The 115,343-nt window shown below is 40.2% G+C and carries 117 protein-coding genes, 5 tRNA genes, 3 pseudogenes and 1 riboswitch (1 of these 126 only partly in view); of the genes and pseudogenes, 20 read left to right on the top strand and 105 right to left on the bottom strand.

Features of this window, described 5'->3' with window-relative positions:
- Window positions 1-49 precede the first annotated feature (49 nt).
- The 15 genes from ACXAEO_RS03800 to ACXAEO_RS03730 all read right to left on the bottom strand — a co-directional run bounded on the left by ACXAEO_RS03800 (window position 50) and on the right by ACXAEO_RS03730 (window position 19,223).
- Window positions 50-1,000 carry an aromatic acid exporter family protein gene (locus ACXAEO_RS03800; RefSeq protein ID WP_474878160.1) on the bottom strand — a complete coding sequence of 317 codons (951 nt, stop codon included), beginning with the start codon at window positions 998-1,000 and terminating at the stop codon, window positions 50-52.
- Window positions 1,001-1,149: 149 nt separating this feature from the next.
- Window positions 1,150-1,872: an amino acid ABC transporter ATP-binding protein gene (locus ACXAEO_RS03795; protein WP_474878157.1), complete on the bottom strand. Its 723-nt coding sequence runs from the start codon at window positions 1,870-1,872 to the stop codon at window positions 1,150-1,152.
- A complete protein-coding gene (locus tag ACXAEO_RS03790) occupies window positions 1,865-2,524 on the bottom strand; it encodes an amino acid ABC transporter permease (protein WP_474883950.1) in 660 nt (219 codons plus the stop codon). The genes ACXAEO_RS03795 and ACXAEO_RS03790 overlap by 8 nt, the downstream gene beginning before the upstream one ends.
- Before the next feature lie 39 nt (window positions 2,525-2,563).
- Window positions 2,564-3,361: a transporter substrate-binding domain-containing protein gene (locus ACXAEO_RS03785; RefSeq protein ID WP_474878152.1), complete on the bottom strand. Its 798-nt coding sequence runs from the start codon at window positions 3,359-3,361 to the stop codon at window positions 2,564-2,566.
- A 294-nt stretch (window positions 3,362-3,655) separates the two neighbouring features.
- Window positions 3,656-4,093, bottom strand: coding sequence for a BrxA/BrxB family bacilliredoxin (locus ACXAEO_RS03780; protein WP_474878150.1), 438 nt, complete (start codon window positions 4,091-4,093; stop codon window positions 3,656-3,658).
- 369 nt (window positions 4,094-4,462) lie between these two features.
- Window positions 4,463-5,449 (bottom strand): methylmalonyl Co-A mutase-associated GTPase MeaB, encoded by a 987-nt coding sequence (gene meaB, locus ACXAEO_RS03775; protein ID WP_474878147.1) that lies wholly within the window; start codon window positions 5,447-5,449, stop codon window positions 4,463-4,465.
- Complete coding sequence (scpA, locus tag ACXAEO_RS03770; protein ID WP_474878143.1) at window positions 5,427-7,628, bottom strand: methylmalonyl-CoA mutase; 2,202 nt, start codon at window positions 7,626-7,628, stop codon at window positions 5,427-5,429. The genes meaB and scpA overlap by 23 nt, the downstream gene beginning before the upstream one ends.
- Window positions 7,629-9,707 (bottom strand): methylmalonyl-CoA mutase family protein, encoded by a 2,079-nt coding sequence (locus ACXAEO_RS03765; RefSeq protein ID WP_474878141.1) that lies wholly within the window; start codon window positions 9,705-9,707, stop codon window positions 7,629-7,631.
- A 194-nt stretch (window positions 9,708-9,901) separates the two neighbouring features.
- On the bottom strand, window positions 9,902-11,170 hold the full coding sequence (locus tag ACXAEO_RS03760; RefSeq protein WP_474878139.1) for a dihydrolipoamide acetyltransferase family protein: 1,269 nt from the start codon (window positions 11,168-11,170) through the stop codon (window positions 9,902-9,904).
- A 17-nt stretch (window positions 11,171-11,187) separates the two neighbouring features.
- Entirely contained in the window at window positions 11,188-12,171 is a 984-nt protein-coding gene (locus tag ACXAEO_RS03755) for an alpha-ketoacid dehydrogenase subunit beta (RefSeq protein ID WP_474878137.1), read from the bottom strand.
- Window positions 12,172-12,183: 12 nt separating this feature from the next.
- Window positions 12,184-13,176 carry a thiamine pyrophosphate-dependent dehydrogenase E1 component subunit alpha gene (locus ACXAEO_RS03750; protein WP_474878136.1) on the bottom strand — a complete coding sequence of 331 codons (993 nt, stop codon included), beginning with the start codon at window positions 13,174-13,176 and terminating at the stop codon, window positions 12,184-12,186.
- A gap of 17 nt (window positions 13,177-13,193) precedes the next feature.
- Window positions 13,194-14,615, bottom strand: a complete 1,422-nt coding sequence (gene lpdA, locus ACXAEO_RS03745) for a dihydrolipoyl dehydrogenase (protein WP_474878133.1) — start codon at window positions 14,613-14,615, stop codon at window positions 13,194-13,196.
- Window positions 14,616-14,633: 18 nt separating this feature from the next.
- The gene (buk, locus tag ACXAEO_RS03740; protein ID WP_474878131.1) at window positions 14,634-15,734 is read right to left on the bottom strand and encodes a butyrate kinase; all 1,101 of its coding nucleotides are present in this window, start codon (window positions 15,732-15,734) and stop codon (window positions 14,634-14,636) included.
- Window positions 15,735-15,775: 41 nt separating this feature from the next.
- On the bottom strand, window positions 15,776-16,876 hold the full coding sequence (gene bcd, locus ACXAEO_RS03735; RefSeq protein ID WP_474878129.1) for a branched-chain amino acid dehydrogenase: 1,101 nt from the start codon (window positions 16,874-16,876) through the stop codon (window positions 15,776-15,778).
- Between the two features lie 274 nt (window positions 16,877-17,150).
- Entirely contained in the window at window positions 17,151-19,223 is a 2,073-nt protein-coding gene (locus ACXAEO_RS03730) for a sigma-54 interaction domain-containing protein (protein ID WP_474878126.1), read from the bottom strand.
- Window positions 19,224-19,397: 174 nt separating this feature from the next.
- Between ACXAEO_RS03730 and ACXAEO_RS03725 the strand changes: the two genes are divergently transcribed.
- Window positions 19,398-19,652 (top strand): DUF2627 domain-containing protein, encoded by a 255-nt coding sequence (locus ACXAEO_RS03725; protein ID WP_474878124.1) that lies wholly within the window; start codon window positions 19,398-19,400, stop codon window positions 19,650-19,652.
- A 123-nt stretch (window positions 19,653-19,775) separates the two neighbouring features.
- On the opposite strand, the gene ACXAEO_RS03720 is transcribed toward ACXAEO_RS03725, so the two are convergent.
- Complete coding sequence (locus ACXAEO_RS03720; protein ID WP_474878122.1) at window positions 19,776-20,501, bottom strand: glycerophosphodiester phosphodiesterase; 726 nt, start codon at window positions 20,499-20,501, stop codon at window positions 19,776-19,778.
- A 119-nt stretch (window positions 20,502-20,620) separates the two neighbouring features.
- Between ACXAEO_RS03720 and ACXAEO_RS03715 the strand changes: the two genes are divergently transcribed.
- Window positions 20,621-20,773, top strand: a complete 153-nt coding sequence (locus ACXAEO_RS03715; RefSeq protein WP_474878120.1) for a YycC family protein — start codon at window positions 20,621-20,623, stop codon at window positions 20,771-20,773.
- A gap of 183 nt (window positions 20,774-20,956) precedes the next feature.
- Here the strand turns inward: ACXAEO_RS03715 and spo0A are convergent, their stop codons facing one another.
- The 26 genes from spo0A to ACXAEO_RS03585 form a co-directional block, all read right to left on the bottom strand.
- The gene (spo0A, locus tag ACXAEO_RS03710) at window positions 20,957-21,754 is read right to left on the bottom strand and encodes a sporulation transcription factor Spo0A (RefSeq protein ID WP_474878118.1); all 798 of its coding nucleotides are present in this window, start codon (window positions 21,752-21,754) and stop codon (window positions 20,957-20,959) included.
- Window positions 21,755-21,985: 231 nt separating this feature from the next.
- The gene (gene spoIVB, locus ACXAEO_RS03705) at window positions 21,986-23,281 is read right to left on the bottom strand and encodes a SpoIVB peptidase (protein ID WP_474878116.1); all 1,296 of its coding nucleotides are present in this window, start codon (window positions 23,279-23,281) and stop codon (window positions 21,986-21,988) included.
- A gap of 222 nt (window positions 23,282-23,503) precedes the next feature.
- A complete protein-coding gene (gene recN / locus ACXAEO_RS03700) occupies window positions 23,504-25,231 on the bottom strand; it encodes a DNA repair protein RecN (RefSeq protein WP_474878112.1) in 1,728 nt (575 codons plus the stop codon).
- Window positions 25,232-25,246: 15 nt separating this feature from the next.
- On the bottom strand, window positions 25,247-25,696 hold the full coding sequence (gene ahrC / locus ACXAEO_RS03695; protein WP_474878108.1) for a transcriptional regulator AhrC/ArgR: 450 nt from the start codon (window positions 25,694-25,696) through the stop codon (window positions 25,247-25,249).
- Between the two features lie 205 nt (window positions 25,697-25,901).
- Entirely contained in the window at window positions 25,902-26,729 is an 828-nt protein-coding gene (locus ACXAEO_RS03690; protein ID WP_474878106.1) for a TlyA family RNA methyltransferase, read from the bottom strand.
- Window positions 26,726-28,627, bottom strand: coding sequence for a 1-deoxy-D-xylulose-5-phosphate synthase (gene dxs / locus ACXAEO_RS03685; protein WP_474878103.1), 1,902 nt, complete (start codon window positions 28,625-28,627; stop codon window positions 26,726-26,728). The genes ACXAEO_RS03690 and dxs overlap by 4 nt, the downstream gene beginning before the upstream one ends.
- A 241-nt stretch (window positions 28,628-28,868) precedes the next feature.
- A complete protein-coding gene (locus ACXAEO_RS03680) occupies window positions 28,869-29,720 on the bottom strand; it encodes a polyprenyl synthetase family protein (RefSeq protein ID WP_474883949.1) in 852 nt (283 codons plus the stop codon).
- A 44-nt stretch (window positions 29,721-29,764) separates the two neighbouring features.
- The gene (locus tag ACXAEO_RS03675; RefSeq protein WP_028394830.1) at window positions 29,765-29,998 is read right to left on the bottom strand and encodes an exodeoxyribonuclease VII small subunit; all 234 of its coding nucleotides are present in this window, start codon (window positions 29,996-29,998) and stop codon (window positions 29,765-29,767) included.
- A complete protein-coding gene (xseA, locus tag ACXAEO_RS03670) occupies window positions 29,991-31,346 on the bottom strand; it encodes an exodeoxyribonuclease VII large subunit (protein WP_474878100.1) in 1,356 nt (451 codons plus the stop codon). Before xseA ends, ACXAEO_RS03675 begins: the two co-directional genes overlap by 8 nt.
- Window positions 31,347-31,423: 77 nt before the next feature.
- The gene (gene nusB, locus ACXAEO_RS03665; RefSeq protein ID WP_474878097.1) at window positions 31,424-31,813 is read right to left on the bottom strand and encodes a transcription antitermination factor NusB; all 390 of its coding nucleotides are present in this window, start codon (window positions 31,811-31,813) and stop codon (window positions 31,424-31,426) included.
- A gap of 331 nt (window positions 31,814-32,144) precedes the next feature.
- Window positions 32,145-32,552 carry an Asp23/Gls24 family envelope stress response protein gene (locus ACXAEO_RS03660; RefSeq protein WP_474878095.1) on the bottom strand — a complete coding sequence of 136 codons (408 nt, stop codon included), beginning with the start codon at window positions 32,550-32,552 and terminating at the stop codon, window positions 32,145-32,147.
- Between the two features lie 113 nt (window positions 32,553-32,665).
- Entirely contained in the window at window positions 32,666-34,018 is a 1,353-nt protein-coding gene (gene accC, locus ACXAEO_RS03655) for an acetyl-CoA carboxylase biotin carboxylase subunit (RefSeq protein WP_474878093.1), read from the bottom strand.
- A gap of 14 nt (window positions 34,019-34,032) precedes the next feature.
- On the bottom strand, window positions 34,033-34,521 hold the full coding sequence (accB, locus tag ACXAEO_RS03650; RefSeq protein WP_474878091.1) for an acetyl-CoA carboxylase biotin carboxyl carrier protein: 489 nt from the start codon (window positions 34,519-34,521) through the stop codon (window positions 34,033-34,035).
- A gap of 341 nt (window positions 34,522-34,862) precedes the next feature.
- The gene (locus ACXAEO_RS03645; protein WP_474878088.1) at window positions 34,863-35,489 is read right to left on the bottom strand and encodes a SpoIIIAH-like family protein; all 627 of its coding nucleotides are present in this window, start codon (window positions 35,487-35,489) and stop codon (window positions 34,863-34,865) included.
- Window positions 35,490-35,491: 2 nt separating this feature from the next.
- Window positions 35,492-36,157: a stage III sporulation protein AG gene (spoIIIAG, locus tag ACXAEO_RS03640; RefSeq protein WP_474878084.1), complete on the bottom strand. Its 666-nt coding sequence runs from the start codon at window positions 36,155-36,157 to the stop codon at window positions 35,492-35,494.
- Window positions 36,144-36,770, bottom strand: a complete 627-nt coding sequence (spoIIIAF, locus tag ACXAEO_RS03635; protein ID WP_474878081.1) for a stage III sporulation protein AF — start codon at window positions 36,768-36,770, stop codon at window positions 36,144-36,146. Before spoIIIAF ends, spoIIIAG begins: the two co-directional genes overlap by 14 nt.
- 13 nt (window positions 36,771-36,783) lie before the next feature.
- The gene (gene spoIIIAE, locus ACXAEO_RS03630) at window positions 36,784-37,959 is read right to left on the bottom strand and encodes a stage III sporulation protein AE (RefSeq protein WP_474878078.1); all 1,176 of its coding nucleotides are present in this window, start codon (window positions 37,957-37,959) and stop codon (window positions 36,784-36,786) included.
- A gap of 30 nt (window positions 37,960-37,989) precedes the next feature.
- Window positions 37,990-38,379, bottom strand: coding sequence for a stage III sporulation protein AD (gene spoIIIAD, locus ACXAEO_RS03625; RefSeq protein ID WP_474883948.1), 390 nt, complete (start codon window positions 38,377-38,379; stop codon window positions 37,990-37,992).
- 12 nt (window positions 38,380-38,391) lie between these two features.
- The gene (gene spoIIIAC / locus ACXAEO_RS03620; RefSeq protein ID WP_028394841.1) at window positions 38,392-38,598 is read right to left on the bottom strand and encodes a stage III sporulation protein AC; all 207 of its coding nucleotides are present in this window, start codon (window positions 38,596-38,598) and stop codon (window positions 38,392-38,394) included.
- A 19-nt stretch (window positions 38,599-38,617) separates the two neighbouring features.
- Complete coding sequence (gene spoIIIAB, locus ACXAEO_RS03615) at window positions 38,618-39,130, bottom strand: stage III sporulation protein SpoIIIAB (protein WP_474878075.1); 513 nt, start codon at window positions 39,128-39,130, stop codon at window positions 38,618-38,620.
- A complete protein-coding gene (gene spoIIIAA, locus ACXAEO_RS03610) occupies window positions 39,127-40,062 on the bottom strand; it encodes a stage III sporulation protein AA (RefSeq protein WP_474878072.1) in 936 nt (311 codons plus the stop codon). The genes spoIIIAB and spoIIIAA overlap by 4 nt, the downstream gene beginning before the upstream one ends.
- Before the next feature lie 83 nt (window positions 40,063-40,145).
- Window positions 40,146-40,427, bottom strand: a complete 282-nt coding sequence (locus tag ACXAEO_RS03605) for a DUF2619 domain-containing protein (RefSeq protein WP_474878070.1) — start codon at window positions 40,425-40,427, stop codon at window positions 40,146-40,148.
- Window positions 40,428-40,559: 132 nt separating this feature from the next.
- Window positions 40,560-41,117: an elongation factor P gene (efp, locus tag ACXAEO_RS03600; RefSeq protein WP_474878067.1), complete on the bottom strand. Its 558-nt coding sequence runs from the start codon at window positions 41,115-41,117 to the stop codon at window positions 40,560-40,562.
- 20 nt (window positions 41,118-41,137) lie between these two features.
- The gene (locus ACXAEO_RS03595) at window positions 41,138-42,199 is read right to left on the bottom strand and encodes a M24 family metallopeptidase (RefSeq protein ID WP_474878064.1); all 1,062 of its coding nucleotides are present in this window, start codon (window positions 42,197-42,199) and stop codon (window positions 41,138-41,140) included.
- A 1-nt stretch (window position 42,200) separates the two neighbouring features.
- Window positions 42,201-42,644 (bottom strand): type II 3-dehydroquinate dehydratase, encoded by a 444-nt coding sequence (aroQ, locus tag ACXAEO_RS03590; protein WP_474878062.1) that lies wholly within the window; start codon window positions 42,642-42,644, stop codon window positions 42,201-42,203.
- Window positions 42,645-42,773: 129 nt separating this feature from the next.
- Window positions 42,774-43,277, bottom strand: coding sequence for a YqhR family membrane protein (locus ACXAEO_RS03585; protein ID WP_474878060.1), 504 nt, complete (start codon window positions 43,275-43,277; stop codon window positions 42,774-42,776).
- Window positions 43,278-43,481: 204 nt separating this feature from the next.
- Here ACXAEO_RS03585 and ACXAEO_RS03580 point away from each other — a divergent pair, with 204 nt between their 5' ends.
- Complete coding sequence (locus ACXAEO_RS03580) at window positions 43,482-44,426, top strand: DUF1385 domain-containing protein (protein ID WP_474878058.1); 945 nt, start codon at window positions 43,482-43,484, stop codon at window positions 44,424-44,426.
- Window positions 44,427-44,541: 115 nt separating this feature from the next.
- The gene (locus ACXAEO_RS03575) at window positions 44,542-44,925 is read left to right on the top strand and encodes an SA1362 family protein (RefSeq protein ID WP_474878056.1); all 384 of its coding nucleotides are present in this window, start codon (window positions 44,542-44,544) and stop codon (window positions 44,923-44,925) included.
- A 125-nt stretch (window positions 44,926-45,050) separates the two neighbouring features.
- Here ACXAEO_RS03575 and ACXAEO_RS03570 read toward each other — a convergent pair whose 3' ends face one another.
- The 8 genes and pseudogenes from ACXAEO_RS03570 to ACXAEO_RS03535 form a co-directional block, all read right to left on the bottom strand.
- Window positions 45,051-45,935 (bottom strand): patatin-like phospholipase family protein, encoded by an 885-nt coding sequence (locus tag ACXAEO_RS03570; RefSeq protein ID WP_474878054.1) that lies wholly within the window; start codon window positions 45,933-45,935, stop codon window positions 45,051-45,053.
- A 196-nt stretch (window positions 45,936-46,131) separates the two neighbouring features.
- A complete protein-coding gene (gene mntR, locus ACXAEO_RS03565; protein WP_474878052.1) occupies window positions 46,132-46,569 on the bottom strand; it encodes a transcriptional regulator MntR in 438 nt (145 codons plus the stop codon).
- A gap of 123 nt (window positions 46,570-46,692) precedes the next feature.
- Complete coding sequence (splB, locus tag ACXAEO_RS03560) at window positions 46,693-47,718, bottom strand: spore photoproduct lyase (protein WP_474878050.1); 1,026 nt, start codon at window positions 47,716-47,718, stop codon at window positions 46,693-46,695.
- 157 nt (window positions 47,719-47,875) lie between these two features.
- Window positions 47,876-48,484 (bottom strand): annotated as a pseudogene (locus ACXAEO_RS03555) (hypothetical protein); the annotation flags it as partial.
- A 93-nt stretch (window positions 48,485-48,577) separates the two neighbouring features.
- Window positions 48,578-49,393: an HNH endonuclease gene (locus ACXAEO_RS03550; protein ID WP_474878048.1), complete on the bottom strand. Its 816-nt coding sequence runs from the start codon at window positions 49,391-49,393 to the stop codon at window positions 48,578-48,580.
- Window positions 49,394-49,628: 235 nt separating this feature from the next.
- Window positions 49,629-50,780: pseudogene (locus ACXAEO_RS03545) on the bottom strand (vitamin B12-dependent ribonucleotide reductase); the annotation flags it as partial.
- A gap of 341 nt (window positions 50,781-51,121) precedes the next feature.
- A pseudogene (locus ACXAEO_RS03540) lies at window positions 51,122-51,916 on the bottom strand (ribonucleotide reductase N-terminal alpha domain-containing protein); the annotation flags it as partial.
- A 375-nt stretch (window positions 51,917-52,291) separates the two neighbouring features.
- Window positions 52,292-53,125: a lipoate--protein ligase family protein gene (locus ACXAEO_RS03535; protein ID WP_474878046.1), complete on the bottom strand. Its 834-nt coding sequence runs from the start codon at window positions 53,123-53,125 to the stop codon at window positions 52,292-52,294.
- A gap of 154 nt (window positions 53,126-53,279) precedes the next feature.
- Between ACXAEO_RS03535 and ACXAEO_RS03530 the strand changes: the two genes are divergently transcribed.
- Window positions 53,280-53,654, top strand: a complete 375-nt coding sequence (locus ACXAEO_RS03530; RefSeq protein WP_474878044.1) for a rhodanese-like domain-containing protein — start codon at window positions 53,280-53,282, stop codon at window positions 53,652-53,654.
- 104 nt (window positions 53,655-53,758) lie between these two features.
- Here the strand turns inward: ACXAEO_RS03530 and gcvPB are convergent, their stop codons facing one another.
- From gcvPB to gcvT, 3 genes are read right to left on the bottom strand one after another with little or no spacing between them, the layout of a single operon-like run.
- Window positions 53,759-55,216 (bottom strand): aminomethyl-transferring glycine dehydrogenase subunit GcvPB, encoded by a 1,458-nt coding sequence (gene gcvPB, locus ACXAEO_RS03525; RefSeq protein WP_474878041.1) that lies wholly within the window; start codon window positions 55,214-55,216, stop codon window positions 53,759-53,761.
- Window positions 55,209-56,555, bottom strand: a complete 1,347-nt coding sequence (gcvPA, locus tag ACXAEO_RS03520) for an aminomethyl-transferring glycine dehydrogenase subunit GcvPA (RefSeq protein WP_474878038.1) — start codon at window positions 56,553-56,555, stop codon at window positions 55,209-55,211. Before gcvPA ends, gcvPB begins: the two co-directional genes overlap by 8 nt.
- A 29-nt stretch (window positions 56,556-56,584) precedes the next feature.
- A complete protein-coding gene (gene gcvT, locus ACXAEO_RS03515) occupies window positions 56,585-57,682 on the bottom strand; it encodes a glycine cleavage system aminomethyltransferase GcvT (RefSeq protein ID WP_474883946.1) in 1,098 nt (365 codons plus the stop codon).
- A 220-nt stretch (window positions 57,683-57,902) separates the two neighbouring features.
- A riboswitch (glycine riboswitch) is annotated at window positions 57,903-57,991 on the bottom strand.
- A 199-nt stretch (window positions 57,992-58,190) separates the two neighbouring features.
- Between gcvT and ACXAEO_RS03510 the strand changes: the two genes are divergently transcribed.
- From ACXAEO_RS03510 to ACXAEO_RS03500, 3 genes are read left to right on the top strand one after another with little or no spacing between them, the layout of a single operon-like run.
- Window positions 58,191-59,867, top strand: a complete 1,677-nt coding sequence (locus ACXAEO_RS03510; protein WP_474878035.1) for a DEAD/DEAH box helicase — start codon at window positions 58,191-58,193, stop codon at window positions 59,865-59,867.
- The gene (locus tag ACXAEO_RS03505) at window positions 59,854-60,669 is read left to right on the top strand and encodes a YqhG family protein (RefSeq protein WP_474878033.1); all 816 of its coding nucleotides are present in this window, start codon (window positions 59,854-59,856) and stop codon (window positions 60,667-60,669) included. The genes ACXAEO_RS03510 and ACXAEO_RS03505 overlap by 14 nt, the downstream gene beginning before the upstream one ends.
- Before the next feature lie 17 nt (window positions 60,670-60,686).
- Window positions 60,687-61,031, top strand: a complete 345-nt coding sequence (locus ACXAEO_RS03500; protein ID WP_474878031.1) for a YqzG/YhdC family protein — start codon at window positions 60,687-60,689, stop codon at window positions 61,029-61,031.
- Between the two features lie 51 nt (window positions 61,032-61,082).
- Here ACXAEO_RS03500 and ACXAEO_RS03495 read toward each other — a convergent pair whose 3' ends face one another.
- The 10 genes from ACXAEO_RS03495 to ACXAEO_RS03450 form a co-directional block, all read right to left on the bottom strand.
- On the bottom strand, window positions 61,083-61,262 hold the full coding sequence (locus ACXAEO_RS03495; RefSeq protein WP_474878029.1) for a YqzE family protein: 180 nt from the start codon (window positions 61,260-61,262) through the stop codon (window positions 61,083-61,085).
- 24 nt (window positions 61,263-61,286) lie between these two features.
- A complete protein-coding gene (locus ACXAEO_RS03490) occupies window positions 61,287-61,799 on the bottom strand; it encodes a shikimate kinase (RefSeq protein WP_474878026.1) in 513 nt (170 codons plus the stop codon).
- 15 nt (window positions 61,800-61,814) lie between these two features.
- Window positions 61,815-62,210, bottom strand: a complete 396-nt coding sequence (gene comGG / locus ACXAEO_RS03485; protein WP_474878024.1) for a competence type IV pilus minor pilin ComGG — start codon at window positions 62,208-62,210, stop codon at window positions 61,815-61,817.
- Window positions 62,185-62,628 (bottom strand): competence type IV pilus minor pilin ComGF, encoded by a 444-nt coding sequence (gene comGF, locus ACXAEO_RS03480; protein WP_474878022.1) that lies wholly within the window; start codon window positions 62,626-62,628, stop codon window positions 62,185-62,187. The genes comGG and comGF overlap by 26 nt, the downstream gene beginning before the upstream one ends.
- Window positions 62,625-62,960 carry a prepilin-type N-terminal cleavage/methylation domain-containing protein gene (locus ACXAEO_RS03475; protein ID WP_474878020.1) on the bottom strand — a complete coding sequence of 112 codons (336 nt, stop codon included), beginning with the start codon at window positions 62,958-62,960 and terminating at the stop codon, window positions 62,625-62,627. Before ACXAEO_RS03475 ends, comGF begins: the two co-directional genes overlap by 4 nt.
- Window positions 62,944-63,402 (bottom strand): competence type IV pilus minor pilin ComGD, encoded by a 459-nt coding sequence (gene comGD, locus ACXAEO_RS03470; RefSeq protein WP_474878018.1) that lies wholly within the window; start codon window positions 63,400-63,402, stop codon window positions 62,944-62,946. Before comGD ends, ACXAEO_RS03475 begins: the two co-directional genes overlap by 17 nt.
- Complete coding sequence (gene comGC, locus ACXAEO_RS03465; protein ID WP_474878017.1) at window positions 63,368-63,703, bottom strand: competence type IV pilus major pilin ComGC; 336 nt, start codon at window positions 63,701-63,703, stop codon at window positions 63,368-63,370. The genes comGD and comGC overlap by 35 nt, the downstream gene beginning before the upstream one ends.
- A gap of 85 nt (window positions 63,704-63,788) precedes the next feature.
- A complete protein-coding gene (gene comGB / locus ACXAEO_RS03460; RefSeq protein ID WP_474878013.1) occupies window positions 63,789-64,826 on the bottom strand; it encodes a competence type IV pilus assembly protein ComGB in 1,038 nt (345 codons plus the stop codon).
- Window positions 64,823-65,890, bottom strand: coding sequence for a competence type IV pilus ATPase ComGA (comGA, locus tag ACXAEO_RS03455; RefSeq protein WP_474878011.1), 1,068 nt, complete (start codon window positions 65,888-65,890; stop codon window positions 64,823-64,825). The genes comGB and comGA overlap by 4 nt, the downstream gene beginning before the upstream one ends.
- Before the next feature lie 199 nt (window positions 65,891-66,089).
- Window positions 66,090-66,485 carry a Spx/MgsR family RNA polymerase-binding regulatory protein gene (locus ACXAEO_RS03450; RefSeq protein ID WP_474878008.1) on the bottom strand — a complete coding sequence of 132 codons (396 nt, stop codon included), beginning with the start codon at window positions 66,483-66,485 and terminating at the stop codon, window positions 66,090-66,092.
- A 186-nt stretch (window positions 66,486-66,671) separates the two neighbouring features.
- On the opposite strand from ACXAEO_RS03450, the gene ACXAEO_RS03445 reads away from it, so the two are divergent.
- Both ACXAEO_RS03445 and ACXAEO_RS03440 read left to right on the top strand, forming a co-directional pair.
- Entirely contained in the window at window positions 66,672-67,373 is a 702-nt protein-coding gene (locus tag ACXAEO_RS03445) for a helix-turn-helix transcriptional regulator (RefSeq protein WP_474878006.1), read from the top strand.
- Between the two features lie 76 nt (window positions 67,374-67,449).
- Entirely contained in the window at window positions 67,450-67,695 is a 246-nt protein-coding gene (locus ACXAEO_RS03440) for a DUF2626 domain-containing protein (RefSeq protein WP_474878004.1), read from the top strand.
- Window positions 67,696-67,774: 79 nt separating this feature from the next.
- On the opposite strand, the gene ACXAEO_RS03435 is transcribed toward ACXAEO_RS03440, so the two are convergent.
- Window positions 67,775-68,896, bottom strand: a complete 1,122-nt coding sequence (locus tag ACXAEO_RS03435; protein WP_474878002.1) for a class I SAM-dependent methyltransferase — start codon at window positions 68,894-68,896, stop codon at window positions 67,775-67,777.
- Window positions 68,897-68,909: 13 nt separating this feature from the next.
- Window positions 68,910-69,542, bottom strand: a complete 633-nt coding sequence (locus ACXAEO_RS03430) for an MBL fold metallo-hydrolase (RefSeq protein ID WP_474878000.1) — start codon at window positions 69,540-69,542, stop codon at window positions 68,910-68,912.
- 277 nt (window positions 69,543-69,819) lie between these two features.
- Here ACXAEO_RS03430 and ACXAEO_RS03425 point away from each other — a divergent pair, with 277 nt between their 5' ends.
- The gene (locus ACXAEO_RS03425; protein ID WP_474877998.1) at window positions 69,820-69,993 is read left to right on the top strand and encodes a DUF2759 domain-containing protein; all 174 of its coding nucleotides are present in this window, start codon (window positions 69,820-69,822) and stop codon (window positions 69,991-69,993) included.
- Window positions 69,994-70,159: 166 nt separating this feature from the next.
- Here the strand turns inward: ACXAEO_RS03425 and ACXAEO_RS03420 are convergent, their stop codons facing one another.
- The 13 genes from ACXAEO_RS03420 to ACXAEO_RS03360 form a co-directional block, all read right to left on the bottom strand.
- Window positions 70,160-71,257, bottom strand: a complete 1,098-nt coding sequence (locus ACXAEO_RS03420; RefSeq protein ID WP_474877994.1) for a YqgU-like beta propeller domain-containing protein — start codon at window positions 71,255-71,257, stop codon at window positions 70,160-70,162.
- Between the two features lie 105 nt (window positions 71,258-71,362).
- Window positions 71,363-73,213: an LTA synthase family protein gene (locus ACXAEO_RS03415; protein ID WP_474883944.1), complete on the bottom strand. Its 1,851-nt coding sequence runs from the start codon at window positions 73,211-73,213 to the stop codon at window positions 71,363-71,365.
- A gap of 363 nt (window positions 73,214-73,576) precedes the next feature.
- Entirely contained in the window at window positions 73,577-74,551 is a 975-nt protein-coding gene (locus tag ACXAEO_RS03410) for an ROK family glucokinase (protein WP_474877992.1), read from the bottom strand.
- A 1-nt stretch (window position 74,552) separates the two neighbouring features.
- A complete protein-coding gene (locus ACXAEO_RS03405) occupies window positions 74,553-74,759 on the bottom strand; it encodes a YqgQ family protein (protein ID WP_474877990.1) in 207 nt (68 codons plus the stop codon).
- A gap of 71 nt (window positions 74,760-74,830) precedes the next feature.
- Complete coding sequence (locus tag ACXAEO_RS03400) at window positions 74,831-76,366, bottom strand: rhomboid family intramembrane serine protease (RefSeq protein WP_474877987.1); 1,536 nt, start codon at window positions 76,364-76,366, stop codon at window positions 74,831-74,833.
- Window positions 76,367-76,555: 189 nt separating this feature from the next.
- Entirely contained in the window at window positions 76,556-76,735 is a 180-nt protein-coding gene (locus ACXAEO_RS03395) for a hypothetical protein (protein WP_474877985.1), read from the bottom strand.
- A 111-nt stretch (window positions 76,736-76,846) separates the two neighbouring features.
- Window positions 76,847-77,635: a DUF92 domain-containing protein gene (locus tag ACXAEO_RS03390; RefSeq protein ID WP_474877983.1), complete on the bottom strand. Its 789-nt coding sequence runs from the start codon at window positions 77,633-77,635 to the stop codon at window positions 76,847-76,849.
- Window positions 77,628-78,197, bottom strand: a complete 570-nt coding sequence (locus ACXAEO_RS03385) for a 5-formyltetrahydrofolate cyclo-ligase (protein WP_474877981.1) — start codon at window positions 78,195-78,197, stop codon at window positions 77,628-77,630. Before ACXAEO_RS03385 ends, ACXAEO_RS03390 begins: the two co-directional genes overlap by 8 nt.
- 225 nt (window positions 78,198-78,422) lie before the next feature.
- Complete coding sequence (rpmG, locus tag ACXAEO_RS03380) at window positions 78,423-78,572, bottom strand: 50S ribosomal protein L33 (RefSeq protein ID WP_028394888.1); 150 nt, start codon at window positions 78,570-78,572, stop codon at window positions 78,423-78,425.
- A 57-nt stretch (window positions 78,573-78,629) separates the two neighbouring features.
- Window positions 78,630-79,277: a hypothetical protein gene (locus ACXAEO_RS03375; RefSeq protein WP_474877979.1), complete on the bottom strand. Its 648-nt coding sequence runs from the start codon at window positions 79,275-79,277 to the stop codon at window positions 78,630-78,632.
- Between the two features lie 4 nt (window positions 79,278-79,281).
- Window positions 79,282-81,594 carry a sugar phosphate nucleotidyltransferase gene (locus ACXAEO_RS03370; RefSeq protein WP_474877977.1) on the bottom strand — a complete coding sequence of 771 codons (2,313 nt, stop codon included), beginning with the start codon at window positions 81,592-81,594 and terminating at the stop codon, window positions 79,282-79,284.
- Between the two features lie 16 nt (window positions 81,595-81,610).
- The gene (locus ACXAEO_RS03365; RefSeq protein WP_474877974.1) at window positions 81,611-84,004 is read right to left on the bottom strand and encodes a glycosyltransferase; all 2,394 of its coding nucleotides are present in this window, start codon (window positions 84,002-84,004) and stop codon (window positions 81,611-81,613) included.
- 5 nt (window positions 84,005-84,009) lie between these two features.
- Window positions 84,010-84,474, bottom strand: coding sequence for a DUF4912 domain-containing protein (locus ACXAEO_RS03360; protein WP_474877972.1), 465 nt, complete (start codon window positions 84,472-84,474; stop codon window positions 84,010-84,012).
- 338 nt (window positions 84,475-84,812) lie between these two features.
- Between ACXAEO_RS03360 and ACXAEO_RS03355 the strand changes: the two genes are divergently transcribed.
- Both ACXAEO_RS03355 and ACXAEO_RS03350 read left to right on the top strand, forming a co-directional pair.
- Window positions 84,813-85,193, top strand: a complete 381-nt coding sequence (locus ACXAEO_RS03355; RefSeq protein ID WP_474877970.1) for a hypothetical protein — start codon at window positions 84,813-84,815, stop codon at window positions 85,191-85,193.
- Window positions 85,193-85,672: an endolytic transglycosylase MltG gene (locus tag ACXAEO_RS03350; RefSeq protein WP_474877968.1), complete on the top strand. Its 480-nt coding sequence runs from the start codon at window positions 85,193-85,195 to the stop codon at window positions 85,670-85,672. Before ACXAEO_RS03355 ends, ACXAEO_RS03350 begins: the two co-directional genes overlap by 1 nt.
- Before the next feature lie 65 nt (window positions 85,673-85,737).
- Here the strand turns inward: ACXAEO_RS03350 and phoU are convergent, their stop codons facing one another.
- The 17 genes from phoU to ACXAEO_RS03265 form a co-directional block, all read right to left on the bottom strand.
- Window positions 85,738-86,397, bottom strand: coding sequence for a phosphate signaling complex protein PhoU (gene phoU / locus ACXAEO_RS03345; RefSeq protein ID WP_474877966.1), 660 nt, complete (start codon window positions 86,395-86,397; stop codon window positions 85,738-85,740).
- A gap of 45 nt (window positions 86,398-86,442) precedes the next feature.
- Complete coding sequence (gene pstB / locus ACXAEO_RS03340; protein ID WP_474877964.1) at window positions 86,443-87,252, bottom strand: phosphate ABC transporter ATP-binding protein PstB; 810 nt, start codon at window positions 87,250-87,252, stop codon at window positions 86,443-86,445.
- Window positions 87,253-87,303: 51 nt separating this feature from the next.
- Window positions 87,304-88,173, bottom strand: coding sequence for a phosphate ABC transporter permease PstA (pstA, locus tag ACXAEO_RS03335; RefSeq protein ID WP_474883943.1), 870 nt, complete (start codon window positions 88,171-88,173; stop codon window positions 87,304-87,306).
- 7 nt (window positions 88,174-88,180) lie between these two features.
- The gene (pstC, locus tag ACXAEO_RS03330; protein WP_474883941.1) at window positions 88,181-89,125 is read right to left on the bottom strand and encodes a phosphate ABC transporter permease subunit PstC; all 945 of its coding nucleotides are present in this window, start codon (window positions 89,123-89,125) and stop codon (window positions 88,181-88,183) included.
- Between the two features lie 85 nt (window positions 89,126-89,210).
- Window positions 89,211-90,185: a PstS family phosphate ABC transporter substrate-binding protein gene (locus tag ACXAEO_RS03325; protein ID WP_474877959.1), complete on the bottom strand. Its 975-nt coding sequence runs from the start codon at window positions 90,183-90,185 to the stop codon at window positions 89,211-89,213.
- 345 nt (window positions 90,186-90,530) lie between these two features.
- Entirely contained in the window at window positions 90,531-92,669 is a 2,139-nt protein-coding gene (locus tag ACXAEO_RS03320; RefSeq protein WP_474877957.1) for a peptidoglycan D,D-transpeptidase FtsI family protein, read from the bottom strand.
- A gap of 286 nt (window positions 92,670-92,955) precedes the next feature.
- Window positions 92,956-94,245, bottom strand: coding sequence for an MFS transporter (locus ACXAEO_RS03315; RefSeq protein ID WP_474877955.1), 1,290 nt, complete (start codon window positions 94,243-94,245; stop codon window positions 92,956-92,958).
- A 125-nt stretch (window positions 94,246-94,370) separates the two neighbouring features.
- Entirely contained in the window at window positions 94,371-94,979 is a 609-nt protein-coding gene (sodA, locus tag ACXAEO_RS03310; RefSeq protein ID WP_474877953.1) for a superoxide dismutase SodA, read from the bottom strand.
- A gap of 188 nt (window positions 94,980-95,167) precedes the next feature.
- Window positions 95,168-96,166 (bottom strand): inorganic phosphate transporter, encoded by a 999-nt coding sequence (locus tag ACXAEO_RS03305; protein ID WP_474877951.1) that lies wholly within the window; start codon window positions 96,164-96,166, stop codon window positions 95,168-95,170.
- A 12-nt stretch (window positions 96,167-96,178) separates the two neighbouring features.
- Entirely contained in the window at window positions 96,179-96,799 is a 621-nt protein-coding gene (locus tag ACXAEO_RS03300; protein WP_474877948.1) for a DUF47 domain-containing protein, read from the bottom strand.
- 228 nt (window positions 96,800-97,027) lie between these two features.
- Window positions 97,028-97,120, bottom strand: a tRNA-Ser gene (locus ACXAEO_RS03295).
- 30 nt (window positions 97,121-97,150) lie between these two features.
- Window positions 97,151-97,227: transfer RNA gene (locus ACXAEO_RS03290), tRNA-Ile, on the bottom strand.
- Window positions 97,228-97,230: 3 nt separating this feature from the next.
- Window positions 97,231-97,305: transfer RNA gene (locus ACXAEO_RS03285), tRNA-Asn, on the bottom strand.
- Between the two features lie 9 nt (window positions 97,306-97,314).
- Window positions 97,315-97,388 (bottom strand) — tRNA-Met (locus ACXAEO_RS03280).
- Between the two features lie 3 nt (window positions 97,389-97,391).
- A tRNA-Asn gene (locus tag ACXAEO_RS03275) sits at window positions 97,392-97,466 on the bottom strand.
- A gap of 62 nt (window positions 97,467-97,528) precedes the next feature.
- Window positions 97,529-98,014 carry a DUF456 domain-containing protein gene (locus tag ACXAEO_RS03270; RefSeq protein ID WP_474877946.1) on the bottom strand — a complete coding sequence of 162 codons (486 nt, stop codon included), beginning with the start codon at window positions 98,012-98,014 and terminating at the stop codon, window positions 97,529-97,531.
- Window positions 98,015-98,213: 199 nt separating this feature from the next.
- Window positions 98,214-99,854 carry a Na/Pi cotransporter family protein gene (locus tag ACXAEO_RS03265; RefSeq protein ID WP_474877942.1) on the bottom strand — a complete coding sequence of 547 codons (1,641 nt, stop codon included), beginning with the start codon at window positions 99,852-99,854 and terminating at the stop codon, window positions 98,214-98,216.
- A 237-nt stretch (window positions 99,855-100,091) separates the two neighbouring features.
- Between ACXAEO_RS03265 and ACXAEO_RS03260 the strand changes: the two genes are divergently transcribed.
- Window positions 100,092-100,871 carry a DUF1189 domain-containing protein gene (locus ACXAEO_RS03260; RefSeq protein ID WP_474877939.1) on the top strand — a complete coding sequence of 260 codons (780 nt, stop codon included), beginning with the start codon at window positions 100,092-100,094 and terminating at the stop codon, window positions 100,869-100,871.
- On the opposite strand, the gene ACXAEO_RS03255 is transcribed toward ACXAEO_RS03260, so the two are convergent.
- Together ACXAEO_RS03255 and ACXAEO_RS03250 are read right to left on the bottom strand one after the other, a co-directional pair.
- Entirely contained in the window at window positions 100,868-102,028 is a 1,161-nt protein-coding gene (locus ACXAEO_RS03255; RefSeq protein WP_474883938.1) for a methyl-accepting chemotaxis protein, read from the bottom strand. The genes ACXAEO_RS03260 and ACXAEO_RS03255 overlap by 4 nt on opposite strands.
- Window positions 102,029-102,862: 834 nt before the next feature.
- Window positions 102,863-104,068 (bottom strand): MFS transporter, encoded by a 1,206-nt coding sequence (locus ACXAEO_RS03250; RefSeq protein WP_474877937.1) that lies wholly within the window; start codon window positions 104,066-104,068, stop codon window positions 102,863-102,865.
- A gap of 145 nt (window positions 104,069-104,213) precedes the next feature.
- Between ACXAEO_RS03250 and ACXAEO_RS03245 the strand changes: the two genes are divergently transcribed.
- Both ACXAEO_RS03245 and ispG read left to right on the top strand, forming a co-directional pair.
- A complete protein-coding gene (locus ACXAEO_RS03245) occupies window positions 104,214-104,555 on the top strand; it encodes a hypothetical protein (protein WP_474877935.1) in 342 nt (113 codons plus the stop codon).
- Between the two features lie 170 nt (window positions 104,556-104,725).
- Entirely contained in the window at window positions 104,726-105,820 is a 1,095-nt protein-coding gene (gene ispG / locus ACXAEO_RS03240) for a flavodoxin-dependent (E)-4-hydroxy-3-methylbut-2-enyl-diphosphate synthase (protein WP_474883936.1), read from the top strand.
- 68 nt (window positions 105,821-105,888) lie between these two features.
- Here ispG and ACXAEO_RS03235 read toward each other — a convergent pair whose 3' ends face one another.
- Complete coding sequence (locus tag ACXAEO_RS03235; protein ID WP_474877933.1) at window positions 105,889-106,236, bottom strand: DUF4190 domain-containing protein; 348 nt, start codon at window positions 106,234-106,236, stop codon at window positions 105,889-105,891.
- A 306-nt stretch (window positions 106,237-106,542) separates the two neighbouring features.
- Here ACXAEO_RS03235 and ACXAEO_RS03230 point away from each other — a divergent pair, with 306 nt between their 5' ends.
- Entirely contained in the window at window positions 106,543-107,118 is a 576-nt protein-coding gene (locus ACXAEO_RS03230; protein ID WP_474877931.1) for a hypothetical protein, read from the top strand.
- 27 nt (window positions 107,119-107,145) lie between these two features.
- Here the strand turns inward: ACXAEO_RS03230 and ACXAEO_RS03225 are convergent, their stop codons facing one another.
- From ACXAEO_RS03225 to ACXAEO_RS03210, 4 genes are all read right to left on the bottom strand, one after another.
- Window positions 107,146-107,556 carry a Fur family transcriptional regulator gene (locus ACXAEO_RS03225; RefSeq protein ID WP_474877927.1) on the bottom strand — a complete coding sequence of 137 codons (411 nt, stop codon included), beginning with the start codon at window positions 107,554-107,556 and terminating at the stop codon, window positions 107,146-107,148.
- On the bottom strand, window positions 107,553-108,395 hold the full coding sequence (locus ACXAEO_RS03220) for a metal ABC transporter permease (protein WP_474877924.1): 843 nt from the start codon (window positions 108,393-108,395) through the stop codon (window positions 107,553-107,555). The genes ACXAEO_RS03225 and ACXAEO_RS03220 overlap by 4 nt, the downstream gene beginning before the upstream one ends.
- Window positions 108,392-109,174 (bottom strand): metal ABC transporter ATP-binding protein, encoded by a 783-nt coding sequence (locus ACXAEO_RS03215; RefSeq protein WP_474877920.1) that lies wholly within the window; start codon window positions 109,172-109,174, stop codon window positions 108,392-108,394. Before ACXAEO_RS03215 ends, ACXAEO_RS03220 begins: the two co-directional genes overlap by 4 nt.
- Window positions 109,175-109,399: 225 nt before the next feature.
- A complete protein-coding gene (locus ACXAEO_RS03210; RefSeq protein ID WP_474877916.1) occupies window positions 109,400-110,296 on the bottom strand; it encodes a YitT family protein in 897 nt (298 codons plus the stop codon).
- 141 nt (window positions 110,297-110,437) lie between these two features.
- Between ACXAEO_RS03210 and ACXAEO_RS03205 the strand changes: the two genes are divergently transcribed.
- Entirely contained in the window at window positions 110,438-110,692 is a 255-nt protein-coding gene (locus ACXAEO_RS03205) for a DUF2624 domain-containing protein (RefSeq protein WP_474877912.1), read from the top strand.
- Between the two features lie 119 nt (window positions 110,693-110,811).
- On the opposite strand, the gene ACXAEO_RS03200 is transcribed toward ACXAEO_RS03205, so the two are convergent.
- Entirely contained in the window at window positions 110,812-111,705 is an 894-nt protein-coding gene (locus tag ACXAEO_RS03200; RefSeq protein ID WP_474877907.1) for a deoxyribonuclease IV, read from the bottom strand.
- Between the two features lie 111 nt (window positions 111,706-111,816).
- Window positions 111,817-113,127, bottom strand: a complete 1,311-nt coding sequence (locus tag ACXAEO_RS03195; protein WP_474877905.1) for a DEAD/DEAH box helicase — start codon at window positions 113,125-113,127, stop codon at window positions 111,817-111,819.
- A 326-nt stretch (window positions 113,128-113,453) separates the two neighbouring features.
- Here ACXAEO_RS03195 and vrrA point away from each other — a divergent pair, with 326 nt between their 5' ends.
- Together vrrA and ACXAEO_RS03185 are read left to right on the top strand one after the other, a co-directional pair.
- Complete coding sequence (gene vrrA, locus ACXAEO_RS03190; RefSeq protein WP_474877902.1) at window positions 113,454-113,939, top strand: VrrA/YqfQ family protein; 486 nt, start codon at window positions 113,454-113,456, stop codon at window positions 113,937-113,939.
- A 250-nt stretch (window positions 113,940-114,189) separates the two neighbouring features.
- The gene (locus ACXAEO_RS03185) at window positions 114,190-115,137 is read left to right on the top strand and encodes a 4-hydroxy-3-methylbut-2-enyl diphosphate reductase (protein WP_474877898.1); all 948 of its coding nucleotides are present in this window, start codon (window positions 114,190-114,192) and stop codon (window positions 115,135-115,137) included.
- Between the two features lie 91 nt (window positions 115,138-115,228).
- On the opposite strand, the gene ACXAEO_RS03180 is transcribed toward ACXAEO_RS03185, so the two are convergent.
- Window positions 115,229-115,343, bottom strand: the final stretch of a protein-coding gene (locus ACXAEO_RS03180; RefSeq protein WP_474877895.1) for a Nif3-like dinuclear metal center hexameric protein. Its footprint extends 1,007 nt past the window's final position; the window shows 115 of its 1,122 coding nt (coding positions 1,008-1,122); its start codon lies beyond the right edge, outside the window — the gene reads right to left on this strand; the stop codon is at window positions 115,229-115,231.

Genomic DNA, 115,343 nt, shown 5'->3' with positions numbered 1-115,343 from the left:
CCACCTTTTCCTTATTTTTTGTAAGGCAGCGTGGAAGCATGCATACTAATCAGTCGACTTTCAATGATTTTTTGATGAGTAAGTATTGTTCAATTTCTCTCACAAATTGATGAAGCTGGGCCCTTGCTTCAAATTCTTCTCGCGTTTTCGGTAATGCTTTTTCTTTAAATTCTTCTTGTAATTGCCGCAACTTAATGAGAAAAAGTTGGGCTGTATTTCCTGGGTGAATACATAAACTCAATTCTTCTAAAAAATCTGCAATCATGTATCGTTGCTCCACAAATGGCTCAATCGATGTCACAATTGGCAGCACACGCTCAATAATTTCAAACTGCTTTTCTCTTGTTTTAAAATAGTGATAATAATAATTTTCTGTCCGTAAAAAATGGTTTTCCACGTCTCGGAACGCCAAGCTTTTTGCTTCCTCAATAAGATGAGCCGTTTCCGTAATTTCTTTTCCCATCCAATGACTTTCATTTGTCCGCAAATATGTAATCATCTCTTCAAATATTTTGCGGAAATTATGTTCAATTTGAGTTTGATATTCCTTAAGCTTCGAATCCAGACTTGGCATGTATAAATTAACGAGAAGAGCTGCGCCAATTCCAACGACAATAATGCCAATCTCATTTAAGACAATTCCTGCTGTCATCTTTTGCTCTGAGTAAATATGCAAAACAATTACTGAGCTCGTCACCACACCTTCGTTAATTTTAAAGAACACGGTAACTGGAATGAAGAACAGCAGCATTAACCCGATGACAATCGGATGATAGGCAATGCCTTCGAAGAAGATAAAAGAAAAGAGAATCGCTAGCAAACAGGCAAAAAACCTGGCCGATGCACTTTGAAGCGATTTTTTCTTGGAATTTTGGACACATAAAATGGTCAAAATACCGGCAGAAGAAAAATAATTCAAATTAAAAAACTGGGCAATAATGATTGCTGCGGCTGTGCCGACAGCTGTCTTGATGGTACGGTAACCGATTTTAAACCTCATTGTGTAGTAAGCTCCTATATCGATTATTTATTGTTTATCGCACATTCCATTTATGTAGGACAGATGATGAATTTTTTAATATTTGTCTCTGCTGAACATTTTGTCTGTAATATGAAAAAAAAGATGACCATAACCGGTCATCTTTTTTATTATAACATCTTTTCCAAGAAATCCTTTGCCCTTTTACTTTTTGGAGATGAGAAAAATTCAGCTGGTGGTGCATCTTCCACCAACAACCCTCCATCTAGAAACAGTACTCGATCAGCTACTTCTCTTGCAAAGCCCATTTCATGCGTTACAATCGCCATTGTCATCCCAGTGTGAGCCAATGACTTCATAACTTCCAGCACTTCTTTAACCATTTCAGGGTCTAAAGCAGACGTTGGTTCATCAAACAAAATCACTTCTGGATTCATCGCAAGGGCCCTCGCGATGGCAACACGCTGCTTTTGCCCTCCAGAAAGACGGTTTGGATATTCATTCGCTTTTTCCGCTAAACCAACTTTCGCCAACAGCTCTTTCCCTTTTTCTTCTGCTTCTTTTTTCGTCATTCCTTTTACGGTAATAGGTGCATATGTTAAATTTTCGAGAACTGTTTTATGAGGAAAAAGGTGAAAATGTTGAAACACCATTCCGACATTTTGCCTGACCTTCATAATATCTGTTTTCGAATCAGAAATATCTTGGTCGCCAATCCAAACATGCCCACTCGTTGGTTCTTCCAACAGATTCATGCAACGTAAGAAGGTCGATTTCCCTGAACCAGAAGGACCAACAATCGCTACGACTTCCCCTTCTTTAATGGTTGTCGAGATTCCTTTTAGTACTTCTAATTTCCCGTATGATTTATGAAGATTGTCAATTTTAATCACTTTTTCTCATTCTCCTCTCGACCGCCTTGCCAAGGAGTGTCAAGCCGATAACCATAATATAGTAGATTAGACCAGCCAAAAGAAGCGGTTCGAAATAGCGATACGTTTGACCGCCAACAATATAAGCCCGGCGCATAATATCCATTGCCCCAATAACTGTTACTACAGCCGATTCTTTTGTCAGTGTAATAAACTCATTCATTAACGCAGGTAAAATGTTTTTCATTGCTTGAGGTAAGATGATGTCTTTCATCATTTGGCGATATGGGATACCAAGCGCTAAAGATGCTTCCCTCTGTCCTTTATCTACCGCTAAAATCCCCCCGCGGATGACTTCTGAAATATACGCACCCGAGTTTAATCCAAAAGCTAACACGGCAGCTGGATAAGCATCAATTTCAAAGCCCAGGAGCTGTGGCAACCCAAAGTAAATAATTAATAACTGTAGTACAAGCGGTGTTCCCCTGAATATCGATGTATATGCATCTGCAAACAACGAAAGCGCTTTTATTCTTCCAATCTTAAATAATGCTAAAATGATTCCTAACGTAAACCCAAGCAGCCCTGCTGCTAGGACAATTTTAATCGTTACCCATATCCCCTCTAAAATATAAGGGATTGAGGGCAGGATTTGCGTAAAGTCCAAATTCATGCCCAACCCATTCCTCTCTCTCCGTTCATGTTCAGCTTATTACTCGCCGCCAAACCATTTTACGATTAATTTATCTACTTCACCGTTTTCTTTCATTTCGTTCAACACACGGTTGAATTCCGCTGTCAGCTCACTTTCCTTTGGAAACGCAATGGCCGAGCCCGCTTCTTCTTCATTTTCGTCTTCAAGAACAAAGCCGGTCATATCTTGATCTTGTTCAAAGAAGCCTTCCGCTACTGTATCTTCAATAATCGCTGCATCAAAACGTCCAGCTTTCATCTCTTGTACCAATTCTGGAATCCGGTTGCGGTTTTCAATGGTAATGTCAACACTCTCTTTAATCTCTTCTGCTTTTCCTTCTTGAATCGAACCTACTTGCACGCCCACTGTTTTCCCTTTTAAGTCCTCCAGCGTTTCAATTCCGCTATCTTTCGGTGTGACAATCATATGCTTTGCCTCATAGTAAACATCTGAGAAGTCAACACTCTTCTTACGATCTTCCGTTGGCGTCATGCCAGCTAAAACAAAGTCTACTTTATTCGCTTGAATGGCTGGAATTAAACCGTTGAAATCAATATCTTGTACTTCTACCTCATATCCGAGCTCTTTCGCAATTGCTTTCGCTAAATCGACGTCAAATCCGATAATTTCATCGCCTTTTGCTGTATCAATGTATTCAAATGGTGGATAATCAGCCGATGTCCCCATTTTTAGTACTTTTGTCTCTTCTGTCTTTTCTCCTTCAGCTCCATTTGCTGATTCATCGCTTGTCCCACATGCCGCTAACATTCCAACAGCTAACATGCTCATCACGATGAACGAAAACCATTTTTTCACAGTTTTACCCCCTTATATATTTTTGAATTTTTTTAATTTTTAATAATATTATGAAATAAGTTTGTCACTATTGCAAGTAGACTAATAAAAATTTTATATTCATTCGATACAATGTATTTTATCACAATCTAATAATTATGCAATATGGTTTTTAAATATAAGTTTATCATATTGTAGTATTAATAATATTATTCTCAAAAAACAAAATACTTCTTATTCATATTGTTATCTACGCATAAAAAAAGACCCTCTAGAACGGGTCTAAAAAGGTCTTTTTTACTTACTGCGATCGTTTCACACTTCTTCACAATATTGGTCAAACGCCTGCTGAAGTTTTGTAACAACAGACATTGGATCATGTCCTTCAATTTCATGACGTTCCACCATTGACATTAATTTTCCATCTTTTAATAGGGCGAAAGATGGAGAAGATGGCGGATAACCGACAAAATGCTCGCGAGCATGGGCAGTCGCTTCTTTATCTTGACCAGCAAATACTGTTACGAAATGGTCTGGTCTTTTATCGTAATGAACCGCATGGGCCACCGCTGGTCTTGCGATACCTCCTGCGCAACCACAAACAGAATTAACCATTACAAGGGTTGTCCCCTCTTTTTTAAATGCTTCCTCCACCTCTTCCGGTGTTGTAAGCTCTGTATAACCAGCAGCCTTAATTTCTTGGCGTGCTTGTCTAACCACGTCATTCATAAATAAATTGAAGTCGATATTCATTTTGGTGCCTCCTCTATTTTGCTTGATGTTATAAACGTAATATAACAGAATTACGAACTAGACTGACTATGAAAAACTAAACACAATGATTCATGGAAGTTGCTTCTATCATATCAAGGATACGTAAGCATTTTCAAATAAATAATCTTTTGCATAAAAGACAGTCACTTCAACCAAAATTATTTATCATAATATGGTTTAATCTTCTTCGTGAACGGAAATAATAACACTACTACATCTACTTCCTTACCTTAACCCTGAAACGGAACTGCACGCAGCAGTTCTCAAACTGAGTTCCACAGTGGAAACCTTCCTGCATGAGGATATTTCCGCTGTGGATTTTTTTATTTGCACAACTCCCGAGTTTCTTTACGTTTGTTCATACATTTGTATGAGCTGCTCTGCTGCTTCCGAAACAGTAACTTCTTTTTGAAGCATTTGCGCTTCCAATAGTGGGAGCAGTTCTTTAATACTTTCTTTTTCATAAAACGATACATGTAAATAATCGGCAATCATCGCTTTAAGCCAATGCTTGAGTTGCTTATCACGTTTTTCCGTCAATAAATCATACTGACGACAATGAGTGATATACTGTTGCAGCGTTCTCCAAACTTCTTCGATTCTTTCCCCGTAAAGAGCTGAGCACGTTAACACCTTTGTGTTCCAGCCTTTTGTCGTTGATTGGAGCAAATGAACAATCGTCTCATACTCCTGTTTCGTCACTAACGCTTTTTCGGCATTGTCACCATCTGCTTTATTAATGCAAATGACATCGGCCAGCTCCATAATTCCTTTTTTAATTCCTTGAAGGTCATCGCCCGCTCCCGTTAATACTAAAAGCAAAAAGACATCGACCAGCTCTTTTACAATAGTTTCACCTTGCCCGACCCCCAACGTTTCGATGATGATAACATCAAACCCTGCTGCTTCACAAAGAAGAATCGACTCTCTCGTTTTTCGATGCACGCCACCTAATGTTCCTTGAGATGGAGAAGGTCTAATAAAAGCAGAAGGATGACGAGACAGTCCTTCCATTCTCGTTTTATCTCCTAAAATACTTCCTCCCGTAATCGTACTGCTTGGGTCGACAGCTAACACGGCTGCTTTATGTCCTAATTCGCATATATGCAGACCTAACGCTTCAATAAACGTGCTTTTCCCTGCTCCCGGTACTCCGGTTATGCCAATACGGACAGATTTCCCGGTATAAGGAGCGAGCGATTTGAGAACGTGCTGCCCCTTTTGGAAATGGCGGGGCGCATTGCTTTCAATAAGCGTAATTGCTTGAGCAAGCGTTGCCCGGTCCTGCCTCAAAATCCCCTCTACATACTCTTCAATTGTTTTCTCTCGTCTCATCGTGCCACTCCGTTTCCTCATAGCCGATTCGTTTTCTAATTTCAAACAGCACTTGTTTCGCAGCATCAGGGATAACGGTACCTGGACCAAAAATAGCAGACGCCCCGTTTTCCAGCAGAAAATCATAATCTTGCTGTGGAATGACTCCTCCTACGATGACGACAATGTCCTCACGTCCATGTTTTTTTAATTCCTCTACTAACTGAGGCAATAATGTTTTATGTCCCGCTGCAAGCGAACTCATCCCGATTGCATGAACATCATTTTCTACTGCCTGCATCGCTGTTTCTTCCGGTGTTTGAAAAAGAGGGCCAATGTCGACATCAAACCCTAAATCCGCAAAAGCGGTGGAAATCACTTTCGCGCCTCGATCGTGTCCATCCTGCCCCATCTTAGCGATTAAAATCCGCGGGCGTCGTCCCTCTTCTTCTGAAAAACGGACTGTCATTGCCTGCACATCTTTAATTTGTTCCTCATATGCAAATTCTGAGCTATATACACCGCTGATGGAACGGATGGTAGCCGTGTGGCGTTTCGCGACTTTTTCAATTGCAGCAGAAATCTCTCCAAGCGATGCTCTTGCACGGGCCGCTTCCACCGAGAGTGCTAATAAATTGCCTTCACCCGTTTCAGCGGCCTCCGTAATAGCATTTAATGCTCTGTTAACGTCTGCATCATTCCGTGATGTTCGCAATTTTTCTAAACGTTGCATTTGCTTCAACCGAACCGCCGTATTGTCAATATCTAAAATATCGAGCGGTTGTTCATTATGAACGCGATGTTGATTCACACCAATAATCGTTTCTACACCTGAATCAATTTTCGCTTGGCGTCTTGCGGCCGCTTCCTCAATTCTCATTTTCGGGATTCCCGTTTCAATCGCCTTAGCCATTCCTCCAAGCTCCTCAATCTCTTGCATATGCCCCCACGCACGATTCATCAATTCATTTGTTAACGTCTCAACATAATAAGAGCCGCCCCACGGGTCAATTACATGACAAATTCCCGTTTCGTCCTGTAAATAGAGCTGGGTATTCCGAGCAATTCGGGCTGAAAAATCAGTCGGAAGCGCAATTGCTTCATCAAGAGCATTCGTATGAAGCGATTGTGTATGCCCTAACGCCGCTGCCAAGGCTTCTACACACGTACGAGCAACATTGTTGTAAGGGTCCTGTGCCGTTAAGCTCCAGCCTGATGTTTGTGAATGTGTTCGTAAGACGAGCGATTTTTTATTTTGAGGATCAAATGACTTCATCAATTTTGCCCATAAAAGACGAGCAGCTCTCATTTTGGCGACTTCCATGAAATAATTCATCCCAATAGCCCAAAAAAAGGACAACCGAGGGGCAAACGAATCAATTGAAATACCAGCTTTTAAACCTGTTCGGACATATTCCAGTCCGTCTGCCAGTGTATAAGCAAGTTCCAAATCAGCAGGAGCACCCGCCTCTTGCATATGATAGCCTGAAATGCTGATACTGTTGAACTTCGGCATATATTGGGACGTATATTGAAAAATATCCGCAATGATACGCATAGACATCTCAGGCGGGTAAATATACGTATTCCGTACCATGTATTCTTTTAAAATGTCATTTTGAATGGTCCCTGAAAGTTGCGCCTGTTTCACTCCTTGTTCTTCTGCGGTCACGATGTAAAAAGCCATAACCGGAAGGACTGCACCATTCATCGTCATAGAAACAGACATTTGATCTAACGGAATGCCCTCAAATAACACCTTCATATCTAAAATCGAATCAATCGCCACTCCTGCTTTCCCCACATCCCCCACTACCCGCGGATGATCAGAATCATAACCGCGATGGGTGGCAAGGTCAAACGCAACAGATAATCCTTTTTGACCCGCTGCCAAGTTGCGCCGATAAAAAGCATTGCTTTCCTCTGCTGTCGAATAACCTGCATATTGCCGAATTGTCCATGGACGATTTACATACATCGTTGGATACGGTCCCCGCAAAAACGGAGGCAACCCCGGCAAAAATTGAGTAAAACGGAACGCTTGCGTATCTTTTTTTCTATAAAGCGGCTTAATGGCAATTTGCTCATTCGTTTGGAAAACAGATACATCCTCATTATGCGATTCTTTTTTTGAGATGTGTGCTGTTGTATCTAGCTGTTGATGAAATGGAATTTGCGTAAAATCGGGTTTTTCGTACATTCAGTTCCCCTCCATAACATTCAGCAATTCATTTAAAAGCAAGATAACGTTCGTATCAGAGTTAATAATGCCTTTGGCACCTTCTCCTCTAAACAAAAAAGCTTGTTCATCTGATACGTTCCCTGCGAGATACACATGCTTGCCACTCGCCGTAAGCTTGCGAACCATTTCTGCACCTGTTTTTTCATAATGTTCATCTGTTCCACAAAGGACGATTATGTCTCCTTGCTGCTCGTTACACAAGGCAACTGCTTCAGCAGGCGAAAGCAGCGGCGGACCTTGTTCAATAAGAAAACCTCCTGTCTGAAAAACAGATTGAGCAAGCGTAATGCGAGCTTTGCATTCCTTTTCCTCACCTAATAAACAGAAGAAAATCGTTTCGGGCAGACGCCCCTCTTCTTGCATGTTCTCTACTTTCTCCCGCCATTCCTCCAGCTCCTCGCTTTTGCGCCAGCTCGAAATGGGCTCCACCTTTTCAGAGTAAGAGAATCCAGCCATATGCTCCATTAAAGAGCCAATACTTGCGCCTTTTTCTGCCGCTTTAATAAAGGCTTGCATCGTAGTACTGTCGATGGTTCCCGATTCATCGGACATTGATTTCCATTGGCGAAGGCGTTGCTCATGAAAAGCAGTTCGATTAAACGTTCTTTTCGCTGATAAACGTTCCGTTGTTTGAACGTAATGGGTAACTCCTACAATACGATGACGGCGTGTCTGAATATCCTTGTTCCGCTTTTGCACGACCTTGTTTAGCTCTTGTTGAATAAACCCTTTCTTTAACGCCGCGGACATGCCACCTCTTTCCTCAATCTCCTGAAATAAATGCCACGCTTTCTCCGCAAGATCACTTGTTAGCGCCTCAACATACCATGACCCTCCTGAAGGATCAATCACTTTTGTTAAATACGCTTCTTCCTTTAAAATAAGCTGAACATTGCGAGCCATCCGCTGAGAGAATTCGTTAGAAGGTTCTAGCAAAGCATCAAATGGCGTGACATGAAGACTATCAACTCCTCCAACCACCGCCGCAAACGCTTCAACAGTAGAGCGGAGCATATTCGTATGAGCATCATATTTTGTTTTGGTTGTTCTGGATGTTTTCGCATGAATATACGGTTTATGTTGTTCGCTATGGCCACCAAAGGCAGTAATCATTTTAGTCCATAACATTTTGAAGGCACGCAGCTTGGCACTTTCCATAAATAAATGAGAACCTGCGCCAAACGTAAATGAAAGCTGAGGTAAAATTTCGTGGAGAGACAACCCTTTCTTTAAAAGGACATCAATGTACTCAGTAGCAGATGCAATTGAATAGGCTAGTTCTTGAACTGCATGCGCACCTGCATCGTGGTATGTATGAACATCAATCACGACCGTTTTAAGATTTGGAGCATGATAGACAGCCCATTTTACCGCTTCAGCCATATGAGCATACATATCTGAAAGGGATAGAGGCGAAGAACCGCTTTGAACGAACGACGCAAGCGGATCAGTTCCGACGACGCCCTTTACTTCCTGTAAGGAATACCCCCTTTTTTTCACATAAGCCGCCAGCAAAGATAAAAACGGTAATACAGTGAAATTCGTCACTGTATGAAGAGGAATCGTTTCGAGATCAACATTTTGAAATAACACTTCTATATCCTGCAAACAACTGATGGAAACACCATCGCCAATTTGAGATAAAGAAGCTTTACCAACATCAATCCCTTGTCTCGTTGCTTGATCTAGCTGAATCCCAAGCATAGTTTGTCCGCTTTTCAAACCTGATACAGCTAAACGATTTGCTTCTTTCACAACTGGATGATTAATTTCTTGAGCAACTTCCCATGATTTTTCTGTATAGCCTGCCGGATGACTTCCCCTCACAAGGGACCTTTCACCAGGCAAATCGTCAAGATGGATAGAGGATACGATGTCTTCTGCTAAATAAAGCGGTTTCAAAACAATCCCTTCATAAGTAGTAGTAGAAAGTGAATCAACACCTTTTCCTTTTAATGTTCGTTCCACTTCTTTCACCCACTCTTCTGCACTCAAAACCGAAAAGTCATCAAACGATACTTCGCTTGCTCGTTTCATTCCATCTCTCCTCCGCCTTTAATAGTCAGAAAAATTTAAATCTTATCTATTTCCATCTTAATACAATTGACCTCAACATATCAATGGACAAATCCAGACAGAAAAAGACCCTTTATATGTTTACACACATAAAGGGTTCCGAGCGTAACATTTTTCATGGACATCTTATAGACAAGCGAGTGTCTTTCCGATTTCTAATAGATGGAGGTACGATCAGGTGAAATCGCTTCAATAATCTCTTTTACTCTTGCTAAAAATCGACCGCAAATCAAGCCATCAAGCACTCGGTGATCAAGCGATAAGCATAAGTTGACCATATCTCTCACAGCAATCATCCCGTTATTCATGACGACAGGTCGCTTAACAATTGATTCAATTTGTAAAATGGCTGCTTGCGGATAATTAATAATACCCATTGACTGGACAGAGCCAAACGAACCGGTATTATTAACCGTAAAGGTACCGCCCTGCATATCTTCAGGACGTAAGGTTCCCCCACGCACTTTGCCCGCCAGTTCCGATATTTCCCGCGCCAATCCTTTAATCGTCTTTTCGTCTGCATGCTTAATGACAGGCACAAATAAAGCATCGTCTGTAGCAACAGCTATGGAAAGATGAATATCTCGCTTTTGAATAATGGTGTCTCCAGCCCATGTAGCATTCATTTGCGGAAATTCTTTTAACGCTTGCGCGACTGCTTTGATAAAGAAAGCAAAATACGTAAGGTTGAATCCTTCTTTTTGCTTGAACTCGTCTTTCACAGCATTTCGATAGTTTACTAAATCAGTCGCATCTACTTCTACCATCATCCAGGCATGTGGAACTTCCTGTTTACTTCGAACCATATTAGAAGCAATAGCCTTACGAACAGGAGACACTGGAATCTCTTTATCCCCTTCTTGTACAAAAGCAGCTGGAGCACTCGACTGAAACTCAGCACGCTTCGGAGGAACCGCTTTTGGCATGACCGTTTGTTCTTCCTGTTGTGCGGAAACGGGCCTCACTGCAGAACGATGACCTGTTTCAATTGCCTTTAGCACATCTTTTCTCGTAATTCTTCCACCGGCACCCGTCCCTTCAATCTGTTCCAAATCAAGCGCATGTTCTTGTGCCATTTTTAAAACAGCTGGAGAATATCGTCTTTTTTGTGAGGTGTCCTTTTCGCTATCGGATTTTTTCACTTCTTCACGCTTTTCTTCAAGAGGGACACTTGAGTCGCTGCCTTCGGTCTCCATCACACAAATGACTTCTCCTACTGCTAACGTATCCCCTTCCTGAACGACTAGCTCTTTTACAACGCCAGTAAAAGATGAAGGAATTTCAGCATTGACCTTATCTGTCATGACTTCCGCAATCGGATCATATTTATTCACATGATCACCCGCTGATACGAGCCATTTACTAATAGTACCTTCTGTTACACTTTCTCCGAGCTGAGGCATTGTCAGTTTTTCAATCCCCATCTACAAAACCTCCCTTGTTAAAACTCTGCCAATTCTCGCATCGCTTTTTCTACTTTATCTGGATTGACCATAAAAAACTTTTCCATCGTCGGTGCATATGGCATGGCAGGAATATCCGGTCCAGCCAATCGTTTAATCGGTGCATCCAGGTCAAATAAACAATGCTCAGCAATAATAGCAGCTACTTCACTTATAATGCTGCCTTCTTTATTATCCTCTGTAATGAGCAATACTTTCCCTGTTTTAGAGGCAGCTTCAATGATGGCCTGCTGGTCTAATGGATACACTGTACGCAAATCAAGAATATGAGCGGAAATGCCGTCAGCAGCTAGCTTTTCTGCTGCTTGCAACGCAAAGTGAACACATAATCCGTATGTGATCACTGTAATGTCATCTCCTTCTCGCTTCACATCTGCTTTGCCAATTGGCAGAACATAATCCTCTTGAGGAACTTCTCCTTTAATGAGCCGGTATGCACGCTTATGCTCGAAAAACAAAACAGGGTCTTCATCGCGAATCGCTGCTTTTAACAAACCTTTTACATCATACGGTGTTGACGGCATGACGATTTTCAATCCAGGCTGGTTAGCAAACATCGCTTCAACAGACTGTGAATGATAGAGCGCTCCATGTACCCCACCTCCGTATGGTGCTCGAATGGTAATCGGACAATTCCAGTCATTGTTGGAACGGTATCGGATTCTTGCTGCTTCTGATACGATTTGGTTAACAGCTGGCATAATGAAATCAGCAAATTGAATTTCTGCAATCGGGCGCATCCCGTACATGGCGGCTCCAACTCCTACCCCGACAATGGCTGATTCAGCTAACGGGGTATCCATTACCCGCTGTTCACCAAATTGTTCATACAATCCGTTCGTCGCTTTAAATACGCCCCCTTTTCGCCCAACGTCCTCTCCAAGCACAAACACTTTTGAATCTCTCTCCATCTCTTCTCTAATCGCCATCGTAACAGCATCTATATAAGAAATAACTGGCATTTTCTCTCCTCCTCACTCTCCATATACGTATTTCAATGCCTCTTCTGCTTTCGCATAAGAGGCATTTTCCGCATATTCCGTCGCTTCATCCACAATGGATGCCACTTCCGCCATAAGCTCTTCTTCCAATTCAGCTGTTAAAAGCCCAGCCTCTTTTAAATACGCTGCAAACTTACCAAGCGGATCATTTTTCTTCGCTTCCGAACGCTCTTCTTCTGCGCGGTAAGCACGGTCGTCATCATCGCTCGAATGAGCTGTCAACCGATAAGAAACCGCTTCAATTAACGTTGGTCCTTCCCCATTTCGCGCCCGGTCAGCTGCCTCTTTGACCGCTTCATATACATCAAGCGGATTGGTCCCGTCAACGGTGACACCAGGCATGCCATAGCCAATCGCACGATCTGATACTTTTTCGCAAGCAAGCTGCTTTTCAATCGGAACAGAAATGGCGTACTTATTGTTTTCACACATAAAAATAACTGGGAGCTTATGAACACCTGCAAAGTTGGCTCCTTCATGGAAATCTCCTTGATTCGAGGAGCCTTCACCGAACGTTACAAAGCTGACGAAATCCTTTCCTTCCATTTTGGAGGCAAGCGCAATTCCTACCGCATGTGGTACTTGTGTCGTAACAGGAGACGAGCCTGTCACAATTCGATTTTGTTTACTTCCAAAATGTCCAGGCATTTGACGTCCACCAGAATTCGGATCTTCCATTTTAGCGAATCCAGACAGCATTAACTCTTTTGCGGTCTGTCCAAACGCCAATACGACTCCCATATCCCGATAGTAAGGGAGAACATAATCTTTTTTTCTGTCTAGCGCAAAAGCAGCCCCCACTTGAGCAGCCTCCTGACCTTGGCAAGAAATTACAAATGGAATTTTCCCCGCTCGATTCAACAGCCACATCCGTTCATCAATCTTTCGGGCCAACAGCATTGTTTTGTACATCTCGATTACTTGTTGATCTTGTAATCCAAGCTGCTCATGACGTTTCATTGTCATCTCCTCCTTTAATCTCCTTAAAAATGAATAGCGTTTCCATCAACCGCGAGCGCTGCCTCTCCTACAGCCTCCGATAAACTCGGATGCGGATGAATCGTATGGCCAATCTCCCATGGCACCGCATCGAGCACTTTAGCGAGCGCCGCTTCTGAAATTAAATCGGTGACATTCGGACCAATCATATGGACACCCAATAAATCTTCTGTCTTCTCATCCGCCACAATTTTAACAAATCCAGACGCATCTCCGTGAATTAAAGCTTTTCCGACCGCTTGAAACGGAAATTTTCCTATCTTGATTTGATACCCTTTCTCTAGCGCTTCTTGTTCCGTTAATCCTATACTCGCCACTTCCGGACTGCTATAAACGCATTTTGCAATCATTTCATATTTCAAAGGGGCGGGCTCTTTTCCTGCCATATGCTCCACTGCCACAATTCCTTCATGAGCAGCCACATGGGCAAGTTGCATTCCGCCAATAACATCGCCAATGGCATAAATATGAGATTCTTTCGTTTGATAGGATGTATTCGTTTGAATGACTCCGTTCTCAATGACAATCTCTGTGTTGTCTAAGCCAATGTTCTCAATATTTGCTTGCCTTCCAACAGACACAAGCAATTTATCCGCTTTGAATTCCTTTGTTTCTCCGGCAATGTCTGCTTGAATGACAATTCCATCTTGAACAACACATGTTTCCGGAAGAACTTTCGCACCTGTTACGACCTTAACGCCTTTCTTTGTCAACAGTCGCTCCATCTCTTTTGATATTTCCATATCTTCAGTCGGTAAAATGCGATTGCTGTACTCTAAGATGGTAACTTTCACGTCAAAGTCTTGTAGCATGGAAGCCCATTCTACGCCAATGACGCCTCCGCCTATAATAACTATTGAATCGGGAAGTTCAGACATTTGAAGAGCTTCATCAGAAGTCATCACATATGTGCCATCCACATTCAGTCCAGGCAATGTTTTCGGCCTTGAACCTGTCGCAATCAGTACTTGTTTTGGTAAAATCATTTGATTTTCTTCCCCGTTATTCATCTCAATCGAAATCGTCCCAGGCATTGGCGAAAAAATGGAAGGACCTAAAATTCTCCCAAACCCTTCATACACATCAATTTTCCCTTTGTTCATCAAATGACGAATCCCTTTGTGTAGTTGATCAATAATGGCTTGTTTTCTCTCTTGCACTTTCAAGAAATTTAAGCGTACATCCCCTGTCAACACCCCGTACTGCCCTGCTTTTTTCGCAGTCGCATACACTTCTGCGCTTCTCAAAAAGGCCTTACTTGGAATACATCCGGCATGCAGACAAGTCCCTCCTAGATGCCGTTTCTCGATAACCGCTACCGTTAACCCAAGCTGGGCAGCTCGAATTGCCGCTACATATCCTCCTGTTCCCCCTCCGAGGACAGCAAGATCATACTCGACTGTCATAACATCATCCCTCCTAAATCAATGAAACAAAATGGTACTCTCTTTGTTTTCTGCATACACTTTCACACGCTCTTCTCCTCGGAGCACACGCAAAGTGCCCTCAGCAAGTGACTGGAGTTCGTTTTCAACTGGATAAACAGCCACATCGGCAATCCAATCGACCCTGCTGCGAATTAGCTGAACAAAACTTTTAGCATGCACGAAAGTTCCTGTCAGCACAATGGCATCCACTCTTCCGAAAACGACCGTACTTGCCGCCCCAATTTCTTTGGCTATTTGGTAAGCCATTATTTCAAATGCGACCCGCGCTGTATGACTTCCTTTCGCTATGAGGGTCTCTACTTCCTGCACATTGATGGTCCCCATATATCTAGCGAGCCCCCCCTTACTCGACAGCATGTCTTCACAGTCATATTGACCCGAGTAACAGAGCGTCACCGACTCACCTACTGGAACGTCTCTAGTACAACTCAAGCTAAACGGTCCTTCTCCGTCCAAACCGTTGCTTACATTAACCACTTTGCCTCGTTTATGTACACCAACGGTCACTTCTTCTCCCATATGAACAACTATTAAATTTAACTCTTTATACGGTTTATCGATTGCTTCCGCAGCTTTCTTCGCCGCAGCCTTTTGATGGAAGGCGTGAAAAGTACTTTTTCGTTTAACAGCCGGCAAGCCCGATAAACGGGCGAGAGGCTCCAGTTCATCCAACGTAGCAGGAATAACCATAAAAGAAGGAATGTTCAATCCGGAGGCAATCTCATGCGCGAGTACTCCCCCTAAATTAGAAATATGCTGACCAGCATCCCCCTCTTGTAAATCCTTTAGCATAACATCATTTATTTTATACGCTCCTTCTTCTACTGGTCTCACCAATCCTCCACATGCGGACACAGCATCAAGTTTTGATAAGTTAATCCCTTCACGGTCAAGCGCATGAAGAATGGCTTCTTTTCGAAGCCCGCACTGTTCCATCACATTTTTATATTTTCTTAAACTCTCGCCGTCGTGAGAAAGGGTTTGTTCAAAGAGTAAATGTTCATTTTGAAATACTCCTACTTTTGTAGACGTTCGACTCGGGTTAAGTGCCAAAATCCGATAACCTTTCGCATCCAACTTGAATCCTCCTAAGTCTTGAAATACCTCTTACACGAATATTAACTATGTCGGCGGCTTAAAACATGGTGGTCATTTTGCAAAAATTGACTTCTCGATTTTCTCATTCGCTCGATGCGTTCTTCCGCTAACCGATCTGCCGCTGCATACGTTGGGATATTATCTCGTTTTGCAATTTCAATGACACGCTCAATATTAGAGTAAATTCCCTCCACTTTCTTTAGCGCTCGTTCATAATTGTAGCCATACAGTTCATCAGCTACATTGATGACACCTCCTGCATTAATAACATAGTCTGGCGCATACACAATTCCCAAATTATGAATGAGATCTCCATGTTTCGCTTCTCGCAACTGGTTGTTAGCTGCTCCTGCAATCACTTTCGCTTTTAGCTGTGGAATGGTGACATCATTAATTGTCGCCCCTAATGCGCACGGAGCATAAATATCACAATCGACGGCATATATGTCTTGTGGGTCGACCGCAACCGCTCCAAACGTTTCAACAGCACGTTGAACAGCTTCTTTTTGAATATCTGTCACGATAAGCTTGGCACCTTCTTCGTGCAAATGTTTGCAAAGATGAAAGGCCACATTGCCTACACCTTGTACTGCAATCTTTTTGCCTTCAAGAGAATCCGTGCCAAACGCTTCTTTTACGGCTGCCTTCATTCCTCTGTATACTCCGTAAGCCGTAACAGGCGAAGGATTGCCAGAAGACCCAAACGCAGGAGACACCCCTGTAACATAGTCTGTTTCCTGATAAATAATATCCATATCTTCAACCGTTGTGCCGACATCCTCAGCTGTAATATAACGACCGTTTAGTCCTTGAATGTAACGGCCAAACGCTCGAAACATCTCTTCATTTTTGTCGGTACGAGGGTCCCCAATAATAACCGTCTTTCCGCCGCCTAAATTCAACCCTGCAGCAGCATTTTTATACGTCATGCCCCTTGCCAGTCGAAGCGCGTCTTCAATGGCCGCTTCTTCTGATTCATATGTCCACATTCTTGTTCCTCCAAGCGCTGGACCTAATGTTGTATCATGAATGGCAATAATCGCCTTTAATCCTGATTGCTCATCTTGGCAAAGTACCAATTGTTCATAATCGTAGTCTTTCATATATTCAAAAATTTTCATTTTTATTCCTCCCGGTTGTCGTTATCATCTGCTGTTTTAAATAGGTCATGCGCAAAAGTCCGTGAAAGAACATTCCTCTCAGATTAATGAATGATTGGGGATATATCAATTTCCACCGGCAACGGATAAGCCTGCTTGCTGATGGAAGTTTTCTTTATAGTCTCCCCTGTCTTTCTCTATTCATAATCATGCAAGAACAATGCCAAACCTTTTATCCGTCTATTATCATGTTTCTTCAGCAGAAAAGCATGCAATAAATTGCAGACTGTGCAATTTATTGCATGCTTTTTTCTTCAATTCTATATTTCTCAATCTTGTAATATAAAGATCGAATGGAAATACCTAAATGCTGAGCGGTTTTCGTCTTATTGCCTTTATATTTATGAAGAACATCCGCAATAATACTAGCTTCATATTTTTCCACAAGACAACTTAACGTCTCGCGTTCTCTCACCTCTTTATATTCCTGTACATTCTCCCGCTGGTTAGTTACAGAGGATTGCAAAGGGGGAATATGATGGACATCAATCCATACTTCATTATAATTCATATAAATCATCGCCCTGCCTAGCATATTTTCTAACTCACGTACATTTCCCGGCCAATCGTATTGCTGAAGTAGTTCCACAGCACCCTTTGTTACACCTTCTACATTGCGGCCGTAATCTTGATTAATTTTTGTAATTAACCGGCCAGCGATTTGCTCAATGTCTTCTTTATGCTGACGGAGTGGAGGAATGTGAATCGGGATTTTATTTAATCGATAATATAAATCTTCCCTTATCCTCCCTGAAGCCATCTCCCGTTCTAAGTTAACATTGGTGGCCGCGATGACCCGGACATTAATCGAAATAGGTGTCGTCCCCCCGACACGAACAATTTCACCTTCTTGAAGTACCCTCAATAATTTCGCTTGCATATGTGCGGATAATTCCCCAATCTCATCTAAGAAAATACTGCCATTGTTAGCTTCTTCAAATAACCCTCGCTTTCCGCCCCGACGAGCTCCAGAGAAAGCGCCATCCTCATACCCAAACAATTCGCTTTCTAATAAAGTTTCAGAAAGAGCTGCACAATTCACCCGGACAAATTTGTTATATTTCCGATCACTCGCATTATGAATAGCGTGAGCAAATAATTCTTTTCCTGTCCCTGACTCGCCTCGCAACAAGACAGTAGCAGGTGTATTGGCCCCTAATTTCGCTTGCTCAACTGCCAGTCTGAATTCGTCTGATGTACCGAGAATATCTTCAAAAGAATATTTTGCTTCTAATGTGCGAATAATTTGCCTCGCCCGATTTAACTCCGTTGTAAGCAGTTGGATTTCGGACATATCATGAATAACGCCAACGCTACCTTTCAATTTGCCGTCAACAATAATAGGGGCAACATTGACAATGACATCTTTTCGTTTCTGCCCCACCTTCATCCTGACACCCCGCATAGGTCTTCGGGTTTTCAGCACCTTCATATGCACGCTTTCTCCTTCAGAAATATCGGTAGCTGCAGGTTTTCCAATCACATCTTTTTCATGCAGTCCTGTTAATTTTGTATAAGCTGGATTAATTAAAATTCCCCGCCCCTGTTCATCGACAACCGAAATCGCTTCTTCGGACGATTGGATAATTGCCTCAAGCATTGTCTGAATCTCTTTTAGATTTGTTACTTCTTCCGCTAAATTCACAATTTCCGTAATATCTTTAAAAAGAGAAAATGCTCCAAATAACTCACCATCTTCATCAATCATCGGCATGCGTGAAGTAATAATTTTCCGGCCATTTTGCAAAAGAAACTCCTGGTTTCTATCCATTTTTCTCGTTTGTAAAATATCAGGCAATTGACTACTCGGAATCCATTCATGAATATGTTTCCCTACCGCCTCTTCACTCTTATAGCCTGTCATACTTTCTGCTGCTCGATTAAAAAGTGTAATGGTTCCTGTTTGGTCGATGACAATCATGCCGTCACGAATAGAATTAAAAATAAGATCATGCTTAAACGACTGGTCTTTCAAAGTACGAATAAGCGCTTCTTTTTCATCCATCAGTACTGCTATACTGAATGCCACCTCTCTTGGAACGATAATCATCTTTGGATGGCGCACCAATTGAAGCTCCTCAACTATTACCGGACTGCCTGTCGCTTCTACGACAATATCAATGTCATCGTTCAAAAACATGCGCCAGTCCGTTCCAGTGGCAATGTTATATTGCTGCGCCAACTTCATTGCTGGAGCACTCTCTTCTTTATCCACGACTGCACAGACTTCCAGCGTGTCAGTTTCAAGCATAATTTTTAAAATAGCTAAGCCGCATTTTCCAGCCCCAATCACTACTACTTTTTGCATACTCAACCACCTATCATCTTATTGCGATTTGTTTTTACCTCTGTGTTACGATTCGGCATTGTTTACACGGTACACTCCTTATCTTTTTACACTGAAAAATCTCCCTTGACAAATTCTATCGTTCTTATATGATTCAGTTGAAGGACATTTTTTGAAGAAAGGATTTATGAGCCCATGATTCGAATCATTGCCTTAATTGTACTGCTCATTCCAGGAGCGTTAGCTGCATATGGGATTAAATTAATGAGAGATATGGTATTTGGTCTTCTTCAGCCCCCGTTTCCCTCTCTATTCCTCCAGTTTACCGCTGGTCTTCTTTTCTTTCTGCTCGGTCTCGGCTTTGTCGCTGGCTTTATTCTTCATCGAGACCGCAAAAAAAATAAAGTTCAAGAAAAATTTCAAAAAAAAGAGCAGGCCGGCAAATATTAAGTTCCTTTCATACACCATTCGTTATGAAAAAGCCTCGTCAGCAAATCATCCGATTTCCGTAACGAGGCTTTTCTGGGAGCAGTTGAAAAGAGTTATTTTTTACTCTTTTCAGCTCTCCCTTTTTCATTTAGATGGTTTAAACAGCTTACAAGCCTTTTCCGGATAATCCGTAATTAAAGCATCACAGCCAATAAGATAAAGCTGTTTCATCACCTCTTCGTCATTGACCGTATAAGGACGCACTGCTAATTGCTCGCTATGCGCACCATAAACAACAATATCATTAACTGTTCGATAATTAGGATGAAGCCCCTTTACACACATGTTTTTAGCATAGTTCCACGGCTCAAATAACTGCATAGAATAGAGAATCGCCGTTTCCACATCCTCACCCAAACTAACAACCCGTGCCATACTGTTATGATTAAACGAAGACAACACCACAAGCTCTTTCATATTCAACTCATATAACAAATCCATAACCTTCGTTTCCAAAGATGAATATTCAAACACATTATTCTTTAGTTCAATGTTTACTTTTAAAGAAATCGCGGCCGCCCATTCCAATACTTCTCGCAACGTCGGTACAGGACATTTGCCATACTTCCCTTTAAACTTGTAGCTAGCATCTAGTTTTCGAATTTGTGCATACGTTAAATCTTTTACATATCCCGTCCCATTCGTTGTTCGATCTACCTTTTCATCGTGAATGACAATAAGCTCACCATCTTTTGACATATGTACATCTAATTCAATTCCATCCGCTCCCGCTTTCGCAGCCGCCTGAAATGAAACCATTGTATTTTCAGGGAAAGTTCCGGCTGCCCCTCGATGGCCGTATATTTCCATTGGTCAACCTCCCTTTACTTTCGTATGAATCATTCTATTTTTACCGGATAACCCCTTTTCTTTTACAAAATATTTGCTATACTTACATGTACATTTCCCATTCGAAAGGAGGGTCACACGTGAGACCTTTACAGCTTTCTCCTGAAACAGCGGTTAAATTAGCAGAAGCTTTAAATATTCCATTGGAACAATTAATGCACATGCCCCAGCATATTTTGCTGCAAAAAATGGCTACCTTAAATCAGGATGACGAACAAAAAAGTGAGTCCTAAAAGCGGAAATATTCACATCTATTTCGCCCCTAGACTCACCATCTAATCATCCATTACAAAAACTCCTAAAACATCAGGAGTTCACATAACATCGATCTTATATTGTAAACGCTCTTTCAAAAGGACCTGAGTAAAATCAGGTCTTTGTCTGTACCCGTTAACTTCTCTTTATTCCTTACCCTCTCAAGAAGCTTTATGCTCCAAACGTAATTTATCCGCTACCATGGCGATGAATTCGGAATTCGTCGGCTTTGCTTTTGTCATGCTGACGGTATAACCGAAAAGGGATGAGATAGAATCAATGTTTCCACGGCTCCATGCTACTTCAATCGCATGACGAATTGCACGTTCTACACGGCTTGCTGTCGTGTTATATTTTTTAGCGATATCTGGATATAACACTTTCGTGATAGACCCAAGTAGCTCAATATCTTTGTACACCATCGAAATAGCTTCGCGTAAATATAAATAGCCTTTAATGTGGGCCGGAACACCAATTTCATGGATAATACTTGTAATATTCGCATCCAAATTGTTGGATTTCCCTTCTCGCGGCATTCTTACTGATGATGACAGAGAACTAGAGCGCTTTAAAACAGACGAAGACTGGCCATTCACTTGTCTAATATGGTTCACAAGGTTTTCCATATCAAACGGCTTTAAAATAAAGTAAGATGCTCCTAAATCCACTGCTTTTTTCGTAACATCTTCTTGGCCAAAAGCTGTTAACATAATGACATTTGGATAGTTTTCTTTCTTCATTTCTTTCACTTGACCTAAGACTGCCAACCCGTCCAAATGAGGCATGATAATGTCTAATACGAGCACATCCGGATCTTTATCTCGCAACATTGATAAGCATTCTTGACCGTTATACGCAACCCCAATTACTTCCATATCATCCTGTGCTGAAATATAATCTTCTAGAAGTCCGATTAACTCTCTGTTGTCATCCACTAAACAAACCTTAATTTTTTTCACAACAGATTCCTCCTCAATCCCTGTAATCCTCGCATTTATCCTATCTTTTATTCTAAATGATGATTTCGACAATGCAACAAAATTTCCTTTATTTTTTTGGAAAAAAGTCCATTTCTTAAAATTCCTACTGTTTTCTCTGTTTTTCTCCTTTTTTCGACGCGAACGTTTTTTCGAAAAAAGGAAATCACTTTATTATACATGCAAAAAGAAAAAAGAAAAAGACGAACTCTGTTAGCTCGCCTTTTTCTCATCTTGTTTATAAATATCAATTCCCGCCTCATTCAGCATCCACTCAATATGAACTCCATACCCCGAGGTAGGATCATTGACGAAAACATGTGTGACAGCCCCGATGACTTTTCCGTCTTGAATGATAGGACTTCCACTCATCCCTTGAACAATACCGCCTGTTTTTTCGAGCAATTCTGGGTCGGTTATTTTTATAACCATTCCTTTCGTTGCAGGAAATTTTTGAGGAACCGTACTGACAATTTGAACATCAAATTCCTCGACTCGGTCATCATTCACAACGGTTAAAATTTTCGCGGGTCCTTCTTTTACTTGATGAGACAAAGCAATTGGCATTGGTTGATCCAGTCTTCCATTTTGGATTGATTGATTGAGTTTGCCGAAAATGCCAAAAGGACTATTTCGTGTAATATTACCAATAATATTTTTATCTGCCGAAAACCTTGCTAACTTTTCTCCAGGTACGCCATTGCTTCCTTTTTCAATAGACGTAACCGTAGACTTCATAATTTGGCCGTTTTCAACAACAATCGGTTTTTTCGTGTCCATATCTGAAATAACATGACCTAATGCCCCATATTTTTTAGAAATTGGATCATAGAAAGTCATCGTGCCGATTCCCGCTGCTGAATCACGAATATACAACCCGATGCGATATGCATATTCTTGCTTGTCTTTTAAAGGGAAAAGCTTCGTACGAAACTCTTTTTGATCTCGTATGACGACCAGATTCAGCGGCTTCCCTGTTTTTCCGGCCGCTTGAACAAATGGCGTTACATCACTCATTTGTTCAATTTTTGTTCCGTTAATCGTTGTAATCATATCGCCAACTTGAATACCGGCAATTTCACCAGGTGATTTTTTTCCTTCTTTTGTATCAACCTGATGGTAACCTACAACTAGTACACCGCGGGAATTGAGACGTACACCTATTGATTGCCCTCCCGGAATCACCTTAAAATCCGGCAAGACATCGACGTTTACTTTTTTTATAGGAATACCCGCCAATTCCAACATGAGTTCTTCTTTCCCAAATTGATTTCCCGAGATTGTAAGCTGTGCATTGTCTTCTCTATTCATCGTATATACAGCTTGTTCTTTAGGTTGTGCCGCTACCGGCAGGGCATGGGAAACCATTTCGGTTTGTCCTTCAAACAATACAAGATGCTTTGGAATACTGACGTAGTGACGAATACTTGGAAAAAAGCCTAAACTTATGAGCGAAACAAGGAGAATAACGCCTATCATCTTTCTGTATCTATTTAGCATTTCTTTCATCCACTCTCCTCGCTTCCTACCCCACACCATCCATTTCTGGCTACAGTTTTAATGTTGCCTTCTTTCTGTTCATTTATAACTTCATTTGAGCGAAAAGAGAGGGATATTCAGAAAGATTCATTCTTTATAGGAAAAGCTAAATAATAAGAAAAAAGCGACTCAAAAAGGGAATAATGTCCTCTCAAACCGCCTTTTTCTTTCTGTATGTGTACCAAACCTAGCTTAACAAGTTTGCTTTATTTGCGATGCAAGCGACAACAGCTCTTTTGCATGCGCTTTCGTTAAATCTGTAATTTCCACACCTGCAATCATCCGGCCAATTTCCCGTACTTTTTCCCCTAAGGAAAGCGGCTTAACCGATGTTCTCGTTCGCTCCCCAATCACTTCTTTGGCGATGAACAAGTGCGTATCCGCCATAGCAGCTACTTGAGGCAAATGGGAAATACACAACACTTGGGACCCGCATGCAATACGATAAATCTTTTCCCCAATGGATTGAGCCACACGTCCGCTTACGCCTGTATCCACCTCATCAAAAATGATGGACGTTACACCTTGATGCTCGGAAAAAATACTTTTTAGCGCGAGCATAATGCGCGAGAGTTCTCCACCTGATGCCACTTTTGCAAGCGGTTTAAGCGGCTCTCCAGGGTTTGTGGAAATGTGAAATTCCGCCACGTCAATTCCATCTTTACCAAACTTCACCGGTTCTCCATCTAATACCACATCATCAAAAGAACCTGTTTTCTTAGAAATTTCAACATGGAAGACGGTTTTTGCCATATAAAGCTCTTTCAACTCGCGGTGAATGCTTTCTGTTAAGTCACCTGCTAATTTCTTCCTTAACTTTGATAAATGGCGAGCTTCCACAAGTAAATCTTTTGCCACACTCTCAAGTTGCTCTTTAATTTTCGACACATGTGTGTCTCGGTTTTGAATCGTGTCAACCTCATCTTCAATCACGGATGCATATGTTAAAATATCTTCTACCGTTTGTCCGTATTTTCGCTTCAAATGGTTAATTTCATTCAGCCTTGCTTCAATAAAATCAAGACGTTTCGGATCATACTCTAACATGTCTAGTTGCTGTCGAATTTTATAAGACATGTCTTCCAACTGGTAAAAGCTATTAGACACACTTTCGGCAATTTCGCCATACGTCGGCTCCAAATGAGAAATCTCTTCTGTATGATTCATCGCAAGACCAATCCAGTCAAGACCTCGCTGTTCTCCATGAAGGGCATTGTACGCATCTTGGAGAGCATGATAAATTTTTTCGAAGTTGGAAATTTTCATTCGTTCATCCATGAGCTGTCTATCTTCATCTGGCACTAAATTAGCTGCCCGAATCTCTTCCAACTGAAACTGAATTAAATCTAAACGATGCGCCATTTGTTGCTCGTTTTCCGTCAATTTATCCAGTTGCTTTTTCAATCCGAGATATTTGTCGTACAAAGCCTGATACTCCGTTAGCGCTTTTTCTATCTCAGTGCCTCCATATTGGTCCAATAACGATAGATGACGATCTTCATTCATTAAATCCTGGTGTTCATGCTGGCCATGAATATCCACCAATGTTTGCCCAATCTCTCTTAAAATGGCCAATGTGACAAGCTTCCCATTTACCCGGCAAACGCTTTTTCCGTTTGTTGTAATGTCACGGCGCAAAATAATCATATTATCTTCCACATCAATCCCTAATTGCTCCGCTTTTTCTCGGCACGCATGATGATGTTCATCTAAGAGAAATAATCCTTCAATTTCCGCCTTCGACGTTCCATGACGGACAAATTCCGCGGAGCCGCGTCCTCCCACTAATAAATGGATGGCATCAATAATAATCGATTTTCCAGCACCTGTTTCTCCTGTGAGGACCGTTAATCCTCGTTCAAACGAGATGGCCAAAGATTCAATAATGGCAAAGTTCTTAATCGACAGTTCAGCTAACAAAGCAATTCACACCTTCTACAACATTTCTATAAAGCGATCTGAAATAACTTTTGTGTCTTCTGGCGTTCGGCAAATAATGAGGCATGTATCATCTCCGCAAATCGTCCCCAAAATTTCCTCCCAGTCTAAATGATCAATAAGCGCACCGATGGCATTGGCGTTCCCAGGCAATGTTTTCATGACAAGCATATGCCCAGCCGCATCAATTTTGACAAACGCATCCATCAATCCTCTTTTGAGCTTCTGTAAAGGATTAAAACGCTGGTCAGCCGGTAAACTATATTTATAACGTCCATCCATCAATGGAACTTTTACTAAATGTAATTCTTTAATGTCACGTGAAACCGTTGCCTGAGTAACATTAAAGCCTTGATTTTTTAAAATGTCCACAAGTTCATCTTGTGTTTCAATGTCGTTGCTTGTAATAATTTCACGAATTTTAATATGTCTTTGTCCTTTATTCATATGACACCTCACACTTTTTGTCAAATGCCCCGTATATTTAATGTTACTGAAATCTACATTATTGTGCAATTTATTTCATCAATTATTATTCACTATTATGTACAATTTGATCATCCGTCGACATATATCGCCAATCACACAAATTGAAGGGGATGTCCCGAAACCATGGTTCCGAGGCACCCCCTGACATGTCTCATCATACATGCTATTTTTTTTCTTTTAAAACGTCATGAGCCTTGGCTACCACTTCACTTGCAGACAGTGAGAGCTGATTTTCTCCATGTTCTTTCGTACCCGTCCATTTTAAATGAAGGAGGAATTCAATATTCCCGTCTCCTCCTGTAATGGGAGAAAACGAAGCATCCATCACATCATAGCCCGTTTGAAGCGAAAAATCGATCATTCTTTGAAGAACCTCTTCGTGAATAGACGGTTCTCGTACGATTCCTTTTTTCCCGACTTGCTCTCGACCCGCTTCAAATTGCGGTTTTACTAAGGCAACCACATCGCTATCAGCTACAAGTAGTTGCTTTAAAACAGGCAAAATGAGCTTTAGCGAAATAAATGATACATCAATGGATGCAAAATTTGGCATCCCTTCCGTTAAATCTGCTGGCGTTACATAACGGAAATTCGTTCTTTCCATTACAACGACGCGGGGATCTTGACGTAACTTCCACGCTAATTGGTTATATCCTACATCTAGAGCATACGACATTTTCGCCCCGTTTTGAAGGGCGCAATCTGTAAAACCGCCCGTTGATGCACCGATATCAAGCAAAATTTTGTCTTCTACACTTAAATCAAATTCTTTTAACGCTTTTTCAAGTTTAAATCCGCCGCGGCTCACATACGGCATAACACTTCCCTTTACAGTCAAAGGAATTTCCCGGTCCACTTTTTCACCCGGTTTGTCGAGGCGCTCTTCGTTGGAATACACTAAACCAGCCATCACTGCTCGTTTCGCTTTTTCCCTCGTCTCTACAAGACCTCGCTCCACTAATAATACATCAATTCTTTCTTTTTTCGTCACCGTATCTCAAGCCCTTTTTGTTTAGATCGCACTAATTGTTCTATGCGCTTTACGACATTTTCTTTTGTTAAATCTATTTCCTCTAACAACTGGCTGACACTACCATGTTCAATGAAGCGATCTGGAATACCAAGGCGAGAAATAGGCGTTCCGTAGTAGCCATGATCTCCAGCAAACTCCAGTACTCCACTTCCAAAGCCACCTTGCAGAACAGCTTCTTCAATCGTCAACACAGGCTTGCCGGAAGCGAAAATTTGATGAAGCATGTCTTCATCCATCGGTTTGATGAAGCGTGCATTAACGACTTCAACTGCAATCCCTTGCTTTTCAAGTTGTTCTGCTGCTTGCAACGCCATCGGAATCGTCGTACCGAACGTTAAAATAACAACATCTTTTCCTTCTTTCAGTACTTCCCATGTTCCAATCGGAAGCTTTTGTAAGTCTTTATCAAGAGGAACTCCTAATCCGTTCCCACGTGCATATCGCATCGCAATTGGGCCATCATTATATTGAAGCGCCGTGTACACCATATGCTGACCTTCATTCTCATCTTTTGGCATCATCAGCACCATATTTGGAATGTGGCGTAAAAAGGCAATATCAAATACCCCTTGATGGGTTTCTCCATCTGCTCCTACTAATCCAGATCGGTCAATCCCGATAAACACATTCAGATTTTGGCGACAAATATCGTGTACAACTTGATCATACGCACGCTGCAAAAAGGTTGAATAAATAGCTAAAAACGGCTTCATGTTTTGCGTAGCTAATCCCGCTGCCATTGTGGCCGCATGCTGCTCTGCAATCCCTACATCATACATCCGTTCAGGCAATTCTTGTTGGAATTTTTCTAATTTTGAACCGACCGGCATTGCAGGAGTAATCGCGACAATTCGTTCGTCTTCCCGAGCCACCCTTAAGACCGTATCACTTACAAGCTTGCTCCACCCGATTGGAGCGCTGTCTGGCTTAATAAAATCTCCAGATTCAATTTTATATGGGCCTGTCCCGTGCCAAGTTCCAATTTTGTCAGACTCTGCTGGCAAATAGCCTTTTCCTTTTTTCGTAATGACATGAACAAGGACAGGTCCTTTCGTTTTCTTGGCGTAATGTAAGTTTTCAAATAAATCATCGTAGTTATGTCCATCTACTGGACCTAAATATGTAAAGCCAAGTTCTTCAAAAAACATTCCTGTTACGAACATATATTTTAAGCCGTCTTTGACCCGCTCAGCTGTCAGTGCAAGCTTTCCGCCTACTGCTGGAACTTTCTTTAATAGCGTCTCAAGCTCGTCTTTAACCCAATGATACTTTCCAGCTGTCCGAAGACGCCCTAACACATTATGCAGTGCCCCGACATTCGGAGCAATAGACATTTCATTATCATTTAAAATAACAATCATATCTTTTTGTTCATGTCCAATATGGTTTAGCGCTTCCAAAGCCATTCCGCCAGTTAAGGCTCCGTCACCAATTACAGGAACGACGTATTCTTTCGACTTTTTCAAATCACGAGCAGCTACCATCCCCATTGCGGCGGACAAAGATGTCGAGCTATGCCCCGTTTCCCATACATCATGTTCACTTTCTATTCTCTTCGGAAACCCGCAAAGTCCTTTATATTGACGAAGAGTAGCAAATTCAGAAGCACGACCTGTCAAAATTTTATGGACATATGACTGGTGGCCCACATCCCATAAAAATTTATCCTGAGGGCTGTTAAATACTTTATGGAGCGCGATTGTAAGTTCCACAACACCTAGATTCGGCCCAATATGTCCCCCTGTCGCAGACAATTCATTGATTAAAAACCGGCGAATCTCTTCGCTCAATTGAATTAGCTCCTCTTTGGACATTTTCTTTAAAAATTGAGGGCTTTTAATCGATGTAAGATCCATGTGGATCACTCACTTTCGTACATTATATAGAATTACCTTAATTCATTATGACAATTTTTATACATATATGGCAAAGATTAACGTATTCAAAATTCCTAAGTGAAAAAATAGCCGCTAACACAAAAGTGATAACGGCAACCGATAAATTGATTCTTTTATAAACCCTAAAACCTATGCACTATTTTTCACACAATAGTAATGCTATTTTATCATAGTTTTTTGTAATACTCAATAAAAAACATTAACTTTCTCGTTCTTCAATATAAGTGCAAATTTTTTCTAATGCATCATGCCGTACATTCGCGTTCCGTAAACATTCTTTTGCTTGCTTAATGTGATAGCGAAGCTTTTCTTTTGCTTCATCCATCCCAAGCAACGACGGATAGGTTGTTTTGTCGTTTTCCGTATCGCTTCCTACCGGTTTGCCAAGTTGTTCTTCGCTTCCCTCGATGTCTAAAATGTCATCACGGATTTGAAAAGCTAACCCTAAGTGGACACTGAAAGCATCTAATTGGCGCAGCTGTTCTTCGGAAGCACCTGCCAATATCGCTCCCGCTCTTACACAAAAAGTGAGCAGCTTCCCTGTTTTATGCTTATGAATGTATTCAAGTTCTTCAAGGGATAACGCTTTTTGTTCCCCTTCCATGTCCGCTACTTGTCCTCCTACCATGCCTTCTGCACCAGCGGCCTTAGCAAGCTCTAGTACGAGTTGCATTTTAGTACTGTCACTTACGTCAGGATGCGAGGATTCTGTTAGTACTTGGAAGCTTTTTGTCAACAATGCGTCACCCGCCAATATCGCCACTGCTTCACCAAATACTTTATGATTAGTCGGTTTCCCGCGTCTTAAATCATCATTGTCCATGCTCGGTAAATCATCATGGATTAGTGAATATGTATGGATCATCTCTACTGCACAGGAAGCGGCAATCCCCATTTCTTCCTCTTTTTCAAACGCTCGCAATGTCGCGAAAACAAGAAGAGGGCGGATTCGTTTCCCTCCTGCGGTCAACGAATAGTTCATCGCTTCTAATAACACGGGCGGTGCAGATAATCGGTTCACCATGGCAGGAAGCTCTGCTTCAATTTTCATCTTCACACTGGCTATGTAGTTTTGAAATTCAGCATCGTTCACGGTTATTCTTCCTCCTGCACAACAAATGGCTCTAGTTGCCCATCTTCACGAAGTACATGCTCCATTTGTTTTTCGATTTGCTGTAAACGTTCATGGCAAAACTTCGAAATTTCCATTCCTTCTTGGAAATGCTGAATGGCTTTCTCTAACGGCACATCTCCTTCTTCAAGCTTTGTGACGATTTCCTCCAGCTTTTCCATAGCTTCTTCAAAAGAATAGTTTTTTTGATCACTCATTATTTAAACGCTCCTCCACTTTTGCAACTTCACATTGTAAGTCCCCGTCCGATAAGCGAACATGAATCATGTCTCCTGTTGAAACGTCTTTTGTACTTTTTAGCAACTGTTGATCAGTATCGTACACAAGACTGTACCCTCTTTCCATTGTCTTCAGCGGACTCAAGGCATTCAACTTAGAGGCGGTTGAAACGAACGACATTTGATGTTGCTTTAAAATGGTCTGCATATCTTTAATCAATGTTTTCGTCAACTGCTGCTGTTGTTCTTTTGAACGTCTCACTTGTTCACTTGGGTGATTACGAAGTAACTGACGGGCAAGCTGTTCATACTTCTCCCTTTGATTGTTCATGTTTCTTCTGCTTTCACGATACAATCGATCCATTAACTTGTCCAACTCTTGCTCTTTTTGCTCACACAATTTCCCTGGATAACGAAAAGCATATGATTTTTGAGCACGGTGAAGTCTTTCGCGTTGAAATGCTACCATTTCTCTCATTGCCCGCATCATTCGAATTCTCCGTTGTTCTATCCGCTCCATCACTTCTGTTAAATGAGGGACCGCCAGTTCTGCAGCACCAGTCGGTGTAGGGGCTCGTAAATCAGCGACAAAATCAGCAATGGTAAAATCCGTTTCATGTCCCACTGCTGAAATAATCGGAATTTTGGACTGATAGATGGCATGAGCGACCGTTTCTTCGTTAAACGCCCACAATTCTTCAATCGAGCCTCCGCCCCGTCCGACAATAAGTACATCCAAATTGCCGAGGCGGTTTGCTTGTTCAATCGCCTTGACAATGGAAGGCGCTGCGTTTACACCTTGAACTAATGCTGGGATTAACACGATTTCTCCAATAGGATAACGCCGCTTCAATGTTGTCAAAATATCTCGAATGGCTGCACCGGTAGGAGATGTGACCACCCCAATTCGATTTGGGTAAGGCGGGAGAGAACGCTTGCGACTGTCATCAAACAAGCCTTGCTCCTGTAGTTTCGTTTTGAGCTGTTCATAAGCCAAATATAGGTTACCAATCCCGTCAGGCTGCATTTCTTTCACATACATTTGATAATTTCCGCTCGGCTCGTATACCGCAACCTCTCCCCGGATTACGACCTTCATGCCGCTTTCGGGGCGAAATGCCAAGCCACGGTTATAACCAGCAAACATCACAGCCTGAATCCGTGCATTTTCATCCTTTAACGTAAAGTACATATGCCCTCGGCTATGCATCTTAAAATTAGATAATTCCCCCTTAATCCAAATGTCTTGAAGATGGGGATCTACATCAAATTTTCGTTTAATATACTTCGTTAAAGCCGTCACCGTTAAATACCTAATCTCACTCATCGTCACTTGTCTCCCTTGTTTCCGAGATCTGTGTTTTCACTCCAGCCCTCGCGTTAAAAGCGGGATTGTGCGGTCAATCACTCGATTGCTTGCAACACTTTGGATAACACACCATTGATAAAACGATTCGCTTTCGAATCACTGAACGTCTTCGCTAGCTCAATCGCTTCATTCAAGCTTACATTTGTCGGAATATCATTCTCATACGTCATTTCATAGACCGCTAAGCGTAAAATGGCACGATCGACTGCCGCTACCCGCTCAAGCGTCCAATTTTCTAAGTGCTGACGCAACAATGCATCAATTTCATCTAAATGTTGAACCGTTCCCATAACAAGCTGTTGTAAAAACGGATCAATTTCCTCTGTTTCCACGACATTGCGAATTGCTTCTGCCGGTTCCGTTTGTCCTAAATCATATTGAAATAAAGCTTGCAATGCCTTTTCACGCGCTGTACGTCTTTTCATTCCTTATATTCTCCTTTTGGTTCATCTTCTCGAAATTTCCTATCAAAATAATAGCATAATTTTTTGGCTATCGTACACATTCTGTATTTTGAGACTTTTTACGCTTCTTTTATTTATTTCCCTCTCGTGATGGAAACAATCACAAGATATATCAAACCAACGGCTTCTATTTCACCGTTCAAATGGAAAAAAGACTGTCTATTAAAACATAGACAGTCTTTTTTCCAACAATCATGAAAAAGCCTGCAACAGAAAAAACAAAGACGGGCATTTCCGTATCAGTCATGCTAGAAAACGAAAACCGCTGTTTCCGCTGAAGCGACATGACACATTAAATTGGTTCAATCACTTCCGTCTCTTGCTTTGGTGCATCAAATTGAATGCCGACAATATGAATATTGACTTCATCAAGCTCAAGAGCTGTCATGTTCTTTAAAGCTTGGCGCACATTATCCTGTACCTTTTGAGCAACAGTTGGAATAGACACACCAAATTTCATAAAACAATATACTTCAACTTTGATGCTCTCTTCCGTCAATTCAACTCTTACACCTTTGCCGTGGTTTTTCTTACCTAATTTCTCGACAACACCTGCTGCAAAATTACCTCTCATTGCCGCAACGCCATCAACCTCGGAAGCCGCAATGCCCGCAATGACTTCAATCACTTCTGGAGCGATTTCTACTTTCCCTAATGCATTTTTTGTCTGTCCCATTTGCAATAAATTGTTCTCACTCATGTACGACACCTCCTATATATTATAATACTATATAAACGCTGTTCATTTGTCACCCGCCGATTGTAAATGAAAGCCGTCTTTTCGTCAATATCGTGTGGTGCCTACCTCTTCTATTAAGAATTCATTACATCGTGGAGTTCAAGAAATTTCGTATTGAACTCGCCGCCGACGAAGTTTTCATGGCTAAGCAATTTCAAATGGAACGGAATTGTTGTGGCCACTCCTTCAATGACGAATTCGCTTAAAGCTCGCTTCATTCGTTCAATCGCTTCCTCGCGGGTCGGCGCATGGACAATGAGCTTAGCAATCATGGAATCGTAATAAGGAGGAATGGAATAGCCAGGGTACACAGCTGAATCCACTCGGACACCATAACCACCCGGCGGTAAATACATGTTAATTTTACCTGGAGACGGCATGAAATTCTTTTCTGGATTTTCTGCATTAATGCGGCATTCAATTGCCCATCCTGAAAACTGCACATCTTCTTGGGCATGTACTAATTTTTGACCGCTTGCCACTTTAATCTGTTCCTTAATTAAATCGATGCCTGTTACCATTTCTGTTACCGGATGCTCGACTTGAATACGTGTGTTCATTTCCATGAAATAGAATTTCTTTTCACGATAGTCATAAATAAACTCGACTGTACCCGCACCTGTATATTGAACCGCTTCGGCTGCTTTAACAGCTGCTTCGCCCATTTGCTGACGAACTGACTCATCAAGAGCTGGAGACGGCGTTTCTTCAACGAGTTTTTGCAGGCGGCGCTGAATCGTACAATCACGCTCACCTAAATGAATCGTGTTTCCGTAACTATCAGCAAGCACTTGAATTTCTACATGTCGGAAATCTTCAATGTATTTTTCAATATATACACCCGGATTGCCGAATGCAGTCGCAGCCTCTTGCTGAGTAATTTGAATACCTTTGACAAGTTCTGTTTCGCTTTTGGCGACACGAATTCCTTTTCCACCGCCTCCGGCTGTTGCTTTAATAATAACTGGATAACCCATGTCTTCTGCCAATGCCGTTGCTTGTTCCACCGACTCGATAATTCCTTTAGAGCCTGGCACGATTGGGACACCCGCTTCACGCATCGTTTCTCGCGCGACATCTTTTGTTCCCATTTTCGTAATCGCTTCAGGACTTGGACCAACAAACGTAATATTACATTCACGGCAAAGTTCTGCAAAGTCTGCGTTTTCCGCTAAAAACCCGTACCCTGGATGGATGGCGTCACACCCTGTCAGTGTTGCCACGCTCATAATATTAGTGAAATTTAAATAACTTTCTTTCGATGATGTTGGACCGATGCAGTACGCTTCATCTGCCAGTTGCACATGAAGAGACTCACGATCAGCTTCTGAGTATACAGCTACCGACTCTACGCCCAATTCTTTACAAGCACGGATAATTCGAACCGCAATTTCTCCCCTATTTGCAATCAATAATTTTTTTATCATCACACGAACGCTCCTTATTCAGCTTTTACTAAAAATAAAGGTTGTCCATATTCAACAAGCTGACCGTTTTGGACAAGCACTTCTACAATTTCTCCATTCACTTCTGCTTCAATCTCATTGAATAATTTCATCGCTTCAACGATGCAGACAACAGAATCTTTTTTCACTTTATCGCCGGCTTTCACGTAAACAGCGGCATCTGGTGAAGGAGAAGCATAAAACGTTCCGACCATTGGAGAAGTAATTTTATGTAACGACTCGTTCGCTTCAGCTTTGACTTCAGGTTGAGTCGCTTTTGGCTCTGCTGGAGCAGCAGCTACCGCTGTTTGCGGTGCAGTTTGCGGCACCACTTGTTCGGCAGCGACAACCGTCGTCACCGGACTAGGTGCAATCGCTCCTTTTTTCTTCATTTTTACCTTTGCTCCATCTTGCTCATACACAAATTCTTCAATCGATGATTGATCAATTAATTTAATAAGTTCGCGAATTTCTTGGATTTTCATATTGGACACTCCCTGTCTAAAAATTGATAATTCTTACATTCATGATACGATATATTTTCTTGCCAATCCAATATAATTGTCAGCACATAACAAAGAATTATGACTAGGTAATAGAATGAGAATTTATATTCTCATAACATATGTATTCTATCATAAACAGGTCATAAAGTTTAGTGCTGATTTTGTTCAATAAAAATGGCTCCATTTTCTACATCTAAAACAAGGAATGAACAAGAGTCAAAAAACCGCTGCGAAAATCATTAATTAGATTTTCACAGCGGGTGTCGTTAAAAGGATAGCTAAAAATCAATCAGTTTATACCTTCTGAATGGATTGTCTTATTATTGAGCCGGTTCAAACTCAACCGCTACATATTTAGAACCAAGTTCTCCTTTCACAAGCTGGATGATTTCATTCGCTTGTGTACGGGAATGCTCCTTGTTCGATTTCACCGTAATGCGAACTTCTTCTCCATCTGCACGAACGAGCGCATCTTCATAACCTTTTGATTTAATTAACGTTTCAATAACTGCTTCTTTCGTCGTTACATCGGCAAGTTCCTGCATTTTATCGACAGCTTCACTTTTTTCTTGGGCTGTTACATCTACTGATGCCACAATTTCTTGAAGGTCTTCACGAAGTTTATTTCTTGCGTCTTCAATTTCTAAACGCAAAGCAGTAAACAACTCGTCACTTTGAATACTAGAAATGACCGCCATGTCTGAATCGGTTGGAGCAGCAGCCTCTTCTTTTCCTTTTTCTTCAGTGCCTGTTTGATCCTCTGCCTGCTCTTCTGTCTGTTCAGCAGCCTGATTTTCTACAGCCTCTTCCTGCTCTTTATTTTCTTCATTTTCCACTAATGCCATGTTTTCTTGTGGAGCTTCAGGTGACGTAATATAGTAAACGGATAAAACAACGACTAAACTAAACATTGTTAACAGCCAAACGGTTTGTTTTTTTAATAACATTTTTATTCCCCCTTAGATTTTTTCGGTAATACAGCTACTCGATGGCTTGGAACATCAAGCGATTTTGTCACTGCTTCAATAATCCACTTTTTCACTTGAATGTTTTCGGCTCCTTTCGCAACAATGAGCACACCTCGAATCTTCGGCTTTTCTGTTTTAATCACTACCGGCTTTTCCTGATCCCCGCTTCGAACAATAACAAGCTTCGCATCCGATGATGCATCTTCTACCTTTCTCGTCCCGCCTTCACGATCCGTTTCATGAGTAGATTGACTTTGAGTCACTGTATCTTTCTCATATACCTTTGACTCCGTCGCATCTAAGTTGACGATGACTTCGACTTCACTCACACCAGCCATGTTTTCAAGCGCTTGCTTCAATTCACTTTCATAACGCTCTTCATAGCTCGCCATCGTTTGAGAGTGAGAAGATTCTTTTTGTCCAAATACAGGAACTTCTTCATTCTGTTCTTCCTGCACATTGGAAGATACATTTTCTGCAAGCGAATTGACAGGTGTTTCGGTATTGTTGACAAGCATAAAAGCAATCCCCGCCCCAAGCAGGACTAGTACGTACAAAAACTTTGAATTTTTCCTCTCAGATGATGATGGCTTAGATGGTGAAAATATACGTCGTAATGATGAGAATACCCCTTCATCCTTGCTCATCGCTTTTCAATCCCTCCTCCAACGTCACAGCAACTTTACTTTCATGAATGCCCCATTTATCAGCGAGAAACGACTTGATTTTTTGCTCATCTTCATTTCGACGTTCAGTTTGAATCGGCTTGGAGGTATCAATGGAAACAATTTTTATAGCAGACACAGCCTCTTCCTCTTTTGGTTCGAGCGCTACATAAATGGATGCAATGTCCTCATACGCAGCTGGTTCATTGGAAGATTTCAGCTCAATCTTAATATCTTGAATTGCTACACCATACTGTTCCATCAACTCCTCTTTTACCTCTGTCTCCATGTGGACAGCCATTTGTTCTAAAATATATGCATGTTGTGAGGCTTGTATTTCTTTTTTCTTCGTTTCCATTAAATTTTCTATCTGTGCCTCTTTCGGTATAGAAGAAAGATTCATAGATGCAACTAAACGATCAACATTAATATGAAGCACTTGAAAAACTGGGGTAATAATGATGAGCATCAGCAACAAACCGATCACCATCTTGGCATATTTTTGCAAATTTGTATTCGGGAGGAGCATATCAATAATCGTCGCAAGCAAAATAAATAAAATAATATTCGCAATCCATTGTGTGAGCGCCGCCAATTTTTCCCCTCCTTTACCGCATCATCATCGTCAAGTTGCTTGCTGTAATAATGACGGTTAAACATAAGAAAAACATTAAGGACACGACAGCCAGTGCGGCAAAAATATAAACGATGTTTTTACTGATGATGCTCAAGCAGCTAATAACAGGTCCTCCCCCTATAGGCTGTAACAACGACGCTGCCAGCTTATAAATAATCGCTAGAGACAGTACCTTTAACGCCGGAAATGCTACAATGGCCAACAGAACGACTACTCCCGCCATACCGATTGTGTTCTTCAACAGCAACGAAGCACCCATGACCGTATCAGTCGCATCGGTAAACATCCGTCCGACGACCGGGATAAAGTTTCCCGTAATAAATTTAGCTGTCCGAATCGTAATCCCGTCGGCTACGGCGGATGTCGCCCCTTGAACAGAAATGACCCCAAGAAAAATCGTTAATACCGTCCCAAGAAGACCGATGCTGACATTTCGCAGCAATTGAGCCAGTTGTGTCACTTTATATTGATCAGAGAGCGTACTGACAATGCTTAACAATGCGGATAAAAATAAAAGCGGCATAACCACATACTGGATAAGCAATCCGCTTGTGTTCATAAGAAAGATAATAATCGGATGAAAAAAGGCGGCCGATAAGATGCCTCCTGATGAAGCCATTAACGCGAGGAGAAGCGGAATAAGTGCCATAATAAACTGAATCATTGTTTGAATGGCTTCGGTTGTATAAGAAATCGCGACGTGAAAACTATTCAATGCAATAATAATGAGGACCATATAAACTAGGGCATACGCTACTTTACTGACCGACTTTTGCTCAAAAGCGCTTTGAAGATTTTGCAAAAAGACACTGAACACGGTCAGCATCAGCAATGTACCGAGAAGCTTTCCATTCACAATAATTTCGTGCAAAAAGAACTTTAAAAATCCCGCAAACCACTCTTTAATGGAAAAATCCTTTTCACCTTTTAAAAATTCATACAAACTACCTTTTTGACTTTCTGGCAAGAACCCTCCGTAATTCTTTAAAATATCATCCCAAAACGACTTAATTTCTTCTATTCCGAGTTGATCAATTTGCTCATTCACCATGCCTTGTTGTACAGAAGATGCTTGTACCGTTTCGGGAGTAAAAAAAAAGAAAAGCAAAAAAAGCATTAAATAGTGCTGCTTCTGAAACCGCCACATATATTTATTCACCCCGCCACAGCCCTTCTATTAATTCGGCAGCATCGAAAGAATCGTTTCAATGATGACCGTCAAAATGGGGACGGCCATTGATAAAATTAAAATTTTTCCGCCAAGTTCAATTTTAGAAGCAATCGCGCCCTGCCCTGCGTCTTTCGTAATTTGGGCACCAAATTCTGCGATATAAGCAATTCCAATAATTTTTAAAATTGTTTCGACATATACCATATTAACTTGGGCATTGATGGACAACTTTTCAACCATTCGAATGATTTCTGCAATTTGATCGACTAAAAATAAAAAGATGGCGCAACCGACAAACACAACAAGTAAAAAAGCATAAGACGATTTGTGTTCTTTTAGGATTAACGCCAAAAAGGTAGCCGCAAGACCAAGTCCGACAATTTGGATGATTTCAATGGCGCATTCCCCCTATCCTTGAAATAAAAAAACGGCTTTGATCTTTTTAAACAAGTCTTCCACAATGGACGCCACCATAAATAAAATATAGATGAACCCGATTAACGTTACCCAATTTGCATAGTCTTTTTTCCCCATTTGCTCCAGCACCGTTACAAGAAACGCAACAACAATACCGATGCCTGCAATTTGAAAGATTGTATTCATATCTACACCCATCCATTTTTCCCCCTATAAGCTACATCAGTAAAATGACGAGTAATAGCCCTGATAAGAAGCCAAGACTTTTAACCATTTTTTCATATTGTACTTGTCTTTCCACTGCCTCTTTTTCTTCTCTATCCAAATGGGAGAGAGCCAGTAAAATGTGCTTTTGCTGGGAATAGCGATCGTGCTGTCCGAGCGTTTCCCCAAACTGCTTTAATACTTCTTTTTCTCCTCTCCTTAAAGCCGTTTGTTCCCAAATATCATCAAGACTACTTTCCCACGCTCGTTTGACCCCTGCTTCCTCACTGTTCAATCGGGCCGCGAATTGTTCAAATAAAAGAGAGAGTGGTTTAGGAAGCTGGGCTGACAACAGTAACGCAATGTCACCTAATGGGCGATGACTAAACATAATTTCGGCCTCAAGTGACTGTAAAGCCGTTTTTAATTGTCTAAGCTGTCTTGTACGTTCGCTCAGCTGTTTCGCCATTTCAAAGCCCACCCATGTTGTGGCCAGTAAAATAAAAATCGCGCCAAACAGCTTCATCTCATGTCCACCTCCAACTGCTTCTCTCTCGCAATAGATACTAGCTCACCATTATAAATGTGTTGGATGGTTCCAGGTCCTTTTTCATTTGAAAGAACGACGATACGCTCAAAGCTCCCTGTATCAAGCAGTGCCTTTAACGACGGTCTCTTACGCAAATCTGCAACTGTGTAGCCGTGAACCGTCATCACAAGTCCGACACCTGCATGAATCGCTTCTAAAACTGCGTCGCAGTCTTCCTGCCGGCCAATTTCATCGACAATTAATACATCAGGACTCATTGAACGAATCATCATCATCATCCCTTCCGCCTTCGGACACGCGTCGAGTACGTCCAGTCGCGGACCAAAGGTATGCTGTGGCACACCGTTCACGCATCCAGCTATCTCCGAGCGCTCATCGACAACCCCTACTTTGACAGGCATAATTTTTTTATGTTCCACTCCTGTACTCATTAAGCGGGCAATATCCCGAATCATCGTTGTTTTCCCCGTTTGCGGCGGACCTAAAATGATGGTGTTCAACCATTTTCCATTGTAGAGGCAGGAAACAAGCGGAACAGCAATCCCTGTCTTCTCTCTCGCGATTCGAATGTTAAAGGAGGTGACATCACGAATAAACTTGACCGTTCCGTTATCTGTCACCACTTTTCCAGCCAGCCCCACTCTGTGTCCCCCCTCAATGGTGACATAACCCTTTTTCAATTCTTCTTCCATCATATAAATTGAAAACTGACTGAGCTTATTCAGCATAAATCGAGCATCTTCAATAGACGGCAAATACGGGTAAAACTGCGATTTCCCTTTCATAATCAATTCCAGAGGACGTCCGACACGAATTCGTATCTCCTCCAATCCCTTCCCTTCATCCTTTAAGAACGGGAAAGACAGATCGGCGAGGTGTTTCGGAAGCATATTTAAAATTTCATTCATTGCTACTCCCCCCGTCCTTTATCATTATTCTCAATGTATGCAAGCTTGGCCGCTTTATGACTAAGAGCGGTCACAGACTTTCATCACTTTAAAACACCAATTAGAATGAGCAGCACTCCTGTAATAATAAGAATGAATTTTCCCATTGATAATTGCCCGGCAATGGATACAAGCCCAATAGAAAATGAGGCCATCATAACAAGGGGCCCAATGACAGCCAGCGCTCCATTAATTAGCAACGCTTTCTTCACATCGTTGTTTAATAAAATAAAAATAGCCGCTATCAATTCAATAAAAGAAGACACAAAACGTAAAATAGCCATCGTCAAAACCGTTGAATCTACGTAATGTAAGAAGCGTCTCATGAGTTCCTCCTGCCCATAAGGGATCAATTAGTGAACATATCCTAGTACAAGCCTATGCCGCTTCTTTCAATTTATGAAAAAAAGCCTCGGGCGATGAACTCGTCCGAGGCTTTTGGAAATCGTTATATTAAATTATGCACGTGATACGTAAGAACCGTCTGTTGTATTAACAATTAGTACATCGCCTTCGTTAACGAAGAATGGTACTTGAACACTTAATCCCGTTTCTACGATAGCTGGTTTTGAACCACCAGAAGCCGTATCACCTTTAATACCAGGCTCTGTTTCAACAACCTTTAATTCAACCGTATTTGGAAGCTCAATTCCGATTGTTTCACTTTGATACATCATAATCGCTACTTCCATGTTTTCTTTTAAAAATTTCAACTCATATTCAATTGTTGTTGCTGGAAGCTCAATTTGTTCATAGCTTTCCGTATCCATGAATACGTGCTGATCGCCATTTGCATATAAGTATTGCATTTTACGGTTGTCGATTTGAGCTTTCGCTACTTTTTCTCCACCGCGGAATGTTTTCTCTTGGATAGCACCTGTGCGCAAGTTACGTAATTTAGAACGTACGAACGCCGCACCTTTACCTGGTTTTACGTGTTGGAAATCAAGCACGCGCCAAATGCCTCCGTCTACTTCAATTGTTAAACCTGTACGAAAATCGTTTACTGAAATCATTCAATAAATCCTCCTACACTTTATAAAATAATCAACTCTTTTGTTGAGTGAGTCAACGATTCATTGCCTTCCAACGTAATGACTGTATCATCTTCAATTCTGACACCGCCCACGTTTGCTATGTAGATGCCCGGCTCTACCGTTACGACCATGCCTGGCTGTAAAATGGTGTCAGACTTCATCGATAACCCAGGACTCTCATGTACTTCCATACCAAGTCCATGACCTGTAGAATGACCGAAATACTGTCCATATCCCTTTTCTGCAATGTAATCACGCGTAAGCGCGTCAGCTTCTTTTCCCGTCATCCCTGCTTTAATACCATTCATGCCTTGAAGCTGCGCCTGCAATACGACATCATACATGGTCTTTAATTGCTCGCTCACTTCTCCGACTGCTACTGTACGTGTAATATCGGAACAGTATCCTTTATAGTATGCACCAAAATCAAGTGTGACCAATTCACCTTTTTCAATGACTTTCTGCGAAGCCACCCCATGCGGCAAAGCAGAACGGTAACCGGAAGCTACGATAATGTCAAATGACGAAGACGCGGCCCCTTGCTTACGCATAAAAAACTCAAGCTCGTTTGACACATCCAGCTCTGTCACACCAGGACGGATAAAAGTCAAAATGTGTTGAAATGCTGCATCTGCAATTTTCGCCGCTTCCTTTAATATCTTAATCTCTGCATCCGTCTTTATCAAGCGTAACTTTTCAACGATATCGGAAACAGGAACAAGTTGTGCATTTATACTCTTTTTATACAGGGCAAATTCCGCAAATGTGACGTGCTGTTGTTCAAAACCGAGCTGTTGAATACCGAGGCGCTCTACTTGCTTTGCAATTTCTTGCATAATCAGCCCTTTATGCTCCACGATTTCAAAGTGTTCGATTTGTTCATTCGCTTGTTCTGTATAACGAAAATCTGTAATAAACACCGCTTGATCAGCCGAAATAAGCGCCACTCCTGCGGTCCCTGTGAAGTTCGTCATATAACGTCTATTGTAGTTGCTTGTAATGAGCATCCCATCAATGCCTTTTTCTCCAAACGCTTCTCTTAGTTTTAACAATTTCTCCATGTTACTTCTCTCCTTTTCCTTCATTTAACAACGCGAAAAAGCCAAGTTCATAGCCATACAGTCCTAAACCGACAATTTGACCTTTCGTTACCGGAGCTGTTACAGAATGATGACGAAACTCCTCTCGCGCATGGACATTTGATATATGTACTTCAATAACCGGAATGGAAATACTAGCAATGGCATCCCGAATGGCATAACTGTAGTGGGTAAATGCGCCAGGATTTAAAATGATTCCTTCGTAATGTTGATCAGCGTCATGAATCCGATCAATGATGGCCCCTTCATGGTTGGATTGAACACAATCTACTGTGACTCCGTGCTCGGTTCCAAGTTGCTGCATCCGCTGTTCAAGGCTCGCTAAAGTGCCTTTACCGTATATACCAGGTTCACGAATACCTAACCGATTTAAGTTAGGGCCGTTAATAAGTAAGATTTTTTTCATACGTTTCCCCTCTATCCATTTCAATGAATGTGTATGTTGATGTTGACATATATACTTTACATATTAACAAAAAAAAGAGCCAACTCAAAGAATGGCCCCTTTCATTTATCATTTATTCACATGTCCTCTTTAATTACTATCTGCTCCGTCTGTCTTAGATGCTGTCTCCAATTCTGCCGCTTCAAACGAAATAGAATAGCCAACGAAGACACCATACAGAATGTATAAGCATAAAGTAGTAATAACCGTATTCATTTCTAGTTCTTTGACGGTCTTCAAATTGGGAAAAATCGGATTCAACAAATAAAAGACGACCGCCCATAATGCTAATCCATAAATGATACCAGCAATCATGCTTTTAAATTTTTTTAACGCTACGAAGTAAACTAGAGCAACCACAATGGATATGACGCCAATTAACAAAATGCTAATAAAATTTCCAAGCGGCTTATCTTTCCACGCACCAAGCGCCCATGGCTGTAAAATGAGATTCGGACTAATTTCAGTCAAATTAATAATGGATGCCATATAAGCAACAAAACTCCACAGCAATCCTCCTGTCAGTCCAATGATGGCAACTTTAGCAAGAAATGATGCAGACTGATTTTGTCCACTTTTCTTTGATTCTCCCATAATGACTCACCTCTGCCATAGTATAAGCTAGAACGTCCATTTCTATTTGTTCTTTCCATCATCGTATTTTTTTTATACACGATGGATTTATATGGGATTTTTTTGGCTACAATATATATCATGCATCGACCTAGAGGTTTATTTCGATTTGCTGTAGAATATACAATAATAAGTTTAATTTGCTCAGTTAGGTTGGTGTCACACATGTCTAAAATGTCAAAGCCGGTATACGGTGGTCAAGCTGTGATGGAAGGTGTGATGTTTGGAGGCAAGCACACATGCGTTACAGCCATCCGAAGGAAGGATCAGTCCATCGATTTTTTCCATTCTCCTCGCAAATCCAATAAATTATTAACTGCTTTAAAAAAGTTCCCCTTTTTAAGAGGGATTGCAGCAATTATTGAAGCGAGTGCAAACGGGTCCAGACACTTAAATTTTTCCTCTGAAAGATTTGATTTGGATCCAAATGAAGACTATCGATTGCAAGAAAAAAAGGAATCGAAGCTAACCCTCATTCTCGGAATTGCTACAATCGGAGTCATCTCATTTTTATTTGGCAAAGTGTTATTTACCCTTCTTCCTGTTTTTTTAGCAGCGTTAACAAAGCCTGTTTTTTCGTCAGATCTGTCTCAAATTCTTGTCGAAGGGTTGTTCAAGCTTTTCCTGCTGCTTGGTTATATTTTTGCGATTTCTCAAACGCCACTCATTAAAAGGGTGTTTCAATATCACGGTGCCGAACATAAAGTGATTAATGCCTACGAAGCAAACAAAGAATTGACGGTCGAAAACGTTCAAGCCCAATCAAGGCTTCATTACCGATGCGGAAGCAGCTTCATTTTATTTACAGTAGTTGTGGGAATGTTTGTTTATTTATTGGTGCCGACAGAGCCTTTATGGGTTCGAGTAGCTAACCGCCTCGCCTTAATTCCCGTCGTACTAGGGATTTCCTTTGAAGTGCTTCAACTCACAAATAAATTGCGCGACGTTCCATTGCTTCGGTATTTAGGGTATCCCGGCCTTTGGCTTCAGTTACTCACAACGAAGGAGCCAACAAATGATCAAGTAGAGGTCGCCATCGCTTCATTTAATGAACTATTACAGGCAGAAAAGAATTATCAGCCTACTGCCGATGAAAACAAAGTCGTTTAACACATCGATTTGTTCAGCCGTTTCCCTCCATTGCCAGTTACTTTCATTCCGATATGAAGCGGGCATATGACCAAACGATGTACTGCTGTTTGTCTGAACATATCAGGAGGTGAACATGATGAGACGTCCCTTAATCAAACCTTTACTATACGGTATCATTTTATTAGGAGTAGTTGGCTTTCTTTCTGAACTCATCAACAGACCAGGGAGCCTTTTCCGAACGCTTGGCTTTACGGCTCTGTTCCTTGTCATACTTTATGTATTGTTCACTTATGTTCTTCGCCCAGGCCAAAGAGGTCAACAAAGCAAAGAATATCTTCGTGCAGTGAAACAATCGAAAGCACGATTAAGGGAACGGACCCAAAAACAACCCGAAGTTCGAAGCCTGAAAAAAAGCAAACGCCCTAATAAGCTTCAAACGATGAAAAAACGAAAAGAAACTCAATTAACCGTTATTGAAGGGAAAAAAGGCAAAAAGAAAAATCGGGCTTTCTTTTAAAAAGAAAGTGTCTGCCTTATAATCTCTAAATAGGTTCACACATATTTTTTTGGAAAAGACCCATCATGAAATCCTTACTATCATTGGATTTCATGATGGGTCTTTTTTCTTGTAGAATGAGCTACTTAATAACACCATTTTTTCAAAAACGTTTCCGATTGCTCTTTGCCAAACTGAATCAGTTCACGCTTCGCTTCATCTGATAGTTGAAATTCTGTTAACAACACTTGTTTCACAGGTAAAAACATGATGTTTTTTTCATGCCGTCTTGAAATATGCCTAGTATCATGAGCGTCTTTCATTGTTTCAAATAAAGCACCAAATAAATCAACAGCATTTTTAATGGACTTTTTTTCTTGCTCTTCTTCTTTTGGACTTAGCTTCACACCAAGTACTGGGCGCACCTTTGGTCTCGTTTCATGATCAAACAACCAAATAGGGAAATTGCTTAGCACCCCTCCATCTACGACTACGACCGTTTCCCCTCTCGCCCGTAATTTAACTGGCTCAAAGAAATAAGGAAGACTGCAACTCATACGCACCGCTTTCGCTACAGAAAACTGTTCTGGCACCATTCCGTAACGATGAAGGTCATCTGGTAACACAAGAATTTTCCCATTCGTCAAATCAGATGCAACAATTCGCAACGAATGGGGAGGCAAATCTCCAAATGTCGAAATGCCTCGTTCCCTCAGCTTCTCCTCCACCCATTTTTCAAGTTTTTCCCCTTTATACAACCCTAAACGCCAATACAAACATAGCCATTTCGTTAAAGCAGCAGGAAGGATGGTACGCCTTTCATCTAGTAAATGAGCTAATTCTAATTCGTTCATCATCTTAAAAATATCTCGACTCGTATATCCAGCGACAATAAACGCAGACAGAATCGCTCCCGCACTCGTTCCTGCTAAACGACGAAACAACAATCCTTTTTCTTCAATCGCTTGCAGCGCTCCAATTAAGGCAAATCCTTTAATTCCTCCACCAGAAAACACACCGTCAATATACACATGTGCTCCTCCTCCGGCAACCGTTTCTTTTACATTAGTAATCCGTTTACCTGAGGAATATGCAACAAAATAGTTACCCCTCCATCTACCTAGACCTCATTTCGGAAGAAAATAAAAAGGAGTGCTGAAAAAGAAATCTCTTCTCTTTCAGCACTCCTGGAAAAACTTCACTGTCTTTGCCCGACGCATTCTTTTTTTACGAAGAAGATGTTTGCTCTTCTTCATTTCGCTTTTGAATCGCCCGTAAATCTTCTGTTCGATTTGAATCTTCTTCAAAAAATTGCACTAAATCCCCAATACGATCGATGGAATTCCAGCTTAAGTGATGCTCAATCCCCTCAACGTCTTCGTAAATATTGCTCTCATCCACACCAATGATACGTAAAAACTGCTCTAATAATTCATGACGATACACTAAACGCTTGCCAATCTTTTTTCCTTTTGATGTTAAGACTAAGCCGCGATATTTTTCATAAATTAAATACTCATCCTTATCAAGCTTTTGCACCATTTTTGTTACTGAGGAGGGATGAACCGCCAACGCTTCTGCGATATCGGATACACGTGCATACCCTTTATCTTCAATAAGCATATAAATTTGTTCAATATAATCTTCCATACTTGGCGTAGGCATAACATCTCCTCCAATAATTCTCTATATTTACGCTTATAGTAAAAATCATAAACGCTTTGTTCAAAAGACAATCAACAAAATTTTACTATAGAACCTTAAAAATAACAAGTTTGGTGCGATTTTCTACGTGAAATATTGAATTTCAGCTTCAGGAAAGAACTGATGAATGTATTGCCTCATCGTTGTCTCAAGGTCTTGAGCATCCTCTGTTGGATAAACATATTTTCCAATTCCATATCGCCCCCACTTATATTTACGCTTCTCTTCATCCATTTCCAGCTTCGTTTTCGGATAATGTTTTTCAATCACCTTTTTAGCCGGCTTTGTAAAGCGGTGTTGAATAAGCTCAAACGTCAAATCCTGCAAATTAACGCCTTGCAATGAGTTGGATAACCGCTCAAACAATTCGAAATAGCCTTCCTGCCAGTCGTCATGCATGTAAATCGGCGCCACGATAAACCCTAACGGATAGCCGGCATTAGCTACTTTTTTTGCTGCTTCTAGCCGTTCGTCAAATGATGACGTTCCCGGCTCAAAATTTTTAATAACATATCGTGAATTGACACTAAAACGAAAGCGGGTTTTCCCGTTATGGTTGGCATCGAGTAAATGATCGACGAAATGATATTTTGTCACAAAACGAAGGCGGCCGTGTTCAGTTTGCCCGATGAATTCGATTGCTTTTTTTAACGAATGAGTCAAATGGTCAAGACCGACAATGTCCGATGTACAAGCCGCCTCAAAACGTGTAATGTCCGGTGCCCTCTCATTCATATATGTTTGTGCTTGATCAAAAATTTCTTCTAAATTTACGTATGTGCGAATGTACGGTTTGCTGCCGAGTGTCGTTTGCAAATAACAATAATGACAGTGCCCCATACAACCGGTTGCAAGCGGAATCGCATATTCAGCAGACGGTTTGGACGTATCAAATTTCAGCGTCTTTCGGACACCTACTACTAAGGTCGATTTAGCGACACGATATTTTTGAAGATCCGTTTCACCAGGCAGACCCCTTACTTGGTTATGTGATGTGGTTTCTCGTATTTCAATGTTCATCTTTTCAAATTTCTCTTTCAGCTCACGCCCAAGCGGATATTCAAGGGCACGTGGTTCAATATATACAAGCTGCGGGACAAAAGGTTTCATCCGTTCGCTCACCTCTTTTCAGTCAAAATCCATTCTCTTATGTAGTATGAGCGAAAGGTTACACGGCACATTCCCTGCAAATTTTGTATATATAAATTCACCCCAAGAATACGAAAAGCTGTCGGAAACAACATCCCGACAGCTTTTTCATCATTTATTATAAACCACACTTCAACTGCGCACCGCAGTTTGTACACGTATTGCATCCGCCAATTTCCTCTACCGTTCCTTGACGGCAAACAGGGCACGTGTTTCCTACTTCCGAACCGATGGTTACATCAGTTGAACGCACCTCATTAATCGTCTCAACTAATACGACATGCGGTTTTTCTTGTTTTGTTTCTGTTGCTTCTGCAGCATCATCAAATGTGTTTTCTTCCGCTTTTAACGTTAATACTTGTGAATCGCGGCTTCCATCCACATACACCGTTCCGCCTTTTGCACCGCCTTTATAAAGACGCTCATACACTTTTTCCACTTGCTCAACTGTATAGCCTCTTGGTGCATTAACCGTTTTACTAATCGAGCTGTCAATCCAGCGCTGGATGACACATTGTACATCGGCATGCGCTTCAGGCGCTAGCTCCATCGCCGAAACAAACCAATTCGGCAAGTTCGTCGGATCTGCTTCTGGATGCTGATCTAAATATTCTTGAACGATATCCGCTTTCACTTCAATGAACTTTCCTAAACGTCCGCTTCGGAAATAAGAGAACGAGAAGTAAGGCTCAAGTCCTGTTGATACACCAACCATTGTTCCTGTACTCACGTTTGTTACTCTCTATCTTAAACAGAGGGTGGGATTATCAGTACCCACTCTACATGTCGCCATGTAGGTCAGACTATATCTTCAACCAAATTAATTATACTTTTTGCTATGTCGTTTTCTGTGGCAAGGATATTCACATAAACTTATCAAATTAGATAGCTTATTTGCTTCTTTCCAATCTCCATAAAATTCTCTAAAAGGCACAATATGATGAACTGAAAGCTCTTGACCATAGTGTTCCTCTGTAACCCCACAGTCTTGACACGTATAATTATCCCTTTCCCTAGCTTTTCGTCTTTGTTCCCACCAATTTGGACCGTAATAATCGATGTCTCCACCTTGCCAGGTAGGACTGTTTTCACCTGAAAAAGCTAGGGATTCACTATAATACACTGCCATACACTCTTGATTACAAAAGTTCCATTTTTTTATAACCGACGGCTTCTTCTCAAATTCCAATCCACAATTCGTACAAGATATTAAAATACGTTTTTTATAAGCCTGTTCTCCTCTTCTTCCATTTTCTTTACCTAAACATTTGCGAGAACAAAACTTAGCTATGTCGGCTCGAGATTTTATTACTGTAAAATCTTTGCCGCAAATTAAACATTTTTTTAATACCTGCTGTTTTAAATGTTGATTGATTTGAGAAGCAACTCTTTGTTGATGCTGTTGCTTACACTTACGATTACAAAAATTGATCTTAAAGACTGCAGACGGCTTTCTATTTAAGCTTTCATCACAATTCGTACATTTTACCAATAGAGATTTCCTTAAGTGCTGAAATGCCTCAGGGTTTTTAGAGTGATACTCTCCTTTGCATTTCCTTGAACAAAATTTCTTTCGTTCATATTGACTTGGTTTTACAACCATTCTTTCACCACAGTTTTTACATATCTTTTCCATCTGCACACCTCTCTCAACTTAAAATTAAGTTTTCTGAGATGCACTAATCAAATTTGGTTGCTTAGCGTGTAGTCGTTGAGGGGTCAGCCACGACTTCCCTGCGGATTGTCCGCACCTTTTGATTTTTACTCTTTTCTATGTGTTGGCAAGACACGAGTACAAAAGGATTCTCGGAGTTTCCCGCATACAGCCAAGTTTACGCTACACTCTTACAAGTATAGGGGGCAATTCGTTTACCCGTAGGAGCAACAGTTAATAAATGCGAGTTGCGAATACCGTATTGTTTAATATCCTCACGAACATCTTCAGGCATTTTCTTCATGTAGCCTGTATTCGTAAATGCTTCACGTAAACGAGCCGTTTCTTCTTCTGTTTCACCTGCTAAGAATGGGAAGCTTCCTTTTTCCTTCGCAAGCTCCACTGAAGCGCGGTAAGCCGTTGTTGCAATTGTTTCAAACACTTTGTCAATAAGCTCGTTGCCTTCTTCTGAACCGTACTCTGTTTCACAGTAAATAAGAAGGTCATGTAAGCCCATTACACCAAGACCAACACGGCGCTCACCTAACGCTTGTTTTTTATTTTCTTCCAAGAAGTAAGGAGTGGCATCAATAACATTGTCCTGCATGCGTATGCCCACTTCTACCGTTTGCTTTAACTTCTCAAAGTTAACCGTTTTGTTTTCCTTATCCGCCATTTCCGCTAAGTTTACCGCTGCAAGGTTACACACGGAGAATGGTGCAAGTGGTTGTTCTCCACACGGATTTGTCGCAACGACTTGCTGACCGTACGCTTTTGCGTTCGTCATCTCGTTTGCGTTATCGATGAAGAAAATGCCAGGCTCTGCTGAATATGTGGCACAAATGTTAATCAAGTTCCAAAGCTCTTTCGCTTTAATTGTGCGGTACGTACGAACGCGATAGCCTAGCTTTTCCCATTCACGCACATCACCAATTTCATGCCATTTTTCGTTGTAAACCTTCATTTCTTCTTCATTGTATGTTTCAACAGCTGGGAAACGAAGCTCATAATCCGCATCCTTTTCAACAGCTTCCATGAATTCCTTCGTTAAGCAAACGGAAATATTAGCACCTGTTAAAAACTCGGGGTTGTGCACGCTATATGTGCCACCTGTTCTTAATTTTTCTTCCGCCTCTTTGAAAATTTTATCGTTGAATCCACCTTGACCAGGAATGTTCTTATAATTAACGATTCCTTGGTACATCGCTTCTTCTTGCTCTGTCAGCGGCGTAAATTTCAACTTATCTTGAGCTGCTTTTTTAATTCCCGCGTCATTTGTATTCTCAAGTAAGAATCGTAAAATTCTTGGGTTTTGCATTTTAGAAATAATGAATTCAATGATGTCCGGATGCCAATCCGCCTGCATGATCATCTGAGCCTGCTATGTTCCGTTGACTCGCTACATCAACTCTCTAGGTTTCCTTAGAGTTCAGACCATATCTTGCGTCACATTAGCATGACGCCCCCGCACTTCGGAATTGCTTAATTCCTACTCTACTCGCTTCCGCTACTATGAGCGTGCTTTCGATGGTCGTTGAACCTTCTCCATATCCAATTATGAACGTAGGAGCTTGGATGCTGGTTGCCGAATCTATATTGTTTTTCTACCGTCACGCTCATCGTTTCCAATCACGTTGTGGTCAATATAGCTCTAACGGGTTTCCAGCAGTTCACGAGGTTTTTTTAAGACGCGGCACTCGCCCATGCTTTACCGCGTCTGGACCCACCTTGCTCAACAAGATGTGTTAATTTCGCAATATCATCAAGCCATGACACAGAACCTGATGATTTACCGTTTACTCCGCGTGCTAACGTGTTGCGTGGACGAAGTGTAGAGCCATTCGTTCCAACACCGCCGCCACGGCTCATAATTTCCATTACTTGCTTTCGATGTTCAGAGATGCCTTCACGTGAGTCTTGAACAAACGGCATAACGTAACAGTTGAAATATGTCACATCTGTGTCTGCTCCTGCTCCGTATAATACTCGTCCAGCCGGTACGAAATTTAATTCGACAAGCTCGTTATAAAATTTCTCAAACCATTCCTGGCGTTTTTCTTCTGTTGTTTCAACAGCTGCAAGCCCTGTTGCATTGCGTTTGGCAATTTGCTCATAATACACTTCCAACGGCTTTTCAATGACGTCTAATGAACGTGTAATCATTCCCGTTGACATTTCCTGTTCACCTGACAGCGCTCCGCGGAATTCTTCTTCAATCAGCACAGTTGCCGTTTTGTTTTCCCAGTTAATATTTTGAATGAAACCGAGACCTCTTGCCGGAAATTTCGGATCTTCCTTTACGGTTAATACAACGAAATCCCCTTCAGATAATGTCAATTTCTCCGTATCCTTAAAAGAATAACGATCCAACATTACAAGTCGCGATACACCTTTATGGGTTTTATTCATATCTGATGTAATCGGATGGACTTGCGGGAATAACTGAATATCTTTATTCAGTTTTTCTACGTTGATTTTTGGTGTTTCTTTTAACGCAACAGTCATTCTTACAACTCCCCTAAATTGAACATTTTAATTCATAATATTAGACACTTATTCCAACAAAAGGAAAAAGTGTCTAAATATGCGATATCAATAACGTACCATAGCTCGTTTCCAAATTCAACATATAGTATCTCCACCTAAATACCTATACTATATGTTGTTTCTGTCAAGATAAATATTTTATTTTTTTCATAAAAAAACGATTGACACTCCAATCCCTAGAGCGCTATGGCTTTATAAGACATTAGCTAAAAAAATTCCGGAATGCGACAGCAAATTCCATCATACTAACAAAAAAAAGTCGCAACATTCCCTATTTATTTACTGAACGAAAAAGGTGAGCCGAGAAATGTACCTTCTCACTCACCCTATACTCTATCTTTTAAAATTCCACTCATCTGCTGCATATTTTGTTTTCGCCAGTTGTTGAACATATTGTTCTTCGTCTGGCGTAAGTGTATATGGTTCAAGTTCTACATTTAATCCGAGTTCAAACCCTTTTTGGAAGGCGACTTTCGCTTCTTCAAGTTCAACTGTTCTGTTGGCAATCGCATTAATGGCAACCGCTTTTTCACGAAATGCCCGCTGCATCCGCTCTTTTACCCGGTCATTTGAATATTTGAATACACTAAACAGCTTATCCTCGTCCAAATCAAGTAAGATAGATCCATGCTGTAAGATGACTCCTTTTTGACGCGTTTGAGCACTACCAGCGACTTTACGCCCTTCCACGACCAGTTCATACCATGACGGCGCATCAAAACAAACGGAAGATCGAGGATTTTTTAAGCTATTTTTTTCTTCTTCTGTTTTCGGAACAGCAAAATAAGCATCGAGCCCTAACAACTTAAACCCCTCCAATAATCCTTGTGAAATAATGCGATAGGCTTCCGTTACGGTTTTCGGCATATCAGGATGGTCTTCTGACACAATGACGCTATATGTAAGCTCATGTTCATGTAAGACGCCTCTTCCTCCTGTTGGGCGCCGCACAAATCCGAGCTCATGCTTTTTAACCATCTCAAAATCAATTTCTTTCTCCGCTTTTTGAAAATAGCCAATTGACAAAGTAGCAGGATTCCAGCCATAAAAACGGATGGTCGGCGGGATTTTTCCTTCACTGTGCCATTCTAAGAGCACTTCATCCAGTGCCATATTATAATATGGATCACGATTACCAGAGTCGATAAATCTCCATGTTTCCTTCATTTGTCCCTCAGTCCTTCATCATATGGTGAATACAAACAATTATATTTTAGTCTATCAAAAGAAGAGAATGAGGAAAAGAATTACGCCTTTACTTCTATTTTAGTTCACTTATATAATAGATTTATGTGATTTAGACGAAGAAAGGACGATGATCATGGAAATAGCATTAATTATACTAGGAGCTTTCATCGTGTACTCCGTTGCGATGTATTTTTATCAGCGCAAAATTTTAAAAACCTTAACGGAAGAAGAATTCCGTGCCGGATACCGCAAAGCACAAATCATTGACATCCGTGAACCGAATGACTATGAAGGTGGACACATTTTAGGCGCGCGCAACATTCCTTTAACTCAATTTCGTATGAGAATGGGTGAAATGCGAAAAGACCAGCCTGTTTATCTGTACGATCAAAATGGCATTCGTACAGGCCGCGCTGCTCAAATTCTCCGCAAAAACGGCTATCAAGAGCTGTATCAATTAAAAGGCGGCTTCAAGCAGTGGTCTGGTAAAATTAAATCAAAAAAATAAAGCATAGCTTTCTATAAAGAAATGTAAAAAAGCGGCGAGGGTCATTCCTCACCGCTTTTTACATATTTACCCGTGAATTAGCAAAGCATTTCTCACCGGCATTTTTATGCTTGATAACGTAATATCGGCTTTCTAGCCGCCGTTGTTTCATCAAGGCGCTTGACAACAGTTGTATGCGGCGCTTCTTGAACAATCTCTGGATTTTCTTCTGCTTCTTTCGCAATTTGAATCATCGCGTCAATGAATGCATCGAGTGTCTCCTTCGATTCTGTCTCAGTCGGCTCAATCATAATGCATTCCTCTACGTTGAGCGGAAAATAAATCGTCGGCGGATGATAGCCAAAGTCCAATAAGCGCTTCGCAATATCAAGCGTACGAACACCTAGCTTCTTCTGGCGTCTGCCCGATAAAACAAATTCATGCTTACAATGACGATCAAACGGCAAATCATAATATTCCGCTAAACGGCGCATCATGTAGTTAGCATTTAAGACGGCATTTTCCGTTACAGCCTTTAACCCGTCAGGCCCCATTGAACGAATATACGTATAGGCACGTACATTAATCCCGAAGTTCCCGTAAAAAGGTTTCACACGTCCAATCGATTGCGGACGATCGTACTCAAAGTGGAAACCTTCTTCTGTTTTCAGCAATACTGGTTTCGGCAAGAACGGCATCAAATCTGCCTTCACCCCTACCGGACCCGATCCAGGGCCCCCGCCTCCATGAGGACCTGTAAAAGTTTTGTGAAGGTTTAAATGAACCACATCAAAGCCCATGTCGCCAGGGCGTGCCTGACTTAATACCGCATTTAAATTGGCTCCGTCATAATAAAGCTTGCCGCCTGCTTCATGAACGATTTGCGCCATCTCTAAAATGTTCTCCTCAAATAAGCCAAGCGTATTCGGATTTGTCAGCATTAAAGCTGCTGTATCGCTTCCGACAACACGACGTAAATCTTCTAAATCCACTAACCCTTGCTCATTCGATTTGACCGTCACGGTTTCAAGACCAGCGACAGTTGCCGATGCAGGATTGGTCCCATGGGCAGAGTCTGGTACGATTACTTTTGTCCGATGTACATCACCATTTGCTTCATGGTATGCGCGAATCATCATTAAGCCCGTCCATTCACCGTGAGCCCCTGCCGCTGGTTGCAATGTCACTTCGTCCATCCCAGTAATTTCCTTTAAATGCTCCTGCAAATCATACATAAGCTCCATGGCCCCTTGGACCGTCGATTCCGGCTGAAGCGGATGAACATGGGCAAAACCAGCCATACGGGCAGTTTGCTCATTAATTTTCGGGTTATATTTCATCGTACAAGACCCAAGTGGATAGAAACCAGAGTCCACCCCATGGTTCCGCCTTGATAAAGCCGTATAATGACGCATAATATCAAGCTCAGACACTTCCGGTAATTTCGGTTCTTCTGTACGAATATAGTCAGCAGGAAGACACTCCTCCAGCTCTGTTTCAGGTACATCTAACGCAGGCAGTGAATAGCCAATACGTCCTTCTTTACTCACTTCAAAAATAAGTGACTGTTTCTCGTTATGCATGGAAATCCCCCAATTCCTTCGCAAGTTGGTCAATCTCTTGTTTGGTTCGAAGCTCTGTCACTGCGATGAGCATATGATTTTCCAACTCTGGATAATCGCGTCCTAAATCATAACCACCAATGATTCCTTTCATTAAAAGGTAATCATTCACTTTTGTCACCGACTGATTGAAGGCGACTACCATCTCATTGAAAAACGGACCTGTATACACAACAGACAAGCCTTTTTCCTGCAACACCTTCATAGCATAACGAGCTTTATGAATGTTTTGCAGCGCCATCTCTTTTACCCCTTTTTTTCCGAGTGCGGTCATGGCAACGGAAGCAGCGAGGGCATTTAACGCCTGATTCGAGCAAATGTTAGATGTAGCTTTGTCACGGCGAATATGCTGTTCACGAGCTTGCAGCGTCAAGACAAATCCACGCTTTCCATCTTCGTCCGTCGTTTGACCGACAAGACGTCCAGGAATTTTTCTCATCAGTTTTGCGGTTGTCGCAAAATACCCACAATGAGGACCGCCAAATTGGAGCGGAATACCAAATGGTTGTGCATCTCCGACAACAATATCGGCTCCGAATTGTCCCGGAGGTGTTAACGCGCCTAAGGCTAATGGATTGCTTGATACTACAAACATGCCTTTCTCACGATGAGCGATTTGCTCGATTTCCTTTAACGGTTCAATCTGACCGAAGAAGTTTGGATATTGAACTAATACGCACGCTACGTTTTCATCCATTTGAGCTGTTAATACTTCTAAATCCGTTACGCCGTCTTTAGCCGGAATTTCAACTACTTGTAAATACTGACCTTTTGCATATGTTTTCAACACATCGCGTGATTCCGGATGAACGGCTGCTGATACTAAAATTTTTTTCTTTTTCGTTTGTCCTGCACTCAGCATCGCGGCTTCCGCCAACGCCGTCCCGCCATCATACATGGACGAATTCGCTACATCCATTCCCGTCAGTTCGCAAATCATCGTCTGAAATTCAAAAATTGCCTGCAATTCCCCTTGGGAGATTTCTGGCTGATATGGTGTATACGCCGTATAAAATTCAGATCGAGAAATGACGTGATCAACAATAATTGGCATATAGTGATCATATACACCGGCTCCTAAAAAGGATGGATAGTCTTTCACATTTCTATTTTTTGCTGACAATTGGCTTAATTCTTTCACAAGTTCGGACTCGGATGCCGCTTCTTTAATGTTATACAACCCTTGAAAGCGTACGCTCTGTGGAATATCCGCAAACAGCTCGTCAACTGACTCTACACCAATTGTTTGCATCATCTCTTTTTGATCTTGTTCTGTCATTGGCAAATATCGATGCTTCATACCTTCTGCTCCTTCTCCATATGGATGATTTATTTTGAACGTTTATAAAACGGTGTTGACACGACGTTTGCTTTCAAACGCTTTTGCCTAATTTGCACTTCTACTTCTGTTCCAAGGCTGGCAAATTCCGCTTTTAGCAACGCTATTCCCACATTCTTTTTCAAAGTTGGCGACTGTGTTCCTGTCGTCACGTCCCCAATCTTCTCTTCCCCAACGAATACTTCGTACCCATGGCGGGGAATTCCCTTCTCAATCATTTCCAGTCCGACAAGTCTACGAGGTGCTCCATGCTCCTTTTGTCCCTTTAACACTTCTTTTCCAATGAAATCTTCTTTATTTGTTTTCACTGCAAATCCGATTCCTGCTTCAATTGGTGTAATGTCCTTGGAAAGTTCTTGACCGTATAAAGGCAAATTCGCCTCAAACCGAAGCGTATCACGGGCCCCAAGGCCACACGGAACAATCCCTTCTTCTTTTCCTGCTTCTAGTATCGCCTGCCATAATTCAGGAGCATCTTTGCTTTCACAATACAGCTCGAATCCGTCTTCCCCTGTATAGCCGGTCCGCGATATGAGGACATTCACACCTGCCACTTCTACATCGTTACGGAAATGGAAAAATTTAATGTCCGCTAAATTCACGGTTGTCAGCTTTTGAACAATTTGTTCAGCCAATGGACCTTGAACCGCAAGCTGGGCGATATGAGCCGACTTGTTTATCACAGTGACATCACCACTTACATGCTGCTTCAGCCATTCAAAGTCTTTTTCAATATTGGCCGCATTGACAACAAGCAAATAGTCTTGATCACCTTGCTTATAAATCAACAAATCATCTACCGTTCCCCCGTCTTCATAACACATCGCCGTATACTGGGCTTTTCCATCCGTTAAGACAGATACATCATTTGTCATTATCTTCTGTAAAAAAGCAAGACTATCCGCACCCGTGACGGTTATTTCTCCCATATGCGACACATCAAACAACCCTGCTGCTGTACGAACAGCCTCATGCTCTTCTTTGATTGAGGAAAAATGAACAGGTAGCTCCCATCCTCCAAAATCAATGAGCTTAGCTCCTAATTGCTTATATGTATCATAGAGTGGCGTTCTGTTTAAATCTCCCATCATAAATCCCCCTTTTAATCTTTTAAATTATCCACCTCTTACGCATGTTTACATAGGACTAGGCAACCAGCACCTCTTTCATCCAATGAAAAAAGGACAGACACCTCCCTGTTATTCACTAGGAAGTCTCTGTCCTTTCACCTGAAAGTTTTACCCGCTGTTTGTCGCTTCATCGGTTTGCCTCTTGGGTGGCTTACATTGTAAGCACTCTCCAGAGTTGCGTCAAATAAGAGTCTTTTTGCCTGAGAGATTCGTTCTTCACTTGCTCCTTCGGCGCTGCATTGAAGCAGTCTCTCCCCTTATTCTCATTCGCCTATATAAAATTGTCATTTGTTGGTCATACTAGATGGAAACTGCTGTTACACGACCATTAAAGTCGAAAAGAAATGAACATTTATTAATAAAATCAAAATCAACTGTTTATTTGAAAATTTCCGAATTATATTTACATCCTATCATTAAACTTTGCAATAATTCAACAAGAAATTGATGAAAGGGGTGTTTTACCATGGATGCGGATATCTTATTTGACGAAGAGTGGAAAGAGGCTTTCCTTACAAAAGTGGAAGAAGACGGCCCATGGGCAGACTGGGAAACATACAAGCTTGCTTATCAGATTCAAAAACAAACGACCATTCCTGATTTTAAAGGGCTGCAGGCTCCTAAATATTTAGCTGATTTAGTTCCCCTTCCTCATCAGCTGGAAGCCGCAAAACAAGTAGTCGAAGAAATGAATGGGAAAGCGATTTTAGCAGATGAAGTTGGACTTGGCAAAACGATTGAAGCGGGATTAATTTTAAAAGAATATATGATTCGAGGTCTTGTAAAAAAGGCGTTAATTCTCGTTCCTGCCTCGCTCGTTTCTCAATGGACGATGGAATTGAATCAAAAATTCTATATTCCTGCAGTGGCTCAACGCAAGTCTTACGTATGGGAGCAATGTGACATTGTCGTATCATCGATCGATACCGCCAAGCGCCCGCCTCATCGCGAGATTGTCTTTCAGCAAGATTATGATTTAGTCATCATCGATGAAGCTCACAAGCTCAAAAACAACAAAACGAAAAACTATGAATTTGTCCAACAGCTTAAGAAGAAATTTTGCTTACTGCTGACAGCGACACCTATTCAAAACAGGTTAGAGGAAATTTTCAACCTCGTTTCTCTTTTAAAACCAGGCCACCTTGGCAATCAAGCCTTATTCGACGGTCTATTTTCAAAGAAAAAGCGGGACGTGCAAAATGATGAACATTTACGCCAGCTCGTCAATAAAGTGATGATTCGCAATCGAAGAGCCGATACCGGAATTGAGTGGACAAAACGAATTATCCATACAGTCCCCATCGACTTCTCAGAAGAAGAGCGGGCGCTGTATGAAAAGATTACCTCTCATAAAAATGCTTTTTTCACAAATAGTGCCTTTTCCGTGCTGACCTTACAGCGTGAAGCTTGCAGCAGCCGGGAAGCAGTCTATATGACATTAAAGAATATGCTGAAGCGCGAATCAGAAGATTATCATCCACCCCGCGAGCTTATCGAAGAGCTGATGGGAATCATCGGGACCATTTCACGTAATGCCAAAGCGGAGAAAGCGCTCGAATTGATTCAGCAAATTAATGATAAAGTTATTATCTTTACAGAATACAGGGCTACTCAACTTTATTTACAATGGTACTTAAAGCAAAACGGCGTATCATCCGTCCCTTTTCGCGGAGGCTTTAAACGCGGGAAGAAAGATTGGATGAAACAGCTCTTTCAGCAAAATGCCCAAGTATTAATTGCTACAGAAGCCGGTGGCGAAGGCATTAATTTACAATTTTGCCATCACATTATTAATTTTGATTTGCCATGGAATCCGATGAAGTTGGAACAAAGAATTGGACGAATTCACCGTCTTGGTCAGCAGCACGATGTCCAAATTTACAATTTTTCTGTTTCTAATACGATTGAAGACCATATTTTAAAGCTTCTCTATGAAAAAATTCATTTATTTGAACGAGTCATTGGAGAACTTGATGATATTTTAACGCGCTTAGATATCAAAAACTTCGAAGAACATGTCCAAGATATTTTCCTTCAGTCCAAAAGTGATGGGGAAATGAAAATCAAAATGGACAATTTAACATCCATCATCCAGTTTGCCGAGCAATTTGACGAGGGGGACCAACGCCATGCAGCAACATGAAATCCATTCATTTCTCAAACGTTATTTTACCGCTCATCATTGCGAAATTGTGGAGGAAACACCGTTCTACTTAACGGTACAGTTAACCATTGAGATGGATAAAGAACTGATGAATCGCCCGTTTTACTGGCATTACCTAGAAAAAACAGGCGGTGTTCCTAATCCTGCAAAACTGACCTTTATTACAGATGCAGCTTTTCACGATGAAAATGTCAAAGGAGAGAGAATTCACTTCGGTTCTCCACGCCTTCACCAAATTTTCTCTTCTACACAAAAGCTCGGATCATTCATTCGCCTGTATGAAAGTGTCCGCCAAACCAAACCTTCTCACATGCCGCTGCATCCGTGGGTAGGGATGAACGTGAAGATTTCTTATCAATGCAACTTAAAAAAAGATACCGTCTTGTCACTAGGTGTTCATTTAATTACTGGCTCCATTACCCTTTCTTTTCAAGATCAACTCGAACAATATCCTTTGTCCCCTAAAATTTCGGACTATTGCTTTACTTTATCGCCATTAATTAAACCAAGAAGCGGGTTAAATCGATTGGAGCAGTTTATTCAAGGACAAATTGCACAAGATAATCATGAATGGGCAAGCCATTCAAGAAAGCGCTGGGAAGAAGATTTATCTCTTTTAAACCATTTTTATGAACAAATGGATGAAAAACCAGATTGCTACAACATTGAAAAACAAGCATTGCAGGAACTTTATGAACCAAAAATTCACATTGATGTCATTAACGGTGGATTATTTTATTTAACGGAGAAAACGAGCAAGCAGCTCATGTCTGTTTCATAGAGAGGATGACGTTACAAATGAAGTCACTATGGCTAACCATCTGTTTATGTGTCATGGCCGGATCTCCGTTTTTAGTGCAGCCTGCTGTCATAGCGGAAGCTTCCCAGCCGTCAAAACCGATACCTGCCTATGCAAAATGGAGCCGAATTGCCATCAAAGAAGCAAAAGCCAAATATCCTTCTGCTCAAATTAAAGATTTTTTATATTTAGGTCGCTCTCAGCAAGGCGAAAATCAAACGACGGAACGTTTTAAACTTTGGGTACAAAATCAGAACAAAGAATTTGGTGTATTTGTAACCATCGTATTTGACACAAAAACCGAAAAAATTCATTCGATTTCGTTTGCCGAAACACCAAAGTAAAAACCGGCTGTCACTGCAGCCGGTTTTTATTTCCAAAAAGCTTGTCACACTTTATTTTTTCTTTCGATACCACATCATCACACCAAAAGGAATGACACCGAACCAGCGCTGGACAAAAGAGTCTCGCTCTTGTTTTCTTTGGCGTCTTTGTTGTTTCCTTTCTTCCTTCGGTTTATCAATGTAACGAACAAATTGTTGAGTGACAAATTTAACATAATCATTTGTAGACATTGCTCGGGACCACCTCAATCATTATTATGTCCCAGTTGCTTCCTCCTTAACCACCAGGAGTATGTCCTCGCAAATTTCATCCACTGATTTTTTCGTCGTATCAACGGTTATATGCGCCTCTTTATAAACAGGCTGACGAGCTTCGTACAATTCCTTTGCTTTCTCCATATTTTTATGTTGCAGCAACGGTCTTGTTTGATCATTTTTCAGACGCTCCCATATTTCTTCCACATCACAATGCAAATAAATGACCAATCCATTTTCTTTCATCCATGTCCGGTTGTCAGGGGTAATGAAAAGCCCTCCACCTGTTGTAATAACAATATCACGTGTCGGCAGTTTCTTGAGGCTCTCTGTCTCCAACAGACGAAATGCCGCTTCTCCTTCATGAGCAAAAATATCCGCAATCGTTCTCCCTGTTTGCTGTTCAATTTCATGATCGGTATCAACTACAGGCAACTCTAATCTGTTTGCAAGTTCTGCTCCAATCGTTGTTTTCCCTGATCCCATAAATCCTACAAGATATATTGCTTTCATGCCGTCTTCCCCTTCTCATCGTTTTTCCCACCTTGTAATAAGGCCTGTTTCTGTTTCCACTTCAAGCCACGCTTTCGTTTTCACTTCTGGAGAAACAGTACAAGTAATTTCAATTATCATACGTCCATTGTCCCATGATTGCAACGTATATGCTACTTCTCCTTGGGGGTATTTGTACATTTTGCTTTGGCCTATTTCTTCCTCTCCACCAAATGTATGGGGAGCCTCTGACACCGCCGTTTCCATTAAATGTTCCAGCTGATAATATTTTTTTACATATTGAGCAAATTGCGCTTCTGCTACATACACTCGGAGCTGATGATGCACAACGAAAAAAACGAGCAAAGCAAGCAAAAGGGTGACAGGTAAGACAAATCCCTTTTCCTTATGAATGGTCTTCACCTCCGTCATTGTGAAATAAACTTACCCGTTCCGCATAAATTCGATTTTCCAAATCCGTCACCTGTATAAAAATTCCTTGAGACACTTTCGTAAATTGAATGGACGATACATTTTGCAGCAAAACCTCATGACCGGTTCCATTAACTCGCCGTCTAATATTTTTCCCATATTTCTCATAAATGATGGTCTGATTGTCGTCGTTCATAAATTTCAGTTTTTGATAGCCTGGCTCGATTTGTTTGCCTTCTCTCACTTCAAATGTAAGCTGTTGCAAAAATAGCTCCCATTCCTGCGTGGATAAAGAAACGACTATTTGCTGGTAATCTTTTGTCATTTTAATAATAACGGGAACAAATGACATCATCATGAAAAACAATGAAAAGCTAAGGAGCATCTCCAACAACGTATAACCGTCTTCTTTTTTCATCGTCGTATATAATCACACCTTTTTTGGGAGCGTTCGCTTTCGTCCTCCCATGAAATGCACGCTTCAACAAAAGCGCCCGGCCCTTCCTTCCATTCCATCTGATATGCCACTCCCTGCCATTTCTCCGTCCAGGAATGGGGAGACACACCGTCATATTTATAAGCCAGCAACGCTTGATGAAGAAGCTTGACCGCAACTTTATCCATTTCTACATTTTTTCGTTCTTGTTTGATGTGAATATAAAGCGGGAGCGTAGAGGTCAAAAGAAGAAGAAGGACCGAAAATGCCATAAGCATTTCAAGCAATGTATAACCTTTACAATTTTTGAGCATAAAAGCGCCCCTTTCCAAGCAAAAAGACCACTTGATACATAATCGAACCAGAAGACACGAAAAAGGTTCCAGAAGCAGAAATATTGCCATTGCTTAGAAACTTAATTTGAGGTTTTAATGTCGCAAACTCAAGATGGATACGGGAATCATAAGAACGCTGAAGAATGGATGTTGAGGAGTTAGACGTGAGCATAAAATACTCATGCTTCTGAGGGGAAAATCGTAGAGAAACAACCTGTCCTTGCGTGATAGCCGTCTCTTGTGCTAAAAATACGTCCGCCTCTAACTGTTGAATAAACCAGTACAGTCGATATTGCTGCATAAGCGGCTCAATTTTTACAATCGTTACAAACACCATCGCATGAATGAGTACTAACACAATCAGTACCTCAATAAGCGTAAAACCATTACGTTGTGGATTGGGCTTCTTGAGCAAGGCCACTTGTTACTTCTCCCTCTTCGCTAATTTGCAGAGAATCTCCGTTCGGACATGTCGTTTCCGTAATGTAGCCGTTCTGCTCTAATTCACTTAAAGTCGGAACTTGATGATTGTTTTCAATTTTATATACCTCCACTTGTGCCTGGACAGTTTTGACGTATGCCTCGCACCCCTTGCCGTTAATCGTCTCATTATTTTTTAGCAAATTAGGAATCATAATGAGTAACAGAATAGAGATAACTAGCATGACCACAAGCATCTCTATTAAAGTAAAACCCTTCTCCTTTACACTAGACTTTTTCACTCTTTCTTTCCTCCTATCGATATTTTGTAGATATCAGACATGATTTGATGGAATGGAATGGACCGGACGAAACACCTCTGTTTCGTTAGATTGTAGACATCACATTAAGCATCGGCAGCATGATGGACAAATACATCGTTAAAACAAGTAATCCAATTAAAGAGAAAAGCACTGGTTGCACCATATTTAGCCATCTTAATGAAATGTACTCCAATCTCTCTAAAATAAATTGACTGTGGTTCCCCAACTCTTTCCCTAATTCTCCATGCGACTGCCCATGAGCAATCACATTAGCCAACTGGGCATCATAATATCCCCTTTGAGCCACGATATCCTCTAAAGCCGTTCCGTTTATAAGCTGCTTTTTCATAAAAGATGCCTCGACTTGAAGAAAAGGATAATGCGTCTGTCTCTCAAATAAACTTAAACATTCATGGATAGATAAACCACCTTTCAGTAAATTGCTAAAGTGAACAGAAAAAACATAGGAATTAAATAGTGGAAGGACTCTTTTCACTACAGGGATGGCTAACCAAAAATCCATTTGCTGAAGGATCGGCTTTTTTCTCCAATATATAGCGTAAACCACATATCCGCCCATGACCAATGCTAAGCAGAAAAGACAGCCATATGGAAAAAGGGCAGCAAATTGCATTAATAAAACGAGAGGCCACGATACCTCTGTTCCCATTGAAACATAAAGAGATTGAAATTGTGGAAGCAACACCGTAGTCATAACAAAGAAAAGGATAAAAAGAAAGGAAAACAAAATAAGAGGATAGTGTATCACTTTTTTGATTTTATTGGCGTTTGCACGCTTTCTATCAATCATTGCGGCCCCTTCTCTTAAAGCAACAATTAAATCTCCATGCCGTTCAGAAAAATAGAGGTAGCCTAAAATATCACGATGGAATTGTAACGCTTCAAATGCGTCATGTAACGATACACCGCTCTTCAACTGTGTTAATAACTTATCAATATCAGCTCCTAACGGAGATGAAAATTGAAAACGAAGAAATTCCATTGCTCGAGATAAGGTATAACCGTGCTGCAGCAGCTCAGACAGTTTCGTAAGGAAAAGGGATTGCGTGGACAAATTCCATTTCCGTTTCTGTCGCTTCATTCATCGTTTCCCCATCCATCTAAACTATTTGGATATAAATAACCTAAAGCAATTCCTTTTTTAATCACATCCCGAAGCGTAGCATAATGGTAGGCACTCTCTTCTCCCTTACATTTTTTCAGCACTTCATTTAATGCTTTTCCATGAAGAAGCTCATATACACTCACTTGGCGATTTTTCCTCATCTTTCGGCATAAAGGATGGCATTCTCCTGTACAAAAAGGGCACTTTAATTCAACGAGCCGTTGAGCTGCTACAGCGACAAGAGTTTGTTCAATTTCCTGAAAGCCCACCCCAAATTCCAGTAAGCGATAAATAGCACCCGGAGCGTCTTTTGTATGCATAGTTGTTAACACTAAATGACCTGTTAATGCAGCTCTCACCGCGATTTGGGCTGTTTCATCATCTCGAATCTCTCCGACCATGATAATATCCGGATCATGCCTCAAAATGGCTCGTAAGCCGGTAGAATACGTAATCCCCGCCTTTTCATTGACTTGAACTTGCAGCACCCCTTCGCTTCTACATTCAATCGGGTCTTCAAGCGTAATAATATTACGGTTGAACATTTTTTTAGATTGATTTAAAAGGGTATATAAAGTAGTCGTTTTTCCAGAACCAGTCGGGCCTGTAAAAATAATTAATCCATGGGAATGTTTTAGTAAAGAGATGAGTTTTTTCGTCACACTCGGAAAGAGCGACAACTGTTCTAGCGGGGTGATATGATGTTGAGGTAGGATGCGGATAACGAGGCTTTCTTCAAAAAAAGTGGGCAGTGTGGAAAACCGTAAACTGACAGGCTCATTTCCAATGGTCACTCCTAAAGAGCCGCTTTGAGGTTTTCGTTTTTCACCAATATCCATTCCGCCTAAAAACTTAAAGTGAGCAATGAGTCGTTCACAATTTTGTTTAGACATTCTTTCCTTCATGACTAAGTGTTTCCCCATTCGAACTTGCACAATCGCACTTTCTTCTCCTGGGACAATATGCACATCGGAAATACGGTGCCTATACGCGTAGTGAATGAGCTGCTCGGCTATTTTTTCAATACTCGCTGTAATCATAATCTCCTCCTTTATTCAAAATACATCTACAATATTCTCGCTTTTCTTCGTTTTTCCTACAATACTTTTGTTAAGAATTTGTAAAGATATAAACAAATATAAACCGCTAGAACCTTCTGCTAAATAGGGTTCCGGCGGTTTATACTGTCAGTTAAAAATCGATGTTGAATAGCAACAGTTGTGTATACGTTTTGTACAATTATCCGACGAGTGAAGACACCTTGGACTTCAAACCCGATCTACGCTTCACTAAATTTTTTAATGCTGATTCATTATAACCGACGACCAACTTTTTTCCATCTGTCAAAATTGGACGGCGCAACAAGCGCGGCTGTTCAATTAACAGCTTTACGACTTCAGAAAGAGACAGGCTTTCTACGTCTATATTTAAGCTTTTATATTCCTGACTTCGTTTCGCTAATAATTCATCCATACCTTCTGTTGTCATCGCTAAAAGACTTAAAAGTTCTTCATAAGAAGGCGTTTCCCGAAACAAATGACGTTCTTCAAAATTTACGTCTGCATTTACGAGCCATTTTTTTGTTTTCCGGCATGATGTACAGCTCGGATACGTAAAAAACAAAATGGTTTCCATATTCAACCTCCTAGTTAAAATTAACGTTTAACTTATTTATATATATTGTACATGTTTTGTATAACTATTGTATAGGTATTTTGTGAACTTTTTTTAAACTTGTGGTATTTATCTTTTTCCTTCATATGCCATCGTGCAAACGTATATTATAATTAAGTTTATACTCGGCACTAGGAGTGAAACCACATGGAAGAAACTTTAAAAATAACAAATGTTCTATCAGATGCTACACGTTTTCACATTTATGAATACATCTCACAGCATCGACAAGATGTCACGGTTCAAGAAATCGCTAATTTATTCCATATTCACCCGAACGTTGCAAGACTCCATTTATCAAAATTGGAAGATATTAAACTAATCGTTTCAGAAACAAAAAAAACAGGAAAAGGCGGCAGGCCAAGCCGGCTCTATCGTTTATCCGACGAAGTGATTCAATTGTCTTTTCCTTATCGTGACTTTCAGCTTTTAGCAAACATCGCTATAGGGGCTATTGCAAAACTCGGAGAAGAAGGACAGTCATTATTTAACAGCAGCGCATACGAGTATGGGATAACTTATATGAAACAGCTGTATCGAGGTTCATTAGCGATGCTGCCTTCTCTTTCATATGAGGAACGATTGACCATGATTAAAGAAGCGGCTGCCAACATGGGACTATTTCCCGTGTTCACAATGAACGAACAAGAAAAAACAATCATTTTCGAAATCCGAAACTGTCCATTTAAAGAAACGGCTTTCCAGCATCATGAAGCAATCTGTAATATGCACAATGCATTTCTTAAAGGAATGTTTGATGCCTTGTTCGATCAGCTTACGTTTGAAACAAAAGACAGCATGGCTTTAGGATGTGAAACTTGCACCTATCATGTAAGCGTTACAAACTAATATTTACAATTGTACGAAAAGTACATTATAATAATGGAAGTACTTGACACGAGGGTATGAAGGAGGGAAATTTTTTATGGATCGTATGTACCGTGTTCTAGCATTTTGGACAGGGATTTTCACTGTCATGTTCTACCTTGGGCATATGCATACAACAGCTCTTATTTTCTTAGGGCAAACAGGTTTCTTTGCTCTTCTCAGCTATTTAAAGCTATCAGAACGCATGTATATTTACATTTTTGGAGCGTATTTGACAGTGTTCTTCGCCGGATTTACATACTGGACAACATTCATGATGGTTCCAGGAACTGGCGGACATTAATTAACACACGGTATTTTAGCAAGTGGCAAATAGAAACATGTTTTGTTACAAAAAAGACCCGTCGCCGACGGGTCTTTTTTCAGATAGAAGTAGCAACAAACATTTCGTGTGGATTAAGCTTAATTCCTTTCTCTTGAACAATCACCTGGAAATAAGGGCTCATTCCATCATCCATCACTAAACTGCGAATGGCCCGATTTTGTTTACTAATCGAAGAGAATGGATTTTGCTCAGCATGCTCCTGCAATAAAGTTAAAATGCCTGCTGCAAGCAAAAACTCGTGCTGTCTTTGAGAAGCGATAACTTCGGCCCCAAGCTTCTTTCCTTTCTCAATGAAACTATCAAGGTGAATATGTGCAGTTAAATCCATTTCTCCTGGATGAAGCAATGGATTGGTGACCAGTTGATGCTGAAAATATCCCCTCAAGCTCCCTTTTGCATGCAAAGGCTGCTGCAAATCTTGAAAAGTATAGCCATAATCAATAGTAATCATCATTCCTGACCGGAACAAATGATGCAGCTCTTCCAGCTTGTCCAGCATCATAAGAGGAATCTCCATCCGCTGACCTTCTTTCAGCAACAAACGATATTCTTCTACATACTTCTTAATTTGCTTATTTTGTAAAGGCACTAAGCAATCAACTAATTCCTCCTGTTCATTTAGCACTACCCATACTTCATATAATTCTCCTGCCCGCTGTTCGATCACATGTACTGGCAAGGCATCCAGCCATTCGTTCGAAAACACAATACCTTCAAATGCCCCAATTTCTTCCTTCAACTCTTTTATACTATGAAAATAGCGCAACTGTGGATATACCCCCAGTTCTTGTTGCTTTTGCTGATGATACGTACTTTTTTCTACCATATAATAGACGAGCTCTGGAAACGTTTCTGGAGACATCGCTTCCCATTCTTGCAGAACGCAACGAGCAAACATTCCGTCTCCGCCCCCCATCTCACAGATTGCAGGCGGCACAGCTCCTTGCTGAACCGCTTTATAAAAGAAGCGGGCTAGTACTTTGGCAAAAACGGGAAAAAGGTGAGGTGAAGTTAGAAAGTCCCCTCTCTTTCCGATTTTCTCTCCTTTTTTCATATAATACCCATTTACTGGATCATACAAAGCAAGGTTCATATAGTCGCAATATGAGATGCTTTGATGGGCAGACTGCTTAATGTATTGCTTAATAAATTCCCCCATCCTTTTTTACCTTCTAAAAGCCATTTAGGAAGGGATTGTTTTCCATTTCATCACCAATGGTCGTTTCGCTCCCATGTCCACATAATACAATCGTGTCTTCTGGAAGTACAAGCAGCTTATTATGAATACTACGTAAAAGCTGTTCATGATTGCCTCCAGGTAAGTCTGTACGACCAATGCTTCTCTCAAATAAAGCATCTCCTGAAGCAACCATTCGAGCCTCTTTAAAGTAATACGATACACTTCCAGGAGAATGTCCTGGTGTTTCATATATTTCACATTGAAAACCAGCAATGGATAATGAACCTTCTTCAGTTACATAATGAGTCGCAGGTTGAACAGAAATAGCACCCATCATGAAAAATTGCGAACCATTTAACGCTGGATCGTTCAGCCAATTTTTTTCTTTACTATGAATGTACACTGGTACATCATATCGCTGCCGTACATCATCCAACGCCCCGATATGATCAAAATGGGCATGTGTTAATAAGATAGCGACTGGCTGTAGCTTTCTCATTTCAAGCAATTGAATCAACTTTTTTCCTTCTTCACCTGGGTCAACAATTAAACATTCTTTTTGGTCATTTTCAATAATGTAGCAATTTGTTTGAAGAGGTCCTAATGGGACACGTTGATATTTCATTCGTATCAGTCTCCTTTTTACGTTCTGTACAATATTTTACAACATGGGGCAGCATGATTGAAAGAACTCCATTAGCCTCCGCATAAAAGTGTTGTTTTTTTCACCTCGACAAATGTTGGGAAAACCTTTAAAATGGAAAAGAGTAAAGAAAGCGTTAGCATTAATCAAGGAAAGCTTTGCTAAAGATATTGTTGTTTTTATAGCCTTAAGAAAAATCAACATTATCCTTTAACAGAGCTCAATGAGATTATATTTCTGATACGAAGGAGGGCTTTTTATGGGTCTTATGGTCATCTTCGCACTTACAGCAATCCTAGCTCTATACGGTGCTTTCACATCATTGCGCAACAAAAACTTCCTAGGGTTTGGATTCGCTTTAGCTACTGTTGCTGTTTTCGGATGGTTCACAGTTATGACTTTGCTAAAGCACGGATTCCCAGCTGTCCATTAATTTTTACATACAGGAAACTTTCATCAACAGGGTATATTTCCATATCCGTCGTAATGACAGTTCCTTTATTCAAGTTTTCACCTGAAAAGGTGCGCAAACGCCAAAAAACAAGCTGGTACAGTTCACACCAGCTTGTTTTTTGGCGTTTTATAAAAAAAGTGGATTTTTAAATGAACTCAATGAAAGGGATTACCTCTTTCTTTCTAATATCCAGAATTTGTTCTAATTGATAGCCCATTAAAGCGAGTCGACCGTTTGGGGACAATTTGAAGGGAACGTTATCCGCACGCTCTAAGAGAACTTCTTCTTGGCCAGTCTCCATTGAAAAAGAGAGGAGCTGAAATCCTTTTTCCTCCGTCATCATCTCTAGCGATTGCGGCGTAAAAATATAAAACTTGCCTGTTTCTTCATCAAACTGATGGTGAGGAATAATCCAGCCTGATACATCGGACACAAGCGGCATGGAGAACTGCTGAATTTCCTGCAATGTATCACTCGTGTAAAACGTATAAAGTCCTTTTCCATTTTCTCCTTCTTTAGGGCCTACTGTTAGCATTGTCCCTTTAAACGCAGAAAAACTAACAATTCCATGGAGCAAGTTCACTTCTTCCTGCTGATGCACAGTATGAGCAAAAAGCGGTACTTCTCCGAGTGGATTCTCCCGATTAATGGGCATATAAGCAAACTTGGACTCTGTCAGCCATTGGGCAAACGGCTGCGAAAGCTTATAGGGTTCATGACTTTTGTCGGAAAGGTCGACAAGGAATGATTGAAACGTCCAATCCTGCAAAAACGTGGTCACAAATACTTGATCCTTTTGATAAGGATTCCATACATATTGAACATCAAAAGAATCCATTTGGAAGGAATACTTCACTTCTCCTTTACGATCTACAAATACTACTTGTGCTTGTTCATCCGAGACAGTTGTTTGAATGAGGAAATAAGTGTAATCATCATTAGCTTTTACCGAAATGATTTGATTGTTCGTTTGAAAAAAGTCTTCCTTTTCTCCTGTATAAATATCGTACAAATAAATACGAGATTCCTGTGCACCATCTTCTACGATGAGTACCTTTTCATCACTGTACCAATCACCAACAGAAAAAAAAGAAGTTCCCTCCACCTCCAACATCTTGACAGATGGAGACTGCTTCACTGGCTGCGGACTTGCTTCACCGCCTTTTCGCTCTTCGGTTGAAAGGAGTCCACATCCAGCAACAACCAACATAACAAACAATAGAACATACACTCTTTTCCCCATTTATAAAACCACCTTTATCCTTCTTATTCCTATGATAGTATGTTATTAGTCATTTTTCCACTCCACATAAAAAAGCTTTGACACACAAGGCATCAAAGCTTTTTCTCATTCTTTTTTCTTTTCAGGCCGGTAGTGCGTGCCTTCGTAAAAACGAAGCAAATCCCCATATACAATTTTATCGGAATAATCCAGCTCCTGCTTTGCCTTTTTCATATACGGTTGACAAAAAGTCAAATCGGTTTCTTGCTCTGTTTGTTTATCGTAACATTTATTATCGGTATATACATACTGTCCTGTCACAAAGCTTCCATCACGCAAAACAACAAAATCCATCTTTTCTTCAGAAAACAAGTCTGTACCGAAATGGACATCATTTTTTGTGTCCACACCAAGCAAGTGTAAAATAGTTGGCTTCAAATCAATTTGGCCAGCCGCTTTATGAATAGTCCCTTTATGTTCATTTCCGGGAATATGTATAATAAGAGGCACACGCTGAAGTTGGGTAGATACAAATGGTGTGACTTCTTTCCCTAAATATTGACTCATCGCCACATTGTGATTTGGCGAGATGCCATAATGATCCCCGTACATGATAATGATTGAATTCTCATAAAGCCCTTCTTCTTTCAGGCGATTAATAAAATGTTTCACTGCCTCATCTGTATATCGAACCGTCGGAAAGTAGCGGTTTAACGTACGGCTGTTAGACTCGTATTCATCGACCATTCTATCTTCCTCATCCAACTCGAATGGGAAATGATTTGTTAATGTAATAAATTTCGTGTAAAACGGCTGTGGAAGAGATTTCAAATGAGCAATGGACTGTTCGAAGAACTCTTGATCTTTTAAGCCCCATCCAATAGAATTATCCGAATTCACTTCATAATCTGTTAACGAAAAATAACGGTCAAACCCTAATTTCGGATACATAATGTCTCGGTTCCAGAAGCTTTTATTATTAGCATGGAGCATCGCCGTATAATAGCCATGCTGTTTCAAAATTTCTGGAGTTGCATTGTATTCATTACTGGCGTGCGTAAAGAAGACAGACCCTCGGCCAAGCGAATACAGGGAGTTTTCAACGAGAAATTCGGCATCAGACGTTTTCCCTTGTCCTGTTTGATGATAGAAATTATCAAAATAATAGCTGTCTTTCAAAAAGTCATTTAAAAATGGCGTAATTTCTTTTCCATTTATGCTTTTGTTGATGACAAAGCTTTGAGTAGATTCCAATGAAATTAAAATTACATTTTTCCCTTTGGCAATTCCAAATAATTCATCACTTGGCTCTTTTTGATTAGCTTTCAAATAGTTCTCAATCTCTACAAATTCCGTGCTGTCTGCCATAGCCCGCTGTGCTTTCGATTTAGACTGTAAAACGGCATCATAAATGTGGTAATTATATGTTCCTAAATTTTTCACTAATATTTCACGATCAAATGTGCGCGTCAATAGCTCCGGTCTCTCCGATTCAGCTAATGCCAAATTCGACACAAATATAGTAACTGCGGCGATGTAATAAGCAAATCGCTCTTTTTGATTAAACTTCACAACGGGATTGTCATTTTTAGATTTTCGAGCAAGCCACATTAAAAACAACACATCAGCAAACATCAGTACATCACTTATTTTAAATAATTCAAATGCACTGTTTCCTAAATCTCCCATGTTACTTGTCTGAAACAAAACAGGCCATGTGAGAAAATCGTTAAAGAAGCGATAAAACATCACATTTCCAAATAAAACAAATGAAATAACAAAACTCATCACAATTATGTAGCGAGTTCGTTTCCGTTCATCTTTAAGAAAAAGCCCAACCCCTAATACAACAAGCAAAAAGCTAAGCGGGTTAATAAATAAAATGAACTCCTGTTTGACATTTTCAATTTCAATATTAAAGCTTGTTTTATAAATCATATACGTTTTCAGCCATAATAAACATACAGCTGTTAACATGAATGAAAGCTTCGATAAAGATCCTCTAAGCCTCAAATGCGTACCTCCTTAACCACTTGTTCATGCGCTGAAAAAGCAGCGCCTAAATGGACTAACTAATCTTAATGGTTTTTTTACAAAAAATCAATTCTTTCTCTATAGTAGAAAAATAGAATCATAATGTTTTTTTCATCTTTAAATTAGACGGATATACATGGGAAAAGTTTCAAAAATATTGTTTTTCTAACATTCTAAATTCAAATGACTGTTTTCTGTCCATATAAAAAGAACCGTTATGCCCTCATGTTAACTGGGTACTCATAACGGTCCTCTTATTCAAAAAAAGCATGGTATCTTTCGCTCCACACAGCTTTTTGCCGTGACTTATATAGCGCTCATTTTCTCTTTTGCAAGCCATGCTCCGCCAATAACTCCGGCGTCATTTCCTAACGTGGCAATCGTTAACTCTGCCCCTTGAGCTACACGTGGAAACGCAAATCGCTTAAATTGCTCTTTCAACGGATTCAACAGTGTATCACCAGCTTTGGAAACACCGCCACCAATCACGATTTTTTCAGGGTTCAAGCCATTAGCAAGGTTAGCAAGAGCTAATCCTAAATGAAAAGCCAATTCATCCACAATTTGTAGAGCCAATTCATCCCGTTTTGCCGCCGCATCAAAAACAAGTTTAGCTGTTACTGCTTCCCCTTGATGATGCACGTCTCTCAATACACTCGCTGTTTTCGTTGTTTCAAGAGCATTCATTGCTAAGCGAACAACCCCTGTTGCAGAAGCAATCGTTTCAAGGCAACCTGTTTTACCGCAATTACAACGAGCTCCTCCTTCTGGAACGGATGTGATATGACCGATTTCACCGGCTGCTCCATTCACTCCATGAACAATGTCACCGTTTGCAATTACACCGCCACCAACACCTGTACCGAGTGTGACACATAAAAGATCTTTCGCGCCTTCGCCGGCCCCTTTCCACATTTCACCGATCGCTGCCACATTGGCATCGTTATCTACCACAACTGGAAGAGACGTTTCCATTTCAAGGCGATCTCTTAACGGAAAATCGCTCCAGCCAAGGTTAACCGCTACATAAAGGGAGCCGTTTTCCTTATTAACAGGTCCAGGAGCCCCGATCCCAATTGCCAGTAGCTTATCTTTCGTTTCACCTAAATCGATTAACTTACCATCAATTGCTTTAGCAATGTCTGTCGGAATGTTTTTCCCTTCTTCTGAAATATCTGTTGGTACTTCCCACTTCTCAATAATTTCACCGTACTGATTGACAAAGGCCATTTTAATGGTTGTCCCGCCTAGGTCAACACCCACTAACCATTTTTCTTTCATACTATTTCATCCTTTTTTCTTTTTGAATTTGTATTTCTTGGCGAAGCAGCAAGAGCGCGGTTTGATAATCTTTGACCTCAATAAGTTGCGCTTGAAATAATTCTTTTAATTCTGCTTCCATAAGTTCTAAGTCTGCGACACGATCCCCTATGTATATAATCGTTCCATACTTTTTCAGCAGTTGCTGAATATCATAAATCGTTTTCATTTCGTCACCTGTTTTCGTTGTTCAACCTATACATATTAAAGTATAAAGAAAACTCAAACGACGTCAAGGAGCTATTGTAGAGCTCTGTCAATTTGAGACGCTAATTGCTCGTATTGTGGATTAGTCGGCTGTAGCTTCACTGCTTGTTCGATCGATGTTTGTGCCTTTTCCACTTCTCCCTCATTGAAGTAAATAAGAGCTAAATTATAATGCGCTTCGTGAAAAGACGGATCTTCTTGAACCGCCTTTTGTAAATGTTGTTTTCCCGCTTCAATATCATTGCTTTTAATCTCGGCATACGACAATAAAAAGTAAACACCACTATTTTGTATATCGTATCGCTCAAATGGTTTCAATACGTTTATCGCTTGTTCATATTGCTCTTCTTCATTGAACTTTTGGGCAACGCCTAATGCATAGTTGATGTCTTTTTCTAGATTACGTGCACTGAATCCATACAGTAAGGCTCCCGCGACTAGCACAGCACTGATGACAATGCCCATTAACCGCTCTTTATATTTTTGATGCTTTGGCAGCGCGACAACAAATGCGGCAAGAAAACCTCCTATTAAGCCCCCGATATGACCTGCATTATCTATGCCTGGTACAACAAAGCCAAAAATTAAGTTGACGATGATAACAGCAATAATATTGTAGCCCATCGTTCGAAAGAACAATTGACGATGAACCGCTCCTACATAAAGCAATGCTCCGAAACAACCAAAAATTGCTCCTGATGCACCTGCTGAAATGGAAGAGCTAAAAATAAAACTCCCTAATACACCGGAAAAACCGGAAAATAAATAGATAAACAAAAAGCGAAAGTTTCCATATATTCTTTCAACAATTGGCCCTAAATAATAAAGAGCAAAGCTATTCATTAATAAATGCAAAAATCCGATATGTAACACAATTGGTGTGATAAACCGCCACCATTCCCCTTGAAAAAGAAAAGGGTTAAACTTCGCGCCGTATTCAATTAATGTCAACGTATTTTCGCTTCCACCCGTTAACTCCAATACGGCAAACATTATAATTTGTACAGCTAAGAAAAAGAACGTCAAAAAAGGTTTTCCATATTCAAAAAGAGCGCGTTCTTCTTTTTGTTTGCTATTAATATGCGTAATAACTTGTTGCTTTACATGCTCAATATGAATGAAAAGCTGCTCTTCTTCTATCAAATTCCCGTTGAACGGACTATTAGTCAGCCGCTCATACTCTTCTTTTCCGTTCACTTCTGTCCAAATTACCGTTTCCACTTGTGTAGGAGATTTGCTCCCCATCATTCGTTCTGCCGCGGAAACAGCCTTCCATTCATTAATCGGTTCATAGTCGCTAATATACACATTTCGAACACGCAGCTGTCTTTTAAACGATTGCTTACGTAGTTGCTCTGACCTTTCATACACATATTCCATATCTTGTTCCAACATATTGGCCCAAGAAAAATTATGACGTAAGAGACGGATGACGACCGTCGGTTTTTGATGAGTAGATTGCAACCACGCTTCTTGAAAATCTTTTGATAAATTCAGCAACTCATATTGGCCTTCCACAACTAGTTTTTTTAACGTTGCCCAAAATAGCCAATCTTGCTTAAGTGTCAAACTGTCTCCCTCCTCCCATTAAACATTTTGCTTATTATAATGTAACCATCGCAAAAAAGACAAAAAAAATCAACTATCTCACTCTATATAAAACAGCAGAACAGACAGAAGCCCCGCATTCTCTCCTGTAGACAGCAAAAAGACATGGAACAACGTCCATGCCACTCTTTTATCTGTTACAACTGCGCTTCAGGTGGGAAATATTTGCCTCATGAGACGATCTCGTACAAAGGGAATATTAAAGAATGTACGAATAGCAAATTGGCGGATCATTTGGCTCGACAGCACGACATTGAGCACACGGTAACGCTTGCGGTAACCTAAAAAAACCATTAAAGCAATTGCAAATAGTGTCAGCAAACGCGGCATCTTATTACCTCCCTTATTATCCCTATTACCTTTTCACATCATTTCCTCTTTTATCCGTCCATTTTAGATTTTCTACTTTTCGTAGCCATGTTTTATTTTCCATTCACTTACTTACATCCACACATATACAAAAGCCCCAAGAAGAACGGCTGTTACATTCGATAGTAAATTCACCGCATCATTGTTCATAAAAGTCCAACCTCTTATTGGAACACAAACAGTGTTGCAATGTTCTGGCCGCTCTGTTTCTATCTTACAGCGCGGGCATTGATAGGTGACTTGCAAGAAAGCTCCTACAATGGTATCGACTGCGTTCCCTGCAAATCCTAAGCAAGTGAGAAGGACCAGTTCCACATTTGATAGTGAAAATGGAAGAACATAAGCCCCTAATACGATGATTAATGAACCCGCTAAGGCAGCTGACGTCCCTAGCACCGATACCGCTCCTGATGTCCCGCGCTCTACTTGCTGAAAAGTAGGGAGTAAATAGGGATTTCCTTTACTTAATGTCCCTAGTTCAGAAGCCCATGTATCAGAATTGGCTGCGGCTAAGCTGATGATAAATAATCGTTCAAATAAAGGCAAACCAGTCACAGCAAATAATAAACTAAGGAGGGCAGCCGGTCCACCGTTTACCATCACTTGAACAAAATCACGCGCGTCGTTCTTCTCTATTTTATCTACCAACAACTTTTTCTCACTCTTTTTAAACTTGCTCCAAACCGTCGAACTCCCGAAAAAAAGGGCGAGAAGCAGCAAGCCATTGATTCCAATTCCCTTATAAATCGCTGCCCCTACTAGTACCGCCCCTAAAGCACCGGATATAGACAGCGCCTTCAACCAATATGCGCAAACAGATACGAGAATGATTCCTATGTAAATGAACCATGCGTCAACCATGACAACGCACAATCCCTTCGTTTGTAATAATCGTTTGCACCGGAATATCATGGACATCAAATGGGACTTCTTTTCTAAGTTGAATCGAAAACGCTAACGAAATGACCATTCCTCTAAAATGGGCAAGATAGCGATCGTAATAGCCTCCCCCATAACCAATTCGGTAGCCTTTTTCTGAAAAAACAATTCCCGGCACAATCATCAAATCAATCTCTTCTGCTTTATAATGAACCGTCTCTTCTACAATGGGTTCTTTCAGTCCAAAGTAGACCGTTTCAAGTTGCGAAAAAGAAGTGATACGATAAAACTTCATCGTATAATCACTTGAATTGCATTTTGGAACAACCACCGTCTTACCAGCTGCCCATGCTCTTTCAATAAGAGGCGCCGTAGACACTTCTCTACCTCTTGATATCGTTAACGCAATGACCTTCGCATCCTGCCACCAAAAGGTTTCATAGAGTCTTTCAGCAATACGGTTTGACCACCGTTCATATTTCTCTGTTTGTAAAAGAGTTAACTGTTCCTTGACTACTTTGCGAACTGCTGATTTTTCATCCACAACTGTCCCTCCCCCTCGTTTTTAGGACAAATCAACAAACTTTCCCTAAAAATAATAGATAAAGCTGTTACCTTAATTTTAAACGCCCATTCGCTACATGTTCAATTATGTATATAAGGAAACTTCGATCAGTAGGAAGCTCCTTCCTGCCTCACTTCAACAAGGAATAAACCGGGTTCTAAGTAAATAAGGCAAAAAAAAACAGCAGGAATAACTCCCTACTGTTTACTTTGTTTCACGGTGTACAGTTGCTTTTTTGTCTCTTGAGCAGTATTTTTTTAGCTCAAGACGATCTGGGTTGTTACGTTTGTTTTTCTTAGAAATATAGTTACGCTCACCGCACTCTGTGCAAGCTAAAGTAATGTTTACACGCATGTTTTTCCCTCCAAACTATAAAAGCATAAATCAGACTATAATATAATATCATTTTTCTCAGCGAAATTCTAGTGTGTTTTTTTGAAGAAATTGATTTAACATGTTAGTATGTTGAGAATGCTGTCCTTTAATTAACCAATAATAGAGATTTTCCGTGTCGTAAGGCTCTAAATCCCCTTCTAGCGTAAAGGCACTTCTCACATTTTTCACCGAAAATGGCTGAAAACAAAGTGTTCCCTTTTGTAAATCTTTAAACAAGTGGGGGGTAAAACTGCGCTCTCTAGACTCCATTGAGTATTGCTTAATCCCGGCCTCTTTATATTTCCCATTACATAAAAAGGAACTATCACCAGAATGATGCACCATCACTTGCTGGTTTGGGGCATAATAAACAATATCTTCTCCTTTACGGCATTGGATTTCTTGTTGAAAATACATTTTAAATGCTTTGGAATGCTCACTTTGATTACTTACCTTCATTTTAACATACAATACTTTGCAATAATTAATGGAAGCGTCAAAGGTTTGACACTCTATAGTTAAAGGATGGTCCTCCCAATTTTCAGTTTGAGCAGACGGATCAATCCAGCGGAATTCACCTTCTGTCCACAAACCAAGCTTTGTGAAAAACCCGTCAATACTTAAGAAATGGTCTTTTTCCTCACAAAAAGGGAACGGCTGAAAATTTTGAAAGAGTGTATCCATCGCGTTACACCTTCTGATACTCTTTAATTTTATTGATAAAGTAAGCAGAAAATTTTTGAGCAGCAAACGATTCTTTCGCTTCTGAATAAACATTGATAGCTGATGACTGATAATCCGGCATAATCAAGGTCCATCCTCCTTCTGAATGATAAATCTTCATTCCGTCTAACAACTCAACATCATGACTTTTTACATCTTCCAAAATTTTTCTCATGACTCTTCCTTGCCGTTCAATCGGGCAAAATACACATTCCTGGGCGATATGAATATCAGGAACGCGCTCAACAATATGCGAAAAGGATAGAAACTGAGTAGCAGCTAATTCAAGCAGTTGGCCAAATGCATAAAAAGCGTTTGTTTGAAAAAGTACCATCCATGTCTTTTTCTCATTTCTATGAAAACTGACCTCCATAATCTTCTCATTCAGAGACAACATCGTTTCTTCACTTCTTGAAGAAACGCTCCATGCTTTACTTTCAGAGAAATAGCGATTAAACATGTATAAGTAGAAGGACTGTGTTTCCGTTAGCTTTCTTCCCTTTTCATCAAATATTTGAAATCGATTGCCTGCGCCATTAATTTTAATAGCAAAATGAACGGTTGATTTTTCGATTTCTTTAATAAATTCTTCTTCCTCAACCTCTCCATACAACGTGCACTGTACATGTAGGTCCTCACATAGCTTCTTCAACGTTCCTTGAATTAGAAAAGGGACTGAGGCCATCACTTTTAAATTTGCCCCAATTATTTCTGGGATGCGCACTGTTTGGAGAAGTTTTGTTATATACGTCTCCATATAAAGATCTTCTGACTTGAAGGAACGTTTTCCAAGTAACGTTTTTTTACTTTCGGACTGCTTCCTCAACAATTGTTCAAGTTTCCACTCCGAATTGCGTCTGAGTAGTTGGCCATTTTCTTCATAAAATTGAAGGAAAGCACAATCTTCATCGTTCCATTTATTTGCAGTAATATAGATGCCTCCGTCGGCTTGCTCCACTTCAATTACATACTGAAGAAACGGAGCAGGTACAAAGTGACAATCGTCAACATCAAAACCGCACGCAAGCAAGTGCATAATCATTTGCTCTTTAAGAAACTCTGCGCCTTCTTCACAGCCTACAATCACTTTCCTTTGTTTTCTCCATAGACGACTCAATGCTCGGGCAATAAGGACATATAAGCGTTCATTTAACACCGAATACCGTATGGCTCCATTGACCACAAACGGGTGATGATAAAAATAAAGCGATGGAAATTCATCAGCCGCTTTCACATAGCTGCTCATCATCCCTTCTTTTGGTACGTTGTATATCATCATCTGAGCATGATCATCCAGCTTTGCATTCTCTTCCAATGCTGTATGAGCATCAATAACCGCTCTTTTCACTTCGGAACCCTTTCCGATACAGACATCCTGCAGTAACACGGTTTCTTGAATACACGAATCTTCTTCAACCATTCCATCTGCTGTGACAACTGCATACGGACCAATGGATGAACCTTTGCGCACAATCGTGTAGTCGCCAAGAAAGACCGGTGCTTGCAGCAACACCTCTTCTTCAATGCAAACATCTTTTCCGAGCCAAATGTGTTGCTTCATCTCTTCTGCATTAATTGAACAAATACATTTTCCATCTAACAAATCTTGCTGCGCCTTATAATAATGATCAGCTTCCCCAATATCAATCCAATATTGTTCTGTTAAATGATGAAAAATCTCTTGTCCCTGCCGCAGTAAAAGGGGAATTAAGTCAAGACTAATATCCGTTTTGATCCTATCTTTGATGTAAGTCAGAATCTCTCGTTCCACAATATACACGCCTGTATTAATATAATCTGTAAATACTTCATGTTTTCTTGGCTTTTCAATGATTTTCTCTACTTTATCATCAAATCGGGATACTATCGTGCCATAACGGAACGGATCGGGAAATTTCTTTGTAATGATAGTCATGATTCCGCCTTTTTCCCGATGATACGTTGCTGCATGATTAAAATTAATGGTTGTTAACGCATCCCCACTAACAATGAGACAAGGGCCGTCTATAAATGATTGGGCATTCAAAAGCGCACCAGCTGTCCCAAGCGGCATCTCTTCAAAAAAATACGAAATACGAACTCCCCATCTGCTTCCGTCTCCAAAGTAGCTTTTAATCGAGGATGGCAAATAGCTTAACGTAATGGCAATGTCTACGATGCCATGATGCTTTAGATGTTCAATCATATATTCAAGTACAGGTTTATTTAATAACGGCAACATCGGTTTCGGAGTGCGATAAGTTAAAGGTCGAAGTCTTTTTCCCTTTCCTCCCGCCAATATAATCGCTTTCAGCTTAATCCCTTCCCTTCTCCTGGAACGAAAAAATCTCATCTTGGAAAAGTTTTGTTGTTTCGATGGCAATGTGTTCCCAGCCGAACATCGTCTCTGCTCGTTTCTTGCCGTTTTGTCCTAAGGAACAAGCATACTCTTCATGAGCCAATAGAAAAGAAAGTTGTTCCGCTAAGTGAACGGCATCTCCTGGACGAACCTTTATACCAGAAACTCCATCCTCAACAATTGTTTTTAGTCCTCCTGTATCGGTAACAATCGTTGGTTTCCCTACAACCATCCCTTCAAGTGCTACGATGCCAAATGGCTCATACAAGCTTGGAAAAACAACGATGCGGCTAAGATGAAGCAATTGGTTTCTCTCATCGTCTGTAACATAACCGACAAATTGAACATATTCCTCCATCTTTTTTTCTTTGACAAGCATCCGGTATTCGTGCAATAAAGGGCCTTTTCCAGCAATAATAAATCGAACATCTGGACATTCTCTCTTTACGATTTCTGCAGACTCTATTAACGTTTGAAACCCTTTTTCATAAACGACTCTCCCGACAGAAAAAATGAGTTTATCTTGGACAGACAATTTATATTTCTTTTTAACTTGATTTGGACGACACGTGGCTAAAAACATATCTGGATCGATTCCATTTGGAAATACGGATATTTTATCAGACTGTACATAAAATAAATCGATAAGCTCTTTTTTCATATACTCACTGCACACGATGACTGCCTGAGAAGCCTCAATAAGTCTCGCTTCTTTTTTGTGTACAATTTCTTGCATTTCATTATGAATGCCGTTGTTACGTCCATGCTCTGTTGCATGAATCGTACACACTAATGGAACGCGAAGTTGCCTTTGAATGATTTGAGCGGCACTTCCTACAAGCCAATCATGAGCGTGTACAAGATTGAAGGAAATGGACTGGGACAACCGTAAACTTTCTTGTACCATCGCCGCATTCAAGCTGTTTACCCATGCTAAAAAGTCTGGATGATGCGGTTGCAAACTTAATACTCTACATACATGGACTCCATGAATTTTTTCATAAGTGGGCAAACCTTCTACAAAAGTTGTAAGGACATACACATCATGTCCTTGCTTTGCCAAAGTTCGCGATAAATCAAATACGTGACGTGCTAACCCCCCGACTACTAAAGGGGGAAATTCCCATGACAGCATTAAAATTCTTAACTGACCGTCCTTACGTGTACTAGGACGAAGCGGTTCATTTCTAAAAACTCCCTGCATCATTTTAAGATGGTGAGTAGAAAGATTCCGAAAAAGAAAAGAAGTTGTTGTTTCATTGCCTACCTCTTCTTTTCTGACAAGTTCATAAAGTTCATAAAATTGTTTTACATGCCTATTCAACCGTTCATGAACATATTCGTGACATTCCCTTTCCTCTGCCAGCCTTCTTGCCCATTCCCTATTCGAAATAAGGAGCCATTTCTTCAGCATTAACGCAAAAAGAGGATGTTCAAAAAAACGAGCACATTGTTTTAAAGCCTGTTCCATCTCATAACTGATTGTATAAACTTCCTGATTGGCACTATTAAGCCACCGATCCCCGAATCGCTTCGCGATGGTGCTTGTATGGATCGTTGCCGAACCAGGTAACGTTTCGAGAAAAAACGGTTTTGATAATTGAAAGTTTATAGGTACACTTTTTAATGTTTTTAAAGACGAAAACAGCCTATCTGGTATTGTCCTTCCCCCCATGCTTTCTACATAAACAACAGGCAAATCCGTCATTTCTCGGGAAACCTTTTTGAATTCATTTGCCTCAAAAGGGATTAAGATGATGTTTCGAGAAGAAACGAAAGTACATGTTTCTATTTCATCGTTTCCTATAAACTGTCGATTTATAAAGGTGTATTGAATTCCTTTTTCATGTAAAATCTCTTCTTCTTCCTCTGTCACAAACCCCTCTTCTAGCCAAAAGCCGCTTGGTTTCATTCCAAAACTCGCTTCAAACATATCTATGCCATAACTAATTTGAAGTGCTTTTCCTTCCCTTGTTGCAGCATATGGCAGTAAACAATGACTTGCTGTAGTCGGTATACATTCTATTTTTTCTTGTTTCGACAAATCTTTAAGAGCCTCTACCAAATTCGAATTCCATCTTATAAATAGGTTAAGAGACTCTTGATCGTTTTCTTCTTGTAAATAAAGACGGAATCGGTGTTGAAAATCTCGTTCATTCCACATTTCTAGCAAAAGCGGTGAAATGGCGATAATACACCGCGGAATATCGCTTGCCTCTGTGTACTTCAGCAAAGGTAAATAAAATTGAACCATATCTTTGTATAAAGCTGTTTCATCCCATTTCGACTCTTCTACTTGCACAATATAAGAGAATGGGGCATAGATGACTGCTAATCGACTTTTTGTCATGTTTTTCACCTTGCATCTTTTGTATAGCATGAATACGCACTAAAAAGAGGAGCCCACTCCTGTGAAGCAGTAGGATGTCGCTTCCAGCCTGGCGAATCTGCTGGAATAGCAACATCTGTCATATTACTGTCACCTAAATGAATGCTGTTAGAGCGAAGAATTGTATAATAAGATGACGATGATAAAGGAACCACCATATCGGCTATATAAGTTTTATTAGGAGGCAGTGTAACAAACAGATGATTTTCATTCGGATTAATCCATAATTCCTTCCATTTGTTTGCATTATGTCCATTAAACATCACATTCGTAATGTCATAAATGATGACAGAAAGCTCCTCTTCTTTCCATTTCGTCAAGAAGCATTCTTCAAACAATTGTTTAGACAACGTTGAGATGTTCCAGTGAATGGATAATGTGCCATTACTTTGACACAACATTTTAAATACATCAATATCTAAATGTTTCATATTCAGAAAATCCGCCTATAGTACTTTTTATTTTACTGCTCGTGTAACGTCAGTTTCCGCTGTACGCATGTGTTGGAATTTAAAGGAGCGGGATGAAGCTGGAGAAGATATGTGCTTTTATCTCTTGCACACTATGAGTATAAGTTTATGCACTTTTCTTAATCTTAACATTAAGCGTTTAACGTCACAATAAACGCAATTTGTCGATTCCCGTAAAAATTGTAAACGATGAACAAGTCTTTTTTATAAAGACAAATCTCTATCTTGTTTGATGTCGATTTTTGTTGTTCCATGGTAAGATAAAAGTAGAAATTTAGAAGGTTGAGGTGACCATCTGCATGTTTCATTACATCATTATCGGTTTAATTGTTATCGCTATCAGCATTTACTTATTATCCTTTTTCAAGCATTCCAAAATAGATGCTCTTGAAAAACAAGTCGAACAAATTTCTTTATCTATGATGCAGGAAACGTACCAGCTAAAAAAACAAATTAAGGTACTCCAAGAAGAATTGATGATCGATCAGTTCCAAGCTCCGCGGGAACAAGAGAAGGCTGTCGAGCCCATTGTATTGGATAAAACCGGCCCCCTACATGCTCAAATCATTGAGTTTTATAGAGCAGGACATACTATTCAAACCATTGCCAGGCATACCTCCTTACCACTTGAAGAAGTTCGGCTCATTATTCATCAGCAACATTGGGGAGGCCATTCATAATGAGAGGATCTTCAACCTTACGTGCGTTTTCCATGGGCATATTTATGACAACTGCCATCTTATGGGGCGTACATACATATGACACGCAAAAGACGGCTGTACCGCCTTCTAGCCCTCCTCCTTTAACGCAAAAAATGGTGGATCAATTTTTGCAAGAAAAGGAATATATGGCCATTTCCATAGATGAATATCAAGAACTTGTCGACAAACCGAGCGAAGAGCGCGAAGAAAAGCAACCGACAGCAGTTCCTCCTTCTCCTCCCAAAATATTTATCATTGAGGTAAAACAAGGAACCCGTTCCAAAGATGTCGCAACCTTACTCGAACAAAAAGGAGTTATTAAAAGTAGCGCTGATTTTGAACAATATTTAATCGATGCCAAATTAACAAGCAAACTGCGTGTTGGCACTTACGAATTAACACAGGATATGCCTTTTAATGAAATTGCCAACATCTTAACAAAGCGAACAGGCAACTAAAAAATTCAAACAGGCATGAATAGTAAAAAAAACTCCCTTTCCATTTTGAAAAGGGAGTTTTTTTACTATTCATTTAAATCGTATCGTTTACCTTTTACTAAATAAAAGACATTTTCTACAATATTTGTAGCATGATCAGCGAAACGCTCTAAATAACGAGTAATGAACAATAACTGTGTAATTTGAGGAAGAGCTTCTTGCTTTTCTTTTGCTAAATTCAACAACTCAATAATTGTTTCTCCATATAAAGCGTCTACTTGATCATCCATCTCTGCAACCTTTTTCGCTAAAATTACATCTTCATCATAATAAGATTTTAACGAAAGAGTAAGCATTTCAGTCGCTAATTCATACATCTTGGCAATATGTTCAAGTGGCTTTATGAGCGGTTCTTTTCCAATACGAATAGTCGATTTCGCTATGTTGACAGAAAAATCAGCCATTCGTTCAATATCAGAAGCAATCTTAATTGCGACAATAACTCTTCGTAAGTCAATGGCGACCGGCTGTTGTTTCGCAATGAGTAGAATAGCTAAATCATTGATTTCTTCTTCTAAACGATCTACTTTGTAATCCTCATCAATAACAGCCAACGCATCCTCAATATTTTTAGAAGTTAACGCATGGAATGACTTATTCATGGAGTTTTCCGTTAAATTACCTATTTCCACTAACTTCTCTCTTAATGCCTTTAAATCGCCATGAAATCGTTCACGTACTGGCATAAATTCCATCTCCTATCCACTCTAAGCTGTTTTATAGATGAATTATTAACCAAATCGACCTGTAATATAATCTTCTGTTCGCTTATCCGATGGGTTAGAGAAGATTTTATCTGTTTCAGCAAACTCTACTACTTCACCATTTAAGAAAAAGGCTGTCTTATCAGAAATACGAGCTGCTTGCTGCATGTTATGTGTAACGATAATGATACTGAAATTTTGTTTTAACTCCTGTACAAGTTCTTCTACCTTCAGTGTAGAAATCGGATCAAGAGCAGACGTCGGCTCATCCATTAAGATGACATCTGGCTCAATCGCTAAACAACGAGCGATACATAAACGTTGTTGCTGACCACCAGATAATCCGTATGCGTTTTGGTTTAAACGATCTTTTACTTCATCCCAAATTGCGGCACCGCGTAAGCTTTTTTCTACGATCTCATCTAACACTTTTTTATTGCGGATTCCATGAATTCTTGGCCCATAAGCAATGTTGTCATAAATGGATTTCGGGAAAGGGTTTGGCTTTTGGAACACCATCCCAACTTGTGTACGAAGTTCTTCTACTTGATAAGACTTATCGAAAATGTTTCGTCCACGGTAATGAATTTCTCCAGATGTTCGCACAATTGGAGTTAATTCAACCATACGATTTAATGTTTTAATATATGTTGACTTACCGCACCCTGAAGGACCAATGATTGCTGTTACTTCATTTTCTTCAATATTTAAGTCAATGTTTTTTAGCGCGTGAGTTTCTCCATACCATAAATTAAGTCCCTTTGTTTCATATACAAGTGCTTTATTCTTTGTAACTGCCTCAGTATTTTTCTCTTTCACCATTTTTGAAGCTTCCATAAAATGGGTTCCTCCTTCATCCAATGTCCATCAAGATCTTTCCATTTTAACTTAATAACGCTTTTGAAATTTATTACGAATGAAAACAGCAATTGAGTTCATTAAAATTAAGAAAACTAACAATACCATAATACCCGCTGCCGCCACATGTTGGAAGTCGGCTTGTGGTCGACTCGTCCAGTTGTAGATTTGCATTGGCAATACTGTAAATTGATCTAGTATTCCAGTAGGCAAATAGGCAATGAAGGTCGGGATTCCTACCACAACAAGTGGTGCAGTTTCTCCTACCGCACGAGATAAGGCTAAAATACTTCCTGTTAAAATCCCAGGGATAGCCGCAGGTAACACAACATTTTTAATCGTTTGCCATTTTGTCGCTCCCATTCCAAAAGATGCTTCACGCAATTCTCTTGGTACAGCACGAATCGCTTCCTGTGCGGATACAACGATAACAGGAAGAATAAGTAAACTCATTGTTAAACCTGCAGCCAAAACACTTCTTCCTAATGCTAACTGACGAACAAAGATTGTTAGACCTAAAAGACCGAACACAATAGATGGAACACCCGCCAAATTGGCGATATTTAATTTAATAAAATCATTGAATTTATTTTTCTTCGCATATTCTTCCAAATAAATCGCTGCCCCTACCCCTAAAAATAAGGAGACAGGTGCAACAACTGCCATTAACCAAAATGAACCGATAAGAGCGGCCTTAACACCAGCTTCTTCCGGTTTGCGGGAAGCGAAATTTTGTAAAAAGTCCGCATCTAACCAGCCTAACCCTTGAGTCAATATCCGATATAAAAGTATTGCTAATATAACTAATCCAAAAAGAGTCGCACAAAGGAAAATAAATTTGAATATAGTATTAAAGACAAGGCGATTGCCCATTTTCTTTTGTACAAGATCACGATCCATATACATATTAATACTCCTCCCTGAAACGGCGAGAGATATATTGCGCCAATAAATTCATTAGCAACGTAAAGACAAACAATGTCATCCCAACAGCATAGATACTATAGTAGATAGTTGTTCCATATCCAGCATCCCCTGTTGTAACTTGAACAATATAAGCCGTCATTGTTTGAATAGATTCCGTTACATCAAAAGTGAGTGTTGGTGAAGATCCTCCTGCTACCGTTACAATCATCGTTTCTCCGATGGCACGTGAAATACCTAAAACGAAGGAAGCGATAATACCAGATAAAGCTGCAGGAAGCACTACTTTCACAGCAACCTCAAATTTTGTAGAACCAAGACCAAGCGCACCTTCTCTCATTGAGTTAGGAACAGAGCTCATCGCATCCTCTGATAATGAAGCAATCATCGGGATGATCATGATTCCAACTACAATTCCTGGGCTTAGAGCATTAAAAATAGATAGATCAGGAATGATTTTCTGTAAAACCGGTGTAACAAATGTTAAGGCAAAGAAGCCATATACAATCGTCGGAACACCTGCAAGTACTTCTAAAATCGGCTTGATAATTCTTCTTGTGCGATCAGAAGCATATTCACTCAAGAATATGGCAGTAGCTAACCCAATTGGAACGGCTACAATCATCGCAATACCTGCAATTAATAATGTACCCGTAATAAGTGGTATTACACCATAATTTCCTTCTGCTTCAATAAATGGAAGCCATTTAGTACCTGTAATATAATCTAAAAACGGTACACGTGAGAAAAATGTCGCTGTTTCAAATATTAGAGTAAACAAAATTCCTACAGTAGTTAAAACAGAAATAACAGCAGTGAGAAGTAAAACAGCAGGTACTGCCTTCTCAATAAACATTGCCGAACTGTTCTTTTTCTTTTTTTCTAAAATCATTTCACGAACAGAGCTTTGTTTTGCTTCGTTTTTCATGACAGCCAATGTCGCAAACCCCTTTCCATTACATGGAAAGATGAGAAGCTGAGCCAAGTAGCTTCTCATCTTTCTATTTTAAAGATTACTTAATGCCTTCAAGCGTCGCTAACTGCTCATCATATTTTTCTTGTGGAAGGCTTACATAGCCAACTTCCTCAGCTAAAGGACCACCTTGCTCAAGAACGAATTTCATGAAGTCACGCACTTGTTCTTTTTCTTTAATAGAAGCTGTGCTTACATATGTGAATAGCGGACGAGATAATGGTGCATACTCACCAGATTCGATTGTGTCATTGTTTGGTTCCACTGGACCGTTACCGCCGTCAACTGGAACTACTTTCACTTTATCTTTGTTTTCTGCATAATATGCATATCCAAAGTAAGCGATGGCGTTTTTGTCACCAGATACACCTTGTACTAATACGTTGTCATCTTCAGAAAGTTGAGCAGACTCAGCGATTGGTTGTTCGTCTAAAATTACTTCATCAAAGTAATCGTAAGTACCAGAATCATGACCTGGAGAGAAGAATTTAATTTCTTCTTCTGGCCATCCTTCACGGATGTCAGACCATTTTTTAACCGTTCCATCTTCAATCCACATTTTCTTTAACTCATCAACTGTCAAATGATCCACCCAGTCGTTTTCTGGATTTACTACTACTGATAAACCGTCATATGCTAATTGGAACTCTTGGAATTCAATGCCGTTGTCAGCAGCAGCTTGTTTTTCTTCGTCTTTAATTGGACGAGATGCGTTTGAGAAGTCCGTTTCACCTTTAGTGAATTTCTCAAATCCACCGCCTGTACCTGATAGACCAACAGATACTTTTACAGTTGGTTGAGTACCCATGTATTCTTCAGAAGCTGCTTCCATGATTGGGAATACAGTTGAAGAACCATCGATTGCGATATCGCCTTCAAGCTGTTGGTTTTCTTCACCAGCATTTTGTTGTTCGTTAGCCCCATTTGTACCTTCGTTTGATTGACCACATGCAGTCGCGAATGCTAACAATGAACCAACCATGATTGATAGTGCTAAAAACTTAGAGCTTTTCATTCCTTAATTCCTCCTACGACATATCGTTGTTTTGTCCTACGTTTAATAGAATAACTCCCGACTATTAACGAAGTTTTAATGATATGTAAAGGTTTTGTAAATACGAACGAAATAATGGATATTTTTTGTTAACAAATTTAATGAAAACGCTTTAAAACTCCCCTTTACATATCTTCACACTTTAGTATGTACCATTCGTGAGCGAGATATTGAAGCAATGAAAGCCAATTGGAAATCTCTCCATAACAAAAGCGGGCCATTACGAAAAAAACTTGCGTAACGACCCGCTTTACTTGGTTGCCTAAAAAGAGAAGGCGCCTTTTCAGACAGCCTCCTCAAGATCATCTATTCACTTTCTTCTTGCTCTTCATTCGCTGAACTTTCGTCCTGTTCCTGACCTTCAGCGTCGATTTGTCCCTCTAACTCTTGTTTTTTTAGTTCGAAATATGCGTCAAGAGCTTTCCTTCCGACAGTTTTGCTCATAGGATGTCCAGGACTATCATCCCAAGGTGTTACAACAGCAAATGCTACTTCAGGATTATCATGAGGTGCATAACCTACAAATGTAGCATTAATGGTCTCTTCATTCTTTCTTGATGTTTTAGGTCCATCATAGAATGCTTCTGCTGTTCCCGTTTTCCCAGCCGGCTTATATGGGGCACTGCCGAAATACGCATAACCTGTCCCGCCCGGCGACTGTGTTACTTGACGAAATCCTTCTTGAACAATTTTAATGTGCTCCTCTTCCATTGAAATTCGGTTTAAAATGGTTGGCTCGAAGGAATAAAGAACATTTGGTTCGTCTTCTTCATTAACAGCAGGCTCGCGAATTTCTTTCACAATTTGCGGTTTTACTCGGTAGCCTCCATTTGCGATTGTTGACACGTATTGAGCCAACTGCAACGGTGTATACGTATCGTACTGACCGATTGATAAGTCTAACAGCAACCCTGGTGTGTAGCTTGTTCCTTTAAAACCCGACATTTCATTCGGCAAGTCAATTTCAGTCTTAACACCTAAACCAAATTGACTGTAGTAAGAGCGAAGCTGTTCAAACGAGTCTGGCTTGACCCCACGAAGCGCTCCATTGTAGCGGTACTGAACACCAGCCATTCGCATAACCGTTTTAAACATATAGACGTTGGAAGATTGCTTCAACGCAGTCACTTCATTAATGTTCCCCATTGTTTTCCATGACTTCTTCTCAGGCGTTCCAGCAAACTTCAGCGGTTCGTCCAATAAGACTGTCCCTGGACTAATTGCCCCTGAATCAAGCCCCGCTAAAATGGTCGCCCCTTTTACAACTGATCCCATTGTATAAGAAGTTGTCATATTTCCAAGTGCAAAATCGCGAATTTCTACTTTTCCATCTTCATTCACTACATATTGCTTGCCGGCCATCGTCAAAATTTCTCCTGTGCGAGGATCCATCATCACAATAAAGCCCCGATCAAGCAAAGAAGCGGAAGGCAGTCGTTTCGTTTGAAGCAGTTGCTCTGTCAAAATCTTTTCTACCTCTGTTTGCAAAGCCATATCAATGGTCAGCACGAGATCTCGCCCTTGCTGTCCTTCCGAAACTACTTCCGTATCGAGCAAATTCCCTGATTTGTCTGTTATATTTTTTACTTTTGCTTTTTCACCACTTAAAATATCTTCGTACTGTGCTTCAATATAACTTTTCCCCACTCGGTCGTTCCGACTGTAATCACGAGCTAGAAAATAATCGAGCTGGTCTCTTGGCAGTCCTTCATTAGAAGAAGAAATGTTCCCAAGTAACGTTTTAAGGGTATCTTCATAAACATATTGGCGATCCCAATAAGTCGTCGTGTCTACTCCAGGCAAATCTTGAAGGTTTTCACTGACAATCGCATATTCTCGATCTGTTACTTCTTCGTTTTCACTCTTAATATTTTGAGGGGTCAATGCGTATCCGCCATCCATCTCTCGCTTAATAGCCAACACTTCTTTTTCGGCTTCAGAGATTTCATTCAAATCCGCTTCAGTAATTCGTTCCAGCTGCAGATTGTAAATGTCTTTATCTGTCAGTTCTTCATTTTTTAATTTCTCTAACTCGTCTTTGCGAATTTTCTGCTTTGCTTCTTCTGGATTTGTTAACATCCAATAATCTTTTAAGTCACGTTCTGTTATTTTAGATGTATCTTTATCAATATATTGAGCAAGCTTGCGAGCGACTTCTAATCGTTCTTCTTGCGTCGTTCCTTGAAAGCGAGTGTACGTAATGGCATTCAAAGGAGTATTATCAACAACTACTCGATTATATCGGTCATAAATTTTCCCTCTTGGTACGGGAGCATTAACGGTTACATTTTCAGTTTCCGCGACTTGCCGTTGGTAGTTTTCTCCATAAACAATTTGCACTAAACCTAACCTTAAAATTAATGTTGAAAACAATATGAATACAATAAAAAACAAAAGATTGAGCCGAATCGGCACATGCGTTTTCTTCTTTTTCTTCCTTCTCATTGCGACACCTTCAATATATGCATAGTAAATTGGGTCAAGATTTTTCCATCTCCCATAAATCTGTTTTGTTCACTTTAAATTCTTTAAAAAGAATGCACTCCATATCACTTTAAAGCAGAGGCACACGTTCGCTCACTGCACAAGGGCAGGATAAATAAGAAATAGACACCAACAAGGTGCCTACTTCTCTTTTTCTTCTATTTTAAAAGAAATTCCCCTAAATTTCTATAGTAAAAAATGTGTATCCTGCTTTAAGTAGCACCCATCACTTAAAATAGCCTTGACTTTAAGCCGGAGACTCCCCGTCACCTTCATTGAGCATTGATTGCGTGACTAGTTCATTAGCCGTTTCGACATGGTTTCTGTCTTGAATGTTAATTCGTTTCACAAACCAATAGATAAATGTATGGCCAGAGCCAATAAGCGCAAGTAAAACTGGAATGCTTTGTTCTTCATTAAAAAAGAGAACCGCTCCAATAAATAGGAGAACAGAAACGATCCTCCCTAAATTAAGAAACAACTCCCTAACGACAATATATTCTACCCGCTTTTCCTTCACTCCTTCTGCTTGCCCGATGACGTCATATGTAATGGACATATATGGAACAAGAAGAAGCGGATAGGCGACTGCAATCACAATGGCATACATGATGAGCTTTGCATATGACAAGTCGAAAATAAGGAGTGTAACGGAGAAATAAAGAAGCAAACCTCCATACAAGATGGCCCTCAACCTTTGATTCTTTTTAATAAAACGTGATACTGCATAATAACAAACAAAGGCAACTAATGAATTGACAAGCCCAAATGTTCCTAAAGCCATCTCGCTACCTGTTGTAATGAAAATCAGTACAGATACAGCAAAAATAAATGTTCCTTCCCTTAGCCCTTGAAAGAAATGCGCTTTCAGCACAAGATTCCAATTATGATTTGTTTTTCGTTCACCTAATACTTGTTTGAATAAATATTGTCCTTCTGCTGCTCTTCTTTTTAAAAATAGACTAAGCAAAACAGCACTTGAAAATAATGCTAACGAAATAGTAAACACGACCTTATAACCACTAAACTCATAAAAGGTAGAAATAATATAGCCTGCTCCAATCGGACCAATCATCCCAGCTAAAGAGTTTAGAATCCCTAAAAAACCGTTAAAAAAATCTCGGGTGTCGGGCTCTGTAATTTCAAATGTAAGTACATTAAAACCAAGCCAATAAAAACCATAGCCTACCCCTAACATTCCGCCTAAAAACAATAAATATTTCGAAGCATCTGTACCGATGTAGAGGACACTTATATAAAAGACGGCTAAAAAGGTAACCCCAAGCCTGAGCACAATAACCCTGTCAATTTTTTTCGCAAGCCTTCCTGCGAAAATAAACGTGAGCGGCTGCAATACAACAATGGCCAAGTTATACAATGCGATATCTAAAAACTCTCCTGATTGTTTCCATAAATACACATTGACGAAAGTGTTAGACATAGCAATAGCTAAGGCATATAGTCCTCCTATTAACAAAAGCAAAACCAATTCTCTATTGACTTCTACGTCACCAACAATTTTTTTTATCAAAGCCATGCAAAAACTCCCTTTCTCTTATGAACTAGTGTGTCAAATTTAAAGGGAGTTATTCTAGATTACACCTTCCTTATACAACCATGCAAAAAGCCAAAGGAATGATTTCCCTTGGCTTTTTTAACAACTTATTTAGCTGCAGCGTATAATTTAGCTACTTCGTCCCAATTTACTACGTTCCAGAATGCAGATACATAGTCAGGACGACGATTTTGATAATTTAAATAGTAAGCATGCTCCCAAACATCTAAACCAAGAATAGGTGTTTTACCTTCCATTACTGGGCTATCTTGGTTAGGAGTGCTTGTCACTTCTAATTCGCCATTATTTACAACTAGCCAAGCCCAACCTGAACCGAAACGAGTTGCTGCCGCTTTAGCGAATTCTTCTTTAAAAGTTTCATAGCTACCGAACTTACTGCTGATTGCTTCAGCTAGTTCTCCTGTTGGCTCACCGCCGCCGTTTGGAGAAAGAAGTGTCCAGAATAAAGAGTGGTTTGCATGACCGCCGCCGTTATTACGAACTGCTGTGCGGATGTCTTCAGGAAGAGCGTCTAAGTTGGAGATAAGCTCTTCTACACTTTTTCCAGCTAAATCAGCTTTTCCTTCTACAGCTGCATTTAAGTTTGTTACATATGTGTTATGGTGCTTCGTATGATGGATGTTCATTGTTTCTTTGTCAATGTGCGGCTCAAGCGCGTCGTATGCGTAAGGTAATTGTGGTAATTCGTATGCCATGAAAAATTCCTCCTTAATGAGTATGTAAAGTCGGACATAATTTGTCCCCTACCGTTAGATTAGCAAATTTACCCTGCTGTTTCAATGATTATGCCTAAGAACATCTTGAATTTTACAACATTATTTATCATGTCACGCTACTCCACTTTTTACTCCCTTACCGTAACATTGCAAAAGAAACATCATACTTAAAAGAAAAGATTTAAGGTTTGATACATAATAGCGGCGATTAAAGCGGCGATTGGAAGTGTCATAATCCACGTCAATACAATTCGCTGCGCTACTCCCCATTTTACTCCTTTGACGCGTTGAGCAGTCCCAACTCCTATAATAGCCGAGGAAATGACATGTGTTGTACTAACAGGAAGATGAAACATTGTGGCTCCAAAAATGACCATAGCAGAAGAAAGATCGGCAGCTGCCCCATTAATCGGTCGAATTTTCATGATTTTCCCGCCAACCGTCTTCATAATTTTCCATCCACCTACTGAGGTGCCTGCCCCCATAGCGACAGCAGCAGAAATACGCACCCACAACGGTATATCTGTAGATGTTTGAAACCCACCTGCAATAAGTGCCATTGTAATGATTCCCATAGCTTTTTGAGCATCATTCGTACCGTGAGTGTAAGCTTGCAAAGCCGCTGTGAAGATTTGCATAGTGCGAAAGCCTTTATTCGTTTTCGCAAGGTGAGAATGTTTGAAAAGGAACATAAAAATGACCATGACAATAAAACCTACTGCCAAGGCTAAAAAAGGAGAGATAATTAATGCTTGCAAAATTTTTAAGAAGCCGCTGTAATTTAAAATACCGAGACCGCCCGCTGAAATGGAGGCACCTGCAATGGATCCAATTAATGCATGGGAAGAGCTGCTAGGAATCCCCCAATACCACGTTAGTAAGTTCCATGCAATTGCTGCAATAAGTGCTGATAAAATCACAACCGAACCATTTGCCAACGTAAACGGGTTAACAATGTCTTTCGTGATAGTTTTCGCTACTCCTGTGAAGGTTAAAGCACCGAAGAAATTCATGGATGCCGCTAATACAATAGCACGGCGCGGGGTTAATGCTTTCGTCGATACTGAGGTAGCGACAGCATTGGCTGTATCATGAAATCCATTAATAAAATCAAAAACTAATGCAAAAGCAACGACTAATATCGTTAATATTAACACTGTATCCATTTCTATTACCTCTTACGCATTGCGCATAATAATGGTTTCAAGAGTATTAGCCACTCCTTCACAATGATCAGCAATGTCCTCAAGAATTTCATAAAGTTCTTTCAATTGAATGATTCGAATAGGATCTTTCTCCACAACAAATAGATTCTTAATAGCTGCTCTCAAAAGTTGATCGCATACAGACTCATACTCTTTAATTTGGATAGCATGTGGGCGAATGGCAAGTAATTTTTTGTTCGTTAGTAGATGCACCGCTTTTCCAATTTCAATAGTACTTTCATAAATAGGAATAAAAAACTTGGTCATGTATTCATCCACATTTACAATCGAATACATTTCTAAGCGAGATGACCATTGCTCAAGACCATCAAGGACATCGTCCATTTTCATCGCCAACTGTAAAATATCTTCGCGCTCAATAGGCGTAATAAATGCTTTATTCAAGGCAACAATCAATTCGTGAATATACGTATCGCCTTTACTTTCGAATTGCTTCATAATTTCAGAAAACTCTTTCAGGTCACTCAGATGATTGACTTTATAGTCCATAAAGAACTGCGATGTTTCTTTTAAATTATTGGATATGTTTAATAACATTTCAAAAAACACATCTTTTTTTGGTGAAAACATCATATTCGGAAACCTCCATGTTTCTTAAAATGGCGAAAGGCCAACGGTCATATTTTAGCACCTTTTATCGGATTTACAATAAATTTATAAAAAATTTACAATAGATTAATATTTTTGTGGTAATTATTGTTCTCTATTTTCCTTATTTCCATTAACATTCAGATAATAAGGATCGTTTACACAACAAAAAAGTCTTCTAAAGATGTTTTAGAAGACTTTGCTTATTATGTATGGCGGAGGAAGAGGGATTCGAACCCCCGCGGGCTGTTACACCCCTGTCGGTTTTCAAGACCGATCCCTTCAGCCGGACTTGGGTATTCCTCCGTATTGAGCGGACTTTCCGCTTTTCTCGACTGGTGGACCCTGCAGGACTCGAACCTGCGACCGGACGGTTATGAGCCGTCTGCTCTAACCAGCTGAGCTAAGGGTCCATATGGCTCCACAGGTAGGACTCGAACCTACGACCGATCGGTTAACAGCCGATTGCTCTACCACTGAGCTACTGTGGAATATATAAATAGCGGCGGAGGGGATCGAACCCCCGACCTCACGGGTATGAACCGTACGCTCTAGCCAGCTGAGCTACACCGCCATATGGCTCCACAGGTAGGACTCGAACCTACGACCGATCGGTTAACAGCCGATTGCTCTACCACTGAGCTACTGTGGAACGTTAAATAATTTTAACGACAATAGAAATTTATCATAATTTGGACAACTTGTCAAACATTTTTAAAATACGACAATAAGAAAATAAAAAATCATAGCTGTTTGAATCATTCCTTTTGTCAAAGTTCCGCTAAAAAAGCCGACGAGTGAACCGAAACCAATGCGAAGCGATTCAGATAATGTTTTTTTCTGGAAAATCAATTCTGCTACTACAGCACCGATAAAAGGCCCGGCAATAATTCCCGCGACTGGGATCACAAATGGGCCCACAATTAATCCAATTGTACTTCCCCATACCCCTGCTTTTGATCCTCCAAATTTCTTAATTCCAACGAGGTTCGCTAAATAATCCGCTGCAAATAAAGCGAGGATTAGGATACCTTGAATGGACCAAAATAAAAGGTTAAATGCCTCAAAGCCAAAAAAGACACCGTATAAAATAAAACCTCCTGCTAAAAACAACACACCAGGGATAATCGGATAAATAAGTGCGGTAAACGCAGCAGCAAATGAAGCAATAATAATTGCCCAATATATAATTTCCGTCATGACTAATCCTTTCTGTTTTCAAATACCTTCCTACAATAGATATATTTTCTCTTTAAAACCTAAAAAACGAGGGTACAGTACCCTCGTTTTTTATTATAAGCTTTCTCCCATAAAGAATAAAGGACTTCATAGCCGCTAAGCTTATAAACTAGTCGCTATATTCATCTATTCTGTCCTTCTTTTGACCGCTAGACATTGTTTAAGAAATCGGCTTTTCATCTCCGATAACTGCTTCCGCAATGTTAACAGCATGGTCACCAATACGCTCAAGGTTGCTGATAATATCTACAAAGACAATGCCTGCAAACCCTGTGCAAAGCCCTTCATTTAAGCGCATAATATGCTGTTTGCGTAATGTACGCTCCATGCTGTCAATTTGTTCTTCTTTACGAACTACTTTTTCGGCCAACGAACGATCTTTATGTTCTAGAGCGCTCATCGCTTCTTTTACAGTTGATACAGTCAACTCATACATCTCGTTTAAGTCTTGCAGAGCATCTTTCGTCAACTTTACTTTATTCGACATTTTATAATCAACAAGCTCTACGACATTTTCGAAATGATCCCCGATTCGCTCAATATCACGAACCGTATCGAGTAAGATCGAATGCTCTTCGCTTTCCTGAACAGACATCGAACTTGAAGCAAGCAATACAAGGTAATCCGTAATTTTACGATCCAAGTTATTGATGGCATCTTCAAATTGAAGAGCGGTTTCTGCATGCTTCGGCTGCTCTGTTTTTAAATACTCACCAGCTTCTTGTAGACCGACAACTGCAAATTGCCCCATGCGCAACACTTCTTCCTTCGCTTGTCCTAACGCAATGGAAGGAGACTGTTCAATAAAGATTGGATCTAAATGTTTCGGCTTCGTTTCTACAAATGAATCTTCACCAGGAATAATTTTTGTAACGGCCAATGCAAGTAAGCCAATCATCGGAAACTGAATGATTGTGTTCATGGAATTAAAAATACCATGCGCAAAGGCAATTGTCATTTCAGGGTTTAAGCTTAGCACTCCCTGTAAATAAACAATAAATTTGGTGAATACTGGCAATATAATTAAAAAGATTGTTGTTCCAATCAAGTTGAACATAACGTGTGTTAAAGCAGCACGTCTTGCTGCAATTGAAGCACCAAGTGATGCTAATACAGCTGTAATCGTTGTTCCGATATTATCACCAAATAAAACTGGTAACGCGGCATAAATATCTAAAGCACCTTGTCCAAACAATTCTTGAAGAATCCCAATCGTCGCACTCGAACTTTGTACGATTACAGTAAACACGGTCCCAATGACAACCCCTAAAATCGGATTATCACTCATACTAACCGTTAAGTCTTGGAAGGCTTGTAAAGCACGAAGCGGCTTCATCCCGTCTCCCATTAAATCAAGACCAAAGAAAAGGGCCCCGAATCCAAAAAAGATTTGTCCAAAATGTTGAATACGCTTATTTTTGAAGAAAAATAGCATAAACGCACCAACCGCTAAAATTGGAAGAGCATAATCAGAAAGCTTAATTCCAATAATAAACGCCGTTACTGTCGTACCAATGTTGGCTCCCATAATGACACCAATTGCTTGTCTTAACGTCATAAAGCCTGCACTTACTAGTCCGACAGTGATAACTGTTGTTCCAGAGCTACTCTGAATAAGGATGGTTACGACAATTCCGGCTAACACGCCCATAAATGGATTCGTCGTGAACTTATCTAAAATATCACGTAGTTTATCTCCTGCTGATTTTTGTAAACCATCACCCATGAACTTGATACCAAATAAGAAAATCCCAAGTCCGCCAATGAATTCAAAAATCATTTTTTGAATATCTAACTCCACTAACCTTTCAACCCCTTCTAACTTTTTCGACACATCTCAACAAGGTCCTCAACTATTATTAACGAAAATTAAATTTTATGTAAAGTTTTTTCTGCATTAATTTACAATATCTTAACATTGGATTTACATAACCTTATATTATAGATATATTTTGGAAATATATTTCCCCTCTTGTCTTGATTTCAGCTGACCGTTACAATAAATGAGAATATTTTCTAAAGGAAATAGGGTGAAACCATGAATGTATTGAAGCAAGTCCTTATCAGCCTCTCATCCCCTAAAAAAATCTCTCTGTTTAGATTTCAAGGTATCGGGAAAACAATCCAGTACGTGTTCTTTTTAATCTTCATATCTATTCTTCCAACAGTTTTTTTTCTTGGAAGCGGAATTTTAAATGGTGCAGAATTTTTAAAGGATACACTCCCAAATAAAGTCCCTGACTTCACCATTGCAGACGGGATACTCCAATCTGAAGCAGTCGATTCGGTCATTGTTAAAAATGAACGAACTTTGTTCATCTTCGATCCTTCAAGCACTTTTATTCATCAATCCAATGATTCTTATCGGTACACGATTCATATGCTGAAGGATCAACTCGTGTTAACTACCTATGGTAAAACACATTCATATTCCTATAATTTATTACAAGGATGGCCTTTATCGAAAGAGACGATTATTTCATACGTAAATTCATGGGAGAATGGCCTCATAATTATTGTATCTTTAATGATGGGCGGTTTATATATTTTAACAGCAGGAAGCAAATTCATCGGCATTACCCTTTTTGCTAGCATCGGTTTAATCGCAGCAAAATTATTCAAGCGAAATCTCACCTATAAATCACTTTGGATACTTGCTGCTTACAGTGGAACATGGACGACTGTTTTATTGACATTAACCAAAACCTTTTCTTTGCAAATACCAGCGGAAATGCTGTGGCATTGGTTATTGACCAGCCTCATTCTAATTTTAGCCATTACATATGTCCCGGCACGAAAAAACCCATCTCAGCCTTAAAACTGAGATGGGTTTTTAGCAGGTGTCACAAATTTCGTTGTAATGGATTTTAAGGAAGTCGCCAGTTCCGTTAACTGCATACCAATTTCATGTGTATTATTCGTATGTTGTACTTGCTCGTCTGAAGCAGATAACATTTGTTCCGCACTTGCAAGTGTTTCCTGTGATACTGAAGCAAAGTTCTCTGCTGATTGTTCCATTTGTGGAAGAGTTTGAAACAATAAATTAAATTCTCCCTTCATTTGCTCAAGAGCGTCATTTACATTGCCAATCTCTTTCATCAACTGATCAAACGTTTTTTGCGAGTCTAAAGAAATATCAGCGTTCGCTTTACTTTTTTGAAGCATTTCATGAAATTCGTTCGAAGCTTTTAACGACACTTGCTCCATCGACTGAATAAGCTGAGTAATTTCTTCTGTCGCACCTGTGGACTGATCTGCCAGCTTTCGTACTTCGCTCGCTACAACGGCAAAGCCTTTTCCAGCTTCTCCAGCCCTTGCCGCTTCAATCGCCGCATTTAGAGCGAGCAATTTAGTTTGCTCTGCAAATCCTTGAATCAGGCTGACGATTTTAGCAATCGATAAAGAATGGCCTTTTACTTCATTAATCGTATCCGTCATGTTGGCAAACTCTTTTTCAAATTGGTTCATCGAACTAATCATGCGAGAAATATCTTGCTCCCCTTGATAAGCTTGATGATTCATTTCATCTGCTTTTTGCGTAATGACATCCATATCATGAAGAATGTGATGAATTTTTCCTTTCATTGTTTGAAACATATGTATGCTGCCTTCAGAACTTGAAGCAGTTTGCTCAGCACCTTGCTTCACGACAAAAATAGATTGGGTCAGCTCTTGATTAAAATACATTGCACTTTCCGATGCTGTTTTTAAGTCCGTACTCGTTTCATTCAGTGCGCTTGTTGTTTCATTAATCTGTTCAATCATAATATTCATATGCCCAATCATTTGATTAAAACTTTTGACAAGAGACGATATTTCAGGAATAGACGTTTTAATGTTCATTTGTTCATTTAAATTTCCATCCCGTACTTTCCGCATAACATCTCGCATTTTAATAAGTGGTTTTGTCAAACTTCTTACAAGCAAAATAATAACGATGGACGTGACGATGATACTAAAAATAGATGCAAGCATCATAAACGTTCCTAATTCATTAATCGCTCCTAAGTAGTCCGCAGTTGGAACTGCCAATAAATAAGCACCTTTTAATTCCGGTATTTTTTGAAAAGCAAGTGTATAATCTTCCCCATTGAAATCAAAATGAAGAGTTCCATGTTCTTGCTCCACAACCGTTTTTAATGCGCTTTGAGGAAACGTAAGCGTACTACCTTTACTCACTGTAAACGGAGTTACTTTATCCTGTTGAAGCAAGAAAAAGTGACCGTGTAAACCATCTTGCGTAAGTTGGGCATCTTGGGATTTGACCGTGGAATTAAATCTCTTTAAAAACCCTTCTTCATCTCCAATAAATGTATACATCAAACTTTGGGCAACTTCATACATCGTGAAAACTTCACGCTCTAAGCGATTCTCGATAATCGTAATGGTTGTCGTGCGGGACTTATCATACGAAATAAGGCTTAAAAACCCAACCGAAGCAACAAGAACCGTTAAAATACTGACAAGGAGTCTCGTTTGTAAGCTAAGTTTTGACTCTTTATGCAAGCGTTTCTCTTTAGGAGCTTTTTCACTGTTTACTGGGGATGTAACGTCCACCATCTCTTTTTGAGGAAAAAATCTTTTATTAAAGGATGTCATTTTCTCCATACGAAAAGGCTTCCGGTTTAAAATGAGTTTTTTTAATGAAGCGAGTTTTTTCTTTATTTTGTTTAACTGTAAGTTCACGATGAAAATCCCCCTTTTCTTTACACAAGTAAAGTATGACAGAGAATTGTAAAGCACGTGTAAAAAATAACATAATTTTTAGTTAAAAAGCTCTATTTTTGTCTAAAAATGTATTAAATTCACTTAAATCAAACTAATTTTTGTATCTTTCCGCTTATTTTTTTTCCAAAATATCCAGCCAGATGCGACTAAAGTTAGAAGAAAACAATATGTAAACATTCTTGTCGCATCGACCATCCATATTCCAAATACAATCGGACCGAGCGCTACGCCGATAAATCGAATCGCTCCGTATAAAGATACGACAAAGCCTCTCTCCTCGTCTGCAACGGCGGATGTAATAATTGTATTGGCGCATGGCAGAACAAAGCCGAGCCCACCAAATCCAATTGTCGCCCATAGCATTATAAAGGCTAATGTTTGCCGAAACATTAACATGACAAAGCATATTATCATAAACAAAAGGCCAATAGATAGCAGTTTCCCAACAAAATCCTCATCATTTTTAATTCGTTTTCCCGTCCAATATGATGAAATGGTCATAGCTCCGAGCGGAAAAGCAAAGGCCGTTCCTTTAAAAAAACCGTCAATATGATAGGTCTCTTCAATCAAAAAGGAAAGGTAGTATAATGTTCCAAACAATAAAAACAAACCGGTCCCTCCAATAAAAAACAGCGGCATTAACCGTTCTCCTTCCCGCCCAAACACTTCCCACGTTTTTTTCATGTATGTATGCATTGACGTCGTTTCACTTGCCGTTTGATCTTTTCCTACATAACGAATCATACCGTATAAAATAAACAGAGCCATAATTGGATAGATGTAAAAAGCGCTGTACCATGCAAAAAGAGCCGCTGTTGCTCCCATGATAGGAGCTGCCACTTTCCCAATTCCATTATAAACCTCAATAATACCAAGCACTTTTCCTCGTTCGTTCTGAGAAAACAAATCACCTGCAAGAGCCATTGCTAACGGAGTGGTACCCGCCGCTCCCATTCCTTGAATAATTCTTCCTGTGAGTAACAAATAAAACCCCAATTGATGATTAACGACATAGCCACTTGCAACAGCGATAACGCTCCCTACTATTAATAACAACATGGACACAATGATAAATCGCTTCCGTCCATACCAATCCGACAAAATACCAATAAGCGGAATAAAAAAAGCTGCAGGAATGGAAAAGCTGCTTAAAACAAGCCCTGTCTGAAACTCCGTCAATGTAAGCTTATGCTGAATAGTCGGCAAGATGGGCAGAAGCATGGAATTACCTAGAACCATGATAAACGGTAACATCCCTAACGTCATGACTATATATCGATCCTTCACTCTTCTTCTCTCCCATCTTCTTCATATTTTAAATGGACAAGCATACATATGTAGTAGCCGCTCTTTATTCGTTCCTTGAACGTCCACGGTCGTCTGTGGAATGGAAAAATAGACAACATCATCTTTTTATATTGTGAGGGAAATTATGAAAAAATTAAGCTTCTTAATGGTCGTTCTCTTTTTAATTTATATTGTGCAATACGATATTCGTCATGGCACTCTTCTTCCTAACAAATCAGTCTCGGTAAGTACACAAGCTGTTCCAACTTCTTTATCCAATAAATCACAGTCCGCTATTCCTTACGTATATGTTAAAGTAAAAGCAGGAGATACGGTTTTATCCATTGTGGAACAAGTTATGAAAGGTCCGCTGCCGGTCCCCTTAGACAAAGTCATCACAGACTTTGAATTGCTAAATGAAGGAATACGTCCTGAAAAGATTCAAATCGGCAAAAAATATAAATTTCCTGCGTACAATAAAGAGTAGGACGATATACAGCACCATATCTCTTGTCAATAATTTGTGATCATTGGTACAATAGGGGAGCACTTATTTTTCTACTAGTTATTTTCTCTTTAAAACGTTATTCTATTTATGAATGAGTCTTTTCCATTGAGTTGGATCTTATTTAAAGGAGAGATTACCACGTGAGTGAAATCATACATCGTACCAAAACCCGTTCCGTTAAAGTAGGCAATTTAACCATCGGGGGAAATAACGAACTAGTCATTCAAAGTATGACAACAACGAAAACACACGATGTGGAAGCAACTGTTGCAGAAATTAAGCGGCTGGAAGAAGCGGGCTGTCAAGTTGTCCGAGTAGCTGTACCGGATGAACGCGCAGCTAACGCCATTGCGGACATCAAAAAACAGATTAATATTCCCCTTGTCGCTGATATCCACTTCGACTATAAGCTAGCATTAAAAGCGATTGAAGGTGGAATTGATAAAATTCGCATCAATCCTGGAAACATCGGGCGCCGCGAAAAGGTAGAAGCCGTTGTCAATGCAGCAAAGGAACGCGGTATTCCGATTCGCATCGGAGTTAATGCCGGTTCACTAGAAAAACGGATATTAGAGAAATACGGATATCCAACAGCTGATGGAATGGTGGAAAGCGCCCTTCATCACATCAAAATTTTAGAAGACCTTGACTTCCATGATATTATCGTGTCGATGAAAGCATCTGATGTTAACTTGGCCATTGAAGCATATGAGAAGGCAGCTAAAGCTTTTGATTATCCGCTTCATCTTGGTATTACAGAGTCTGGAACACTTTTCTCCGGCACAATTAAAAGCGCAGCAGGACTTGGATCTATTTTATCCAAAGGAATTGGCAGTACATTGCGTGTCTCTTTAAGTGCAGACCCGGTAGAAGAAGTAAAAGTAGCACGCGAGCTTTTAAAAATATTCGGATTATCTTCGAATGCCGCTACTCTTATTTCTTGCCCTACTTGTGGACGCATTGAGATTGATTTAATTAGTATCGCTAATGAAGTAGAAGAATACATCTCTACAATTAAGGCACCAATTAAAGTAGCTGTACTTGGCTGCGCGGTTAATGGTCCTGGAGAAGCTCGTGAAGCGGATATCGGGATTGCCGGAGCACGTAAAGAAGGACTATTGTTCCGTAAAGGAGAAATTGTACGTAAAATTCCTGAAGAAACAATGGTTGAAGAACTGAAAAAAGAAATTGATAAAATTGCTGAAGAGTATTATGCCAAACAAGCACTTGAGCAACAATCGTAATTTCAGATAAAACAACGGACACGGGTTTCCCGTGTCCGTTGTTTATTGTGTAGAGCGAAAAGCTTACCTTAAAAGAAAGGCAAAATGAAAGTTCCAATCACAAGTGATGCAACCCCAATACCAATTGCCCATGCTCCCATTGTATATGCTCCTCTTCTGCGTGCGATAAACCCTAAAATTACTCCAGCAGCTCCCAGTAATACAGGGAGAAAAAACAGAGACAAAATGGATAAAATTAACGCTAAACGACCATATCCTTTGCCTTCGTTTCCTTCTTCTCTTCCTGTATCAAAACTGTTTCTCTCTGCATAGTTTTCTCGTGCAGAAATTGGAACAGCTACTTCAGCTGCTGTTTCTTCCATAAAATCCGACTCATATACTTCATTATGTTCTCTTTTATGGTAGTCTTTTTCCATTGCTTATCCCTCGCTTTCTTAGTCGTGTTCCCAAGAACAGCATTCGCTGCAAGGCATTGCCGCAGCATCAAACATTTGTCCATAAGAACGCGTTAAGCTCAACTATCACTCGTCAATGGGCTGGACGAAGTGAAGTTCTTACTTAATGAGGAGCATTTATAGTGTATGAAAAAGACGGACAATTATAGTTGTTAATGTTTTCTTGACCCTTTCACAAAACAAGTATGTTGATGAAAAGATTGTAAGTCATTGACCATTCTTATGGTACACTACATATAGCACCATCGTAAGAAGGAGTTGGCACAAGTGCAAAGAAAATTTGGTATTGATATTGATGGAACTGTAACCTGCCCAACGACATTTATTCCGTATTTAAATAAATCGTTTGGACTGAATTTAACATTAGATGACATTAAAGAGTATGATCTTGTACCTGCAGTAAAAGTAACCGAACAAGAATTGGCCCAATGGTTTACAGAACACGAAGGAACCATTTACGCCAACGCTCCGTTAGCTCCCAATGCTCGACAAGTGTTAAATGAATGGAAACAAGTGCATGAGCTTATTTACATTAGTGCACGCCATAAGCATTTATTGGATATTACAACAGATTGGTTTACATCCAATGATGTTCATTTCCACCATATTGACTTAGTGGGGTCTCATGACAAAATTGAAACAGCGAAGCAGCATGGCATTGATTTATTTTTTGAAGACAAACATGACAATGCATGCGATTTAAGCGAAGAGTGCGACATTCCGGTTATCTTATTTGATACACCTTATAACCGCTTGCCTGTTCCTAAAAACGTCATTCGTGTCTACAATTGGCTTGAAGCAAAACAATGGGTAGACCATTGGTTCAATCATCAAGATCAATAAAAAAAAAGCGGGAGCTCCCGCTTTTTTTTATTGGCATTCGACACATTTTCCATACACTTCAAATTTATGGCCCGTCACATCAAAACCTTCTAAATCCCCTGATAAATGCTTCATTGGACATGTATCAATTTTTTTTGTTTTGCCGCAATCTAAACAAATAAAATGATGGTGATGATGAGAAGCGGCGCATGTAAAACGAAAATGCTTCTCGCCTGACAGCTCCGTCATTTCAAAAATGCCCAATTCCACAAATAAGGATAAATTTCGGTAGATGGTATCAAAGCTCAATCCTGGATAATCTTTTTTCATATGCTCCAACACATCTTTTGCTGTTAAATATTTGTTGGATTTTACGAAGAGGTTGAGCATTTCTTCCCGCTTCCCTGTATGTTTATAACCTTTTTTCTTTAGCAGGCCGATTGCCTCGCTCATGTTCATTCCTTATCTCCCCTTTGTCCCTTATTAAGAAGAATCGCACCAATTAAAATTAGCACTGCAATAATGACAATAATTCCTCCAGGCGCCAAATCTAAGTAATAAGATAAAAACAATCCACCAATAACCGACAGTTCACCAAATAAAACAGATAAAAAAATGGTTTGCTTAAAACCGGTCGCTAAACGAATACTTGCTGCTACAGGTAACGTCATCAATGATGATACTAATAAAATGCCGACAATTCGCATTGATGCGGCGATAACGAGTGCGACCATGACAATAAATAAAAAATGAATCCATTTCGCTTTTACTCCTGAAGCTGATGCATGCTCTTCATCAAAAGACAAAATAAACAATTCTTTATAAAATAAAACGACAAGTGTCACGACCAAAACAGCAATAAAAGCAATCGTCCATAAATCAGATCGACTGACTGCACTTACACTTCCGAACAAATAATTGAATAAATCCGTGTTAAAACCATCTGCCAAAGAAATAAAAATAACGCCAATTCCAATTCCCCCGGATAAAATAATAGGAACAGCTAATTCTTGGTAGTGCTTATATACTGCACGAAGCTTTTCAATAAAGAGAGAACCCATCACCGAAAAAGCCATGCCTAAATATAAAGGATTGAGTCCCTGAAACAGGCCAAATTTCTTTTCAAGTAACAAACTTGCTGAAATTCCAGCAAGTGTGACATGGCTCAAAGCATCCGCAATGAGAGATAAACGTCGGACAACAATGAACACACCTAAAAGAGGGGCTAAAAAACCGATTAAAATCCCCGTCAAAAAAGCATTTTGCAAAAATTCAAACTGAAACATACTTGCAATCATACAGGCTGACCTCCACGGTGATGGTCATGACTTAACTTATGAACATGGTGTCCGTAAAACATTGATAAATCATGTTCACAGAGATGATTGAACTCTTCCGTTTCCCCATGGAAATGAAGGTGTTTATTTAAACACGCTACATGGGTAACTTTTTCTGTAATTGTTCCCGTATCATGTGTCACGAGCAATAAAGTAATACCATGTTCCTTATGCAAAGACTCTAATAATGAATAAAAGTTTTCAACGTTTTGGGCATCTACTCCGACTGTAGGCTCATCCAAAATTAAAAGCTGTGGCTCGCTTACAAGGGCGCGAGCAATGAACACACGCTGCTGTTGTCCACCTGACAGCTCTCCAATATTTCGTTGAGCGAATGCACTCATTCCGACCGCTTCTAAAGCTGCCATAATTTTATCGCGATGCTCCTGCTTCATGAATCGAAATAGACCAATTTTGGACGTTAAACCTGTTGCCACTACTTCAAACACCGTAGCTGGAAAACCCGTATTAAAGCTGTTTGCCTTTTGAGACACAAAGCCAATTTGATTCCATTCTTTAAATTTCTGAATGTCTTGACCAAACAACTTAATCGTGCCTCGCGTCGGTTTTTCTAATCCTAAAATGCATTTAATAAGCGTCGATTTCCCAGAACCATTCGGCCCAACTAATCCAAGAAATGCTCCTTTCGGAACGGTCAAGTTGATGTCCTCTAATACCGTTTGACGATCATATTGAAAAAAGAGATGTTCAATCTCAATCATTTTTTGTTCTTGTTCCATCATTCCCACCAAATTTCTTTTAAGAATCGTTACGATTTAACCATTATAGTAGTATACCCTATTAAAATAAGGTTTGTAAACAGACGAAAAACACTCACTAACCACCAAAAGAAAGCCGAAATATTTGCCACTCCTTTATGTAAAAAGGCTATTTTATATAAAGGAGCAACAAGCTGACTATATGAGAATCCAGCAGACATATGTCTCGTTAACAAAATGGACTGTTTAGTGAATGGCTGATTTAAACTTAGCCCCTTTTGTTTCTTGCGTATTCATGATAGTAATAAATGCATTCGAATCAATTTCATGAACAATGGATTTTAATTTGGTCACTTCCAGTCGAGTTACGACCGCATAAATAACCTCTTTTTCCTTATCCGTATAACCGCCTTTTCCTTTAAGCTTCGTTGTTCCGCGTCCAAGTCGGCTTAAAATGGCGTCAGATACTTCTTCATAATGGTCAGATACAATGATGACAGCTTTTGTTTCATCAAGCCCTTGAATGACCGTATCAATCGTTTTAAACGCGATATAGTAAGCCATAACAGAATACATCGCTTGTTCAGGTCCAAAAACGAAAGCTGCCCATCCGAAAATAAAGATATTAATGAACATGACAAACTCCCCCACCGAAAACGGGAGTCTTTTAGTAAGCAAAATTCCTAATATTTCCGTTCCATCCAACGAACCGCCATGGCGAATAACAAGCCCTACACCTACGCCTAATACAAGTCCTCCAAAGATAGCTGCTAAAATAGGCTGTGTAGTGAACGCTTCTACATCATGAAGCACCGTTTCAATGACCGCTAAACAGACGACGCCAAAAATTGACGAGTACATAAAGGTTTTCCCAATATGCTTATATCCGGAATACATGAATGGCAGATTTAAAATGATGACTAATGTCGCAAAATTAATGAAAGCGAACGAGCTCGGCACAATATAATCTAAAATGAGGGAAATACCAATGATGCCTCCGTCAATAATGTTGTTAGGAATAAGGAAAAGCTCAATGGCAACAGCAGCTAATCCCGCCCCTAAAATAATCATCATCAATCGATACAATAAATGAAGGAGACTTTCTTTTCGGTGTTCTTTTTTTATTTTAATCGCTTTTGACATCTAGTTCCTCCCCATATCTCTTTACGAAATTAATGTTCTCAATCCATAACCAACACGCTTCTCCCTCTGTTCCATACATTATTATTTCTAGATCTCTTATCGCCCTTTAAAAGGGACAAAGATAAATATGGAGGGAATACTATGAAAATTTTTGAACAAATTGTCAATCATAAGATTAACAATTTAACCGTCAAAGAACTACTGAAATATAGCAAAGAGTACAAAATTTCGTTAACAGGCGAACAAGCAGCACAGCTCATTTCCATCCTGAAAGAAAAAACAGTCAACATTTATAACACAGCCGAACGACAAGAGTTAATTCGAAAAATTGCCCGTGTCACAAATGTGCAAACAGCGAAAAAGGTACAACAATTACTTCAAGAGCTCATGAAATAACCTTATTGTTCGCCAGATTCCTTCGCAAGTCTCGCAACCTTTCCACATATCATCACAATAGGCTCCTCCAAAAGGAGGAACCTATTGTGACGATGGAAATGAAAGTAGCTTGACCTTTTTTACTGTTCCATCAACTTTTGCTGAAGTAACGGATCAAATGTTTGAGAACGAAGCATTTCAATTTCTAATTGGTATGGAGGCTTTTTCTTATTTTTGTCCTCCCCTACATACGGTGTCTCCAAAATTTTCGGAATGTGGGACAAGGATGGGTGATGGACGATGTAATTTAAAGCGTCAAATCCAACATACCCAAATCCGATATTTTCATGACGGTCTTTTTGCGCGCCCATCTGATTTTTACTGTCATTAATATGAAGTACTTTCATACGATCAATCCCGACCACTTTGTCAAATTCATTTAATACACCATCAAAGTCATAAACGAGATCGTAACCAGCATCATGAACGTGGCATGTATCAAAGCAAACTGAGAGCTTTTCATTATGTGTCACTCCGTCAATAATTTTGGCTAACTCTTCAAAATTCCGCCCGCATTCCGACCCTTTTCCAGCCATCGTTTCTAGCGCAATCTGTACATTTTGTTCTCGGACAAGTACTTCATTTAATCCTTCAATAATTCGTTTAATGCCAACCTCTGCTCCCGCTCCTACATGCGCACCTGGATGAAGCACAATTTGCTTAGCTCCAATGGCGGCTGTTCGTTCAATTTCCAAACGTAAAAAATCGACGCCAAGTTCGAAAGTCGCTGGATTGGTCGTATTGGCAAGATTAATAATATAAGGAGCATGAACGACAATTTCATCAATTCCATGTTCCTTCATATGCTTTTGCCCAGCTTCGATGTTTAAATCTTCGATACTTTTCCTTCTCGTATTTTGAGGGGCACCCGTATAAATCATAAACGTATTCGCCCCATAAGAGACAGCCTCTTCACTTGCGGCCAAAAGCATTTTTTTCCCGCTCATTGATACATGAGAACCAATTTTCAACATAGTACACCTCTGTCTTTTCAACATTTATGCGTTCTATCTTACCATACCTTTTTTTCAACCAGCCAAAAAGGTGCTCATCTTCCTAACTCGAATGAACACCTTTTATCTGCTTTATTTTTTCTTTGCACGTCTTTGTTTTTTCGCGAATTTTTGAATTTCATCCTGACGCTTCTTTTTATAGCCAGGCTTTACTTGTTTTGGTTTTTGGATGAACTTTCGAGCCTGTACTTCAACTTCATCCGTCTTCTTTTGTCGCTTTTTCCGACGGTTTCGATCTTCAATATCGACCCAGTTGTCGCCTTGAAGATCTTTGTTTACAAACTCAATCCCCATTTTTTCCAATTTAACAATCGCATCTTCATCGCTAAGCTCATAAATCGTCGCCGCAATTCCAGAGTATCCTGCACGAGCCGTACGTCCAACACGGTGAATGTAAAAGTCTAAATCAGAAGGAATCTCGTAGTTAATAACATGGCTAATTCCTTCAATATCAATACCTCTCGCCGCTAGATCTGTGGCCACGACATATTGATATTCTAACTCTTTAATTTGCTTCATCATTTTTTTGCGTTCACGCGGCGGTAAATCTCCATGAATTCGTCCAACACGTAACCCTTTAGCCATTAAAGCATCGGCCACTTCATCTGCCATCTTTTTTGTATTTGTAAAGACAATCGCCAAATAAGGATTGTACGACAGTAACATGTCATGCAGAAGCTTTGCTTTACTGCGGTGGCGAAGCGGAACAAGGACATGTTCAATTTTAGCTGCTGTCGCTTGTTTCGGAGCAACGTGTGTATATTTAGGGTTTTGCAAATACTTCTTCAAAAATGGCTTTAGTTTTTCCGGAATAGTTGCAGAAAAAACGAGAATTTGAAGATTTTCTGGCATTGCTCCGGCAATTCGGTCAACATCCTCCAGAAATCCCATATCAAGCATAAGGTCTGCTTCGTCTACTACAATCGTCGTAGCCGCATGAACGGATAATGCTTGCTCTTTCGCTAAATCATGAATTCTTCCAGGTGTTCCGACTACAATATGAGGTTGGCGTTTTAATTTCTCAATCGCCTTTTGTTTATCCGTTCCGCCTACAAGGCATTTAGCTGTAATTTCTTGGCCTGGTTCACAAAACTTCGTAATTTTTAACACTTCATGGTAAATCTGATTAGCTAACTCCCTTGTTGGTGCTGTAATGACTGCCTGTACTTCTTCTTTTTGCGGATCAATTTTTTGGATAAGTGGCAGCAAATACGCATGGGTTTTCCCGGTACCAGTTTGAGACTGCCCAATTGCGCTCTCTCCTCGTAAAAGGGAAGGAATTAACCGTTCCTGGATTTCAGTTGGTTGATAAAATCCTAATTCTTTAACAGCTTCTATAATAAATGGTTGAAAATCAAAACGATCAAATTTTGTTTTATTCATTGTTTTCTCCTTTATTCCTATTTATTACCTTGACCCGACCAAAACATAAGCACAATATATCATTATAATCGATTTTTCAATTCATGACTACTCATTCTCTATGCAGAAGCAAAACTTCTGTCTTCTCTTCTACATAACGTGCAAAACTATACGACTGAAATGGGGGATTGCTCTAAAAACAAAGCTCCTTTATAGAGGTAACCGCATATAGTATAAAGGAAACTTCTTATAAAACTCTGCTCAAAATTTTCACTACGCTGAACTTACTTATCCTTTCATGATACGGCACGTTAACAAAACTACTTGTATAAAGGAGGTGTATTCCTTTGCTGCCAAGACGTCCTTTTCCCCCTATGCCCCCAAGAAATATTTCAACGCAGCCCGTTTTTCAAAACCAGCAAATGATGAACCGCCCAACAGGAGGCCTTCTTTCACGGCTGTTCGGAGGAAGGAATCAAGCCGTTTCCGCCGCATCCAACACCACTCAAACGAATTCTATATTAACTAATATCCAACAGGCTACAAACCCAGCTTCCATCAGCTCAATGATGACAAATGTCCAAAAAGCTTTAAAGGTAGCAGAATCTGTTGGACCTATGGTGCAGCAATACGGACCTATGGTCAAGAATGTCCCTGCTATGCTTAAAATTTACAAAGCGTTAACAAGTGATACAGATACCGCAGACGAAACAACCGCGCAAACCGAAGAGGATCAAAAAACTAGTTTAAAGTCAGAAGACATTCGTGACCCGGAAACCGACTTTCTCGAGCCGACTCCAAGTGGTGCTTCCAAACCGAAACTCTATATTTAATTTTTCTACACCCTTCTGCTTCATCCATCTAGATAGATTGACCTTTGAGAGGAAACTCAAGTTGTCGAGATTCATAATTAAGATCCTTCTCAATTGAATGCAGATGTGTCGAATGATTAAGTAAACGATATAAGAAAAGCACGTAAAATGGTCGAGAAGCAGTACAGTTCAAGGGTGCTTCTCGACAATTCTGCTATGTCTCTTATATAATAGGAGGAGTCATGATTCCTATTTAGAAGGAGGATTCAAAATGGAAGTGATCAAAATTGCTCCTCGAGGGTATTGTTACGGCGTGGTAGATGCAATGGTTATTGCCCGAAATGCCGCTTTAGATAAATCGTTACCAAGACCCATTTATATTCTTGGCATGATTGTGCATAACAAACATATAACAGATGCATTTGAAGAAGAAGGAATTATTACATTAGACGGAGCGAACCGTCTTGAAATTTTGGAACAAATTGATCAAGGAACGGTCATTTTTACAGCGCACGGTGTTTCTCCAGAAGTCAAACAGCGCGCGAAAGAAAAAGGACTTGTTACCATTGATGCGACATGCCCAGATGTAACAAAAACGCATGATTTAATTCGCGCTAAGCAAGCCGAAGGATATGAAATCATCTACATCGGCAAAAAAGGACATCCTGAACCAGAGGGCGCTGTTGGCGTAGCACCTGACATCGTCCACTTAGTGGAAAATCCTCAAGATGTAGAAGCATTGAGGATTAAAAGCGAAAAAATCATCGTCACGAACCAAACGACAATGAGCCAGTGGGATGTTTTAGACATTATGGAAAAAGTCCAAGAGAAATATCCACATGTGGAAGTACACAAAGAAATTTGCTTAGCTACACAAGTGCGACAAGAAGCAGTCGCAGAACAAGCAAAAGAAGCAGACGTAACCATTGTCGTCGGTGACCCAAAAAGTAATAACTCTAATCGCCTTGCCCAAGTATCCCAAGAAATTGCCAACACAGAGGCTTATCGTATCGGGGATATTACCGAGCTGAACATCGATTGGATTAAAGGCGCTAAGAAAGTTGCCGTTACAGCTGGAGCTTCAACGCCGACTCCAATTACAAAAGAGGTTATCACATTTTTAGAACAGTTCGATCCAAATGATTCATCCACATGGAAATTAGAAAGAACCGTTCCACTTTCAAGAATTTTACCAAAAGTAAAAGCACCGAAATTATAAAAAATAATTAGATCAAAAAAGACAGATGCCGTTGCAACCTATGGAATCTGTCTTTTTTCTGTTTCTCATTCATTTTTCAATCTAATATCCGTTAAACGATAGTGAAAGGATTGGTGTCAATTTCCGACGGAATAATTTCACAATCAAATTTACTTTCGGTACACAGATTGGATAAAATACGGGTTACCCCATTAATCATAACTTTC

The organism is Bacillus sp. ABA4_010 (assembly GCF_056159105.1).
Note: the sequence above shows the minus strand (reverse complement) of the source record. Positions and strands in the feature narration are given on the sequence as shown.

What these genes read in the sequence shown, in the direction of transcription:
- ACXAEO_RS03800 (WP_474878160.1), bottom strand. Translation starts at nt 1,000, where the DNA reads ATGAGGTTTAAAATCGGTTACCGTACCATCAAGACAGCTGTCGGCACA.
- ACXAEO_RS03790 (WP_474883950.1), bottom strand. Translation starts at nt 2,524, where the DNA reads ATGAATTTGGACTTTACGCAAATCCTGCCCTCAATCCCTTATATTTTA.
- ACXAEO_RS03780 (WP_474878150.1), bottom strand. Translation starts at nt 4,093, where the DNA reads ATGAATATCGACTTCAATTTATTTATGAATGACGTGGTTAGACAAGCA.
- meaB (WP_474878147.1), bottom strand. Translation starts at nt 5,449, where the DNA reads ATGAGACGAGAGAAAACAATTGAAGAGTATGTAGAGGGGATTTTGAGG.
- scpA (WP_474878143.1), bottom strand. Translation starts at nt 7,628, where the DNA reads ATGTACGAAAAACCCGATTTTACGCAAATTCCATTTCATCAACAGCTA.
- ACXAEO_RS03765 (WP_474878141.1), bottom strand. Translation starts at nt 9,707, where the DNA reads ATGAAACGAGCAAGCGAAGTATCGTTTGATGACTTTTCGGTTTTGAGT.
- ACXAEO_RS03760 (WP_474878139.1), bottom strand. Translation starts at nt 11,170, where the DNA reads ATGGGGATTGAAAAACTGACAATGCCTCAGCTCGGAGAAAGTGTAACA.
- ACXAEO_RS03755 (WP_474878137.1), bottom strand. Translation starts at nt 12,171, where the DNA reads ATGCCAGTTATTTCTTATATAGATGCTGTTACGATGGCGATTAGAGAA.
- ACXAEO_RS03750 (WP_474878136.1), bottom strand. Translation starts at nt 13,176, where the DNA reads ATGACAATGAAACGTCATGAGCAGCTTGGATTACAAGATCAACAAGTA.
- lpdA (WP_474878133.1), bottom strand. Translation starts at nt 14,615, where the DNA reads ATGACAGTCGAGTATGATCTTGCTGTCCTCGGAGGGGGAACAGGAGGA.
- bcd (WP_474878129.1), bottom strand. Translation starts at nt 16,876, where the DNA reads ATGAAAATTTTTGAATATATGAAAGACTACGATTATGAACAATTGGTA.
- ACXAEO_RS03730 (WP_474878126.1), bottom strand. Translation starts at nt 19,223, where the DNA reads ATGCAAAAAGTAGTAGTGATTGGGGCTGGAAAATGCGGCTTAGCTATT.
- ACXAEO_RS03725 (WP_474878124.1), top strand. Translation starts at nt 19,398, where the DNA reads ATGATTCGAATCATTGCCTTAATTGTACTGCTCATTCCAGGAGCGTTA.
- ACXAEO_RS03720 (WP_474878122.1), bottom strand. Translation starts at nt 20,501, where the DNA reads ATGGAAATATACGGCCATCGAGGGGCAGCCGGAACTTTCCCTGAAAAT.
- spoIVB (WP_474878116.1), bottom strand. Translation starts at nt 23,281, where the DNA reads ATGAAAGAAATGCTAAATAGATACAGAAAGATGATAGGCGTTATTCTC.
- ahrC (WP_474878108.1), bottom strand. Translation starts at nt 25,696, where the DNA reads ATGAATAAAGGACAAAGACATATTAAAATTCGTGAAATTATTACAAGC.
- dxs (WP_474878103.1), bottom strand. Translation starts at nt 28,627, where the DNA reads ATGGATCTTACATCGATTAAAAGCCCTCAATTTTTAAAGAAAATGTCC.
- ACXAEO_RS03680 (WP_474883949.1), bottom strand. Translation starts at nt 29,720, where the DNA reads ATGAAAATTGAAGCAGAGCTTCCTGCCATGGTGAACCGATTATCTGCA.
- ACXAEO_RS03675 (WP_028394830.1), bottom strand. Translation starts at nt 29,998, where the DNA reads ATGAGTGATCAAAAAAACTATTCTTTTGAAGAAGCTATGGAAAAGCTG.
- xseA (WP_474878100.1), bottom strand. Translation starts at nt 31,346, where the DNA reads ATGAGTGAGATTAGGTATTTAACGGTGACGGCTTTAACGAAGTATATT.
- nusB (WP_474878097.1), bottom strand. Translation starts at nt 31,813, where the DNA reads ATGAAAAGACGTACAGCGCGTGAAAAGGCATTGCAAGCTTTATTTCAA.
- ACXAEO_RS03660 (WP_474878095.1), bottom strand. Translation starts at nt 32,552, where the DNA reads ATGAGTGAGAACAATTTATTGCAAATGGGACAGACAAAAAATGCATTA.
- accC (WP_474878093.1), bottom strand. Translation starts at nt 34,018, where the DNA reads ATGATAAAAAAATTATTGATTGCAAATAGGGGAGAAATTGCGGTTCGA.
- accB (WP_474878091.1), bottom strand. Translation starts at nt 34,521, where the DNA reads ATGAAAATCCAAGAAATTCGCGAACTTATTAAATTAATTGATCAATCA.
- ACXAEO_RS03645 (WP_474878088.1), bottom strand. Translation starts at nt 35,489, where the DNA reads ATGTTATTAAAAAAACAAACCGTTTGGCTGTTAACAATGTTTAGTTTA.
- spoIIIAG (WP_474878084.1), bottom strand. Translation starts at nt 36,157, where the DNA reads ATGAGCAAGGATGAAGGGGTATTCTCATCATTACGACGTATATTTTCA.
- spoIIIAE (WP_474878078.1), bottom strand. Translation starts at nt 37,959, where the DNA reads ATGTGGCGGTTTCAGAAGCAGCACTATTTAATGCTTTTTTTGCTTTTC.
- spoIIIAC (WP_028394841.1), bottom strand. Translation starts at nt 38,598, where the DNA reads ATGGGTGTAGATATGAATACAATCTTTCAAATTGCAGGCATCGGTATT.
- spoIIIAB (WP_474878075.1), bottom strand. Translation starts at nt 39,130, where the DNA reads ATGAAGCTGTTTGGCGCGATTTTTATTTTACTGGCCACAACATGGGTG.
- spoIIIAA (WP_474878072.1), bottom strand. Translation starts at nt 40,062, where the DNA reads ATGAATGAAATTTTAAATATGCTTCCGAAACACCTCGCCGATCTGTCT.
- ACXAEO_RS03605 (WP_474878070.1), bottom strand. Translation starts at nt 40,427, where the DNA reads ATGAGACGCTTCTTACATTACGTAGATTCAACGGTTTTGACGATGGCT.
- efp (WP_474878067.1), bottom strand. Translation starts at nt 41,117, where the DNA reads ATGATTTCAGTAAACGATTTTCGTACAGGTTTAACAATTGAAGTAGAC.
- ACXAEO_RS03595 (WP_474878064.1), bottom strand. Translation starts at nt 42,199, where the DNA reads ATGGAGAAATTGTTAAAACTAAGAGAAGCGTTTGGAGAAAAAGGCATT.
- aroQ (WP_474878062.1), bottom strand. Translation starts at nt 42,644, where the DNA reads ATGAAAAAAATCTTACTTATTAACGGCCCTAACTTAAATCGGTTAGGT.
- ACXAEO_RS03585 (WP_474878060.1), bottom strand. Translation starts at nt 43,277, where the DNA reads ATGGGAGAATCAAAGAAAAGTGGACAAAATCAGTCTGCATCATTTCTT.
- ACXAEO_RS03580 (WP_474878058.1), top strand. Translation starts at nt 43,482, where the DNA reads ATGTCTAAAATGTCAAAGCCGGTATACGGTGGTCAAGCTGTGATGGAA.
- ACXAEO_RS03575 (WP_474878056.1), top strand. Translation starts at nt 44,542, where the DNA reads ATGATGAGACGTCCCTTAATCAAACCTTTACTATACGGTATCATTTTA.
- mntR (WP_474878052.1), bottom strand. Translation starts at nt 46,569, where the DNA reads ATGCCTACGCCAAGTATGGAAGATTATATTGAACAAATTTATATGCTT.
- splB (WP_474878050.1), bottom strand. Translation starts at nt 47,718, where the DNA reads ATGAAACCTTTTGTCCCGCAGCTTGTATATATTGAACCACGTGCCCTT.
- ACXAEO_RS03550 (WP_474878048.1), bottom strand. Translation starts at nt 49,393, where the DNA reads ATGGAAAAGATATGTAAAAACTGTGGTGAAAGAATGGTTGTAAAACCA.
- ACXAEO_RS03535 (WP_474878046.1), bottom strand. Translation starts at nt 53,125, where the DNA reads ATGAAGGAAACATGGAGATTTATCGACTCTGGTAATCGTGATCCATAT.
- ACXAEO_RS03530 (WP_474878044.1), top strand. Translation starts at nt 53,280, where the DNA reads ATGGAAATAGCATTAATTATACTAGGAGCTTTCATCGTGTACTCCGTT.
- gcvPB (WP_474878041.1), bottom strand. Translation starts at nt 55,216, where the DNA reads ATGCATAACGAGAAACAGTCACTTATTTTTGAAGTGAGTAAAGAAGGA.
- gcvPA (WP_474878038.1), bottom strand. Translation starts at nt 56,555, where the DNA reads ATGAAGCATCGATATTTGCCAATGACAGAACAAGATCAAAAAGAGATG.
- gcvT (WP_474883946.1), bottom strand. Translation starts at nt 57,682, where the DNA reads ATGGGAGATTTAAACAGAACGCCACTCTATGATACATATAAGCAATTA.
- ACXAEO_RS03510 (WP_474878035.1), top strand. Translation starts at nt 58,191, where the DNA reads ATGGATGCGGATATCTTATTTGACGAAGAGTGGAAAGAGGCTTTCCTT.
- ACXAEO_RS03505 (WP_474878033.1), top strand. Translation starts at nt 59,854, where the DNA reads ATGCAGCAACATGAAATCCATTCATTTCTCAAACGTTATTTTACCGCT.
- ACXAEO_RS03500 (WP_474878031.1), top strand. Translation starts at nt 60,687, where the DNA reads ATGAAGTCACTATGGCTAACCATCTGTTTATGTGTCATGGCCGGATCT.
- ACXAEO_RS03495 (WP_474878029.1), bottom strand. Translation starts at nt 61,262, where the DNA reads ATGTCTACAAATGATTATGTTAAATTTGTCACTCAACAATTTGTTCGT.
- ACXAEO_RS03490 (WP_474878026.1), bottom strand. Translation starts at nt 61,799, where the DNA reads ATGAAAGCAATATATCTTGTAGGATTTATGGGATCAGGGAAAACAACG.
- comGG (WP_474878024.1), bottom strand. Translation starts at nt 62,210, where the DNA reads ATGACGGAGGTGAAGACCATTCATAAGGAAAAGGGATTTGTCTTACCT.
- comGF (WP_474878022.1), bottom strand. Translation starts at nt 62,628, where the DNA reads ATGAAAAAAGAAGACGGTTATACGTTGTTGGAGATGCTCCTTAGCTTT.
- ACXAEO_RS03475 (WP_474878020.1), bottom strand. Translation starts at nt 62,960, where the DNA reads ATGCTCAAAAATTGTAAAGGTTATACATTGCTTGAAATGCTTATGGCA.
- comGB (WP_474878013.1), bottom strand. Translation starts at nt 64,826, where the DNA reads ATGAAGCGACAGAAACGGAAATGGAATTTGTCCACGCAATCCCTTTTC.
- comGA (WP_474878011.1), bottom strand. Translation starts at nt 65,890, where the DNA reads ATGATTACAGCGAGTATTGAAAAAATAGCCGAGCAGCTCATTCACTAC.
- ACXAEO_RS03450 (WP_474878008.1), bottom strand. Translation starts at nt 66,485, where the DNA reads ATGGAAACCATTTTGTTTTTTACGTATCCGAGCTGTACATCATGCCGG.
- ACXAEO_RS03445 (WP_474878006.1), top strand. Translation starts at nt 66,672, where the DNA reads ATGGAAGAAACTTTAAAAATAACAAATGTTCTATCAGATGCTACACGT.
- ACXAEO_RS03440 (WP_474878004.1), top strand. Translation starts at nt 67,450, where the DNA reads ATGGATCGTATGTACCGTGTTCTAGCATTTTGGACAGGGATTTTCACT.
- ACXAEO_RS03435 (WP_474878002.1), bottom strand. Translation starts at nt 68,896, where the DNA reads ATGGGGGAATTTATTAAGCAATACATTAAGCAGTCTGCCCATCAAAGC.
- ACXAEO_RS03430 (WP_474878000.1), bottom strand. Translation starts at nt 69,542, where the DNA reads ATGAAATATCAACGTGTCCCATTAGGACCTCTTCAAACAAATTGCTAC.
- ACXAEO_RS03425 (WP_474877998.1), top strand. Translation starts at nt 69,820, where the DNA reads ATGGGTCTTATGGTCATCTTCGCACTTACAGCAATCCTAGCTCTATAC.
- ACXAEO_RS03420 (WP_474877994.1), bottom strand. Translation starts at nt 71,257, where the DNA reads ATGGGGAAAAGAGTGTATGTTCTATTGTTTGTTATGTTGGTTGTTGCT.
- ACXAEO_RS03415 (WP_474883944.1), bottom strand. Translation starts at nt 73,213, where the DNA reads ATGTTAACAGCTGTATGTTTATTATGGCTGAAAACGTATATGATTTAT.
- ACXAEO_RS03410 (WP_474877992.1), bottom strand. Translation starts at nt 74,551, where the DNA reads ATGAAAGAAAAATGGTTAGTGGGTGTTGACCTAGGCGGGACAACCATT.
- ACXAEO_RS03405 (WP_474877990.1), bottom strand. Translation starts at nt 74,759, where the DNA reads ATGAAAACGATTTATGATATTCAGCAACTGCTGAAAAAGTATGGAACG.
- ACXAEO_RS03395 (WP_474877985.1), bottom strand. Translation starts at nt 76,735, where the DNA reads ATGCCGCGTTTGCTGACACTATTTGCAATTGCTTTAATGGTTTTTTTA.
- ACXAEO_RS03390 (WP_474877983.1), bottom strand. Translation starts at nt 77,635, where the DNA reads ATGGTTGACGCATGGTTCATTTACATAGGAATCATTCTCGTATCTGTT.
- rpmG (WP_028394888.1), bottom strand. Translation starts at nt 78,572, where the DNA reads ATGCGTGTAAACATTACTTTAGCTTGCACAGAGTGCGGTGAGCGTAAC.
- ACXAEO_RS03375 (WP_474877979.1), bottom strand. Translation starts at nt 79,277, where the DNA reads ATGGATACACTCTTTCAAAATTTTCAGCCGTTCCCTTTTTGTGAGGAA.
- ACXAEO_RS03365 (WP_474877974.1), bottom strand. Translation starts at nt 84,004, where the DNA reads ATGACAAAAAGTCGATTAGCAGTCATCTATGCCCCATTCTCTTATATT.
- ACXAEO_RS03360 (WP_474877972.1), bottom strand. Translation starts at nt 84,474, where the DNA reads ATGAAACATTTAGATATTGATGTATTTAAAATGTTGTGTCAAAGTAAT.
- ACXAEO_RS03355 (WP_474877970.1), top strand. Translation starts at nt 84,813, where the DNA reads ATGTTTCATTACATCATTATCGGTTTAATTGTTATCGCTATCAGCATT.
- ACXAEO_RS03350 (WP_474877968.1), top strand. Translation starts at nt 85,193, where the DNA reads ATGAGAGGATCTTCAACCTTACGTGCGTTTTCCATGGGCATATTTATG.
- phoU (WP_474877966.1), bottom strand. Translation starts at nt 86,397, where the DNA reads ATGCCAGTACGTGAACGATTTCATGGCGATTTAAAGGCATTAAGAGAG.
- pstB (WP_474877964.1), bottom strand. Translation starts at nt 87,252, where the DNA reads ATGGAAGCTTCAAAAATGGTGAAAGAGAAAAATACTGAGGCAGTTACA.
- pstA (WP_474883943.1), bottom strand. Translation starts at nt 88,173, where the DNA reads ATGGATCGTGATCTTGTACAAAAGAAAATGGGCAATCGCCTTGTCTTT.
- pstC (WP_474883941.1), bottom strand. Translation starts at nt 89,125, where the DNA reads ATGAAAAACGAAGCAAAACAAAGCTCTGTTCGTGAAATGATTTTAGAA.
- ACXAEO_RS03325 (WP_474877959.1), bottom strand. Translation starts at nt 90,185, where the DNA reads ATGAAAAGCTCTAAGTTTTTAGCACTATCAATCATGGTTGGTTCATTG.
- ACXAEO_RS03320 (WP_474877957.1), bottom strand. Translation starts at nt 92,669, where the DNA reads ATGAGAAGGAAGAAAAAGAAGAAAACGCATGTGCCGATTCGGCTCAAT.
- ACXAEO_RS03315 (WP_474877955.1), bottom strand. Translation starts at nt 94,245, where the DNA reads ATGGCTTTGATAAAAAAAATTGTTGGTGACGTAGAAGTCAATAGAGAA.
- sodA (WP_474877953.1), bottom strand. Translation starts at nt 94,979, where the DNA reads ATGGCATACGAATTACCACAATTACCTTACGCATACGACGCGCTTGAG.
- ACXAEO_RS03305 (WP_474877951.1), bottom strand. Translation starts at nt 96,166, where the DNA reads ATGGATACAGTGTTAATATTAACGATATTAGTCGTTGCTTTTGCATTA.
- ACXAEO_RS03300 (WP_474877948.1), bottom strand. Translation starts at nt 96,799, where the DNA reads ATGATGTTTTCACCAAAAAAAGATGTGTTTTTTGAAATGTTATTAAAC.
- ACXAEO_RS03270 (WP_474877946.1), bottom strand. Translation starts at nt 98,014, where the DNA reads ATGACGGAAATTATATATTGGGCAATTATTATTGCTTCATTTGCTGCT.
- ACXAEO_RS03260 (WP_474877939.1), top strand. Translation starts at nt 100,092, where the DNA reads ATGAATGTATTGAAGCAAGTCCTTATCAGCCTCTCATCCCCTAAAAAA.
- ACXAEO_RS03255 (WP_474883938.1), bottom strand. Translation starts at nt 102,028, where the DNA reads ATGCTTGCATCTATTTTTAGTATCATCGTCACGTCCATCGTTATTATT.
- ACXAEO_RS03245 (WP_474877935.1), top strand. Translation starts at nt 104,214, where the DNA reads ATGAAAAAATTAAGCTTCTTAATGGTCGTTCTCTTTTTAATTTATATT.
- ACXAEO_RS03235 (WP_474877933.1), bottom strand. Translation starts at nt 106,236, where the DNA reads ATGGAAAAAGACTACCATAAAAGAGAACATAATGAAGTATATGAGTCG.
- ACXAEO_RS03225 (WP_474877927.1), bottom strand. Translation starts at nt 107,556, where the DNA reads ATGAACATGAGCGAGGCAATCGGCCTGCTAAAGAAAAAAGGTTATAAA.
- ACXAEO_RS03220 (WP_474877924.1), bottom strand. Translation starts at nt 108,395, where the DNA reads ATGATTGCAAGTATGTTTCAGTTTGAATTTTTGCAAAATGCTTTTTTG.
- ACXAEO_RS03215 (WP_474877920.1), bottom strand. Translation starts at nt 109,174, where the DNA reads ATGGAACAAGAACAAAAAATGATTGAGATTGAACATCTCTTTTTTCAA.
- ACXAEO_RS03210 (WP_474877916.1), bottom strand. Translation starts at nt 110,296, where the DNA reads ATGTCAAAAGCGATTAAAATAAAAAAAGAACACCGAAAAGAAAGTCTC.
- ACXAEO_RS03205 (WP_474877912.1), top strand. Translation starts at nt 110,438, where the DNA reads ATGAAAATTTTTGAACAAATTGTCAATCATAAGATTAACAATTTAACC.
- ACXAEO_RS03200 (WP_474877907.1), bottom strand. Translation starts at nt 111,705, where the DNA reads ATGTTGAAAATTGGTTCTCATGTATCAATGAGCGGGAAAAAAATGCTT.
- ACXAEO_RS03195 (WP_474877905.1), bottom strand. Translation starts at nt 113,127, where the DNA reads ATGAATAAAACAAAATTTGATCGTTTTGATTTTCAACCATTTATTATA.
- ACXAEO_RS03185 (WP_474877898.1), top strand. Translation starts at nt 114,190, where the DNA reads ATGGAAGTGATCAAAATTGCTCCTCGAGGGTATTGTTACGGCGTGGTA.